Below are 114283 nucleotides of genomic sequence, written 5' to 3' on the forward strand. Positions count from 1 at the left end.
TGGGATACCTGGCCGCCTGCATGACGACTATCGCTTACATACCGCAGGTATGGATGACCTGGAAACGCAAGCGCGCCGAAGGCGTGTCGCTGAGCATGTACGTCATCTTAACCAGCGGCGTGGCAATGTGGCTGGCCTACGGCGTGCTGATGCACTCGTGGCCTATTATCATCGCCAATTTCATCACGCTGATGCTGGCGATGTTTATCCTTGGCATGAAGATTGTTTACAAATAGGGTCAGGTCAGCAGCTTGCCCAGCACACCCGCGGAATCGAACGCCGCGCGCCTCAGCCTGTCATTGACGCCCTGCCAGTCCCTGTCTTCCGGCAATGCCTCCACGAGAATGATATCCGCCTGCGCGGCGTCCAGCGCGCGCAGGTCCGCATACAGGTCATGCGCATAGCCGTGCGGCTCCGCCGGCAAAACCAGGTGCGCCCGCGCAGCGCTGCCGTCGCTGATGCTGTGCGACATCAGGGCGAAGCTACGGCCTGCCGCTTTCAGTTGCTGCATGGTCTGCGCCAGCGTAGCGGAAGCAATCAGCACCACGGGCGTATTCGGCGCATAGTGGGCGTCCAGCGTGCCGGAAGCACGCGGCGCGGCAGCATCCGGCGCGGCCGGCGGCACACCTAGCACCTGTTCCAGCTGCACCGCACTGATGTCGCCGGGCCTCAGCAGCACAGGCCCGTGTGTCGCGAGCCTTGTCAGATCAACGATGGTGGACTCTATGCCGACCTCGCTCTGGCCGCCATCCAGCACTGCGGCGATGGCGCCGCCGGCTGCGGTTTCCTGCGGAAATTCATCAATGACGTGCTGTGCCGTGGTCGGGCTGACATGGCCGAACTTGTTAGCGGAAGGCGCCGCAACACCGCCCTTACCGCCCTTGAATTCGCGCAGCAGCGCTTGCGCTACCGGATGCGAAGGGCAGCGCAGGCCGACGGAGTCCTGGCCGCCGGAAACCGTATCGGGAATGTGGTGCGCGCGCTTCAGTATCAGCGTCAGCGGGCCGGGCCAGAATGCGGCAATCAGCTTATGCGCCTCTTGCGGAATGTCGCGAGCCCAGTAGGACAAGTCTGCCTCCGGGGCCAGATGCACAATCACCGGGTGGTTGGATGGCCTGCCTTTGGCCGCATAAATGCTGGCCACCGCCGCGGGATTTTCAGCATCGGCACCCAGGCCATAAACGGTTTCTGTAGGAAAGCCCACCAGGAGACCCGCCTCTAGTTGGCAGGCTGCATGCAGTATTGCCTGCTGCAAGGCCGGTTGCATGGCGGGTTGCGCGTTTTCTGTGCTCATGGGATGCCCATTCGCGGCTAGACAGGAATGCCAAGGATACGGCAAGCCTGTTCCAGATTCGCCTGCGCGGCTTCCATTGTGGTGGCGACAAAGGTCACGTGGCCCATCTTGCGGCCAGGCCTGGCTTCTGCCTTGCCGTACAGGTGCAGATGCGCGCCGCGCAGCGCCAGCACCTGGTCCCAGGCCGGTTCGCGCGTTGCAGCGGAAGCGCCTGAAGCGATTGAGGCTTCGTCAAACCAGATGTCGCCGAGGATGTTCAGCATCACTGTCGGTGAATGCTGGCGCACGTCGCCCAGCGGCAATTGCGCAATCGCGCGTGCCTGTTGCTCGAACTGGCTGGTGATGCAGGCATCCATGGTGTAGTGGCCGCTATTATGCGGACGCGGCGCCATTTCGTTGACAACCAGCGAACCATCCTGCAGCACGAAAAATTCTATGCACAGCACGCCGACATACCCCATGCCGGCAATGATTTCCAGCGCCGCATGCTGAGCGGTCTCGGCAATGTGCGCGGATACGTTCTGGCTGGGCACGGTGGTCGTGAACAGGATGCCATCGCGATGGACGTTTTCAGCAATCGGATATACGACGGCTTCGCCATCGACGCCGCGTGCTACCAGTACGGAAATTTCATAAGCCAGCGGCAGCATTTTTTCCAGCACGCAGACCACGCCGTTCATGCCGGCATACGCGGCATGCAATTCTTCCAGCGTCTTGACGCGGACCTGGCCCTTGCCGTCATAGCCCATGCGCGCGGTCTTTAGTATGCCGGGTAGCAGCTCGGCACCGGCAGCATCGATATCGCCGCTGCTGGTGATGACTGCGTGCGGTGCCGGCAATACCTGCGTGGCAGCGCCTACGCTGGAAAAGAATTGTTTTTCGGCCACCCTGTCCTGTGCAATCGACACGCAGGCAGCGCTGGGAGCAACAAAGCTACGCTCGGCCAGGAAAGCCAGGCTGTGCGCCGGCACATTTTCAAATTCAGTCGTAACCGCTACCGACAGACTCGCCAGTTCGGCCAACGCCGTTTCATCGGTATACGCTGCCTGGATATGCCTGTCGGCCACCTGGCCGGCCGGGCAGTCTGCCTGCGGTTCCAGCACGGCCACTTTATAGCCCATTGCCTGTGCGGCATGCGCAAACATGCGGCCCAGCTGGCCGCCGCCCATGATCCCCAGCCAGGTTGGCTTGGACTCCGAGGGCAGCTGTGCAGTCCTTGCAGTGTTGTTTTGGTGTGTTGCCATTTTTCTCAATCTTTGTTCATGCGGACAATAAAGTAGCGGTAAAGGCATTCTCGCGCATACGCGCAAGAAACGAGTCGCTGTCCATGCCGTCGGCCATAGGGTGCAATAGCGCAGCGTATTGCAGCGTTTTCACCGGAGGTCCAAACCACGGCCCCGCCTGAAACGGCCCGGGGTAATTACTATTGAGGGCGGTGCAATACGCTGCGCTATTGCACCCTACTTTATTTTTTTTGGGCTGGCGATTAAACCGGCAGCTTCATGTCTTTCGCAACCTGTGTCTGCTTCTCGCGGTATTCCAGCAGCCGGCTTGCCAGCACATGATCCGTGGTCGCCAGCATCGCAATCGCCGCTAGCGCCGCATTTGCCGCGCCCGCTTCGCCTATCGCAAAAGTGGCGACAGGAATACCCTTGGGCATCTGCACGATGGACAGCAAAGAATCTTCGCCGCGCAGGTATTTGGAGGGCACGGGCACGCCGAGTACCGGCACTATCGTCTTGGCGGCAATCATGCCCGGCAAATGGGCAGCGCCGCCGGCGCCGGCGATGATTGCCCGCAGGCCGCGCTCACGCGCGGTTTCAGCGTAGCTGAACATGTCATCCGGCATGCGGTGCGCCGACACGACCTGCGCTTCAAACGGGATGCCGAATTCCTGCAGGATAGCGACTGCATTCTGCATCACTTCCCAGTCCGACGAGGAACCCATGACCACGCCGACCAGCGGCGCATTGCTTGACGTTGCCATTATCAGTCCTTCAGGGTTTCGCCGGTCAGGCGTTCCAGCGCTTCACGGTATTTGGCCGCGGTCCTGGTCACAACGTCATCCGGCAACGCCGGCGCGGGCGCTGTCTTTTTCCACGAGGTGATGGTTTCCAGGTAGTCGCGCACGAACTGCTTGTCAAAAGACGGCGGCGACATGCCCGGTGCATAGGAATCGGCCGGCCAGAAACGGGAAGAATCCGCCGTCAGCACTTCATCCATCAGATGCAGTACGCCATTGTCGTCCAGGCCAAATTCAAACTTGGTGTCGGCGATGATGATGCCGCGCGTAGCTGCGTAATCGGCAGCTTCGCTATACAGCTGTATGCTGATGTCGCGCATCTTGGCAGCCAGCTCCTTGCCTATGCGTGACTCCATGTCGGCAAAGCTGATGTTCTCGTCATGCTCGCCCATTTCGGCTTTTGCGGCCGGCGTGAAAATCGGTGCCGCCAGCTTGTCTGCCTGGCGCAGGCCTTCCGGCAGCTTGATGCCGCAAATGGCGCCGGTTTCCTGGTAATCCTTCCAGCCGGAACCGATAATGTAGCCACGCACCACCGCTTCCACCAGGATAGGCTTAAGACGCTTTGCCACTACCGAGCGGCCACGCACTTGTTCCACCTCATCCGCGGCAACCACGGATTCCGGCGCAATCCCGGTCAGGTGATTGGGCACGATATGACCGAGCTTTTCAAACCAGAAGTTGGCCATCTGATTCAGCACCCGGCCTTTGTCGGGAATAGGTTCGGACATGATCACGTCGAACGCGGACAGGCGGTCGCTGGTGACGATCAGCAGTTTATCCTCGCCGACGGCGTAGTTGTCGCGGACCTTGCCGCGGCCAAGCAGCGGCAAGGATTGGAGTGTGGATTGGAGTTGCGTAGTCATGGAGATGATTTCAGTAAAACAATATGCTGCCAAAAGTGCCGAGGGCGCAGCCGGTTGAATTCGACGCGCCCTGGGTGCTATGCGGCCCGGCCAATGCCGGGTTGATACTTGCAGGGCTTAGTTGACGATCTGCGCCAGACTACCTTTTTTGTACTGCTCTGCGACTTTTTCCAGTGCCAGCGGCTTGATCTTGCCGGCCTGGCCTTCACAGCCAAACGACAGGTAGCGTGCCTTGCACACCAGCTTGGCGGCTTCACGCGCAGGTTTCAGGTAATCGCGCGGGTCGAACTTGCCTGGATTTTCAGCCAGGTAGCGGCGGATGGCGCCAGTCATTGCCAGACGGATATCGGTGTCGATATTGATCTTGCGCACGCCGTGCTTGATGCCGATAACGATTTCTTCCACCGGCACACCGTAGGTTTCTTTCATGTCGCCACCAAACTGGCGGATCTCTTCCAGCAATTCTTGCGGCACGGAAGAAGAACCGTGCATGACCAGATGCGTATTGGGGATACGCTGGTGAATTTCCTTGATGCGGTCTATCGCCAGGATATCGCCGGTAGGCTTGCGCGAGAACTTGTAAGCGCCGTGCGATGTGCCAATGGCGATCGCCAGGGCGTCGCATTGCGTCAGCTTGACGAAATCGGCCGCCTGCGCAACGTCGGTCAGCAACTGTTCGCGCGTCATCTTGCCGTCAGCGCCGTGGCCGTCTTCCTTGTCGCCCATCATGGTTTCCAGCGAACCGAGTACACCCAGTTCCGCTTCCACCGTCACGCCGATTGCATGCGAGAATTCCACGACCTTGCGCGAAACTTCCACGTTGTATTCATAGCTGGCGACACTCTTGCCGTCTTCCATCAGCGAACCGTCCATCATCACCGACGTAAAGCCGGATTTGATCGCCGCCATGCAGACTGCCGGCGACTGGCCATGGTCCTGGTGCATGACGACAGGAATATGCGGATAAGCTTCCACAGCGGCCGAAATCAGATGGCGCAGGAAGGCTTCGCCTGCATATTTGCGAGCACCTGCAGACGCTTGCATGATTACCGGTGCGCCGACCTCATCGGCTGCCTCCATGATCGCAGTAACCTGCTCCAGGTTGTTGACGTTAAAGGCTGGCAATCCATAACCGTTTTCAGCGGCATGGTCCAGCAATTGGCGCATGGATACGAGTGGCATAATGGTTCTCCCAAGGTACTACAATTAAAAATCTTTCAACCGGTACAAGCTGCTCAGCGACCTGCGCCCGGTTTAGGCGCCGCGCCAGCTTCACTCATTCCGCGCACATGCACATGCTGCATTCAATCTGCGTTTTATTATTCGCCAACCCTGACAATTTTCAGGGAGTTGGTGCCGCCCACTTCGCCCATGGGTTCGCCCCAGGTAACGACGATCATGTCGCCCTTGTTGACGACGCCGTTTTCCAGTAGCAGGTTCTCTGCGGCTTTCAGTACGGCTTCCCGGTCGGTCGACGCAGGCAATTCAAATGTCTGTACATTGCGGTATAGCGCGGCCTTGCGCTGGGTAGCAATGCTGGGTGTCATCGCAAAGATGGGAATGTCGATCATGTGCCGGCTCATCCACAGCGTTGTGGAGCCGGATTCCGTCAATGCGGCAATCGCCTTGACCCGCAGATGGTAGGCCGTGAACAGCGCACCGTAGGCAATGGACTGATCGATGCGGGTGAATGTCTGGTTCATGAAATCCGCATCCAGCTTGCACTCCTGGAAAGCTTCCGCTTCCTGGCAGATGGCGGCCATTGCTTCCACCGTCTCCACCGGATAGCGGCCGGAAGCGGTTTCCGCCGAGGTCATTACCGCGTCGGTGCCGTCCAGCACGGCATTGGCCACGTCGGATACTTCGGCGCGGGTAGGCACGGCGTTGAAGATCATCGACTCCATCATCTGGGTTGCGGTAATCGCGATCTTATTGGACGCACGCGCCATCTTGATCATGCGTTTTTGCAAGGCAGGCACGGCGGCATTGCCGACTTCCACTGCCAGATCACCGCGCGCCACCATGATGCCGTCCGAGGCATCCAGGATTTCCTGCAACAGCGGAATCGCTTCGGCACGCTCTATCTTGGCAATCATCATCGGCTTGTGGCCGTAGGCCTCACCGGCGATGTTGGCTAGCTGACGCGCCATTTCCATATCAGTGGCGTTCTTGGGGAAAGACACGGCGACATAGTCCGCCTGGAAGGACATCGCAGTCTTGATGTCTTCCATGTCTTTCGCCGTCAGCGCCGGCGCGGTCAACCCGCCACCCTGGCGGTTGATGCCTTTATTGTTCGACAGTTCGCCGCCTATGCGGACGGTAGTATGGATCTCGCTGCCGACGATCTTGTCGACGATCAGCACGATCAGGCCATCATTCAGCAGCAGCACGTCATTCGGACGCACGTCGCGCGGCAAGGCTTTGTAATCCAGGCCCACGCGGTCCTGGTTTCCCAATGGGCACTCTGCATCCAGGATGAACTTGTCGCCCTTGTCGATCTCTATCTTGCCGTTTTCAAACTTGCCGATACGGATCTTGGGGCCTTGCAGATCTGCCATGATGGCGATTTCACGGCCGCATTCCGCTGCGGCCTCACGCACCATCGTTGCCCTGTCAATATGGTCTTGTGCCTTGCCGTGCGAAAAATTCAGGCGCACAACGTTGACGCCAGCCAGCAGCATGCGCTTCAGCACTGCCGGGTCGCTGGAGGCTGGTCCTATTGTTGCAACGATCTTTGTTCCGCGTAACATCAAGTCTCCTGGGGGTTCTTATAATTGCCTATAGCTGTCTATAGCTGCTTCCGTCTTATTGCGCTCTTTGCAGCAGTATCTCTACCGCAGGCAAGGTCTTGCCTTCCAAAAACTCAAGGAAGGCGCCGCCGCCGGTGGAGATATAGCCGACCTTGTCGGTGATGCTGTATTTGGCAATCGCCGCCAGCGTATCGCCGCCGCCGGCGATGGAAAAGCCGCTGGATTCGGCAATTGCCTGCGCCAGCACCTGGGTGCCGTTGCCGAACTGGTCGAATTCAAATACGCCTACCGGGCCGTTCCACACGATGGTGCCGGCTTGCTTGATCTGTGCCGCCAACGTTGCTGCCGTCACCGGGCCGATATCCAGGATCATGTCGTCGTCTTCCACCGCATTGACCGGTTTGACGGTGGCGATTGCCGTCGGAGAAAATTCCTTGGCGCAGACCACGTCAGTCGGGATGGGCACTGAAGCGCCGCGCTTTGCCATTATGTCGATGATGGCTTTGGCTTCTTCCACCAGATCGGCTTCGGCCAACGATTTGCCTATTTTAAGGCCGGCTGCCAGCATGAAGGTATTGGCAATGCCGCCGCCGACGATGAGATTATCCACCTTGTCGGCCAGGGATTTGAGGATGGTCAGTTTGCTGGACACCTTGGAGCCTGCGACGATGGCAACCAGCGGCCTGGCCGGCTGGCCCAGCGCCTTGCCCAGCGCGTCGAGCTCGGCAGACAGCAGCGGGCCGGCGCAAGCAATTTTTGCATATTTGGCGATGCCGTGCGTGGTGGCCTCTGCCCGGTGGGCCGTGCCGAAAGCGTCGTTCACGTAGATATCGCACAGCGCGGCCATTTTTTGCGCCAGTGCATCGTCATTTTTCTTTTCGCCCTTGTTGACGCGGCAATTCTCCAGCAGAACGACCTGGCCTGCGTCCACTTTCACGCCCTCCACCCAGTTCTGCCTTAAAGGAACGTCGACACCCAGCAGTTCCGACAGCCGCTTGGCGACCGGCGCCAGCGAGTCTGCAGGCTTGAATTCGCCTTCCGTCGGGCGCCCCAGATGCGATGTCACCATGACTGCGGCGCCGGCTTGCAGGGCCTCCCTGATCGCGGGAACGGACGCACGTATGCGCGTATCTTCGGTGATATTGCCGTTATCGTCTTGCGGCACATTCAAATCCGCACGGATAAATACACGTTTGCCCTGAAGCTGCTTGCCTGCGATTAAGTCGCTGAGTCGATTAAATTGCATGGAGGTGGTGGCTGGTAAAAAAGAGATAAGACCAGTATTTTACCAAAGCCACCGTCAGGACTACATGGTTTTCGTACTTGCTCCGCAATATTTGTTGCAAAAAATTCAACAAATCAACATTGGGCGCGGGCCACGCCCCGCAAGCCTACAAACCAAGCCGGATATAAGTGTAGACAGCCATGCCGAAGAAAATAGTCAGCAGCATATTGCGCTTGACGAGGAAGAATGCCGTTGCCGCCAGCCCCGCCACCAGCCGCGGATTGCTGATGGCAACGTCGATCTCGCCATTGGCCAGCATCAGGTCCGGAACGATAATAGCCGCCAGCGCGCAGGCCGGCGCATAGCGCAAGGCTTCCTGCACCCTTTTCGGCAGGTTGATATGGTGGCCGACCAGCCAGAATGAACTGCGGGCAATAAACGTCGCTACTCCCAGCAGGATAATGACGCTCCAGACTTCAACGTCGCTCATGCCTGCTCCTTGCCGGTGGAACTTGCATGCCGCTTTTCCAGCCACTCTTCCACCGCCATCGCTACTGCCATGCCGGCCAGCACTGATATCAGCAAACCCAGCTTATAAGGCATGTGGATGGTAGCCAGCGCAATGGCCCCGGCTACCACCACGCCAACCAGTGCCGCCTTGTTCATGACCAGCGGCAGCATGATGCACAGGATGGCCAGCGTGCCTGCAAAACCAAGACCCCAGTTGGCCGGCACCTGGCTACCGAGCAGGATGCCGATGACCGAGCCGACCTGCCACGAAGTCCAGTTAGGCAGCAGCAATCCCTTCAGGTAAGGCAGCTTGCGCGGATCATAGCCGGGTTCCGGGTAGCGGTAGATAAACAGGCCAACCGATACGTCGCCCGACAAATACCCCAGCCAGGCGCGCTGGCGCCAGGGCAAATAGGAAAAATGCGGCGCCAGGATTGCTGAAAAGATCACGAAACGCAGATTAACAACCAGCGCGGTGAGAAAAATGACCCAGGCAGGTGCGTGAGCAGCAATCAACGGCAGGGAGGCCAGTTGGGCCGAACCGGCAAACACCAGGAAGGTCATGCCCAGCGCCTGCGGCACCGTCAGGCCGGCTTTGATCATCGCCACGCCGACCACCAACCCCCACGCGCCAATGCCGAACAACGTCGCGCCCCCGGTCTTCACCGCCTCGCGGAAGGCGGCTTTTTCAATTTCCGTACTTGCTGTTTCGGTCATGCCCATCCTTATTTTGCCGGTCTGCCTGCGTAAGTGTGCCAACAACACGGAAAAGCGCGTGACGGCCGCAGAACGAGGGCTTGTTATTTTACTAGGAAAACACTTGTATGCTGACGCCCGGTTGGCTATCCGTTAAAATCATGGCATCGCGCGGCTGACAGATGCGGGAACAAATCAGCATGCTTATCCGCCGCGCATTGTCTTTACCGCACTTACCGTACTTATTGAAACTGGAGAACACCATGCAAGCAACCGCGCCTCTCGCCGTTGTAGAACTGAAAGCCAAGGATCTGCCGGCGCACTGCCCTAACCCGGCCATGCCTTTGTGGTCTTCCCATCCGCGCGTGTACCTGGACTTGTCGCATGGCGGCACGGCGACCTGCGCCTATTGCGGCACCCAGTACAAACTGGCTGCCGGCGAAGTGATCAAGGGCCACTGACCCGGGACTTGCCGCACCTCACTCCATCACCGGGCATGCGGCCCAACCTAGCAAAGCAGGCCACCATGCCAGTCAAGAAACAATTGAACGGAAGCGCCGATGAGGTTGAAAGCGCCTTTTACGATGCACTCAGCCGTGCCGACCTGGAAGGCCTGATGGCCTTATGGGCCGAAGATGATGAAATCGTCTGCATCCATCCCGGCGCACCGCGGCTTATCGGCCATGCAGCGATACGCGCCTCGTGGGAAGCGATTTTTGAGCGGGGCAGCGTGCATATACGACCAGTGCAGTTGCACGCGACGCATAACATGCTGAGCTCGGTACATAGCGTTGTTGAAGAAGTCGACAACGGCAGCGATGCATCGCAGGACATCCATATCCTGGCCACCAATGTATATATCAAGACACCGCGCGGCTGGAGGATTGCGACCCACCATGCATCGATCGCGGCCGGCAAACCGCCACCTGAAATCTTGAAGGCCAGTGTACTGCACTAGCATCAATGCCGGCGCCACGTATTGGCAATGCCGGCCTGCATCCGTTTTTGCAACAGGCAACAAGTAACACATAGTCTGGAACAATGAATTATCAAGCGCCCCGCTGGTTGCCGACCGGGCATCTGCAAACCATCTACCCTGCCCTTTTCATCCGCAAGCCTGCAGTCCAGTTCCGCCGGGAACGCTGGGATACTCCAGATGGGGATTTCATCGACGTCGACTTTGTCGATGGCCAACCCGGCCAGCCTTTCGTGGTCCTGTTTCATGGGCTGGAAGGATCTTCCGACAGCCACTATGCGCGGGCACTGATGGCGCTGCTGCAAGAGCGCGGCTGGTCCGGCGCGGTGCCGCACTTCCGGGGCTGCTCAGGCGAACTGAACAAGGCGCCGCGCTTTTACCATTCCGGCGACGCGCAGGAAATTGACTGGATAGTCCGGCGGCTGCACCAGGGCCACCAGCAGCGTCACCCGGGCGCCCGTTTTTTTGCCGGCGGCGTGTCGCTGGGCGGCAATGCCTTGCTGCGCTGGATAGGCGAATCGCAGCACCAGGCAGAGATCGTGGATGCCGCAGTATCCGTTTCCGCACCGCTGGACCTGGCGCAAGGCGGCGTGTCTTTGTCGGTAGGCATCAACATGATGTACACCCGCATGTTTTTGAAAACGCTGAAGCCGAAATGCCTGCGCAAGCTGGAACAGTTTCCCGGCCTGTTTGACCGCGAAGCTTTAATGCGCGCCCGGAACCTGTATGAATTCGACAATGTCGTCACCGCGCCACTACACGGCTACCGCGATACCGATGATTACTGGAACCGCGCCAGCGCCAAGCATATACTGACCGACATCACGGTGCCGACGCTGGTGCTGAACGCCCTGAACGACCCCTTCCTTCCCGGCAGGCACCTGCCGCGCAAGGCATCTTCCGCAGTCGTGCTGGATTATCCCGAATACGGTGGCCATGTGGGCTTTGCGGCAGGATCGGTGCCCGGCAGCATAGACTGGCTGCCGCAAAAAATACTGCACTTCTTTGACGGCAAATCTTAAAAGGCAAGGAGATGCAAATGGATGACATCGTGCGACAGGCAATGGCCCGCTGGCCCAATGTGCCGCATTGCTTTGGCTGGTTGGCGCTGGACGCCCGCGGCGCCTGGCGCATGCGGGACGAGCGCGCGCAGGCGCTGAAGCTGCCGGGCGACAAGATTGCCCATGCAACCCTGCTCGGCTTTATCAACCGCAACTACCTGCATGATGCCCAAGGCCGCTGGTATTTCCAGAACGGCCCGCAACGGGTCTACGTCAATCTGGATGCCACGCCTTATATTGCCTACAGCTCACCGGAATTCGGCTTTGTGCTGCATACCGGCATGCCGCTGGCAGATGTGGAGCAGGCGTGGCTGACAAGCGACGGCAAACTAGTCCTACGAGCCGGCGAAATTGTCGCGCAAGTGGACGACAGGGATATGGCCGGATGCCTGGGCATGATGCGGCTGGCAGGTCAGCCTGCCGGGGACGAAGAACTACTTGAATGGCTGGAACAGACGCCGGCGTCAGCCGACACCCTGTACATCAGGCTGCCTGCGCCCTATGACAAGCAGATAGCCATACAGCATGCGGAGCTGGCTGGCCTGGCTCAGCGATACGGCTTCGTGCAAGCCCCGCAGCCAGACGAAGACGCTGCCGGATAGCGGCTCTATTTACGCTTTTTTTCGTCTTCCAGCTCCTGGCGGCGCTTTTCTTTCCACTCGCGCTCACGCGCATCAATGACGGACTGATCGTAATACTGCGCATCCGGCGCGCGGCGCGCAATGTCCAGTTGCTGCAGCGCTCCCGGCAAGGCGCCGTTCAGTGCATAAGCTTCCGCCAGAGACATGTGCTCTAGCGCCTGCTTGCCCTGCGCGGAATAGGCTTTGGCCAGCAGCTTGTACAGGCTGGGTTCCTGCCGATAGAGCTGCACCTGGTCGCGCAGGAAGCGCGCTGCGTCATCCTCCCTTTTTGCAGCCAGCAAAGCCTCTGCATATTGCTGTGCAATGCCACGCGACAGAGGCAGCAGCTGCATCGCCTCCTCCGCCTCCTTGACGGCCAGCGCAGGCTGCTTGCTGGCAATTTTGATGTCGATGGATAAATCGGCGAAGGCGCTGGTTTCCTTGAAGATGCCCTTATACCTGGCGTTCTGCTGTACCTGCTTCATGGCTTCATCCAACAACAGCCCCGCCTTTGCAAAATCGTGCTGCTTGTAGGCGACGAAAGCCAGGCCATAGCGGGCAACGATACGATCGATTTCCTTCTGATTTTTCAATTGCGCATCAAACAGGTAAGAAGTGTCGATCAGGCCCTGTGTTCCCGGATCCTGCAACACCCGCACCCTGGCCTGCGCCAGAAAAAAATCCAGCCCATCCACGTGCTGTTTGTAACGCAGGCCCTGCTGGCGCGCCTGGATATCCGCAATCCTTTCCGTCGTCAGCGGATGGCTGCGCAAATACGGCGGCACCACGTCGTTATAATTGCGGCTGGATGCCTGCAGGCGCCCAAAAAACGCCACCATGCCGGATGTATCGTAGCCGGCATCGCGCAGAATCTGGAAGCCGACGCGGTCTGCCTCCCGCTCTGCGTCCCGGCTGAAATTAAGCTGCCGCTGGATGGCCAGCCCCTGGCCGCCCGCAGCAAGGGCCATCGCCGCATCAGGACTGGATTTCGCGGCCAGCGCCGCGAGGATCAGCGAGGCCAGCGGGATCAGCGCATCCACACGCTGACTGCCGATCATGCGCGCGATATGGCGCTGCGCGACGTGACCGATTTCGTGACCCATCACCGATGCCAGTTCAGATTCGGTCTGCGCCGCCAGGATCAGGCCGGAGTGCATGCCAATAAAGCCGCCAGGCAGTGCAAATGCATTCAGTACCGGATCGCGCACTGCAAAAAATTCGAAATTGTAGAGCGTTTCCCCGCGCGCTTCGGGGCGTGTTGCCAGTAGGGAATTGCCGAGCTTGTTCAGGTATTCCAGTACCGGCGCATCATCCAGGTAATCCGGGTCGGTCCTGACGCTTTGCATGATTTCCTCGCCCAGCTTGCGCTCCATCAACGGCGAGAGTTCTTCGCGCTCGGTATCGCCCAGCGTAGGAAGATTTTGCGCAAACACAGTGCCTGGCGCCGTAGCCCCCGCAAGCAGGCAACAGCCCGCGAGAAGCGCGCTTTGCAGCAGCGCCGGCAATAATTTCAATCTGGGCATAAGGAATAGGGGTTTCACAATGCTATGATACTTTCAGAGGCGGGATGTTCCTTGCTTTATTCACCATTGTTTCATATTTTTATCGATGTCCACCCAATCAAAGAACGACACCACGAGCACCAGCGCCGGCGAACTGAGCCACTTTGACGGCAGCGGACAGGCACACATGGTCGACGTCGCGGAAAAAAAAGAAACCCACCGCGTCGCCATTGCCAGCGGACACATCCGCATGAAGCCGGAAACGCTGACCCTCATCCAGCAGGGCAACGCCAAGAAAGGCGACGTGCTGGGCATCGCCCGCATCGCCGCCATCATGGCCGCAAAACGCACCTCCGACCTGATCCCGCTATGCCACCCGCTCGCCCTGACCCGGGTCGCGGTGGATTTTAGCATTGACGAACAGAAAAACAGCGTCAGCTGCACAGCACAGGTAGAAACCGTCGGCAAGACCGGCGTGGAGATGGAAGCTTTAACCGCCGTCCAGGTAGGCCTGCTAACCATCTACGATATGTGTAAGGCCGTGGATCGCGGCATGGTGATGGGCGATGTGCGGGTGCTGGAAAAGCATGGCGGGAAATCGGGGAATTGGGTGAGCCTGATAGACGGCTGAACCAAACCCCTTAGTTCCGTTCCCGCGGCGGCATCTGGCTGAACACCCAGCCATATCTTGCGGGATCGACGGCCCCCTTGGCCTTCCAGTAGTCGTAATAGGCGTTATAAGAAAATGGGTGCAGGCGCTGCAGCGTAATCATGGTGCGCAACGCTTTTTGGGGTTGCCCGTTCAGCACATACACTTCCGCCATCGTATTTAATATGTGCACGAAACCGAAGCGGTAGCCCGTGCGCTCAACGAATGCAATTTCCTGCTCCGACATGCCCTCGCGCGGCTGCACCTTCATTAATTTGAAGTAATCGAAGAAATACGGATACAAGGTAAATTCAGGCTGCTCCAGCGCTTTTTTGTCATAGGTATAACCGGCCTGCTCCCAGCGCAACGCAGCAAATCCATCCTGCACCCGCTGATAATCCAGCGTCATCACAGCCATCACGATCATCGGCAGCACTGCCACTGCAAGCATGCTTTTGCGTGCAACAGGCACCGGCTCTGTTTGCCAATGCATTTGGTGCACCATGCCCATCAGCACCGCCACCGGGATCAGCACAAAGGCATACCACAACGGAAACTCCACCATGCTATGCACCAATGCCGCCACAAACACCAGGCTGGCAAAGCGGAATGAATCTGACCGGCCTGCCTGCCGAGCCATACTGAAATACCATGCCGCCAATACTGCAATCAGCGCAATGGTTGCCGGCCAGCCCAGCTCTGCCGCAAAATTCAATATCAGGTTATGCGAATGCTCGGCATAGGTCGTCGGCGTAAAATCAGCGGCAATCCTGACCTGTTCGGAGCCGAAGCCAAACCAGCCCACGCCGAACCACGGATGCTGCAGGCTCATCTGTAAAGCCTGTTGCATCAGCACGGTCCGCTCCGACCTGCCGCCTATATGTTCCGCTACCGACTTGGTGTCTACCCCGACCATCGCGGACAAAGCAGGCATTGCCAGCACAAAGCCGATGTAAGCCAGCATCAGCGCAATCAGCAATATCCCGCTCACCGGCTTCTCTTGCCGCCGCCGTGGCCACAGCATCACCACAAATGCGGGACAAATAATCCAGCCTATCCTGGACTGCGTCAGGCTCAGTCCCCATAACAGAAACACCGCCAGCAACGCCGCTACCGCAGCAGGCAAGCGGGATTGCTGATACAGCCACCACACCGCCGCCAAGGCCATACATAATAGAAGTGCCAGTTGATTCGGCTGCGCGACATTGGCGTACGGTCGCAAAGCGATGTTGGCGCTGTGCGCGATATACATGACTACAGGCGACAGATCCAGCCCAAGAAATTGCGCATTTTGCATCACCACCGACAGCAAGCCAGCCAGTAACAACGCCGCCGCCAGCATCAGACAAATTTTAAAATCCCCGCCAGGCTCCGCCGCCACCGTAGCCCCATACACCATCGCCAGCGCCGCCAGCGCCAGGTACGCCATGGCGATAAATACTTCCCAACGGTGCTCTATCAGACCGAATAGCAGCTGCGCACTTATCAATAGTGCAATGGCAACCGGCACACCCATTATTCCCGGCAAATTCAGCTGCGACTTTTCACGAAAGGCCAGCACTGCAAGTGCCGACAACAATCCAAGCAGCGCCAGCGCGTCGTGGTAATAAGTACGGAACGGATGGATGTGCTGCGGATTAATATAGGAGGCAATTATGAATAACCCAAAGATCAATAGGGAGCGATGAATTTGCTTTTGTTCGGGCATTTTACGGTAAGGGCATCATGACAGCTGAAGTCAGGATGATAGCAAGCAGGGAATTTTAGTTTGGAACTATTTTTGTAGTGACGGGCGGTAGAGATTTGCCCAGAAGAGTTAAAACGGTTTCAAGAAATTGATAGCACTTGTCTTTAAAGTGACGAATTTTGTCAAAACCAGCAAAATCCGTCAGTAATATGGTGCTGAAACACTAATTATCGGAGCGATTCAGCGATAATAGTGTATAAAATATAGTTTTTTCGCAAAAAAACTCTCAGGCACATTACTTGCTCAACAGCATAGGCATTATCAAACCCCAGAATTGTTTCACAATCATCACCTTATTAGGAGTTCACTATGAACACAAGACAACGCAGCCTTTCCATGAAGGCAGTAAAAGCGGCACAAAAGGGCTTCACGCTGATCGAATTGATGATCGTGGTAGCGATTATCGGTATTCTGGCTGCAGTGGCTATTCCTGCTTACCAGGATTACACCGTAAAGGCTAAAGTTTCTGCAGGCCCAAGCTTAGCCAGCCCTGCAATGACCGCGCTGGGCGTTGCTTGCAGCGAAGGTACATTAACTGGTACATTTGCAAATACTTCGTTGGGTTTGCCAAAAAATATATCAATTACTGATAACAAATACGTTCAAAAAGTTGATGCTATCGGTAAAGCATCGAATGCTGGCGGTACTATCACTATCACTTATAACGCTATTGGTAACAATGTTGCCAATAACGCCACAATTATTTATCAAGGTACATGTGCAGCAGGCAGCGGTATGACTTGGACAGTTGATACAAATAGTACTGTTGCACCAAAATATTTGCCAAAAACCTAATTAGTTACGCTCACTCAAAAAAAAGGAGCCTATATCGGCTCCTTTTTTTTTGGATAGCAATATAGCTTCTCATAGTTCCAATTCCTGCAATCTGGTGTCGAATTTTACGGAAAATAAGCAACATTTCATGCCAATAGTTAAACATCGACTTTTTCTTTTATTGGCCGCATTAGCAATTATTGCAGGTTTGACTTATTTTGCTTACAAGCCTGGATTATCGGGTCCGTTCATATTTGATGATGCCCCGAACATAACAAATAACAGTGGCATCGCCATTCAAAATCTCCACTGGAAAACGCTTTGGCAAGCTGCATTTTCAAGTGCAAGCGGGCCGTTAAGCCGCCCCGTCAGCATGCTAAGCTTCGCATTAAATTACTATGTAACTGGCTACAATAGCTATTATTTTAAGCTAACCAATCTCGTCATCCACATATTGTGCGGAATTGGGATTTTTTGCCTAAGTTCTTCAATTTTGAAAGTCCTTCAAACTCGCTCTAATTCATCCTTAGCGACATATCAACAGGACATCGTAAGTCTTTTCGTCACAGCGGCGTGGCTGTTTCATCCCCTAAGTTTGACGAGTGTACTCTACACTGTACAGCGAATGACTTCTCTTTCAGCATTGTTCTGCATATGGGGGTTAGTGATCTATCTGCGGGGAAGGTTAAAGCAGATTGAAAGCGGTTCTAGCGAAATCCTTATTGTCATCAGCTTGCTCGTTTTCGCTCCTCTAGCGATATTGAGTAAAGAAACCGGTGCTTTATTACCTCTTTTATTTTTGGTTGCAGAACTAACTCTCTTAAATTTTAAAACAAAAGCACGGGCGAACTGCATATTCTTGACGATTTTCTTTGCAGCGTGCGTTGTGCTTCCCGCTACCATCGCACTTGCATACACAGCGCTCCATCCTCAATGGATAACCGGGGTATATTCTATCCGTGACTTCACGCTCGCTGAACGCGTTATGACGGAAGCGAGGGTGCTTTGTTATTACCTAAAGCTTATTCTGCTTCCAGGCATCTCCGACCTAGGCTTGTATCATGACGATATTCCCCTATCGCATGGATTACTCGATCCCTTCAGCACGCTAACATCGATTATTGCAATCATATTGATGCTAGCAGGTGCGTTCATCTCCAGAAAAAAATTCCCTGCTCTCTCTTTTGGCGTCTTATTTTTCTTCACCGGCCATATTCTTGAATCAACTGTCTTTGGCTTGGAAATTGCTCATGAACATCGTAATTATTTACCAATGTTCGGCCCTATTTTTGCTTTGTTTTACTATGTTTTATTTCCTCTCGAAAACATTGCCATTTTAAAAATCAGGCGACTGGCCGCATTAATGCTAATTTCGCTATTTGGGGTTGTAACACATTCCCGGTCGCATGATTGGGCTAATCCCTTTGATTTGTACTCGAGTGAAGTAAGGCATCATCCTAGTTCAGCAAGGACAAATCTTGAAATGGGCACCATGTTTGGTAGCATCGAAACACCCGTTCCTGAAGCCCTTGCTTATAACTATACTTTAGCACGCTCCTACTATGAAAAAACAAGCAAACTCGATCCAAACTTTACAAGCGCCCTGGTCGGTCTAATTAAATTGAGCGCGATCAGGAGTCAACCGATTCAGCCAGAATGGGTTGAAGAATTAAGGCATCGTTTGAGATATTCGCCTCCGGCCCCATCAACAACAGACTCACTAATTTCGCTAATAACTTGCCGCATGGATAGTATTTGTAAGCTTTCCGATAACGAAATCGAAGGTTTACTAAAAGCGAGCCTGGACAATCCATCTGCAAAGACGATCACAAGAGCTTCAATTCTAACGGTTTACAGCTATTATCTAGTTAACATAACTGCAAATTATCCAAAAGCTACGGAAGTTATGCAAGAAGCTATCGAAGTGGCTCCTAATCAACTGGAATACAGGATGACCTTGATAGAATTTTGTACCGCGACGCGACAATTTGAAAAAGCAAAGATTGAGATCTTGAAGCTACAAGATCTAGACACCTTAAACAAATATAAAAAACAAATTGAGACAGTAAGTAAAAAAATTTCCGAAGCTTTGACGAACCAGCGTTGAGAAAAACTACTCCACTAAAAAACCGGTTCAACTGAATTAGTCAAATTCGACTCCCAAACAGTTAGGAAACGGACTCCCGAACATCTATGCGCGATCAACTATCTATCATACTTCCAGCAAAAAATGAGGCATTGTCCCTTATTACCTTGTTACCGGAGCTAAAACGGGTAATGCCGGATACCGAGATTATCGTAATCAACGATGGCTCGACGGACGATACCATTACAGTGTGTGAGACTAATCTAGTCCGTATAATCAACCATCCTTATAGCAAGGGCAATGGCGCCGCTATAAAGACTGGGGCGCGACATGCACTTGGAAAAATCCTGGTCTTTATGGATGCTGATGGGCAACATAAGCCAGAAGATATTCCGCGCTTACTGGAAAAACTTTCTACTGGCTACGACATGGCAGTCGGCGCAAGAGATTACGAATCGCAGGCAGGAGTTCATCGAGCCTTCGCAAACGGGTTTTATAATCGCCTATCCAGTTGGATGGTCGGCCAGAAAATTCATGACCTCACGTCTGGTTTTCGCGCAGTCAAGGCAGATAAATTCCGCAAATTCCTTTATCTGCTGCCAAATACGTTTTCTTATCCGACAACGATAACCATGAGCTTCTTCCGAGCCGGATTCGGGATTGCCTATGTACCAATACACGCGCCTAAGCGAATAGGGAAAAGCCATGTCAACGTCTGGAAAGACGGGTTGAGATTCCTGTTGATCATTGTCAAGATCGGCACCTTGTACTCGCCACAAAAATTGTTTCTGCCTGTTAGTTTTTCTTTTTTCCTGACAGGCGCCTGTTACTACCTGTACACATTTTTATCCATCCATCGCTTTACCAATATGAGCGCTTTGATGTTCATTTCTGCCATATTGACCTTTCTCATAGGTATCGTGTCCGAGCAAGTGTCGGCTTTGCACTACAAGGATAGCGACAATGCGGGCCAGAACGATGAGCCCCAGCACTAGCACCCGGACGACACTACCACTGAAGGTTTTATTGGTCAGTACTTCCTACCCTAAAAGTGAGAAAGATTGGCAAGGCCGTTTTATTGCCGATATGGTTCAAGCCTTGGATGCCTTGCCGGAACTCCAGCTCTCCGTCTGGTCTCCCCCCGGGGAGTTTCCTGCGCGAGTGCGCTATGCTGCATCTGCAGCGGAATCCGAACGCCTGTCAAAAATGACTGCATTAGGAGGCATTGCGCAGATACTCAGGAATAAGAAACTGGCTGGATTAAGTCATGTCGCGGGTCTTTTGTTGGGCCTTAGACGAGTCTATAGGGAAAAATCAATAGCCGACGTCGTTCACGTAAACTGGCTGCAAAATGCACTTCCTCTTTGGGGGAACCAAACTCCTGCTCTCATTACCATCCTGGGAACGGATTTCAGCCTGCTGCAAGCACCGGGCATGATAACTCTGTTGCGTATGGTGATTAGGCAGCGAAAGTGCATTATGGCGCCAAATGCAGCTTGGATGGTACCTAAACTACAAGCCGTTTTCGGCGATATTGCGGAAATTAAGGCTATTCCGTTTGGCGTCGAAAAGAAATGGTTTAACTTAAGCAGGAAAATCGAACAAGGACCTCCTCAAAAATGGCTGGCGGTAACCCGGCTGACCAACAAGAAAATCGGTAATCTGCTGACCTGGGGTGAGGGCTTATTCAATGGCGCGCGGGAACTACACCTTTTCGGGCCGATGCAGGAGACAATTGAACTCCCCTCCTGGGTCAAATACCACGGACCGACCAACCCTACGGAATTACAACAGACCTGGTTTCCTGAAGCTGCCGGATTGATCACACTGAGTCGGCACGATGAAGGCCGTCCCCAGGTCTTGCTGGAGGCGATGGCTGCAGGTTTACCAGTAATTGCATCGGATCTACCTGCACACAAGGATTTGATCGAGCATCAAAAAACTGGCTGGATTGCCACCTCAAGAGCAAGCTTGCAATCTGCACTTGAGCATCTTGATTCGATCGAAAACAATGTTTCGATAGGGAAATCGGCCCAAGCATGGATCGCCAAAGAAGTAGGTACCTGGGACGACTGTGGAATGCGATATAAACTAGCGTATATGGATCTGGCCAAGGCCTAACGGGGTGATAAGCACATGAAACCAGACGGCATACTGATCATCGGCGGAACAGGTTTTCTAGGTACGGCACTCGGACGGCGCCTGTCACGAGATGGCCACCAGGTACACGTCCTGGCACGACATGCAGAGCCCGTCACTGTGGCCAACCTCACCATGCATAGAGGTAGCATCGACGACGTTAATTTGCTGCGCAAAATACTCCCCTTCTGCGGCACAATCATTCATGCGGCATCAACAACCACTCCGGGTACCTCGATCCAACAACCCTCAATGGAAGCAATGCAAAACATCCTTCCCACCTTGCGTTTGCTGGAGGTGCTGCGGGAATTTGAAGAACGTCATCTGATTTTCTTTTCATCTGGAGGTACATTCTATGGAACCTCAGCCAACACTCCTGTATCCGAAAATCAGCCGTTTTCTCCCCAGTCGTATTATGGTGCCGGTAAGGTGGCTATCGAAGCGTTTCTGCAAGCCTATCAGGGTCAGGGAGGCGGTGCCGTGACGATATTGAGGCCATCCAACGTATATGGCACCGGCCAGCCGTTCCGCCCTGGCTTTGGAATAATCCGCACCATGCTGGAACATGCGATGCACGGCAGCTTACTGGAAATTTGGGGTGATGGAGAAGTCATCAGGGACTTTATCTTCATCGATGACCTTGTGGAAGTTTGCGTTCAACTCATAGAAAACCCATCGCTCGCAGACACCTACAATCTGGGATACGGGCAAGGACATAGCGTCAATCATGTACTGCGGGCTATCCAGTCAGTATGTAAAATAAAACTGGCAACGCAGTATATGCCCTCGCGCCAGTTGGATGTGAAAGCGATCGTGCTCGACACGCAACGCCTGGGGCACCTATTAAATTGGCGCCCTAAGGTTCAGCTTGAACAAGGTCTGGAATTAACATGGAACTGGCTCAAGACACATCAACAGAAATGATACATGCCTTCCCGCCCCTCTGTTCCGTTTGCATCGCCAATTACAACGGAATTGCATTTATTGATGCCTGCATAAAATCTGTACTGGCACAGGATTGTAGCTTCCCCGTCGAAATTATTATTCACGACGACGCATCAACAGACAACTCGGTGGAACATATAAGAAAAAATTATCCGGGAATCGTTCTGATCACTAGCGCCGAAAATGTCGGATTCTGCATCTCCAATAATCGCATGGTGGATATTGCCAAAGGTCGTTATATCCTGTTGCTGAATAACGATGCCGAGCTTTTTCCCGATGGCCTATCTACCTTACATGCCGCGGCGGAAAGCCTAGGAAAGCCTGCAATTCTGGGCTTACCTCAATACGATGCTGACACAAACGAATTGATAGACATTGGGAGTAGATTTGACTTGTTCCTCAATTCTATTCCCAACCGCGATAGGGATGAGCCACAAATAGGCATGATTATCGGTGCCTGCCTGTGGCTGTCTCGCTCCTTATGGGATGAGCTAGGGGGGTTCCCGGATTGGTTCGAATCATTGGCAGAAGATATGTACCTATGTTGCCTGGCAAGGTTCTACGGCCATACCGTAAAGGCCTTACCTGATTCAGGTTTCAGGCATTGGGTGGGCAAAAGCCTAGGAGGTGGGAAAGTATTCAATAATCGCCTGACAACCAAACTAAGCCGCCGCGTCCTCTCCGAACGAAATAAGACTTTCGTGATGACCCTCACATACCCAGCCCCGGTATTTCAGCTCATTTTTCCAATACATCTCGCCCTATTGCTTATGGAGGGAATGATTTTAGCCATGCTGAAGGGCAAACCCAGCCTATATAAAGACATCTATTGGGCATGCATCAAAGCTCAGTGGGTAGAACGAAAAAGGCTGCAGCAGCTCCGTCAAAAAATTCAAGCGCGTCCACATATCGACATGAACAAATTCCTTTCAGTATTTGATCTCATGCCATATAAGCTCAGCATGCTTTGGCGGTATGGTTTTCCTGAAGTTCGTTAGATGCAAGCTCAATAAAATTCCGAGGTCATGCCATATCTTTATCAAATATCCTGTTAGTAGCAGATAAAAATTCCAAGAATTGATTTCAGATATTTGTGCTTAAACCAGCTCAATACCCGTGTCAACGATCAAACAAAATTTCTGCCCCACCCTTGAAAATGCGCCGCCCCAGCATGCGACACATTTCTTTGGCTAAAAAGAGCGGCAAGGTCATTACAGATAAAATAAATAATTTCCTCGTTACCAATGGGCATTCCGTAGCCATTCTGTCAGACACCAGCAGCGCCTCTTTAAGTCTGCCCCGTGTCAGGGCGGACCTGATCAGGCTTCTATAAAATCCTATCATGCAATGGCGCAAAGCATTCTCATCGGCTCCGAGTTTCCACGCACTCAATATGCCTTTCCAATACAGTTCCATCAATAAATCTCTTCTAGCAGTAGTAATCGATGTGGTCGAATTGAGCCTATAAGCAACCAATACCTTATTAACATAGCCAAGATATCCCTGACTCGCAAGCAAAACGTGTGCATGAAAATCCAATATCGGCCCATCGACTTTCAACACTTGGTATTTGCAGTGCGCTCGATACATCACGGAACTGGCATTTAAAAAATTGCCTTTTTCTAGTAGAAAATTCAAATCAAACTGCGGCGGTAACTCACCATTAAATTTGGCAATCAGGTCACCAGAATTGTTAATGACAATTGCATTCGTGTAGGCAGCAGAACATTCCCGGTTTTCTTCCAAAAAACCTAACTGTGCGCGCAATTTTCCTGGCAGCCAGAAATCATCTCCATCGAGTTGAGCAATATAGTCGCCGCTGGCTTCATTAATCAAATATTGATAATTGCGAGTACTCCCTAGATTTTCTTTATGAAAAATGGGGTAGATCATCTCGGGATATTTATCGGAGAACTGTTTAATAATTGTCCGGGTTTCATCAGAAGAGCAATCATCTCCAACAAGGACTTCCAGCTCGGCATCGACTTGCTGAGCGATGACGCTAGATAAGCAATCGTGAATATAAGCGGCATGGTTGTACGTAACAATGCAGACAGATATTTTTAAACGTTCTTTGTGCATAAAATTTTCACGATCCCCCTAAGGAAAAACGACATTATCCTTCTCGTTTCCGCTTGAATGAATAAGAGGAACCCGGTAGTGGCTACGACTAATACGGCGAGGCCGGCAAATGAAAGTAATCTGGAGGATACCGGCCAATTCAACTGATGAGCGGCAACGCAAAGTAGGGCTCCAACTAACAATGCCGGGGAAATATCCCTGGTCAACCAGCTGTTGGCAATTTCCGGCAGAAACTTTTTATGAACGATGCGGGTCCAGAAAATCAGGAAGAAAAGATTGGTTACGGCCCAGGTGATCGCAGCTCCTATAGCACCAAACTTCAATGTCAACGCAATTGTGGAAGGAATCAGGATAAATACATTCAGCAGATTCCCTCTGATATGCATTCGCACATCTCCTCTGGCATGCTGCAGCACATAAGCCATGCCGGCGAGGGCCATGAAGCCGCTACCTGACACATACCATCTTAAAATGTCCGCAGCGCGCGCGGCCACCGTGAGATTGCCTGTCCAGGCAAACAATACATGTTCGGGATACGCGGCCATTGTACCGGCAACGCCGGCCAAGATAGCAGCCATCAGCATCGTCGTCTGTCTGTACAACAAAACGAATTTATCGTGCTGGTTTTGCTCAAAAAACACTACCAGACGTGGAAGCACTGCCTGCTGCAGCGGAGAGATCAAAGAATATGCCCCCCATGCCACTGAGGTAGCCAGCATAAATTCTCCAAAGTTTTGCATTGATAGAATATGGGATAGTATAAGTTTGTCTGATTGGCTGATCACTATCCAGACCCCGCTTAAAAATGCCAAGCCTACGCCAAAACGCAAGGGTTCACGTAATAAATTCCATTGAAATTTTTCTGTTGCGACACTCGGCAGTGCTTTGACGAATGCTATCCGCATCAACACAATTTCGACTATCGCTCCCACTAACTGGAAAAGGAAAAAAGCAAGGATAGAATGCGTCACCCAAATCAGCAGCGGCAATACTGCAAGGGACTTCAGGGTGGCAGCAATGACGGCAATTACGTTTGCGACGACCTGACGCTCCATCCCTAGCAATCCACCGCGATAGATGCCCGACAAAAGACGCAAGCTTATGATGCAAGCGACCAAAACAACACATAGAGCGACATCAGACGGACTCAAGGATTCCAATTTGAGCCAGGACGACGCAATCCAAGGCCCCAGAATCCATGACAATGCAACGACCACCAGGGCCGTAAACGAAAACAGTGTTTCAAGGAAGCGCAGAAATAATTTCAGGACGCCGGCACGTGTTACCCCCGCCTTTAGCTTACTAGCCTCACGGCCCAGCGTCGGAGACAGGCCCAAGTCCAGCAAACTCATCCACGATTGCAGCATCGCAAAAAAGCCAATGACGCCATAAGCCTCAATCCCCATGTATTTTATATACTGCGGGACCACTGCCAGACCAATCAGAATTACGTACAGTTGACTAGTATAGTTGGCAACTATATTGCGTAGCAGTGGCGTCATTGCATGGGCCTTATTCCCTCGGGCGTTTGGTCAAATTTTCGTATATAAAATGGGCGGAACAACAGCGTGAAGAAAATAATTTTAAACACGGATAGGTAGGTCATCGCCATTTCAAGTCGACCGCAATCGCAACCACAAACAAGGCAGACCTTCACGCCGTATTGTTAAAATTTCCAAGAGGAAAGCCAATTTTGATATACGCATTTGCTAACTGGGGTAAAAAATGGCCGCTTGGCAATGATTAGAAGAAGATTGTCTGATTTTCGTCTCGTCTTGTCCACGAAAACGAAACGCGAGCAGTCGCATTTCACAAGTTAGATCAGCGTCATTCACCTTTTGGCGCCGGATAGGTTTACTATCTTACAATCAACTAATCTCCGGGTAAGATATAAATAGAATGCCGCATGTATTGGAATTAAGCATTGCATCACGCCTGACGGCTGATAGCGAGTCTTGGTCGCTCATAGATTTTTAGCTTTCCTAAAAGCCAATTGATTTAAAAATGCATTTTCCAGAGATCGGTCTATAGAAGTTGGCCCAAGAGAGCCACAACAATCAACTTACGGCGAATTGCAAAAAATAACATGCATGCTTTTGCAAAAATTCAGGCAGTCGAATATCACTTACCAGCCAGCATCTTATCTAATAAGGAGCTGGCAGGGGTATTCCAAGAATGGTCTGCAGAAAAAATCCTTGAAAAAACCGGAGTATACGAGCGACACATTGCAGCGGATGGTGAGACTGCAGCAGATTTAGCCTATTTGGCTGCAAACAAACTTTTTGATTCGAATAACATAGAAAAATCGGGTATCGATTTCTTGATTTTTTGCAGCCAGACACCTGACTATTTTTTGCCCAGCAGCGCCTGCCTACTGCAAGACCGTTTGAATCTACCAACATCTTGTGCCGCATTGGACATCAATATAGGATGTTCAGGCTATGTATATGGCCTCTCGCTGTCCAAAGGGTTGATCGAGACAGGTATCGCAAAAAACGTATTGCTATTAACCGCTGATACGTATTCAAAACTCATTCATCCTAAAGACCGCAGTGTCAGGACTTTATTTGGAGACGGCGCCGCTGCAACGCTGATTTCCTCTGTCGAAAGTCTAAATTCAAAGCTCGGCCCGTTTGTGCTGGGCACAAACGGGGCCGGTGCAAAAAACCTGATTGTGCCGTCCGGAGGGTTCCGCGAACGGCATAGGCTGGAGGCGACTGCTGAATATACGGACGAGTCGGGAAACACCCGCAGCAAGGTGAATTTGTTCATGGATGGTCCGGAAGTAATGAATTTCACTTTATCCTCTGTACCCAAGGTTTTTCGCCAGCTTCTTGAGTCGGCGGGGAAAACCATAGACGAAGTTGATCACGTCATATTCCATCAAGCCAATCAATTCATGCTGGAAGCATTACGAAGAAAAATAAAAATTCCTCCAGAGAAATTTATAATAGAGATGGATACTGTAGGTAATACAGTTTCTTCTACCATTCCAATCGCCATTGCCCGCGCCAAGAAAAGCGGACAAATAAAAGCAGGCGACACTGCGCTGCTATTAGGTTTTGGAGTTGGGTATTCGTGGGGAGGAACTATTGCTGAATTGTTTTAGATTAATTAAAGAATTGTCAATTTTAAAGAAAGCCCTGTATGAATGAATTTTTTGAAGGTATGGCAGAAATTCTGGAGATTGATACTGACAAAGTCAGCCCGGAACTTAACTTGGCCGACTATGCATGGGACTCTCTTTCGGTCGTATCCACAATGGCGCTGGTCGACGACATATACAACGTTATGCTGGATGGCCAGTCTTTGGCAAAATGTGAAAGAATCGCTGATATTCTTGCCCTTGTTGAAAGCAAGAAGGAGTAGCCATGTCGGGACAAAAATTTGAGTCCGGCCTCGCGGTAAAGCTGAGTAATTTTTCTGTAAAAGGCCTCGTATGCGCGGTGCCTAAAGAGGAAATTCAGAATGACGCCTTTTACGAAAAATTTGGCGAAGCTGCTGTAACAGACATCGTCAAGATGATCGGGGTCCATTCGCGCCGAAAAGCACATGACGACCAGACTGCCGCCGACTTGTGTCAATCTTCCGCCGAAGCACTGTTGAATGATCTAGGATGGTCTAGAGACAGCGTAGACGCTTTAATTTTTGTCACCCAGACGCCTGACTATCGGTTACCCGCAACTGCATGCGCACTGCAAGGACGATTGAAGTTAAGCAAGTCATGCATCGCATTTGATGTCAATCTGGGCTGCTCAGGCTACGTGTATGGATTATGGCTGGCAGCAAAACTGCTGGACAGCCAGTCCGTGAAAAGAGTACTGCTGTTAGCCGGGGAAACCCCAAGCAAGATTATCGACCCGAATGACCGTGCGACCGCCCTATTGTTTGGTGACGCAGGATCTGCCACGGCACTTGAGTTTGACGAAGATGCTGAAGATGCCCATTTCATTCTAGGTACAGACGGCGGCGGTGAACGGCACCTGATGATCGCCGAGGGTGCCAGTAAAAAATATAACGATGACGATCCGCGGTTAAAAAACACGGACACATCCCGTTTATTTATGGACGGTGGAGAAGTTTTTAATTTTACGCTAAGAAGCGTACCGCCCCTGGTCAATGATTTACTGGCGTTTTCCGGACGAGATAAAGCTGAAGTGAATGCTTTTCTTTTTCATCAGGCAAATAACTTCATGCTGAAGCACATCATAAAAAAAACAAAGCTTCCGGTTGAACGCGCTCCCATTAACATCGACAGGTTCGGCAATACATCTAGTGCGACTATCCCACTTCTGATTACAGACCAGCTACCCTCCATCCCAGGGAACGGGGGGCCAGTCGCAATGATAGGCTTCGGTGTTGGCTATTCATGGTCCGCCGCCCTTGTTGACCTCGACTCTTTAGCAGTAAATAAGTTAATTGAAATCTAGAAATGATTTTTGACCGCGAACTCCTTAAGAATCATCGTATCCTGGTGACCGGGGCCTCCTCTGGAATAGGCAAGGCTACTGCCACGCTATTAGCGCATCATGGCGCGACTCTGATCATTACCGGCAGGGACCAAGTGCGTCTTGAAGAAACTTTGTCGTCGCTTGAAGGCGGCGAACATACTGCACAGACATTTGACCTGGCCGGTGAGGATGACATCTCGGATTTCATGAAAATGATCACTGCCAACGAGAAGCCACTTACCGGCGTTTTCCATGCTGCAGGCATTGGATTGGTACGTCCCTTGAAGTTGTCAAAGGCAAAGCAATTTGATGAAGTTTTTTCTTCCAGTGTCAAAAGCGCTCTTGCCCTTTCTCGAGGCGCGGCAATGCGAGGAGTAATGCAAGACAACTCGGCTATCGTCTTTATGTCGTCTGTCGCGGCACAAAGCGGGCAAACCGGTATGAGCATCTATTCTGCAGCGAAAGCTGCCATTGACGGCATGGTAAAGTCTTTAGCAGTGGAATTTGCGCCACGCCGTATTCGTGTCAACAGTATCGCAGCTGGTGCCGTAGTCACTGAAATGCATCAGCGCTTGGTTACCAGCAGTCCTGATGCTTCAGTGCAGGCGTACGAAGATAAGCATTTGCTTGGTTTTGGTCAATCTATAGATATCGCCCAGATTGCTGCATTTCTGCTGTCGGATGCCGGTCGTTGGATCACCGGCGCCACATGGTCGGCAGACGGTGGTTACCTGGCTCGTTAAGGAGTAAGAATTGAAAAATATCATCATCGCTGGCGCGGGCGGATTCGGCAAAGAAATCGCTACTTTGCTGGAATCTGCCGTTGTATCTGAAAATATCCGCATCGGTGGATTCATAGACGATACGCTGCAGGCTGCACCCGCGCTGAATGAACGCTATCCCTACCCGGTGCTTGGGAAAATTACCGAGTACAAACCCGCCCAAGGTGACGTTTTCATTATCGCCATCGGAGATCCGAAAGCCAAACTCTCCATAGCTGAAAGCCTGGAGTTGCGCGGAGCGGAATTTTTTAACTTCATTCATCCCACCGCGATTATTGCAAGAACGGCGAAGCTAGGCAAAGGGATTATCCTCTGCCCTTTTTCAGTGGCCTCTTCTGACAGCCACATTGCAGATTTTGTGACAATCAATAATTATTCGGGCGCCGGGCATGACGCTTCGCTTGGTAAAGGAACGACGGTCAGCTCCCACGTAGATATCACCGGCTATGTAAAAATAGGAGAAGCGGTATTTATCGGTTCGAATGCGTCAATCTTGCCTGGCGTTGAAGTAGGCGCATTTGCCAAAATAGGCGCAGGGGCCATTGTCGTAAGACGCGTTAAGGAGGGGGCTACTGTTTATGCTGCGCCTGCGAGAACTCTGTGAACAAAAATAAGCAACTACGAGATTCATTTTGGCACCTGCTTTGCCATAGAACTGAACTGCCAGAGTCGGGAAACTTCCTCAAATTGAACTGGCTGGACGAGGAGGTTTCCTTGTTCAATGACGGAGGGGAGATCGTCGTATTTGATAATCTTTGCCCTCACAGAGGCACCCGTTTTTTCACAAAGTTACATGGCGCAGGAGCAATCAGCTGTCCCTATCATGGCTGGTCATATCGTTCGGGCGCTATGCATATTCCCTGCAAAGAACAATACGATCAAGCGGAAATAAGCAAGGCAGGCTTGAATTTCCTAAAAAGCGACTGGTGTGGTGATTTTCTATTTGTCTCCATCAGCCCCTCCTTCACGCTTGAAGAGCAGTTGGGCGCTGAATTTGAGCACCTCGCTTCAATTTCTTTTGATATCGGCGGGCGATCTGATTTTGACGCCTATACGTATGAGTGCGACTGGCGGATTGCCATTGAAAATGGCTTGGAGCCCTTACATGTGCCCTATATTCATGCAGATACTCTTGGACAATTGAATTTATCTGATCCAAAGAATGAATACACACATTGGAACTCCGCTGTCTATTTTTCTATTGGTGATGCAGCGACTCACAAAAAAATGCGTTCAATAAAGAAATTATTCAGTATTGAGGAACAGTTCGAAGGGTATATGAGCATCTATCTCTTCCCTTTTACGATGCTGTCATCCACTTTTGGTTATTCTTATTCACTTCAAAATTTCTTTCCTTCGGCAGAAAAAAATAAAACCTTCTTCTATAGCAGATTACTCAATGGTGTAGCAAAAAGTCCCGCAGCGGCCGACGCACTACACCATTTTTTCGCATCGTCAGCAGCGATAAATCGGCAGGTCTTTAAAGAGGACCACGAGATTTGCAAACGTATTTCCCCCAATTTTTATGACGAGGGCAGGGCTAAGTTGCTTTCTAAAGACGAAGAGAAAATAGCGCATTTCAGGCAGTGTCTGAAGAAGTCATTCGTCTGACATATATGCGAACACACTTATTTGAGCATCAGACAACGGATGTCAAAGGAACTCGATTCGATGGCATCATTCGGTTTAAAGGCTAATGGACGTACCATCAAGCTGCCTCTAGAGAAAACGCCATCCGCGTCCCGGAAAAATCAATCACATCGCCATCCGTCAGCCTCATAGGCTGCCCGTCGATCGCACGCTCATTCACCTTGGGGAAGGCAGCGCCCTCCACGTGAGCGATGTAATAGCCGTGCTCCTGCCGCGTAATGGCAGCGACCAGCACGCCCGGGCTACCCAGGGTGGTGACCGGTTTGTTCAATACCAGTTCCCTGCCTGCATTCGCACCTGTCAGCACCTTGATTTTGGCGGCAGGCAGAGCGGCTGCAGATTGTAAGGAATTTGCTTTCAGCGGCGGCAAGGCCTGGCGGACAGGTTGATCCGGCTCCAGCTTGACGCGCAGCTTGTATTTGCCGATATCGATCACGTCGTCGTTCTGCAGCATGTGCTTTTTGATCGGCTGGCCGTTGATCATCGTGCCATTGGTGCTGCCCAGGTCGAGGATGAACGAGCCCTGCAGCGAAGTGTCTATTGCCGCATGCTGGCCGCTGACGGTCAGGTGGTCGATAACCACATCATTGGATGGCCGCCGGCCTATCGTAATGCGCGGCTTGAGCAGGCTCAGCTCTTGCTGGATCAGTCCGTTGTAGGTGACGATGATTTTGACCATTATCTGTGACGTGTACTTTCTCAATAACCGCAGCTTAACTGGCAAAAATATGATCGATAAAGGAACGCTGCCTCAGTGCCACGACACGGCATAAAACGACGGAGATATTGTCGCGTCCACCGTTGGCGTTGGCGTTACCGACCAGGGCCTGGCAGCACTCTTCAAGATTGGATGAATATTCAGTCATGATGGCATGAATTTCATCATGATTAAGCATGTCGGTCAATCCGTCGGAGCACAACAGGTAAATATCCCCCTCCTTCGCCGGATGCTCCAGGATGTCGATTTCCATTTCATGCTGCACGCCCACGGCGCGCGTAATCAGGTTCTTGATCGGAGAAAACTGCGCATGCTCCTCGCTGATCAGGCCGGCGTCTATCTGTGCCTGCAGCACCGAATGGTCGTGCGTGATCTGGCTCAGGTAATCGGCGCGGTAGCGGTAGGCGCGTGAATCGCCGACGTGGGCGACCAGCAACAGATCCTGGTGGAAATGAGCCACCACTACCGTGGTCCCCATGCCGGCATATTCAGAGTTGAGCTGGGCGGCTTCAATGACGGTATCGTTAGCAGACTGGATGGCATCGCTCATCCAGCGCTTCACCGTGTGGGCCGACGTAGGAAATACCTGCGCCCAGTGCGAGCGCAGCCGGGATTTGAGCGCTTTGCTGATGACATCGGTCGTGATGGTGCTGGCGACTTCGCCTGCGTTGTAACCGCCCATGCCGTCGGCGAGCACGACAAAGCCCGACTCGGTGCAGATTTCTATCGCATCTTCATTGTGCGTTCTAACCTGTCCTATGTCGCTGAGGCCGCTGAACTCTAATACGTGCTGAAAAGGCATGGATATGGGTAAACAATACAATAAAATTAGACGGTTTTCCTGTGCCTCACGCCTATGGCGCAAATCACAATGGCAAATGCACCCAATAAGCCAGGTACGCTAAGCTTAACACCAAGCAAGGGAATTGTTATAAACAGATAGGAAGAAGCGCCTGCTATAAAAGGCAATAACGCCACATCGGTACACGCCATGGCTGCACCAAGGTAACCCAGCAGTGCTGCACCCAGCGTGATAATCATTAGAAATTTCTGCATCAGCTTCAACACCAGCGTACTTCCCCAGACCACGACAGGGATGCTCACCAGAATGCCGAAGATGACCAGCACCAACTGGTTTTGTCCTTCGGCCTGCTGTGCGGCGCTCGCCACGGCCAGCACGTTGTCCATACTCATGACCAGATCCGCGATCATGATCGTCCCGATCGCCGTCAGCAGCTGGCCTGCGGCAGGAATGGCATCGTGCGCATTCCCATCTTCCTTTAACAGCCGGTAGGCAATCCACAGCAGTAATATTCCCCCCGCCAGCTTCACGTAGGCGAGCTGCAGCACGGTGACGGCAAACGCCAGCAGTGCGACGCGTATGCCCACGGCGCCTATGGTTCCCCACACGATGCCGCGCAAGCGCAAGTGGGGAGGCAAATTCCTGCAAGCGAGGGCAATGACGATTGCGTTGTCGCCGCCCAGCAATATGTCGATCAGGATGATCTGGCCGACTGCCCACCAGTTAAGGTCGAGGAAAAACTCCATAGACATGCATACGGGATGTTATTTAAACATTAAGAATAACGCACTACGGCAGCAGCTATCGCTGCCATCCGGTCGCCATCTATTTAAAGGTAAAGCGCCTCGTGGAGTCTGTACGATGAGTAGCACAATGCAGCAAGCGTTTTTTCGGCGAACATAAAAAAACAGGGAGCCTGAGCTCCCTGCATGTTCACCTAGCTGAAAAGCTTACAGCATCGCTTTCAGCAAACGCGCCATTTCTGACGGGTTCTTGGTTGCTTTAATGCCGCATTCTTCCATGATGTCCAGCTTGGCTTGTGCCGTGTCGGCGCCACCAGAGATCAGCGCACCGGCGTGGCCCATACGCTTGCCCGGAGGAGCTGTCACACCAGCGATGAAGCCGACGACTGGTTTTTTCATGTTGTCGCGTACCCAGTAGGATGCATTGGCTTCGTCAGGACCGCCGATTTCGCCAATCATGATCACAGCATCAGTGTCAGGATCGTCGTTGAACGCCTTCATGATGTCGATGTGCTTCAAGCCGTTGATAGGATCGCCGCCGATGCCGACTGCCGAAGACTGGCCCAGACCCAATGCTGTCAGCTGGCCGACTGCTTCATACGTCAGCGTACCGGAGCGGGAGACTACGCCGATACGACCCTTGCGGTGGATATGGCCAGGCATGATGCCGATCTTGATTTCGTCAGGAGTGATCAGACCAGGGCAGTTAGGTCCGAGCAGCTTGGTTTTGCTGCCGGATTTTGCCATGCGGTCTTTCAGCATCATCATGTCGCGGACAGGAATGCCTTCAGTGATGCAGATTGCCAGATCCAGGTCGGCTTCCACCGCTTCCCAGATAGCTGCCGCCGCACCTGCAGGAGGCACGTAGATAACCGAGACAGTCGCGCCCGTTGCGGCCTTGGCTTCACTGACGTTGGCGAAAATAGGAATGCCTTCGAAGTCTTCACCGGCTTTTTTCGGGTTTACGCCGGCGACGAAGCAATTCTTGCCGTTGGCGTAGTCACGGCACATGCGTGTGTGAAACTGGCCGGTCTTGCCGGTAATACCTTGGGTAATGACTTTTGTGTCTTTATTGATCAGGATAGACATATCTTTTCCTTGCGATTATTTAGCTTGGGCTGCAGCGGCAACAACTTTCTGCGCTGCTTCTTCCATGGTGTCTGCAGCGATGATAGGCAGACCGGAGTCAGCCAGCATCTGTTTGCCGATCTCTTCATTGGTGCCCTTCATGCGGACCACCAGCGGCACTTGCAGCGACACGGCCTTGGATGCGGTGATCACGCCTTCGGCGATGACGTCGCAACGCATGATGCCGCCGAAAATGTTGACCAGGATGGCTTTCAGGCCTGGGTTTTTCAACATGATCTTGAAGGCTTCAGTCACTTTTTCAGCAGTTGCACCGCCGCCTACGTCCAGGAAGTTGGCAGGTTCGCCGCCAAACAGCTTGATCGTATCCATCGTCGCCATCGCCAGGCCGGCACCATTCACCAGGCAGCCAATATTGCCGTCCAGGGAGATATAAGCCAGGTCGAATTTGGATGCTTCGATTTCTGCTGGATCTTCTTCATCCAGGTCGCGGTAGGCAACGATTTCCGGTTGACGGAACAGCGCGTTGGCATCGAAGTTGAATTTTGCATCCAGCGCGATGACTTTGCCGGAGCCGGTCAAAATCAAAGGATTGATCTCTGCCAGCGAGCAGTCGGTTTCCATGAAGGCTTTGTACAAGCCTTTCAACTGGGTGCGTGCATCGACGATGGAGGCTTCAGGTACGCCAATTTTACGAGCGATGTCGTCGGCTTCGCCGTCTTGCAGGCCAGCAGTCGGGTCGATCGCAATCTGGTGGATCAGCTCAGGGTGCTTCTCAGCCACTTCCTCAATGTCCATGCCGCCTTCGCTGGAGGCCATCAGGACCACGCGCTGGCTTACACGGTCGGTCACCATACTGACGTACAGTTCTTTTTTGATGTCCGCGCCTTCTTCGATCAGCAGGCGGCGTACTTTCTGGCCTTCAGGGCTAGTCTGATGGGTTACCAGCTGCATGCCAAGAATCGCATTGGCGTATTCACGGACTTGTTCCAGGGACTTTGCCACTTTAACGCCGCCGCCTTTACCGCGACCGCCCGCATGGATCTGGGCTTTGACAACCCATACCGGGCCGCCTAGCGTCTCTGCTGCTTTGACCGCTTCATCAACGGACAGACATGGAATACCGCGCGGTACTGTCACTCCGAATTTGCGGAGGATTTCTTTACCCTGATACTCATGGATTTTCATACGAGTTCCCTTCAGACACTGAGGTAGTAATAATAAAAATTAATCGTAAAAATAAAACAAACGTAGTTAGACTAATTAACTAATTTGCGGAGGACGGTTTAATCGCCCACCGCGGGTAATATTGCGCAACCGCCGGCCCATCCAGGCGCAGCGCATGGCAACGGTCAAGCTGAAACGGCTGCTTGGCTTGCTCTGAACTGCTCGCCCCGTCGCGCGTATCAATAATTTCGCCGGCAAAAGCCTGCACTGCAGCCGTCGGCAATACTTGCGCCATTTCCGACAAATGCGTGCAGCCCTGAATACCAGACATCCTTTCCTTAACACCCTGACGGAACTGTTTCATCAAGTTCAAACCAATCAGCTTTTTATAATCCGGACCTATCGTGTCGCAAAAACCAGGATAGGGAACGGCGTCCGACACAGCCTCGGCATCGACAACATTGAAGCTGGTATCGATGGTGATGCGCAGGGTAAGGTCGTGCAAGGCTGAGCCGGTGGGAAGAATCCCCGAAGCGAGTTTGATATCGCGGGTTTTCGTATCGGTGATGTGAGCGTCAAGATCCCACAAGCCGTCGTCACGGGCAAACGCCTCGATAGTGATTGCGCGCGTATGCTTTAACGCACGACGGGATGTGGATGGTGATAAGGGCATGATGCCTGCAGGCGGCTATTAATATAAAAGAGCCACAATTGCGTGTCGTTACCGCAGTTTCTACGATAACAGCCGCTCTTGCGGCGCTGCAAAAAACCATAGGAGTTTAGCACAGCTAGCCTGCCAACTCACCTGCGATGTCAGTTTTCCGCGTTTTGCGCCGCAGAAAACGATGTGTAGCGATTAAGTTTTGATAGAAAATTTGCCGGGATTTCAAGACTCCGCTACAAATCAATCCTCTTCATCCTCACGCGGAGCGCGCATGGCTGCCTGTATTGCCCGGCTGGAAAACCCCCGCTGCTGTAAAAATCTTGCCTGTTTTGCACGCTCGACGTGTTCGGTAGGTGCTACCGGATATTTTCTGTGCAGCGTGTCGACGGCCCGCTCCGCCTCCGATTCAACCAACTCCACCTTGACCCGGCTGATTTCCTCTCCGGGCAAGCCATGACTTTGCAGTTCCGCGATAATACGATTATTGCCGAATCGGGCCGAACGCCGGTTGACCAGCGAATCGGAAAAACGCTCCGCGGACAAATATTTGGCAGCCTCCAGCATGTCCAGCAAAGCCGGAATATCGTCCTTCTCTTCTGCGTAGCGAGACAGCTTGCGCTCCAGCTCCATACGGCTGTGCTCCCGCATAGACAGATATCGCAAGGCTCTCGCCTTCAGGCTGATCTGCAGTTTGGCCATATTCCCGGATCAATCACCTAGATTAACGATAAATAAAATCAAATTTACGGCCCCAAAAACCAAAACCGGCCATATCGCTCAGATATGGCCGGCACGGTAATGTAGCATCAGGCAGGCAAATCGCTTGCGGCCTAAGCCAAACAGGATTTAAGCGCTTACTTTTTCCGGTAACAAAGGCACGCCCAGGCCGTCGCGAACCTTGTTTTCGATTTCATAAGCCAACTCAGGGTGCTCTTTCAGGAAGTTACGTGCATTGTCCTTGCCCTGGCCGATTTTTTCACCGTTATAGCTATACCACGCACCCGCTTTTTCAACGATCTTGGCATCGGCGCCCAAGTCCAGAATTTCACCTTCACGGGAAGTGCCTTCTCCATACAGAATATCAAAATGCGCTTCCTTGAATGGAGGTGCTACCTTGTTCTTGACGACCTTGACCTTGGTTTCATTGCCGATCACTTCATCGCCGGCCTTGATGGAGCCGGTGCGGCGAATATCCAGCCGCACAGACGCGTAGAATTTCAATGCATTGCCGCCAGTCGTTGTTTCCGGGCTGCCGAACATCACGCCGATCTTCATCCGGATCTGGTTAATGAAGATCACCAATGTGTTGGTACGCTTGATGCTGCCGGTCAGCTTGCGCAAAGCCTGGGACATCAGGCGTGCCTGCAAGCCTGGCAAAGAATCGCCCATATCGCCTTCAATCTCGGCGCGCGGCGTCAATGCCGCCACAGAGTCGATAACCACCAGGTCAACACTGCCCGAACGCACCAGCGCATCCGTAATTTCCAGCGCTTGCTCACCAGTGTCAGGCTGGGAAATCAGCAAGTCGGACAAGTTCACACCCAGCTTCTGCGCATACCCCACGTCCAGCGCATGTTCGGCATCGATAAATGCGCAGGTGCCGCCCAGTTTTTGCATTTCTGCAATCACCTGCAGCGTCAGCGTCGTTTTACCGGAAGATTCAGGACCGTAAATTTCCACAACCCGACCACGCGGCAAACCGCCCACACCTAGAGCAATATCCAGTCCTAAAGAACCAGTAGACACAACCTGCACTTCCTCCACAACCGCGCCGTCGGCCATGCGCATGACCGAGCCCTTGCCAAACTGCTTTTCAATTTGCGCCAGCGCAGCAGCTAAAGCCTTGCCTTTTTCAGAGTTATCCGGTTTTCTGTCGTCCATAAATTCTTTCAGGTGTGGTGCACGGCGTATCGAGGAAACTTGTCGACCATGCAATTTAAAATAAATCGATCAAATAAGCGAATCTGCTTCGCCCTAATTTTTTGCATCTGGCGACACTGTATAAAAAAACAGTGCTTTATGCAAGCACCAAATGAAAAAAATTGGCATTTTCTGTTTCATGCAGATTTTTTACAGGTTGCACCGCTCCCGGGCCTACTTTTCCACCCCCGCAGTCAGCCTGAAAACAGGTAATTACCCGCGCTTAGGTACATCTATCCCTGTGATGACAGCCGGCCGCGCCATGAATGCCTGATACACCCGCATTACGTTAGGGAAATTCTCCATGCCAACCAATTCACTGGCTTCGTAGAAGCCGACCAGTGTACGCACCCATGGGAAAACCGCAATATCGGCGATGGTGTACTGCTCACCCATGATCCAGTCGCGTCCATTAAGGCGCTGCTCCAGCACATTCAGCAGGCGCTTCGCTTCGCCGATGTAACGGTCCCGCGGGCGTTTGTCCTCATACTCCTTGCCCGCAAATTTATGGAAAAACCCCACTTGGCCGAACATGGGGCCGATACCGCCCATCTGGAACATCAGCCACTGTATCGTTTCATAGCGGCCAGCGGCATCTTGCGGTATCAGCTGGCCGGTTTTCTCGGCCAGGTACAGCAGTATGGCGCCGGACTCAAACAGCGCCAGCGGCTTGCCGCCTAGACCGTTGGGATCCAGGATAGCGGGGATTTTATTGTTCGGGTTCAGCGACAGGAATTCCGCGGACATCTGGTCGTTCTTGTCGAAACTGACCAGATGCGGCTCGTATGCCAGGCCAATTTCCTCCAGCATCACGGATACCTTAATCCCGTTGGGCGTGGGTAATGAATACAGTTGAAGCCGCTCAGGATGTTGCGCGGGCCATTTCCCGGTGACAGGGAATACGGAGATATCGTTCATGGTCTTCCTTCCAGGCTATTAAAAGAGTAGCTGGATTATCCCCGAATCACAGCATGCGTGCTGGCAGTGCCCCGGATGCAATGGTTTCTCGGCCACCGTCGTAGCCATGGCAAAAAAATAAACAATAAAAAATGCTCCGGACCACGAGGCCAGGAGCATGCTGGATGAGACTGAACCGACACTTAACGCTGCGGGCATGTCCCGCAGCTGGTTTCTGCCATTAGCCGCCGAAGCTGTATTCAGTATTGTGGCTGCCATTTTTGGCGGCTTTGATTGCCTCCGCCTTGACATCGTCACGGCTAACGGTGCTGCTTGTTTTGCCGACAGTCGAGACATACTCTTCACCACCTATCAATTGGCCTTCCGCACGGGCTTGGACCAGTTCCGCACGCACTTCCGCTTTGGTTTTGCTGCTGGCAGCGGTTTTGCTGAAAGTATTGGGAATCGGGAAGCTGGCATATTCTTCACCGCCGACTTGATAACCAGAGGCAAATGCTGTTGCGCCTGTCAGTGCCAAAACAGCTGCTGCGATAACTTGGGTTGCTTTCATGATCGTTCTCCAAAATAGTTAAATAAGATAAGTAGCTCATTACGTCGTCTATTCATTCCGACAGGCCGGCAGATTGTGTCAATCCATCCGGCCTCGTTGAGTCGTGCACTTATCCGCTTAATTTTGCTGGCTGGCGTGTCGTGCTCATCGATGACTGCAGTGTAGTCATGACGCCCTTTTCGATAAAGATAGCAAATGAGAATAGATCGTTCCCATATCCGCAACAATCGAAGATCGCGAATACCTTGAGCCTCTAGGCATGTCCGACGACATAGAGGATGACGCTCAGGGCATTGGCATCTTTCAGGAAAGCAGGACAGGTGACATTATTCTGTGCAACAGCTTTTCACGAAACTCGCTCCGTGAAACTTAAAAGCCGTGCAGCGAGGCGAATTGTTCGAGGGAAGCTTTCGGCATGCGCGGGCGCCGTTTCGCCCAATCCGGATCACCAAAACCCATGGACATGCCGCAGACCACCAGCTCCTCCGGAGCCAGGGGCAGGTTGTCACGGATAACAGCATGGTAGCGAGAAAAAAATTCCTGCGTGCAGGTGTCCAGCCCTCGCGCTTTTGCCGACAGCATAATGTTCTGAATGAACATACCCAGATCAAGCCAGCTGCCTTTTTCAAGGCGCCGATCGATCGTAAAGATCAGGCCCACTGGCGCATCGAAGAAGCGGCAGTTTCGCACAGTCTGTGCCGCGCGTGCGGTGGCATCGTCGTGTGAGATGCCCAGCGAGCCATAAAAGACCGAACCGAATTCCTGCCGGCGTGAAACGAACGGCTCCGGCAAGGGATTCGGAAAGTAGTGATATTCGGATGAATGATCGCCGGGCGCAGTTTCGTGCGCGGCAGTGATGGCGTCTGCCAATCCTGTTTTCGCCGTTCCTGCCACGGCATAGACGCGCCAAGGCTGTACATTCGCACCTGTGCCCGCATAACGCGCAGCAGCAAGAATGCCGGTGACGGTCTCAAGATCGACTTCGCGATTCAAATAGAAACGATTGGCAAATCGGCTCATCATGATTTGCTCGACTTCAGGTAATTCTTTCGATAACGTGGTTTTATCACCAGCCATATTTTATAGTCCGATCATTTGATGTGGGGGTTCAGATATTTTAAATTGCAGCATTAGACAGAATTCATCGCTCCCAATGGGAGCTCAGGATGATGCTGCAGAGATTCACCCGCTGGAAGTTCTGATCCTTGTAGGCAAGGAAATCATCGTTGAAAGTGCCAAAGGTACTCTGAGGCCGATGTTCCATCCCGTGATAAAACGCATCAATCATTTTGTGGGCAAAGTCGGGCCCGCGAGGATATTCGGTGACTACCGCTGCGCGCTGTTCGTCCGTGAACTGCTCAAAGCCGCGTCCAGCCACATCCATTCCCGCACCGGCCTGCAGCAGGGCGATCTCCGAATGCATATGCTCCGGTATGCCAGGCGTCGTATGGAGAGCGACGGCGTTCCACACTTTTTCTATGTCTCCCTCGGAGATCTTATGGCTACGCAGGAAGTCACGCGCGGCATTCGCGCCATCCACTTCGAAGCGAAGCTGGCTTTCCCGGTAAACCGAAGTCAGGCCGAGATCGTGGAACATCGCCGCAACATAAAGTAACTCCGGATCAAAACTCAAGCCCTTTCGTTTTCCAAGCAGCGCGCCCCAATAATAGACACGGGTAGAATGGGCAAACAGCAGTTCGCTTTCGGTGTCGCGTATCAGTTGCGTCACCTCGCGTGCCACCTTGCTGTCAGGAATTTTTACGTTGAAAATGTCGTTCGTTGCCATGGTTTTCTCCTCTATGATCTTGCTTACTTCTCTGTGTAATCAGCAGGCCTGCGCTCGCTAATATTCAGCGGGAGGCTGGATGTCGTAAGAGATACGGCCTGCCGGCAGGAAAAAGAGCGCAATCAGTGCCCCACCCTTCACTTCCGGATAATGGTGGCTGCCCGGCGCAGGCGCTGTCCACCCGGCTTCGCACCAGCCGCTGGGGCCGGCAAGCATGGCTCCCTTCGTAATGGGAATAACCATGTTCAATTCCCCATAAGGGTGGGCATGGTAGTCGCCGCGGAATGTTTTCGCTATGCCTGAAAAAGATTCACCAGGTTCGCGGCTGTCCATATAGACCGCTGTAACGCTGAAATAAAACGTTTCTGCAGCTGGTTCGCAAATTCTGCTGCGCCGGTAGCGTTGACCATTGATTTCGATGTTCGCAGCCCACCCCTCTTCAACACCAGCCTTGATCAAGACGGCAAGCTCGTCATACAGACTGCTGCCCGGTCCATAGGTCTTGTTCAGCCACTGCTCGACATCGATGCCGGCCGTCATGTCCTTGACCTCGGCGAGAAAACCTATGCTGCGTTTTATAAGTTCATCACGTTTGTTCACTGCATTCTCCATAACATATCTATTAATCGCCCTCATTACGGCCCTAATCCCCGTCGAACCCGAAAAAGGATGTGAAAGATCCAAGTTCTTCGCGTGGAAGCCTGAGCGAATTTACCGGCGCAGCGGGGTCGCCATAGCCCATTGACATACCGCACACGACGACTTCGTGCAGGGGAATATGCAAGTGCCTGCGGATGATGGAGTGATACTTTGCAAAGGAAATTTGGGGACAGGTATCCAGGCCGCGCGCCTTTGCGGCGATCATCACGCTCTGCAAAAATATTCCATAATCAAGCCAGCTGCCGCGTTCAAGGGCGCTATTCATCGTAAAAATAAAACCGACCGGTGCCCCGAAAAACTGGTAATTCCTCCCGGTTTGTGCGTCGCGCGCTGCCTGGTCTGTGCGGCAGATACCCAGGCTTTCGTAGTATCTCGAAGCGAAATCCTCGCGCCTGCAAGAAAATTCTTGCGCAAGGGTGTCCGGAAAATGCTTGTACGACGCAGTGTGCTCGGCAGCGCGGCAGCAATGCGCATCGAGAATTTCCTCACTCAATTTTTTCTTGGCTTCCCCAGCAACGATGTACACGCGCCAGGGCTGGATATTCGAATTACTCGGCGCTGCCCGCGCAACATCCAGGATCTCGGCGACCAGCTCTTTTTCCACAGGAATATCCAGAAAACACCGAACGGCCCGCCTCCCCCGAATCGCTTGGTCGACTGCCGCGCTCACATCCATCTCTTCCCGTTGATTCATGATTCTCTTTCTCAAGAAGCAGGCTGGTATTGCGCTGTCCAGCAATCGTCGCTTTTTTCAGGGCGGCTAAATCATTGCAGGCAATGCATATAAAAAAGAACACCATCCACTCTTATCGAGATTTTTTACGACCCTGGACAGGATTTTTGCATGAGACTTTTCAGATGGAAAGCGACCTTTCTGCAAGACAGATATGCACAAAATTCAATTCACCTTTCCCCGGCCTCCCGGGACTTGCCGACCAGGGCTTTGTGCTGGTGAGAAACAGCAGAGTCCTGGCACTTTCCATGAAGAAAATGGATGAAATGCTGTAAGCTTGTGTGGACAATTGTTGGCTTATTCATTGCTTGGAACTGTAAAAATGATCTCTTTTGACCGGCTCGATCTGAACCTCCTCCGGATATTCGACGCAGTCATGGAAGAGCGCAGCGTTCTCCGGGCGAGCCAGCGCCTGCATTTAAGCCAGTCTGCCGTCAGCCATGCACTATCGCGCCTGCGGGAAAGCGTTGGGGAGGATTTGTTCATCCGCACCAGCAACGGCGTGAGGCCGACCGATTTCGCTATGGAAATCAGCCATCCATTGCGTGCTGCCCTGCAAAGCATGCACGGCGCACTGTCCCGCGCAGCATCGCCTTTCCAGCCAGGAAGCATCAGCAAGACATTTGTAATTGCCGCAAACGACTACGTGTCCGCCATCCTGCTGCCGCGCCTCAATCACATGCTATCCCGGTCGGCGCCCGGCATAGACCTCGTGATACGGCCGTCAACGCGGCTTGACCTGGCTGAACAGATAGATCTTCGGCGCATCGACATTGCCATCGGGACGTTCAGTAGCATCCCTGAACGCCTGCACTCCCAATTGCTGATGCAACAGGACGAGGTGCTGATATGTCGAAATGGGCATCCGATTATGGCGGGCAAGATGTCCATGGCCGCCATGGCCACTTATCCGCTCGCTGTCGTTTCACTGGGGGGGGAGGAAGATGGAGCGGTCAGCGGCTTTATCCTGGAACGGGGACTCGCGCGGCAATCGGAGATGTACGACAGGCCGGCGCTTGAACAGGCCCTGCTGCAGGCCGATGTACAGATACGCAGCCAGATGACGATCCCGCATTTTCTTGCGATACCGTCGTTGCTGGAAAACAGCGAACTGGTAGCGATTGTTCCGCGGCCGCTCGCAACGGTTTTTGCACGCACCTACCCTCTTGCGATCCTGCCGCTACCGTATCCGGTTGGCCTTCAGCGCCTGGATCTCGTCTGGCATTCCCACAATGATCTTGATCCGGCGCACTGCTGGCTGCGTGCCCAACTATGCGAAGCTGCCGGCGCAGACATCGTGCGGAAGATGCAGGCTTAGGCGGCCGTAGCGGGAAAATATCGGCTCCCCGATACACCTAGGCCCGGCAATACTACAGGCCGGGCCGGTATTTCTGCTTTCTTCGGCGCGAACGCTTCAGTTGGCTGCCTCGTACACGAGCTTGCCGTCGACAATCGTCTGCAAAGGCTTGATATCCTTGATCTTCTCGTCAGGGACGGACAGGTAGTCGGCGGAAAGAACGACCATGTCGGCGAACTTTCCTGTCTCAATCGAACCCTTTTTGTTTTCTTCGAAGGTGTAGTACGGGCCCGCATTCGTGTACAGGCGCAGCGCCTCTTCACGCGTTACGGCCTGGTCCGCCCCATAGACACGTCCGCGCGGGTCTTTGCGGGTTACCATCACATACATGCCGACAAAGGGATTGAGCATATTGACGGGGTTATCGGTGCCTGCTGCGGTCCCCTCCAGTCCCAGCGTATCAAGCAGCAGCCTGGTCGGAACCGCCCGGTTGGCAAGCTTTGTGCCCATGAAGCGTTCAACGGTTCCCGCCTTGTCCCACATGAAAATATTCTGTGCGTCGACGCGTACGCCAAGCTTCCTGGCCCGGACCACCTGCTCGGGGGTAATCAGGCTGGCATGGATAAGGATAAAACGCTTGTCTTTCAGGCTGCTGTCCTTGCTCGCCTCTTCATAAGCATCCAGCGCCAGGTCGATGGCTGCATCACCGACGACATGCGTGCCGACCCGCCAGCCATATTGATTGGCCAGCCGCACATTCCGTTTGTAGACTTCAGGGTCGGTCGCCAGCATGCCGTGGTTATGGGGGTCATCGGCGTAGGCATCCCGGATGTAGGCAGATTTCAGCGACATGCCGCCGTCGGCAAACATCTTGATGCCTGCGGTACGTACCCAGTCATTGCCTATATTGTCCTTGAACTTTGCGGCCTTGAGCATCTGTTCGAATTCGGCAGAACTCGCCGCGCGCGTCAGCCACATCGTGCCGGTGCGTACAGAAGCCTGTTTGCGTTCGGCAACCGCAAAATAGACGCCTACCTGTTCTTCCGTCATCGCAGCGTCAATCGTGCTGGTAATGCCTGAACGGTTGTAGATACGCTGCGCAGCGATGGTTTGCGCCACCAGTTCTTCGAAGGTCGGGCTGGGTATCTTATTTTCTACTAGCTCTATTGCGGTTTCTTCCAGCACACCGGTCGCATCGCCGTTGGCATCGCGATAGATTTTTCCACCCACGGGATCTTTCGTATCCCGTCCTATGCCTGCAAGTTGAAGTGCCCTGCTGTTGGCCATCGCAAAATGACCGACCGTCTGCACGTATACCGGATTATTCGGCGCAGCCGCATCCAGCTCCTGCCGCGTGAGATAGCGCTGCTCTTTCAGCTGGGACGGCGGATGCCAGCGGCTGGTCTGTACCCAGGCCCCTGACGGCACTTTTTTGGCATTGATGAATTCCGCAATGATGGCCTGCGCCCCGGACACCGTTTTTGCGTTGATGACTTGCGCGGTAGTTTCCGCGGTACCGGCGCCGTTCATGTGGCTATGGCTATCCATGAGGCCGGGAATAACCGTCTTGCCTTGCAAATCCACCAAGCGGGTGGCGGGTGCAACATACCTCTTCATGTCGGCGGATGACCCTACGCCGATAAACTTGCCATCCTTGACCGCCACTGCCTGCGCAAGAGAAAACGACTTATCCGCGGTAATGAACTTGCCGTTGACGTACACGGTGTCTGCTGCTGTTGCCGATGGTGCAGTGGCATTCGTACTGCATGAGGCAAGCAGGGGGATGGCCGCGACCAAGGCTACAGCCGCAGTGCCGGCCAGAATATGCCGCCAGCCGCGGGCTCCGGTGAATCGGGTGGGAACGATGTTCGATGTCATTTTCAGGTCCTGTCCTTTGGTGTTAATGTTAGTGTTAGGGTGAAGGCGAAACGGCTCTTGGTGACTCCAGAGCAAAATATGATAAAAATACGTCCGTCATTTCAGGTCAATGGCCTTTGCGCGCGGCGAGAACAGGCCTGTCCGAAAGCTTCAAATATCGCGCGCGACAGTGGATCGATCGATACCGACACCTCAGGATGCCATTGCACGCCAAGCGCGAAATCACACCCCTCAACGCTGTATGCCTCGACCAGTTCATCCGGCGAGCGTGCCTCTACGAACAGCTTCGCTCCCAGCCTGTCAACGCCCTGCATATGCAATGAGTTAACCTGTACCGCACACTCTTTGGTAAGCCCGGACAGTATTCCACCCTGAGCAATGGCAACCCGGTGTTTGTACCTGTAGCGGTCGGCCAGGTTTTCGCCTGGGTCTTCCCGGTGATCAAGCCGGCCAGGTTTGCGATGGATGGCCGTGTCGAGCGTACCGCCGAACGCAACGTTCATTTCCTGAAATCCCCTGCAAATGGCAAGGACGGGAATGTCGCGTTCTGTCATCCGGCGCATCAGCTCCATTGAAATATGGTCTCTTTGCCGATCGAGAAGCATGTCCCCAGGCTCGCTGCCGCCGTATAGCAGGGGATCGACGTTCGATGCCCCTCCAGGGAACAGGACGCCGCTCAATGCCCTGGTGTACGGTTCAAGCTCGCGCAAATCCTCCGTTGCCGGGCAAAGTACCGGAATCACTCCCGCCACCTGGATCAGCGCCTTGATATAGCTGTGCTTGACGCCGTGGTAGTCATGCTCTCCGAGGAAAAAACGGTCGCACACTATCCCGACCAGCGGCGCCGCAGCTGATGTCTCAATCATGTCTTACTCTCATGAACCTGTCGCTATGCGGACGGGCAAGCCTCCGCGGGGAAATAAAACTCTGGCGCCGGTGCTACCGCTCCCGATACCAATTTTTGAGCAAACGCGAAGGTATCAAGATGCGGCCGGCGCAGCTCGAAAACGCTACTTCCCGGGGTCCTTGACGTTGGGCAGTTTGTCGAACTCGATATTGAAGAGGTCCTTGTCGCGCCGCTCTACCCGCCGGATATAGACGGTCTGTATGATGTCGCGCGTCTGCGGATCGATCATGATGGGGCCGCGCGGACTATTGAGCTTCAAGCCTTTCAATATTTCCATGGCCTTTTCGCCGTCCATCTGGCCCTTCAGGCGTTTGACGACTTCATAGATTGCCGCCATGCCGTCGTAGCCGGCAACCGCCATGAAGTTGGGTTTGATGCTGACCCCGAACTGGTTTTGATAACTTTTGAGGAAAGCCTTATTTTCGGCGGAGTCATGGGCCACAGAATAATGGCCTGCAGTAACGATGCCGAGCGCAGAATCTCCCATTACGTTCAGCAAGGCATCGTCCACTGCATCACTGGTCGAAATCATTTTGATGCCAGCCTTGTCAAGGCCGCGTTCACGGTAGCCGTGCACCAGCGCCGTCGCCATTTCGCCGGAAGGAACCCACATGAAGGCAGCATCCGGTTTCGCATCTTTAATGCGCTGCAGGAAAGGGCCGAAATCCGGATTTTTTAAGGGAACCGCGACTTCGCCGACGATGCTTCCACCCGCCTCGCTAAAGGTCTTCCTGAACTGGCTGGCGCCATCCTGGCCGGGGCCGTAATCGGCATAGAGCATGAATACACGCTTGATGCCATTTTTGGCCGCCCAGCTCGCAATGCCCATGGAGTTCTGTGCAATGGTCATGGAAGTGCGGACAATATACGGAGAGCGGCCTGTCAGCGTGGAGCTCGCGGCATTCATGACCACCATGGGAATTTTTGCCTGTGTCGCCACCGGGGCGGCAGCCAGCGCATTGGGCGTAAAGCCGAAGCCGGCAAAGAAATCCACCTTATCCCTAGAGGCAAGCTCCTGCGCCAGGCGTTTGGCCACTTCCGGGGCCGGGCCTCCCACATCTTTTACGATAAGTTCAATCTTGCGTCCGGCGACCGTGTCTCCATGTTCCTGCATATACAGCTTCATGCCATTGGTCATCTGCATACCGTATTCGGCCTGCGGTCCGGTCACTTCCACGATAACCCCCACCTTGACCGGATCCGCCGCCACGGCAAGCCGGGCCATCCCCATGATGCATACGGCCATCAACATTCGAATTTTCATTTCTCTCTCCTCTAGTAACTGTAATGAATGGTAAGACGCCAACCGTATCTGTCGCTTGCCGGCCCCCGGCTAAGCCAGCAGTTTTTTCAAATCAGCCTGCTCATCGCGAATCTGGTCGGGAGCCGGCGAAATCCCGGCGCCAAGTAACTTGCGCGCCAGCATGTGATCTTGCGGACGGTTAATGCTATCGACGGCAATCAGCAAGCCTGTACGGAAATAAAATACCGAGAAAGACTTTTTTTCGAAAGTACCGCGAACGATGAATTCATCCCACTGCGCGACCAGACCCGCCATCTGGAATTTCAGGTCGTATTGGTCCGACCAGAACCAGGGTACGTTGCGGTAGGGTTCTGTTTTTCCTGTAATCGAAGCGCCCGCCGCACGGGCCAGGTCATTGGCGCTCTGCACCGACTCAAGGCGAATAGCGCTTCCTTGCGGATACGCCCATGGATTGGGATAGGCCGCACAATCGCCGGCAGCGAAGATGTGTTCGTCGCTACTGCGGCCATGGATATCCACAACGACGCCGTTGTTCACGGCCAGCCCACTTTCCAGCGCAATTTCGACATTGGGGATGACACCGATGCCGACGACCAGCATGTCGCAATCGACCGAACTGCCGTCATCGAGTTCAACCGCCTCGACGACCCCGCTCTGTCCGCGCACGCCGGTGACCCGGCGCCCCATGCGGAATTGGACGCCATGTGCGGCGTGCACGTCGCGCACGAAGTCGGAGATCAGCGGCGGCGATACGCGGGACAGCAGGCGCGGCTCGGTCTCAATCAGCGTCACCTGCAAGCCGGCGGAGCGCAGGGAGGCGGCAACCTCCAGCCCGATAAAGCCGCCACCGACGATGACGGCACGCCTGGCTGTTTTGGTCGCCGTTCGCAGCCGCGTCGCATCGGCCAGATTACGCAGATAGTGGATGCCGCCCAGCGCCGCGCCAACACAATTCAATTCGCGGCAACGGGCACCGGTCGTCAATCCTACAAAGTCGTAGGCAAGCTTCTCGCCGCTTTCCAGCAGCACCTGGCGGTTATCCCGGTCCAGCTTGACAACGCGGGTAGATAGCAGAAGTTCTATCTTTTCCTCGGCAAAAAAAGCTTCCGATCTCAGTTGCGGACTCTTGCTGTCCACATCGCCCAGTAGAAATGCCTTGGACAGCGGCGGCCGCTGATACGGTATATGCGGCTCCTCTCCGATCAGCAGTATCCTGCCGCCGAACCCCTGCTCACGCGCGGACACCGCAAGCTGCACGCCGGCGTACGACGCACCAATGACGATCAAAGTCTTGCCCATGCCGTTCACCCTTGGCGTTCGGGTACATGCACCACCAGGCCATCCAGATCGGCGGTGATAACGATCTGGCAGCTGAGGCGGCTGGTCGCCCGCTGTTCCGCCGCCACGCCTTCGAGCAGCGCAAGTTCGGTGGGATCCGGCGCGGCAAGACGGTCGAAGAACTCCGGCGCCACATACACATGGCAAGTCGCACACGACATGGAACCGCCGCATTCGGCATCGATGCCCCTGACGTTGTTGTGGATGGCAGCTTCCATGACGGTAGCGCCGGCCTTTACTTCAAGCTCGCGGCGGGCGCCGTCCTTGAGTATGTAGGTGATATGGGGCATGGCTAATTCCTTTACAGCTTTTCATTGAGCGGGCAGATACGAATGAGTGCGATGCTAGAACACATTGAAGTACTCTTTCTGCTCCCACTCCGTTACTTCCATATTGAATCTCGCAATCTCGGCTTCCTTGATTTTGCAGAAATAATCGACAAATCCGGCGCCCAGCCCCTCTCGCAGACAGGCGTCGTTTCTCAGGCATTCAATGGCATCGGCCAGGGTATGCGGCAGATACTGCGCCGGGGTCTCATAAGGAGCATCGGCGGACGGACCCGGCTCCAGTTCCCGGTGAATGCCGTCAAGCCCTGACAGTACCTGCGAGCTGAAGTACAGATAAGGGTTGGCAGCCGGCTCCCCTACGCGGTTTTCCAGCCGCGTCGCATTGTCGTTGGCGCCGCCGAGAACGCGCACCATCACGCCGCGGTTGTCGCGCCCCCAGATCGCACGGTCGGGAGCCAGCGAATAGGCACGGTAACGCTTGTAACCGTTAATGGTCGGAGTGGAAAGCGCCGTTGCGCCGCAGGCATGCTCCAGCAGCCCTGCCATGTAGTGGCGGCCGAGATCGGACAAGTCTGCTCCCGGAGTCATCGGCATGAAGGCATTGCTTTTATCCTTGGAGTGAATCAGCGATTGATGCATGTGCCAGCCACTGGAAATCACGTTGGGGATACGCGGCCGGCACATAAAGGTCGCGTGATAGCCGTTGCGCTGGCAAATCTGCTTGACTGCGCTGCGGAACAGGATCATGTCATCCGCTATCTGCAGGCCGACAGCGGGCGCGAAGGTGAATTCGACCTGGCTCGGCCCATATTCGACTTCCAGCGAGCGCAAGGGAAGCCCCAGCTTGATAATATCCCGCCGGATCAGCTCAAGCACTGGATCTATCTGGTCATACCGGAGTTCGGTAAGGAACTGATAGCCATGCGACAGCAGGCTCACCTCCGGCGGTTCGCCAGGCTGCCCGGCATCCGCCGGCTGCATGCGCGGATCATTGACTTTAAAGATATGAAATTCGACTTCAAGACCCGCCATGAAATCATAGCCCTGAGACGACAGGCGATCCAGCGCATTCCTGAACAGCTGGCGTGTCGCAAAAGGCACAGGGCGGCCGTTCGAAAAGTACACGTCGCAAAGGAACCAGCCAGTGTGCGGCGCCCAGGGTAGCACTTTGAATGTGGTTGGGTCCGGTATCATCAATACGTCGGCCGCACCCTGCATTTCCGGCATGTCGAAGCCGCCGCCGGCCGAAAAGACGGGGAACACTGTCCTATGCGAAGTATCTTTGGCGAACATCGTAGTAGTCATGGTGACGCCGTTGCGCAAGGCATTGGCAGCCTCCTCCACTACCAGCGTTTTCCCTCTCAGTAAACCATGCTGGTCTGGAAAGGAAAACCGGATAATTTCAATATTTCTGGCCTTGAGTTCTTCAAGGGCATGCAGGGCGGCGGCATGTTGCGCCTCAGTCCACAGACCGAATTTTTCAACGAAGGACATAGATGTCTGTGCGCGACTCACGGCAAAGGCCGTCACCCGCGCTCCTCTCAATTAGTTTCTGGGATTATTTAAGCCCGCGCTGGGCCCACTCCGATGCTTGCCGGCGCTTCATGTCGGCCTCTTTCCAGTATTCATTCCATTTGCCTGCCGGACCTATACCGTCTATCGATGCAGGGCCTGTCAATGTCCGTGCTTTTTCCTCGTTGACCATCATCAGCGCCTTTTCGCCTGCCGCATTTTTGTCAATCGCCTCGATCAGCAGGCGGCGGAAGGCGATAATTCCTTTGTCCGTCGTACCCAGATGTTCGCGGGTCCTGTTCTGGATAGTCCCTTGCGATTCAATCGCCCATTGGTCATGGACATTGATGTCATTGCCCATGCCGGTATAGGTTTCATTCAACTGCTCTTCAACGCTGAAGCCGTACTGGTTCGATTTGTTCTTGCGTGGCTTGTAATCGGGAAGCTCATACAGGTTCAGGCGCTGCTGGCGCATCTGCTCTTTGTTGGTGGCCGCGCCGAAACTCGTGAAAATCGCATACCAGTAGCAGTTATGGTCGTCAATCGGCACATGCCATTGCGAGATCGTCATTTCCGAACTCATGGGAATGACAAAAGCCTGAGGGAATACAACGTTGGTGACGCGCACATGCGTCTGGCTCTCGCTCAACTCGCGCAGTGCAATCAGCTGCAAACCGTAGTCGGCGGGATTGACGTGGATTTCCGGACAGTCGTATTCGCGCAAGACCTTGGTAATCGGCATGTCGGAATCGGCGGATGCGCCGCGAAACTGCTTGCCATAACTCGCATCGGTATCCTCGTCCTGGAAAAACCGGTGCAGATAGGACGCGTGGGCCGGGTCTATGCCGACTTCGAGCGCCTGCAACCAGTTACATTCAAACAGGCCCTTGAATGCGAACGTATATTGATCCGGAGCGACAAAACAATCGAAATCCGGGAATGCAGGCGGCTCTCCGCTGCCAAGGTACGCAAACAGGATGCCTCCGCGCTCAGAAACAGGATAAGACTTCTGGTGTATGCGCTTGCACAAAGTGCTGCCCTGCGGCTCGGCGGGAGTTTCCAGGCACTGCCCTTTGCCATCAAACAGCCAGCCATGGAATGCGCAGCGCAGCCCGCCATTCTCCAGCCGGCCGAAAGCCAGGTCCGCGCCGCGGTGCGGGCAATCACGGTCAAGCATCGCATAGCCGCCGTCTTCGTTCCGGAATATGACGAAATCCTCGCCAAGCAGGCGCACAGCCTTGACCGGCCGCGGCCCTTGCAACTCATCCACAAGTGCGGCGGGTTGCCAGTAGTTGCGAAGTAATTTTCCTGCCGACGCCTCAGGGCCCACACGGGTGATTAAATCGTTTTGCTCAGAACTCATCATGATGCGCCTCTACTTTCTCTACAGGGTGTCAATTAATTTCAATTCAAGCCGCCCGCCGGGAGACTTTTACCGCTCGCTCTGCATGCGTTATCCGCAGCCTTCCAGCTCATTGTATATTCAATGTATTCATTTTTCAAATTAATGCATGCAATTTTATTTTTAATCATTTATATAGAAACATAAAATTTTATTGAAAATAAAATTAACTCATTGTTTTAAAAGGTTTATTTATATATTTTTCGAAATATGGAAAATTTTAAAAAATCCAAAAATAGCCACGTTTTTCAAAAATTGTATGCAATCAGAACATTTAGTATTTCAGATCGGCGGGAAAAAGTCATGTATGTATGCATATCGACTAAAATGACGAAACATCAGTCCAGCGTGGAGCTGGCATATTCAGACGGGGTTAGCAATGGAGTCACAACAGGAGCGGGTGCTGGTTCAGCTCAGGGATTTGATACTGAAGGGGGAGTTTGCCCCTGGGGAAAGGCTTGCGGAAATAGCACTGGCGGAAAAATTGGCGGCCTCGCGCACGCCGGTGCGGCTCGCGCTCGCAACCCTGCAACAGGAGGGGCTCGTGGAACCCTCTGCTTCAGGCGGATATTTGATGAGGCAGCTTACCGCGACGGAAATTGCGGATGCGATCGACGTTAGGGGTACGCTGGAGGGAATGGCGGCAAAACTGGTGGCCGAGCATGGCGTTCCGCGACAACTGTCGCTGGCCTTGCATGAATGCCTGGTGGAGGGCGACCGCATACTGAACAAGCCCACGCTTGACTACGATGACTACACTGCCTACATCGCCATGAACAACCGCTTCCATCAGCTTATTATTGACGGTGCCGGCAATGCGGCGCTCGCCCGAGCGAACGAAACCAATAACCGCCTGCCGTTTGCCGCCGCCAGTGCAATGCTGCCGATGCAGTCATCCATCGACGAAGGGCCGCAAAGCCTGCGCTTTGCCCACCGCCAGCACCATAACCTGGTGTATGCAATGGAACATGGGCAAAGTTCGCGCGCGCAGGCGCTGGCCGAGGAGCATGTGCAAACTGCCAAAATGAACCTTGATTTTGCGCTCCAGCGACCGGAAGCCACGATCAAGATCGTGCCTGCTTTCCGGTTGCTAATGGGTGCGGCTGTCTGAGGACAACTTTGGAGAGGCGCAATTCGCCGGCCGTCAGCCTTGCATAGCCTCCATGGCATCGGACAAGAGTTCTATCATGCTGCAGTCGAAGGTAGGGATGCCGCACACTTCCACCACGTCCCGCCGCTCGGCAAAACTGTCGTCGATAAAAATGGCGGTGCGTTCGGGGATATAGGCGGATTTCTTTTCCCGCTGGCGCAGATGGATGACCTCATCGAACATGCCTGACAGCCGGTGAATATCCAATGTCCGCTCAAGATCGCCTGCGTGGCGCGTAATCAGCTTGACGCACTTGCCCTGGTTGCGGCACTGGTAGATCAGTTTCACCAGCGATACGTTGACCTTGTCTCGCAGCAGCAGCGTGTCGTCCAGGTCGATATAGGCAGTATCAAACGAAATCTGATGCCGGTAGCGATTGCTTAATGCCCTGTCCAACTCAATCTCCCCCGGGTTCAGCAGAACGGACAACGGCAGACGCTCATGCTCAAAAATGCTCAGCAGTGGAAAATTCACCCCCATCACCCGGTGAGTTGCCATCGCGCCGGCGATCCGCGGCGCCACTTCCAGCAGCACCAGGTCTCCGCTTTCCGCCCTTTTTAACTGAAAAAACCAGGCGCCGCGCAAGCCTAGCCGGGCGCCGATTTTTTCAGCCAGCATGCTGGCTTCGTCGATGTTCTCGGTATGGGTATTGACGGAAATGCCGTTGCGCGTCCTCCTGCGGCTGCGTGCGCCTGCGAACAGCAAGCCACGCTCCCTGTCCGAAAAGCAGTCCACCGTATATTCTTCGCCCGGCAGATATTCGCAAATAATGGAACCAGGCACCTCGGACAAGGCAGCATCCAGTTCAATGCGGCCATGGATCTTTTTCGCGCCAAACGAACCCTGGCCGCGGTCGGGCTTGACGAATACCGGATAGCGCGCAACCAGATCCGCATGCGGATAGACGTGCGGCACGCGGACGATATCCGCCAGTCGCGCGTAGGTATCCATCTTGGAACGGGTAATCTCACACGTTTGCAATGGCGAAGAAATAATGGCCGCAGGGATATGCTGCTGCTCCCGGCTCAAGGCGAGCACAATGTCGTCATAGGCCGGAAAAATATAGTCAATGGACAACTCGCGGCACAAGTCCACCAGCCGCGGCAACCAGTCCGCTTCATGGATATTGGGAATGACATGGTATTGCGGATACGCAAACTCGGCATGATTGGAGACAGCTTGTCCGGCGCCAAAAACCTTTACTTCTTTGCAAAATTTAAGGGCATGGTAGATCTCCAGGCCTATTTCTGTACCCGCTGGGAAAACCAGCACATTGCGGACATCCATTCTTTCTCCGTAAAAATTTAACAAGATCAACACGGCGCTTCGCCTTGCTCGTCGACATGGATAATACCAAGATCAGTCCATCCCCCATAATTTTGCAGGCAGGCGCCTGCAAATCGCTCTTCAATCGCAACAATTAGCATAATTGGCCGCTTGTCCGTATAAAGCGATTGCCCGGCCAGCGGTGGATGTCCGCTGCCCGCCGGACAGTTAAGTTCCTTTCACACGCAAGGCCGCATTCAGACGCCATGGTAGCTTGCTGCCAATGTCAAAAACCAATAGACTGAGCCTAGAGACAATACTAGTTTGACCTTGGGTGCCCTCCCGTTTTCCCGTCTGACGGCGCTGCATACGGTCAGCTTGCACAGAAAACCAAAATTATGCGTATCTTGCTTGCGGAAGACGATAGCGTACTTGCAGACGGACTGACCCGCTCGCTGCGGCAGTCCGGCTATGCGACCGATTGCGTCAATAACGGCCAGGAGGCGGATTCAGCACTGTCCACCCAGGATTTCGACCTGCTGATCCTGGACTTGGGCCTGCCCAAGATGAACGGGCTGGAAGTCCTGCGCCGCTTGCGGGCACGCAATTCGCACCTGCCGGTGCTGATACTGACGGCAGCGGACTCCGTCGAGCAAAGGGTCAAGGGCTTGGACTTGGGGGCGGACGACTACATGGCCAAGCCGTTTGCGCTGTCGGAACTGGAGGCGCGGGTGCGCGCCCTTACCCGCCGCGGCGCCGGCGGCGGCCCTACCGTCATCAAGCACGGGCCATTGACTTACGACCAGGTTGGCCGCATTGCTTATATCCATGAGCAGATGCTGGATTTGTCGGCACGCGAACTGGGCTTGCTGGAAGTGCTGCTACAACGCACCGGACGGCTGGTCTCCAAGGAACAGCTGGTGGACCATCTTTGCGAATGGGGCGAAGAAGTCAGCAACAACGCCATCGAAGTGTATGTGCATAGGCTGCGCAAAAAAATCGAAGTGGATGGCGTGCGCATTGCCACCGTGCGCGGACTTGGCTATTGCCTGGAGAAATTTTTCGTCGCTCCCGCGGCCTCCACCGCTGCAACTCCGCCGGCTGTCGACACAGAGCGGCCATGACACGGGAAAGCGGCGCGCACGAAGCAGCGGCACCGCTGGCGCCGGACAACAAGATTCACAGCCAGCCGCCGGAAAAAATCCAGCGCTCACTGTTTGGAGAAATCCTGGACTGGATGCTGGCGCCGCTACTGCTACTGTGGCCGCTCAGCATCGCTATCACCTACCTGGTCGCCAAATCGATCGCCAACCAGCCTTTTGACCGCGCCTTGGAAGACGATGTGCTGGTGCTGGCCCAGCAAGTCAAGGAGGTGGACGGCAAGATCATCACCCAGCTGACTCGTCCGGCCCGCGACATTTTGCGTGCAGACGACCTGGACAGCAGGTACTTTCAGGTCAAGGACAGCAAGGGGGAGCTGGTGGACGGCGACCGCGAGCTGCCGCTGCCCAATGACGAAGACAAGCCGCTGCCCGGCTCGGTATCACTGCGCACCGAAAATCTGCGCGGCATAGAGATACGCATCGCCTATAGCTATATCGACCTGAACAGCCGCGCCAGCATCGGCCCCGGCCTGGGCAAAGACAACCGTGAACAGCACCTGGCGCTGGTGCAGGTTGCAGAGACACTGGAAAAGCGCACGGTGCTTGCCAACGAAATCATCAAGGGTGTGATCCTGCCGCAGTTCATCATCTTGCCGGTGGCGCTGGCGCTGGTCTGGTTTGCGCTATCACGCGGGCTGTCGCCGCTGGCCGAATTGCAATACCGCATACGCGCGCGCCGGCCCGATGACCTCAGCCCCATCGACTCCCGCCAGGTCCCGGAAGAGATTTCTCCGCTGGTGCGCTCGCTGAACGATATGCTGGGCCGCCTGGCGCAGACCATAGAAATACAGAAGCGTTTCATCGCCGACGCCGCCCACCAGATGAAGACGCCGCTAGCCGGCATGCGCATGCAATCCGAGCTGGCGCTGCGAGAAACCGACCAGGCGGAAATCCACCGCTCGCTGCTGCAGCTATCCAAAAGCTCGGAAGCCGCAACCCGCCTTGTTAATCAGCTGCTAACGCTGGCCCGTGCGGAAAACCAGACACCCGCGACCAAGCCGCTGGTGCCAGTGGAATTGGCGGAACTGGCGCGCAGCGCCGTGCAGGACTGGATACCGACTTCTTTTACCTACAACATAGACCTGGGTTTCGAGCAGCCCGGCTACCCCGTCATGATCGCCGGTAATTCGCTGATGTTGCGCGAACTACTGAACAACCTGATCGACAATGCGCTGCATTACACGCCCAAAGGCCAGAGCGTCACCGTCCGGATACGCGTAATGGACGATGAGCAGCTGGTCGTGCTGGAAGTGGAAGATAACGGCCCCGGCATACCGCCGTCCGAACGCAGCCGGGTCTTCGAGCGTTTCTACCGCATCCTCGGCAGCAATGTGGCAGGCAGCGGACTGGGCCTGGCCATTGTGCGCGAAATCGCACAGCAGCATGATGCGAACATAGAAATAGCGAACAATTCCCGCAACCAGGATCCCAAATTCCCCGGTTGCCTGTTCCGTATCTCTTTCCGCATGAATCCCTATTCCGCCTACCCAGGAGACTTCGGCTGATGAGCGACACCGATCAACAAGCACCCACGTCCGCTACCGCCAGCACTACCGCCAGTTTCCGGCACTGGCCGCAAACCCGGAAACTGAGCGCATGGCTGTTGGCCTGCTGGTTTGTGCTGACCTTCGGCACGCTGTTTTTTGCGCGTGAATTATCCGGCATCTACTTCTTCGGCTGGTCGCTGTCGTTCTACATGGCGGCACAAGGCCTGAGCCTGTTTTACGTATTGATACTGGCGGCCTACTCGCTGGCGATGCGGCGTGTGGAAAAAGCAGGAAGGAGCCATTCCTGATGGCGCTGAAAAGTTTCACCAGAAGGCTGACGATCTATTACTTCTGGTACACCATCCTGTTCTTTGTTTTCCTGATCAGCCTGGCCGTGCTGGAAAAAGAAGGCGTGCCGCGGGTCTGGATAGGCTACCTGTTCATGTTCGCCACCATCGTCATCTACGCCGGCATAGGCGTGATGAGCCGCACCTCGGATATTTCAGAATATTACGTAGCGGGACGGCGCGTACCTGCCGTGTTCAACGGCATGGCCACTGCTGCCGACTGGATGTCCGCCGCCAGCTTCCTCAGCCTGGCGGGCGGCATCTACCTGACAGGATTTGACGGCCTTGCTTATATCATCGGCTGGACCGGCGGCTTCTGCCTGGTGGCGCTGCTGATTGCGCCTTACCTGCGCAAGTTCGGCCAGTACAGCATCCCGGATTTTCTTGGCACCCGCTATGCAGGCAAGCACGGCAGCAATGCCGTGCGCATACTGGCCGTCATCGCCACCGTGATCATCTCCTTCACCTATGTCGTGGCGCAGATCTACGGCGTCGGCCTGATTACGTCACGCTTTACCGGCGTGGATTTTTCGGTCGGCATTTTCCTCGGCCTGGCGAGCATCCTGGTGTGCTCCTTCCTCGGCGGGATGCGCGCGGTAACGTGGACCCAGGTGGCGCAGTACATCATCATCATCGTCGCTTACATGATCCCGGTCACCTGGCTGTCAGCCAAGCACACGCATTTGCCGATACCGCAACTGGCTTACGGCACCACGCTGCCGGCGCTGAACCTGAAAGAGAAAATCTTTGCCAATGACCCCAAGGAACAGCAAGTCCGGGCCATTTTTGAACAGCGAGCCGACGCCTACCTGGACAAGATACAGCACCTGCCCGGCTCCTGGGAGGAAGGCCGCTATGAAGTGCAGCGCAAGCTGGAAGACCTCAAATCGGGCAACGCATCGCTGATCGACATCAAGGCCGCGGGAAGAGAGCTGGCAAACTATCCGAAGACGCCACAGGAAGCCGAAATACGCTGGAACGAGGCAAGGAGCGCCAACCTGGCGCGGGCCGAGCCTCCCGTGTCAAATTTCCAGCCCTACGCAGCAAAAACCAAGGAAGAATCGGACATCAAGCGCAACAACTTCATGGCGCTGGTCTTTTGCCTGATGATGGGGACGGCGGCGCTACCGCACATCCTGATCCGCTACTACACGCCGCCATCGGTAAGGGAAAGCCGCGATTCGGTATTCTGGTCGCTGTTCTTCATCATGCTGCTGTATGTGACGATACCGGCGCTGGCGATTCTGGTGAAATACGATATCTATACATCGCTGGTGGGCACCGATTTTTCCAAGCTGCCTTCGTGGGTCACATACTGGAGCAGTGTGGACAAGATCAACCCGCTGGTCAATATCACCGACATCAATCACGACGGCATCGTGCAACTGGCGGAAATTGCGCTGGACGGCGATATCGTTGTGCTGGCGACGCCGGAAATTGCAGGCTTGCCCTATGTTATCTCCGGCCTGATCGCCGCCGGCGGCCTGGCTGCGGCGCTGTCCACTGCCGATGGACTGCTATTGACGATTTCCAACTCGCTGTCGCACGACATCTACTACAAGATCGTCGATCCGCAGGCGTCCACGCAAAAGCGCGTCACCATTTCCAAGCTGCTGCTACTGGTGGTGGCGCTGGTGGCCGCCTACGTCGCATCGCTCAAGCCGGCTGATATATTATCGCTGGTCGGCGCCGCGTTTTCACTGGCGGCTTCGGCCCTGTTTCCTGCACTGGTGATGGGCGTGTTCTGGAAACGCGCGAACCAGCATGGCGCGATCGCCGGCATCATCACCGGTTTTGTGGTGTGCGTGTACTACATGCTGCATACACATCCGCTGTTTGGCGGTAATATAAGCAATCAGTGGTTCCATATCGCCGCCATTTCGGCCGGCGTATTCGGCGTGCCGGCCGGCATGGCGGCCCTGATCGGCGTCAGCCTGCTGACGCCCGCAACCGATCTGCACACGCTGGACCTGGTGGACTACATTAGGGAGCCCGATGAGAAATAACGTAGATTAACGCCCGCATTACCCCTTCTGCCGCACTCTGGCACGTTTCTTGATAGTTATCCTGACGTAATGATGTAAACACCTAATAACGCCAAAAATACAATTAACGCTGAACAGGACTAACCAGGATCATGGCAAAATTCTTTAATGAAATGCATGCCGATGGTAGTGATACCGCAAGCAGCAACGACACCATACGGGAACACTACCGAGAATTCGACGCCTGGCTGAAGCGGCAACCGGCAGACACCATCGCCAGGAAACGCGCCGAAGCGGACCTGATGTTTCGCCGGGTCGGCATTACCTTCGCCGTCTATGGCGACGACGCCGGCACCGAACGCCTGATCCCTTTTGACATCATCCCGCGCATTATCCATGCCGAAGAATGGTCTACCCTGCGTGCCGGACTCGTGCAAAGGGTGCAGGCGCTGAACATGTTCATCCATGATATCTATCATGACCAGAACATCATCAAGGCCAAGATCATCCCCGCCGAGCAGATCTACAAGAACGCCCAGTACCGGCCGGAAATGCAGGGCATCTCTGTCGCGTCCGACATCTATGCGCATATTGCCGGTGTAGATATCGTCCGCGCCGGCGCCGGCGAATTCTACGTGCTGGAAGATAACCTGCGCGTGCCGTCCGGCGTGTCGTACATGCTGGAAGACCGCAAAATGATGATGCGGCTGTTCCCGGAACTGTTTGCCCGCAACAAGATCGCGCCGGTGGACCACTATCCCGACATGCTGCTGGACAACCTGCGCTCGGTCGCCCCCATGGGGGTGACCGATCCCGTCATTGTCGTCATGACGCCGGGCATGTACAACTCCGCCTATTTCGAGCACGCCTTCCTGGCACAGCAAATGGGTGTGGAACTGGTCGAAGGCCAGGATCTGTTCGTCAATGACAATGCGGTATACATGCGCACCACGCGCGGCCCGAAACGGGTGGACGTGATCTATCGCCGTATTGACGACGACTTCATGGACCCGCTGGCCTTCCGTGCCGATTCCTCGCTGGGTGTGCCCGGCCTGCTATCGGTCTACCGCGCCGGCAGGGTCACGCTGGCCAATGCGATAGGCACCGGGGTAGCGGACGACAAGTCGATCTATCCGTTTGTGCCGGACATGATCAAGTTCTATCTCAGCGAAGAGCCGATATTGAACAACGTGCCTACCTATCAGTGCCGCAAGAAGGAAGACCTGGCCTACACGCTGGCCAACCTGCCGGACCTGGTCGTCAAGGAAGTGCACGGCGCCGGCGGCTACGGCATGCTCGTAGGTCCGGCATCGACCAAGGCGCAGATCGAGGATTTCCGCCAGCGGCTGTTGGCCAAACCTGATGGCTACATCGCCCAGCCCACATTGGCGCTGTCGTCCTGCCCTACCTACGTCGACAGCGGCATCGCGCCGCGCCACATCGACCTGCGCCCGTTTGTGCTGTCCGGAAAAACCGTCTCCATGGTGCCTGGCGGCCTGACACGTGTCGCGCTGCAGGAAGGCTCGCTGGTGGTGAATTCGTCGCAGGGTGGCGGCACCAAGGACACCTGGATACTGGAGAACTAATATCATGCTAAGCCGCACCGCCGATCATTTATTCTGGATGGCCCGCTATACAGAGCGCGCCGAAAATACCGCCCGCATGCTGGACGTCAACGTACAGACATCGATGCTGCCGCAATCTGCCGAAGACGCTGAAAAGGGCTGGCGTGCGATGCTGGGCATTTCGGAGTTGCAATCCGCCTTCGACCGCAAATACGGCATCCTGAGCGCGAAAGACGTTGTCGACTTCATGGTGCGCGACCCCGACAATCCCTCTTCCATCTGTGCCTGCCTGACCGGTGCGCGCGAGAATGCGCGCGCGGTGCGCGGCACGCTGACGACCGAGGTATGGGAAACCCAGAATGCGACGTGGCTGGACATGTCCAAACGGATAGACAGCGGCTTGCTGGAACGCGATCCCAGCCAGTTTTTTGAGTGGGTCAAGTACCGCTCGCACCTGTCTCGCGGCGTCACATTGGGCACAATGCTGAAAGACGAAGCGGTGCATTTCATCCGCCTGGGTACTTTCCTGGAACGGGCCGACAATACCGCGCGCATACTGGACGTAAAATTCCACGGCGCCACCGGCAAGCGGCATAACAACGAGATTTCGCAGAGGGACTTTTACTACTGGGCGGCGTTGCTGCGTTCTGTCTCCGGCTTTGAAATTTACCGCAAGGTCTACCGCGACGTGATCACTCCGGAACGGGTGGCGGAGCTGCTGATGCTGCGAGGAGACATGCCGCGCTCCCTGCTGGCCTGCATGGATGAAGTGGTCAACAACCTGAAAGAAGTACGCAACGACGTTTCCTCCGAAACCGAACGCGTGGCCGGCAAGCTGCATGCTGAACTGGGATTCGGCCGCATCGAAGAAATTCTTTCCACCGGCCTGCACGACACGCTGACGGAATTCCTGGAGCGTATCAACGAACTGGGGAACCGCATCAGCCGCGATTTTCTGGTTCCCCTTGCGGCATAAGCCGGATACTCCATGCGACTCTCCATACGTCATGAGACTATCTACCGTTACAGCGCGCCGCTGGCTTATACAATACAGCAGCTGCACCTGACTCCCCGGCTAGAGGCGCAGCAACAGGTATTGTCGTGGCTGATCAATACGACAGGCCAGATGCATGCGTATACCGACGCCTACGGCAACCTGTGCCATACGCTGACCATTACCGGCCCGCACCAGCAGGTTGCTATCGTTGCCCAGGGCATCGTGGAAACCACCAGCCCGGACCGCGGCCGCCTGGTGGATGAACATCCGCAGTCCCCACTGATCTTTACTGTCGCGACCCGCCTGACCGAAGCGACACCGATGGTGCTGGCCTTTGCCGCAAGCAGCCTGCCGGTATCCGGCGAGGCAGTCCAGGCACGGCATCTGCTGGCGCTGGCAGAGCGCATTTGCGGTGCAGTCAGTTACCAAACTGGTGCAACCATCGTTACGACCACCGCCACCGACGCCCTGCAACTGGGAAGGGGCGTATGCCAGGACCATGCCCACCTGTTCCTGGCCTGTTGTCATGCGCATGGAGTGCCGGCCCGCTACGTATCCGGATACATCGATCCGGAATCCACCGGCCACGCAGAAAGCCATGCGTGGATCGATGCATGGGTCAGCGAAGCCGATTTCACCGGCTGGGTCAGCGTCGACGTCACGCATGCACGCCTGATGACGGATGCCTATTGCCGCCTGGCGATAGGCCGGGATTACGATTCTGCCGCACCTATCCGCGGCGTACGCCGTGGAGGCGGTGACGAAATACTAACGGTGAAAGTGGAAGTAGTGCCGTTGCCACAGGAATAAAAAAAATAATGAGACAGCACGGACGCCGCAGAAACAAGGTAACGCTTTATTTCCCCGGCTCAAGTGTAAAATAATGGTTTTAATCAAAATGCTGTTGCAAACATGACATATTGTGTAGGCATGCGCCTCGATGCAGGCTTGGTCTTTTTATCCGATTCGCGCACCAACGCAGGCGTGGATCAGGTCGGCACTTTCCGCAAAATGAGTGTGTTTGAAAATCCCGGCGACAGGATGATGGTGTTGATGACAGCCGGCAACCTGTCGATCTCGCAATCCATACGCCAGCTGGTGACCGAACACGTCAGCGAAGACGGCGAGAGCATCTGGACCGCCGCCAGCATGTACGAAGCCGCGCGCATGCTCGGCGAAGCGGTGCGCACCGTACACAAGCGCGATGCCGAAGCGCTGACCGAATTCGGCATCGACTTCAACGTCAGCATTATCTTTGGCGGGCAGATCAAGGGCGAGCGTTGCCGCCTGTTCCAGATATATGCAGCCGGCAACTTCATTGAATCGCATAACGAAAGCACTTATTTCCAGATCGGCGAAGCCAAATACGGCAAGCCCATCATTGACCGCGTTGTCAATCCGGCCACCAGTCTGGATGAAGCGGCAAAGTGTGCACTGATCTCGATGGACTCCACTTTGCGCTCAAACGTGTCGGTCGGCCTGCCGCTGGACCTGCTGGTCTATGAAACGGATAGCCTGACCGTCAACCGTTTCGTTACCATCGACGAAAGGAACCAGTATTTCCAGATGATACGCAGCACCTGGGCTCATCAGTTGAAAGCCGTGTTTGAAGGCATAGACGACCCGGTGTGGGATGCCGCGCCGGATGCGACTGCCAACGTTCTGTCTTCCACCAATATGCACAGCAAACCGGTGCGGGTACAAGTGCCTTCCCATCTGGACAAGTCAGCCGGCAGCCAGCCCTCCAAACTGCAATCGCTGGCGCAACAGTTCGGCAGCAAGCAGCCGTAAGTTATACACAGCCAGGTTCATAGCAAAAAGGCACTCTGCGCGAGTGCCTTTTCTTTGCGGCGCCATCCCGTTTATTTCTTGCGCCAGCTGCAGTCAATGGCATGATCCTGCACCATGCCTATGCCTTGCATGTACGCATAAATGATGGTCGAACCGACAAATTTGAAACCGCGCTTCAACAAATCCTTGGAGATGGCATCCGACAGCTCCGTCTTGACGATGCGCTCTCCTTTATTCTTGATCGGCTTGCCTTTCACATAAGCCCATAGATAAGCATCCAGCCCACCGAATTCCTCGCACAAGCGCAGATAAGCCTGCGCATTGGTCACGGCGGCGGCCACTTTCAAACGGTTGCGGACGATGCCGGGATTGGCCAGAAGCTCGGCTACTTTAGTAGCGTCATAGCGTGCTATTTTTTTTGCATCCCAGCCGTCAAAGGCAAGGCGGTAGCTTTCGCGCTTGTTGAGGATGGTTTCCCAGCTCAGCCCCGCTTGTGCACCTTCCAGGTTCAGCATCTCGAACAGGCGATTTTCGTCATGACAGGGCACGCCCCATTCATTGTCGTGATAGGCTAGATACAGGGGATTGGCGGGGTTCGCCCAGGAGCATCGCTTGATGGCCATTCTTCGCTTTAAAGTTAAATGCCGAACAGTCTAAAATGTTATCACATGACACCATGATGCTTCGGCAATGTTATTTCTTTTGAGTCTGCTGGCAATGAACAAATTTGTAAGATCCCTTGCGGTAACGCTGGTGACAGCGCTGGCGCTGGCAGGATGCGGAGGGGGCGGCAGCGCCGCAGGAAACAGCAGCCCGGTTGACAATAGCAACGGCGCCAATGCACTGCTCGCCGCGCCCTCGACGTTGGCCAACATCTGCACACCGGATGGAGAGAAGGCGTGGATACGCTCCTATCTGAATGACGTTTATCTGTGGTACAACGAAATTGTCGACGTTCCCGCCGTCAACTACACGACGCCGGATTCGTATTTTGATGCGCTGCTGGTCAGGAACAGGGACCGCTTCAGCTTTACCTCGTCCACTGGCGACATCAATGGCTTCTTTCAGTCCGGGTTCGATATAGGATACGGCGCAAGCTTGGTGAATCAAGCCGGCAAGCTGCGCGTTGCGTATGTGGAACCCGGCTCTCCTGCCGACCAGCAGCATATCGCGCGCGGCGCGCAGATTACGGGCATTGACGGTACCCCAGTAGGCCAGCTGGACAGCGCCGTGCAAACTGCAGCACTGTACCCTTCGACGGCTGGAACAATACACTCTTTCGATATTTTGGACGAAGGCGCCCTCAGCAGCCGCACCGTACAGATGGCGGCAGTGTCCGTCGTCAAGACCCCGGTGCTGGACAATACGATCATCGCAACAGCCGGTAAAAAGATAGGCTACCTTGTCTTCACCGACCATGTGGCGACGGCGGAACTGCCTCTGCTATCGGCCTTCCAGAATTTTGCGGCCGCTGGCATAGACGACCTGGTGCTGGATGTGCGTTATAACGGCGGCGGCTACCTGTATATCGCCAATGAAGTGGCCGCGATGATAGGCGGAGCGAAAGTGCAGAACCAGTTGTTCGAACAACTGCGCTTTAACGACAAGCATCCTGAAAAAACCAACGACCCTGCCTACCGCATGTATTTTGCCAACCAGAGTACGCAGCTGATCAGCCTGCCGCAGCTGAACCTGCCACGGGTCTTCGTGCTGACCACGGGCAGCAGTTGCTCCGCCACCGAATCCATCATCAACAGCCTGTCGCCTTTTATGCAGGTGATCACCATAGGCGGCACGACCTGTGGAAAACCTTATGGTTTTATCCAGCAGGACAATTGCGACACCTCATATTTTGCAATCCAGTTCGATGGCGTCAATGCCGCCGGCACCGGCAGCTATACCAACGGTTTCGCACCGGCCTGCAGCGTGACAGACGATCTGGACCATGCGCTAGGCGACCGCAGCGAGCGTCTGCTGTCGACCGCACTCAGCTACAGCCAGAACTCGGTCTGCCCTGCCGCCGGTTTCAGCCGGTCGCAATTGGCGCAAAGCTCCCGGCCCGCTGCTGAGCTTGAACGCTACCCATGGCGGAATAACCGTATCCTGAAGCCCGGCACAAGGTAAACAGCCGATAGCCGACAGCCGGCAATCAGGCAATCAGGCAATCAGGCAATGGTCGTTTCGCCAATAAAAAAGCGCACCCAGGTGCGCTTTTTTTGAATGCAGGCGAGCTTTACACGACAATGGTTTGTGCTTCATCACCTTCACGTGCGCGGATTTCTCCGATGCGCGTGACGGTCTCGCCGGCAGCTGCCAGTTGCGCCAGCGCGGCGTCCGCATTTTCCTTGGATACGATGACCACCATGCCAATGCCGCAGTTGAATACGCGGTGCATCTCTGCATCGGCTACGCCGCCATGCTGTTGCAGCCAGGTAAACAGCGGCGGCATGACCCACGCGTCTTTATGCAATACGGCAGTCAGCTTGTCGCCCAGCACGCGCGGCACGTTTTCGACCAGGCCGCCGCCGGTAATATGGGCCATGCCCTTGACTTCGATGCTGTCCATCAGCGCCAGCAGAGGCTTGACATAGATGCGGGTCGGCGCCATCAATGCATCGGCCAGCGTGCGGCCATGAAAATCGCTGTTCAGGTCGGGCTTGGATACTTCAATGATCTTGCGTACCAGCGAGAATCCGTTGGAATGAATGCCAGAAGAAGCCAGGCCCAGAATGACGTCGCCGGGCATGATCTTGCTGCCGTCGATGATCTTTGATTTTTCCACCGCGCCGACAGCGAAGCCTGCCAGGTCGTATTCGCCGTCCGGATACATGGAAGGCATCTCCGCTGTTTCACCGCCGATCAGCGCGCAGCCGGCCTGTTCGCAGCCGAAAGCGATACCCTTGATGACGTCGGTCGCGGAAGGAACGTCCAGTTTGCCGCAGGCAAAATAATCCAGGAAGAATAGCGGCTCGGCGCCTTGCACGAGGATGTCGTTGACGCTCATCGCGACCAGGTCTATGCCGACCGTATCATGGCGGTTCAGGTGGAAGGCCAGTTTCAGCTTGGTGCCTACGCCGTCCGTGCCGGACACCAGCACCGGTTCCTTGTATTTTTTGCTAATTTCAAACATCGCACCGAAACCGCCGATTCCTGCCATGACGCCTTCGCGCATGGTGCGCTTGGCATACGGTTTGATTGCCTCTACCAGAGCATCGCCGGCGACCATGTCGACACCGGCATCGCGATAAGAAAGGGAAACATTATTAGTTGAGCTCATGATATTAGGCAATAGAAACGAGATTAGATGCAGTAGAGGCGGTAAAATAGGAGAATTGCGGAAAATACCTCTGCGAAACCGCTATTTTAACAAATCGACTCGGCAAATACCCGCTTTTTGGGGAAACAGCCGTTATTAGCGCCGCGTGCACCTACCCATAACAAATCGACAACGATGGCATTTTCCTTCACACCGGAACAAAAACAGACTGCTTTATGGCTGAGCGTAGCCGTTGCCTTCCTGCTTTTGCTAAGCCTGCTGGGACCCGTGCTGATGCCGTTTGCAGTCGCTGCGATACTGGCGTACATCCTGAATCCGTGGGTGGACAGGCTGTGCGCCTTGAGGCTGGGGAAGTTTGCGCTGCCGCGCGCGATCGCCGCGACATTGCTGATCGTGCTGCTGATTTCACTGGCGCTGGCGCTGGTGCTGATCGTAACGCCGGTATTGCAAAAACAGGTTCCGCAACTGCAGGAACAGATTCCCCGCTTTCTCGACAAGATGAATGCGGTGCTGAGCCCCAGATTGCAAGACCTCGGCATTTCCGTGCAACTGGACAGCGCAGGCGTCAAGGCCATGCTGACTGAGCAATTGAAGGACAGCGGCGATGTTATAGGCCGTGCAGTATTATCGTCGGTGCGGGTGGGGGGAACGGCGGTGATGGGCCTGCTAGCCAACCTGCTGCTGATCCCGGTCGTGCTGTTTTACCTGCTGATGGACTGGCATTCCATGATGGCCAGGCTTGAAAATAGCGTCCCGCGGCGCTGGGCGCGCGTCACGCGGGATTCGCTGCTGGAGGTGGACAGTATCCTGGCACAATACCTGCGCGGGCAAATCATGGTGATGCTGGTGCTGGCGGTATACTATTCCTCCGCTTTGGCCATTGCGCGTTTTGACCTTGCCTTGCCGGTCGGCATTATAACCGGGCTGCTGGTGTTTATTCCCTACCTGGGCTATGGGCTGGGCCTGGTGCTGGCGCTGATTGGCGCAGTGCTGCAGTTCAACAACCTGAGCGGGCTGATCTCGGTGGCGGTCATTTATGGACTCGGCCAAGTGATTGAATCTTTTTTTCTGACGCCCCGGCTGGTCGGCGAGCGCATAGGCCTGCATCCGCTGACCGTCATTTTTGCCTTGCTGGCATTCGGCCAGCTGTTCGGCTTTATCGGCATCCTGGTGGCACTGCCGGCGTCGGCCATTATTTCAGTGGCGGTCAAGCATTTGCGCTCACATTATTTTAATAGTAGTTTTTATCATCAGCCATGAGGCAATTATTGCTGGATCTGGACGCGGAAAAACCGCAGTCCCTCGAAACCTTCGTTGTTGGACAAAACGCCGAACTGGCGCAATTGCTCAGCCTGTTTTCCACACGCACGCCCAGCCTGTACGGTGAGCGTTTCGTCTACCTGTGGGGCAAGCCGGGCGCCGGCAAAACCCATCTGCTGCAGGCTTTGGCCGATACCGGCGATGCCCGCGATGCCCGTTTCTTGACGCCGGACGCATCCAGCGAAGCCTTTACCTATACGCCGGCAATCAGCATGTACCTGCTGGACGACTGCGAAAAGCTGTCGCCGCGTGCGCAGATCGACGCTTTCAACCTATTCAATGAAGCGCGCGCCAACGGCGCCTTCCTGATCGCCGCCGGCAATCATCCCCCGATGATACTGGGCGTGCGCGAAGACCTGCGTACCCGCCTGGGCTGGGGCCTGATCTACCAGGTGCATGGGTTGACCGACGAGGACAAGATCAACGCACTGGAAAAAGCCGCGCAGCAGCGCAGCATGAGCATTTCCAGCGGTGTGCTGCCTTACCTGATTACACACTATCAGCGTGACATGAATTCCTTGACCAAGATGCTGATTTCGCTGGACCAGTTTTCTCTGGAAACCAAGCGGCCGATCACCCTGCCGCTGCTGCGGGATTTCCTGCTACAACAAGAAGCGTACACTTCCTAGCCGCCATGAGTAATATTGCCCTGTTCGACCTCGACCATACGTTGATCCCCATCGATTCCGATTATGAATGGGGTCAGTTCCTGAGCCGCATCGGCGCGGTGGATGCGCTGGCGTTTGAAAAGCGCAATGCGGAGTTTTTTGCGCAATACCAGGCCGGCACGCTGGACCCGGTCGAATACCTGGAATTTGCACTGGGCACGCTGGCCCGCTTTCCGCGCAAGCAGCTGGATGCCTGGCATGAGCAGTTCATGCACGAGGTGATCCACCCGGTAGTGATGCCGGCGGCGCTGGCCCTGATCAAGCGCCACCAGGACCACGGCGACCTGCTGGCCATCATCACCGCCACCAACCGCTTCGTCACCGCGCCTATCGCAAGGGCACTGGGAGTGGACAACCTGATTGCTGCCGAGCCCGAACTGGCCGTGGACGGCAACCTCACAGGCAAGTTGCTCGGCATTCCCACGTCGGGAGAGGGCAAGGTCGTCCATCTGCACCAGTGGCTGGAAAAACGGGGCGAAAAACTGGAAGACTTCAGCTGCAGCCACTTTTACAGCGACTCGCAGAATGATATTCCTTTACTATCCGTCGTTACCCACCCGGTGGCGACAAATCCGAATGCTAAACTAATGGCACACGCCACCCGGCAGGGCTGGCCCATCCTTACCTTATTCAATGCGCAATGATTAAAAAGTTTATCCGCAAAATGCTGGGTGTCAAAAGCAAGGCAGACGCCGCCGGCGCTGATTCCAACGAGCCGACGGTACTTAGCGCGCAGGAGCACGGCATCAACCCCAGCCTGCTGTCGTCTAACGCCATACGGGTAACGCAAACCCTGCAGGAAGCAGGATTCAAGGCCTTTGTCGTCGGTGGCGCGGTACGCGACCTGCTGCTGGGCGTCAAGCCCAAGGATTTCGACATTGCTACCAACGCCACGCCTGAACAGGTGAAACGCCTGTTCAGGCGTGCCTTCATCATCGGCAAGCGCTTCCAGATCGTGCATGTGATGTTCGGCCAGGATCTGCTGGAAGTGACGACTTTCCGCGGTACGGTCACTGACGGCGCTCCCAAGGATGAGCATGGCCGCGTGCTGCGCGACAATACCTTTGGCGAACAGCACGAAGATGCCGTGCGCCGCGACTTTACAATCAATGCGATGTATTACGACCCGGCCACGCAAACCGTGCTGGATTATCACAACGGCATTGCCGACATCCGCAAGAAGACGCTGCGCATCATCGGTGTGCCGGAAGCACGCTACCGCGAAGATCCGGTGCGCATGCTGCGCGTGGTGCGCTTTGCCGCGAAACTGCAGTTTACGATCGATCCCGCCACCAGCGCGCCTATATCGGTCATGGCCCCGCTGATCAACAACGTGCCGACCGCACGCGTGTTTGATGAAATGCTGAAGCTGCTAATGAGCGGTCATGCGATGGCCTGCCTGCAGCAACTGCGCAAGGAAGGCCTGCACCATGGGCTGATGCCGCTGCTGGACGTCGTGCTGGAACAGCCGCTGGGCGAAAAATTCGTCACGCTGGCCCTGGCCAATACCGATGAACGCATCCGCCAGGGCAAGCCGGTGTCGCCTGGTTTCCTGTTCGCATCGCTGTTATGGCACCAGGTATTGGAAAAATGGGATGCCTATAAGGCTGCCGGCGAATTTGCCATTCCGGCGCTGCACCTGGCGGCTGACGATGTGCTGAATACCCAGACCGATGCGTTGGCGCTGCAACGCAAGATAGGCTCGGACATGCGCGATATCTGGGCCATGCAGCCACGCTTTGAAAAGCGCGCCGGCAAGACCCCATACAAACTGCTGGAGCACCCTCGCATGCGCGCCGGCTACGATTTCCTGCTGCTGCGCTGCGCCTCTGGCGAGATAGATGCCGAGCTGGGTGAATGGTGGACGGACTTCATCGCCGGTGACGGCGCCGAGCGCGAGCATCTGCTGACTGTCAAACCGAAACAAGACTCGGCTGCGCCCAAAAAGCGCCGGCCACGCCGCCGCAGCCCGCGCAATGCCGGCGACAAGCCGGATAGCGCAACTGAATAACCAAACCACAGGCAAAGGCAGCGAACAGGTGACCCAGCACTATCCGGCTTATGTAGGCATAGGCGCCAACCTGGGCGATGCGCGGGCATCAGTGGAGATCGCCATCGCCAGGCTCGCCAGCCTGCCCGACACCAGCCTGGCGGGCCAGTCCAGCCTGTTCCGCACGACGCCTGTCGATGCCGGCGGAGACGACTACATCAACGCTGTCGTAAAAATCAGCACCCGCCTGGCACCGGAAGAACTACTCGTCGCCTTGCAGCAGATAGAACTGGATTTCGGCCGCGAACGCCCGTACCGCAATGCACCGCGCACGCTGGACCTGGACCTGCTGCTGTATGCCGACAGGCAAATCGATACGCCGCTACTAACCGTACCGCACCCGCGGATGACGGAAAGGGCTTTCGTGCTGATACCCTTGCTGCAGCTGGATCCTTTCATCTCCATTCCCGGCAAGGGCCCTGCCCACGGGTTTGCGCCGCAGGTCGCTGACCAGGCCATCAGCAAACTCGCCTGACCGCCCTTCTGTTACATTGATAGCGAAAAATCTCATGCAAATCCCCGTCATCCTGCAAACCACCGGCCTGCTGATACTGTCCAATGTCTTCATGACGGTCGCCTGGTACGGCCACCTGAAAAACCTGTCGTCAAAAGCATGGTGGGTGGCGGCTTTAATCAGCTGGTCCATTGCACTATTCGAGTATCTGTTGCAAGTGCCGGCCAACCGCATCGGCTATACCCAGTACAGCCTGGCACAACTGAAAATTTTGCAAGAGGCGCTGACGCTGCTGGTATTCGTGCCATTTGCGATGATCTACATGGGCCAGCCGTTCAAGCTCGACTATGTATGGGCGGGACTGTGCCTGCTCGGTGCGGTGTATTTCATATTCCGCGATTGAAGCCTAAGGCTGATGCTGCGGCAGCGTTCTGAATACGCGCTTCCCGATACAAATCTATAATACCCATACTATTTTCTTAACACGGAGAAATACCTTGGCTGAATATTTGCAAGACCGTAAATCGGTCACCATTCCCGGCTTGCTTGCCCAGTATCAGCAGGGCGAGAAGCTGACGATGCTGACCTGTTACGACGCCAGCTTTGCCGCTCTGTTGGACCGCTGTGGCGTGGAAATGCTGCTGATAGGCGATTCGCTCGGCATGGTCAGCCAAGGCCATAACTCGACACTGCCGGTGACTGTTGCCGACATCGCCTACCATACCGCCAGCGTGGCACGCGGCAACAAAAGCGCGCTGGTGCTTTCCGACCTGCCTTTCGGCAGCTATGGCACGCCGGAAATGGCGTTTCAAAGCGCCGTTCAGCTGATACAGGCCGGTGCGCAGATGGTCAAGCTGGAAGGCGGTGCCTGGCTGGCGCCCACCGTCAAATTCCTGACCGAACGCGCGATCCCGGTATGCGCCCATCTGGGATTGACGCCGCAATCGGTGCATCAGATGGGTGGCTATAAAGTGCAGGGCAAGACCGATGCAGCAGCGGAATTATTGAAATCCGACGCACTGGCGCTGCAGAATGCAGGCGCATCGCTGCTGGTGCTGGAAGCGATACCGGCCACGCTGGGCAAGGAAGTGACCGGCTTGCTATCTATCCCCACCATAGGCATAGGCGCAGGGCCGGACTGCTCCGGCCAGGTGCTGGTTATTCACGACCTGCTGGGCGTGTTCCCAGGCCGCAAGGCAAAATTCGTGAAGAATTTTATGGATGGCCAGACCAGCATTGATGCTGCGGTCAAGGCGTATGTAGCGGCAGTCAAGGATGTCAGCTTCCCTGCGCCTGAACACTGTTTTTAATTAACTGATTTTAGTGGAAATCGGCGCCCCGCGACAGGCGAGGCACCGGTAACTGGCAACACTCAGCCGGCTAGTCCTGATAGCGGCTCATGCTGCTTTCCAGCTTGGCGGCCAGCATGTCCGGCGAGTCCACCGTCATGCCGACTTCATTCAGCAAGCCATCCTGCAGGCCGTACACCCAGCCGTGTATGGTCAGCTGCTGGCCGCGCTCCCATGCATCCTGCACGATCGTGGTACGGCATAAGTTGACAACCTGCTCTATCACGTTCAGCTCGCACAGCCTGTCCTGTCTTTCCTTGCTGGTTAGCGTCTCGCCCAGATAGCGCTCGTGCTTCTGATGCACGTCCTGGACATGGCGCAGCCAATTGTCTGCGAGGCCGACCCGCCGCCCGGTCAATGCTGCGTGCACGCCGGAACAACCGTAGTGGCCGCAGATGATCACATGTTTGACACCCAGCACGTCAATCGCAAATTGCAGCACCGACAGGCAGTTCAGATCGGAATGGACAACCACGTTGGCGATGTTGCGATGAACAAATAATTCGCCGGGCAGCATGCCCAGCAGTTCATTGGCAGGGACGCGGCTGTCGGAGCAGCCTATCCACAGGTACTCAGGGTTTTGCTGGGCCGCCAGTTTTTTAAAAAAATCGGCGTCCTTGGCGCGAATTCCTTCGGCCCATTTCCTATTATTTTCGAATAATTGCTCGGGTGAAAGATTTGGTTTGCCTGCAACTGTCATGTATGCGTCCTCATGTTTTGACAGCCCTGATTTTATACGTTCCGCAGCGCAGATGCTGCCTATCTTTTTTTCATTGCCCAAATGACAAACGCGGACCCGTGGCCCGCGTAGTTGAAACTGTTCTTTGTGCGCACAGCGTTCCGCAGCATTCCCTTAAGGAAGTCTCAACGGAAATTGCTTCTTTCTTCCGTTTCGCCCAGCATCGCCTTTTTGAGCGATTTGTCCACCGGGCTTTCACCCAGCCAGATGCGCAGCAAGGCATTATTGAACGCGATATCGGGATAAGGCTCACCCATCCTTTTACCGTTCAGCGACACCACACTGCCTACCGAGGGTATCCAGTCCAGCACCATGACATCGCCCTTCTTCAGTTCAGGCACCGATGCAAACAATTCTCCAAACCGCAGGAACTGGCCGGTGAGTTTCATTTTTTCGGATTTTTCGGTATTTTGCTGTATGCCGGACATGAAGCCGCGGCCGAACTCTTCGTTGCTCAGGTCACGCAGCATGACGATGGTGACGCGGCGCGGCCCCTGCGAGGCCAGCACATCCGGCACGGTGGCCTTTTTGCTGGTCAGGTACAGTGCCGCCACATAGACCTTGAAGATCGCCTTATAGCGTATGCCGGCGCCGTTCAGTTTCAGCTCTGTGTTGGCAACATGCGCAGTATCGTCCAGCTTGACGCCAGCCACTTCCATCCCTGCCGCCTGCACGGCAGGCGCTGCCAGCACCATGCAGCTGGCGGCCACACCTGTCAGCAGGGCCCGTTTCGCGGTAATCCAGTTCATCTCATCTCCAATGAGTCTTTTTGCAAGACTATAATTATTTTTTAGTTAGCCGGTGAGGCCGGCAAGGATAGCTTATAGAAAATCCCGGCGGTGCGGGCAACAAAATGTATAAATGTATTTGGGGCTCAAGCGTCCAGCAATTCTTCAAACGCGGCGATCGATATCGGCTTGCAGAAGAAATAACCCTGGTAAGCCTGGCAGCCGGAACGCAACAGGAAATCCCTTTGCTCGAGCGTTTCCACTCCCTCGGCGATCACATTCAGGCCCAGGCTTTCGCCGAGGTTGATAATGGTCCGCACGATCGTCGCATTATTTTTGTCCTGCGGCAGATTATGCACAAAGGAGCGGTCGATTTTCAACTGGTTCAGCGGCAGGCGCTGCAAATACGACAGCGACGAGTACCCGGTGCCGAAGTCGTCCAGCGAAAAGCATACGCCTGTCTGCTTGAGCGCATGCATTTTTTCAATGACGGTATCGACCTCGTCCAGCACGACGCTCTCGGTCAGTTCCGGTTTCAACAGCACCGGGTTGGCGCCTGAACGCTTCAGGATATCCTTGACGTCCTCGACAAACGACGGCTGCCGGAATTGCTTGGCGCTGACATTGACTGCCAGCTGCAAGCCCGCCTTGTCCGCGATTTTTTCCCATTTCTTGATCTGCAGGCACGCGGTTTCCAGCACCCACAAGCCTATCGGCAGGATCAGGCCGGTTTCTTCCGCCAGCGGGATGAATTCCAGCGGCGATACCAGGCCCCGCGTAGGATGGTTCCAGCGCAGCAGCACTTCCGCGCCGATAGGATCGCCCAAAGCGCTGACCTGCAGTTGATAGTGCAGCACAAACTCGCCGGCGACTATCGCATGGCGCAGATCGGTCTCCAGCGCGGTACGGGTTTCCAGCGCGGCCTGCATGCTGGGATCAAAAAACCTCAGGCCGTTCCTGCCCAGAGCCTTGGCCTGGTACATGGCCATATCCGCGCGCCTGAGCAATTCATCAATACCTGTCGGTTCCTCGCTGAACAGGCTGATGCCTATGCTGCCTGAGCTTTCGTAATTGATATTATCCAGCGCAATCGGCTGGTTCAGCACATGGCGGATTTTTTCCGCGACGCCCTCCGCCTGCGCCGCTGCCTGACTCAATTCCTGATGCAACTCTTCCAGCACCACGACAAACTCATCGCCGCCGGTGCGCGATACGGTATCCTCGGTGCGCACACAGGCTTTCAGCCGGTGTCCGATTTCGATCAGCAGCTGGTCACCGACATTATGGCCGCGCGTATCGTTCAGCGTCTTGAAATTATCCAGGTCTATCATCAGAATGGCACCGTGCCGCTTATGTCTGCTGGTCGACGCCAGTGCCCGGCCCAGCCTGTCTATCAGCAACCGGCGATTAGGCAGGTCCGTCAGCGGATCGAAGAACGCGAGCTGATGGATTTTTTCTTCCGATATCTTGTATTCAGTGATGTCGGTGAAGGATCCGACATAATTGCAGATGCTGCAGTCGGCTGCCGTCACCGCGGAAATGACCAGCCTTTCGGGATACACCTCACCGTTTTTACGGCGGTTCCAGACTTCGCCGGACCAGTAGCGATGTTCCGCAATGGACTGCCACATCTGTTGGTAAAAAGCCAGGTCGTGCCGGCCAGACCTGAGCAGCGATACCGGCTTGCCGATTGCCTCCTCCGCCTCATAGCCGGTGATCGCCGTAAATGCGCGGTTCACCCGGACGATGACGCTGCTGGTATCGGTGATCATGATGCCTTCCTGTGTTTCAAAGGCCATCGCAGCGATCTTCAATTCCTGCTCCGCCAGCTTCTTGCTGGTGATCTCACGCAGCACGCAGACATATTGGCTGAATTTGCCATGCCCGTCCTTGACGAGGTTGACCGACAGTTCCAGCCATATCACCCTTCCATCCGGCGCCTCCCGGCTGATTTCCTGCTGCAGGGTTTTTGCCTGCAGCCGGGCGTCCTCACGGAGAAATGCGCCGACCTTGTCACCGTACAGATCGGCCAGGTTGATGCCCAGCAGATAATGCGGCGGCAGGCCGGCAAGATAGGAGGCCGCCTGGTTGGCATAAGTGATCCTGCCATCAGTTCCGGTGATGATAACGCCCTGCGACGTTGCACTGAGCGCGTCGTTGCGCAAACGCAGCAAGGCTTCGCTATCGATCAGCTTTCTTTCGTTTTCCTCGCGCAGGCGGTTGCGCAGCAACCATTGATAACTCAGCGTGGCCACCACCAGGCTGAGGATGCCTCCAAGCACTTCGATAGCCCTGCTACCCCTGGACGCTGTCTGCCAGCCGCCCACAGGTTCGGCCGCCATTTCCCAGGAACTGCCCGGCAAGGAAATTTCCTGCGTAATATGCTGCCGGATAGCGTCGGGACTGAAGGACGCCGGATCGCCCAGGAAAACGTCGCCATGCCCGTTTTTGGCATCGTGGCGGCGTATCGCTACGTTGATTTGCTGCTGCAGTTGCGGCAAGCCGGCGTCCGCCAGCAGATTCTCATAATCGACGACCATGCCGATCGAGCCGAGAAAGGGGCCGCTGTGCCCGTCTTTTACATGATGCTGCTCATCCGGCTTGTCCTGGCGATAAACAGGAATCCGCACCACCAGCCCGGTGCCGCCCTGAATCAGCGTCAGCGGCCCTGCCACCTGTATGGCTTTTTCCTGCATCATCCGTTGATATATAGGCCATTGCTCAGGCAAATCGCGATAGTCGACGCCGACCACCCTTTCGTTACCCTTGGAAGGATAGACGTAGTCAACCTTGGTGCCCCGTATCAGGCCGACATTCCTGATGCTGGAATTCGAGGTGCTGGCTTCGGCGGCAAGTCGGGTAAATTCGTCCTGGCTGATATCCGGATGCGTTGCGAAGCTTATCGCCAGCACCCGCGCGGCGGAAATAGTAGACGTGATGCCGCTGCCTAGCTTGGCTTGCAGCACGGAGAGCTTTTCTATCACCTCGACCCGCTGCTTCTGGGTATTCAGCTGCCGCTCGTTCCCGTCCAGCACCCACACTGCCAGCAATACCAGCATGGCCGATGCGGCGGCTCCTATCTTGGGATTGGTAAAGAAAGCGCGTAATAGTCCGGTGTCAGACAAAGTAGAGCCTTAAGATAGATTTGCCGTAGCCCAACATGCTAGCAGAACTCCGTACGAATACCGTTGCTTTTTGGAACTGATGCCCGTCAGCAATCCTACATGTTCAGACGGCATCCCAAAAACATAAGGAAATGACACTTAAAGATGATACCTGCGCCGGTAAACATGAAAAAACCCCGCCGGCATTGCTGCGGGCAGGGTTTTGTCTGGTCTGGATCCAGCTTATTCGAAGAACTTTTTAACCTTGTCCATCCAGGTCTTGCTCTGCGGATTGTGCTTGGAGCCGCCTTCCACCGTCAGCCGCTCAAAATCGCGCAGCAGGTCTTTTTGCTTGTCGGTCAGTTTGACCGGCGTCTCGATGACCACATGGCAGAACAGATCGCCTGCGTAGCCTGAACGCACGCCTTTGACACCCTTGCTGCGCAGACGGAACGTCTTGCCGGTCTGCGTGCCTTCCGGCACAGTGAAAGAAGCCTTGCCGCTTAACGTAGGCACTTCTATCTCACCGCCCAATGCCGCCTTGACAAAGGAAATCGGTATTTCGCAATGCAAGTCATCGCCATCACGCTGGAACACAGGATGCTGCTGGATGTGAATTTCCACGTACAGGTCACCTGGAGGGCCGCCATTGACACCCGGCTCGCCGTTGCCCGATGAACGGATACGCATGCCGTCATCGATACCTGCGGGAATTTTGACTTCTAGCGTCTTGTTGCGCTTGATACGTCCCATGCCGGAACAGGTCGGGCATGGTTCCGGAATGATCTTGCCGGTGCCGTGGCACTTGGGGCAGGCCTGCTGAATGCTGAACAAGCCCTGCTGCATCCGCACCTGGCCGTGGCCGCCGCACGTGGTACAGGTAACCGGCGATGTACCGGGCTTGGCGCCGGAGCCATGGCAAGTTTCGCACTCGTCGTAGGAAGGAACGCGGATCGTGGTGTCAAAACCGTTGGCCGCCTGTTCCAGCGAAATTTCCAGGTTGTAGCGCAAATCGGCGCCACGGTACACCTGTGGGCCGCCCCCACGGTTGCGGCCACCGCCGAAGATATCGCCGAAGATATCGCCAAAAGCATCGGCGAAACCGCCCGCGCCGCCGCCACCACCACCGCCGCCCATATTGGGATCGACGCCGGCATGGCCGTAACGGTCATATGCCTCGCGTTTTTTCGGATCGGAAAGCATCTCGTAAGCCTCTTTGGCTTCCTTGAATTTTTCCTCGGCACCCTTGCTATCCGGATTGCGGTCCGGATGATGCTTCATTGCCAGCTTGCGATAAGCCTTTTTGATTTCGTCATCCGCGGCGTTCTTGCCGACGCCCAGAATCTCGTAAAAATCACGCTTCGCCATCTCGATTACACCTTGTTTTTTATAAGCAAAAACGCCGAGCAGGGCGTCGTATGAACGAGCGACCTACCCGGCGAGTCTTGGCGGAGGGTAATACAGCAAGTCCTGATGCAAATGCTGCGCTGCCGCCGGACTATCGTTTATTTGTCTTTGACTTCTTTGAAATCTGCATCTACCACATCGTCATCCTTGGGTTTGGATTCCGATGCGCCGGATGCACCTGCTCCGCCTGCCTGGCCAGCTGCCTGCTGAGCCTGCATGTCGGCATAGACTTTTTCGCCCAATTTTTGCGATGCAGTAGACAGCGCCGCCAGCTTGGTGTCGATGTCCACTTTGTCGCCATTCTTCAGCGACTCTTCCAGATCCTTGATTGCAGCTTCGATTTTCTCTTTTTCACCGGCTTCCAGCTTGTCGCCATGCTCGGCCAGCGCCTTGCGTGTGGAATGGGTCAGCGCATCGCCCTGGTTACGGGACTCGGCCAGTTCCTTGACCTTTTTGTCTTCTTCCGCATTCAGTTCGGCGTCTTTCACCATCTTCTGGATTTCATCTTCGGTCAAGCCTGAGTTGGCTTTGATCGTGATCTTGTTTTCCTTGCCGGTGGCCTTGTCTTTTGCGCCCACATGCAAAATACCATTGGCATCGATATCGAAAGTCACTTCAATCTGCGGCGTGCCGCGTGCTGATGGCGGGATGCCTTCCAGATTGAATTCGCCCAGGCCTTTGTTGCCGGCGGCGATTTCACGCTCACCCTGATAGACCTTGATGGTCACCGCAGGCTGGTTATCGTCCGCAGTCGAAAAGACCTGGCTGAACTTGGTCGGGATCGTCGTATTTTTCTGAATCATCTTGGTCATGACGCCGCCCAGGGTTTCAATACCCAGGGACAAAGGAGTCACGTCCAGCAACAGCAGATCCTTGCGTTCGCCGGACAATACCGAGCCCTGGATCGCCGCACCCACCGCCACTGCTTCATCCGGATTCACGTCCTTGCGCGGGTCCTTGCCAAAGAACTCTTTCACCAGTTCCTGCACTTTAGGCATGCGTGTCATACCGCCGACCAGGATGATATCGTCGATATCGGTCACTTTGACACCGGCGTCCTTGATTGCAGTGCGGCAAGGTTCTATCGTTTTCTTGATCAGTTCTTCCACCAGCGCTTCCAGCTTGGCGCGGGTGATTTTCAGGTTCAAGTGGACAGGTGCGCCATTGGCCATTGCAATATAGGGCTCATTGATCTCGGTCTGCTGCGAGCTGGACAATTCGATTTTCGCGCGCTCGGCGGATGCCTTGATACGCTGCAGCGCAATGGGATCCTTCGACAGGTCCAGACCATTGATCTTCTTGAACTCATCAATGATGAAGTCAATGATGCGCTGATCGAAATCTTCGCCGCCGAGGAAAGTATCGCCGTTGGTGGACAGCACTTCAAACTGCTTCTCGCCATCTACGTCGGCAATTTCAATGATGGATACGTCGAAAGTACCGCCGCCCAGGTCATATACCGCAATCTTGCGGTCGCCTTTTTCAGCCTTGTCCAGGCCAAACGCCAACGCAGCCGCTGTTGGCTCGTTGATGATGCGCTTTACGTCCAGACCGGCGATACGGCCTGCGTCTTTGGTCGCCTGGCGTTGCGCATCGTTGAAATAAGCAGGAACGGTAATGACCGCTTCAGTCACCTCTTCGCCGAGATAGTCCTCAGCGGTTTTTTTCATTTTACGCAGCACTTCCGCAGAAATTTGCGGCGGAGCCAGTTTTTTGTCGCGCACACTGATCCATGCATCGCCGTTATCGGCTTTGCTGATGCTGTAAGGCATCATGGAAATATCTTTTTGTACTTCTTTTTCTTCAAACTTGCGCCCGATCAGGCGTTTTACTGCGTACAGCGTGTTCTTCGGATTGGTTACCGCCTGGCGCTTGGCGGATGCGCCCACCAGAATTTCACCGTCTTCCTGATACGCAATAATGGAAGGGGTAGTGCGCGCGCCTTCAGCGTTTTCAATTACCTTGGGCTGGCCATTTTCCATCACTGCGACGCAGGAGTTGGTTGTACCCAAGTCAATACCGATCATTTTTCCCATGATAGTTCCTTTTAATTCTTCAATTTTTGAGTGGTTTTTTTAAACTAAACAAGCCCGAAAGCTTAATGATCCAGATATAGGGCAAAAACCCTGCTTTTCAAGCGGTTTTTGCCCAATTTTGCATCATTTCCTATCATTTACCTTGCGCGACGGTCACCAGGGCCGGACGCAGCAAGCGGTCGGCGATGGAATATCCTTTTTGCAATACGGTAACGATAGTATTCGCTTCCTGATCGGCTGGCTCCATGGAAATAGCCTGGTGTTTCATTGGGTCCAGCTTGTCGCCTTTTTGCGGACTAATTTCAATCAGGCGATTTTTTTCAAATGCAGAGCTAAGCTGACGCAAGGTCATTTCAACCCCTTCTTTCAACGACTCTATCGATGGCGTTTCCACTTTCAGCGCCATTTCGAGACTATCTTTTACCGGCACCATGGCCTCTGCGAAACCTTCAATGGCGAATTTATGCGCCTTGGAAATGTCTTCCTGGGCACGGCGGCGAATATTCTCGCCTTCCGCTTTGGCGCGCATAAATGCATCCTGCAACTCCGATACCTTGGCTTCCAATACGGCAACGGCATCAACCGCCGTTGCGTCCGCAACCGGCGGAACGCCTGTAGCAGCGTCGGCTGTTGCATCTGTTGCGTTTGTATTTGTAACAATTTGTTCGGCAGTATTTGGTGTTTCCGCCTGTTTTTCTTGCTCTTGCATTCAATACCTCCAACGATCAATACGATACCATTCGTGAAATGGGGGGGTAACCATGCCATTTCAAGGGGTATATGTGAACTTTTGCAAAGAAAGCAGATCTGACATCAATTAATTAACAATAAATTAATTAATGTTGCACTGCATCCTGAGACGTTTCGTTACAAAATAGGCATGCCCTTTACTGGCAAACCAAACAAAACAATCTACCATAAAGGTAGGCGAAATTAACCCAAATGCAGTAAAGCACTATCCCACTCATCGAACACCACATCGTACGTGGAGAATCCACATGAAACTTTCCCTGATAACCCTGATCGTTTTTGCCTATACCGTAATGACGGTAGCGTGGATCTGTTACACACAGACCAGCGGCAGCTGAGCAGTAGTTACCCGGCAATTTGACTACCTCGGGCGGCATCGCCGCCTGTTTATTTTTTCACATTATTTTTTCTCATCAAAAAATTGATGCCGAATTTATCTGCCAGCAGGTAAATTGCCTCGGCTATCCCCTCTTCTCGCGTAAAATTGCTGCTTTCAATGGTGATTTAATCGAAACGGGATAGCGGAATGATATTCGTTACAGGCGGAGCAGGTTTCATTGGGGCTAATTTTGTACTGGACTGGATTGCACAGAGCGAAGAGTCTGTCATCAATTACGACAAGCTGACTTATGCCGGCAATCTGAATAATCTGGCCAGCATCAAACAGGATGCGCGCCATATTTTTGTGCAGGGCGACATACTCGACACAGCCAAGATCAGCCAGCTGTTTGCAGAGCACAAACCCCGGGCGATTGTCCATTTTGCCGCCGAAAGCCATGTGGACCGTTCCATCCACGGCCCTGCCGCCTTCGTCAATACCAATGTCAACGGCACCTTCAGCCTGCTGGAGGCCGCACGCGCCTACTGGGGAGGACTGGCCGAGCCTGAGCGCAGCAGCTTCCGTTTCCTGCACGTATCCACTGACGAGGTATATGGCACGCTGACGGCGGAAGATCCGCCCTTCAGCGAAACCACCGCTTACGCGCCCAATAGCCCTTATTCCGCGTCAAAAGCGGCATCGGACCATCTGGTGCGTTCTTATCACCATACCTACGGCCTGCCGACGCTGACGACCAATTGCTCCAATAATTACGGTCCCTACCATTTCCCGGAAAAACTGATTCCGCTGATGATCACCAACGCCAGGGCAGGCAAGGACCTGCCGGTCTATGGCGATGGCCAGCAGGTACGCGACTGGCTATATGTGAACGACCACTGCACCGCAATACGCCGCGTGCTGGAAGCCGGCAAGCCCGGCGAGACCTATAACATCGGCGGCTGGAATGAAAAAACCAATCTCAGTGTCGTGCATACCTTGTGCGACCTGCTGGACCAGTTGCAGCCGAAGGCCAAGGGCAGCTACCGCGACCAGATCAAATATGTCACCGACAGGCCCGGCCATGACAGGCGCTATGCCATCGACGCCCGCAAGATAGAGCGCGAACTGGGCTGGAAACCGGCGGAAACCTTCGAGACCGGCCTGCGCAAGACCGTTGCGTGGTATCTGGCCAATGACGAATGGGTGGCCCAGGTGCAATCGGGCGATTATCTGAAGTGGGTGGATCTGCAGTATTCCGGCAATAAGAACAGCAATTAAAACAGGAGCAGGCATGACTCAAGAAATTACTACTCGTAAGGGCATTATCCTGGCTGGCGGTTCCGGCACCCGCCTGTATCCGGTGACGCAGGCCATTTCCAAGCAATTGCTGCCCGTGTACGACAAGCCGATGATCTATTATCCGCTGACTACGCTGATGCTGGCCGGCATGCGCGAAATCCTGATCATTTCCACCCCGCAGGACACGCCTCGGTTTAAGGAATTGCTGGGCGATGGCTCGCAGTGGGGCATAGAACTGTCGTACGCCGTACAACCGTCCCCGGACGGACTGGCGCAGGCCTTCATCATCGGCCGCGAATTTGTCGGCGATTCACCGTCCGCGCTGATCCTGGGCGACAATGTGTATTACGGCCATGAATTCGAAGCCAAACTGAAGGCCGCCAACAATCACGCCGTCGGCGCCACCGTTTTTGCCTATCACGTGCACGATCCGGAACGCTATGGCGTCGTCGAATTCGATGAACGCCGGCAAGCGATCAGCATAGAAGAAAAACCGACCAAGCCGAAGTCCAATTATGCAGTGACCGGCCTGTACTTCTACGACCAGCAAGTCTGCGATATCGCCACCAATATCAAACCGTCGGCGCGAGGCGAACTGGAAATTACCGACGTCAACAATGTCTATCTGCAGCAATCCCAGCTCAACGTGGAGTTGATGGGCCGCGGCATGGCGTGGCTGGATACCGGCACGCATGAGTCGTTGCTGGAGGCCAGCCAGTTCATCGCAACCATAGAAAAACGCCAGGGCCTGAAAGTGGCCTGCCCGGAAGAAATCGCCTACCGGCGCGGCTATATCAATGACGCCCAGTTGGAAAAGCTGGCGCAGCCGCTGAAGAAAAACGAATACGGCATGTACCTGTTGCAACTGCTGCATTCCAAAGCCTACTAAGACAATAACCAGCAAACAAGAAGCAACCCGGAATTCTGGAGAAACAAGAAATGAATGTGATTGCTACGGAACTACCTGAAGTATTGATACTGGAGCCGCGCGTTTTCGGCGACGACAGGGGCTTTTTTTATGAAAGCTTCAACCAGAAGAAATTCCAGGAATTGACAGGAGTAGACGCGGAATTCGTGCAGGACAACCACTCGATGTCCGCCAGGAACGTGCTGCGCGGCCTGCACTACCAGATCCAGCAAACACAGGGCAAGCTGGTGCGCGCCACCGTCGGCGAGGTCTATGACGTAGTCGTGGATTTGCGCAAAAGTTCGCCGCGCTTCGGCAAGTGGGTAGGATTGACGCTGTCCGCTGACAACAAGCGCATGCTGTGGGTGCCGCCCGGTTTCGCGCATGGCTTCGTCGTCACCAGCGACAAGGCAGAGTTTTTGTACAAGACCACCGACTACTGGGCGCCTGAACATGAACGCTGCCTGATGTGGAACGACCCCACGGTAGGTGTGCAATGGCCGGACAATCTGGCTCCTATTTTGTCGGCCAAGGACGAGCAAGGCAAATCGCTGCATGAGGCCGAGGTATTTGCATGAAAATACTGCTGACCGGAACCAGCGGACAAGTCGGCAATGCGCTGCGGGAAACGCTGCGGGGCTTGGGAGAATTGGTCATTGCAGACCGTTCGCAAATGGACCTGGGCAAACCGGAGCAGATACGTTCCTTCATCCGTTCCGTCCAGCCTACGCTGATCGTTAACCCAGCGGCCTATACCGCAGTGGACAAGGCCGAGAGCGAAACTACACTGGCGCAAAGCATCAATGGCGATGCCCCGGGCATCATCGCGGAAGAAGCTGCCAGGCTGGGCGCAGCGCTGATCCATTACTCCACCGACTACGTGTTCGACGGCAGCAAACGCGAGGCCGACGGCAAGCTGGCCGCCTACACAGAGCAGGATGCACCGAATCCGGCCAATGTCTATGGCAAAACCAAACTGGCAGGCGAGCAGGCGATTGCCGCCAGCGGCTGCGCGCACCTGATTTTCCGCACCAGCTGGGTATATTCGAGGTTCGGCCAGAATTTCCTGCTGACGATGCTGCGCTTGGCAAATGAGCGCGATGCCTTGAAAATCGTCAATGACCAATGGGGCGCGCCGACGTGGGCAGGCTGGATCGCCCAGGCCACTGCAGATATCGTGCGTCGCCTGCAAACCGGCAGCCGTGATGCTTCAGCGCTGGACCTGGATATCTGGCATGAGCATAGCGGCATTTACAATATGAGCACACTGGGCTATACCAACTGGTGCGAATTTGCCCGCGCCATCATAGGCCATGCGGAAACACTGGGCTTGCTACACAAGGCCATGCCCAGCATCACCGGCATTCCCTCATCCGAATACCCGGTCGCCGCAACGCGCCCGCATAATTCCACACTGTCCATGGACCTGCTCGCCAGCCGCTTCCAGGTGCATCCGCCGCAATGGGAAGATGCAATGAAGGCCTGTATGGAAAACGCAGGCACAGTCAACGCGGCCTAGTATCCAGTGCGCCTGCCGGTTTCAAGTCAGGCGCCGGGTCAGCGCGACTACCACCGCCCTGACGGCAACGCTACTGCCCCTCCCTGAAATCATGCAATGACTTACTGCTCCCTGACGAATATCCCGGTGCCGGCAATTGCACTTTACGTGCCCACTGCCGCGGCGCCGAAAGCCTATACATGAGCCTGGTACGCACCAGCCTGCTAAATGCCATCGCCGTGGGCGTGCGTATGCTGACCATGCTCGGCCTGAGCAAGCTGCTTGCCGTCTATGTCGGCCCAGCCGGCTATGCCGTCATAGGCCAGTTCCAGAACGCGGTGACGATGATACTGTCCTTCGCCAGCGGCGCCATCAACACCGGCGTTACCAAATATACGGCCCAGTATCACGAAGACACGGCGATGCAGCACAGGCTGTGGCGCACCGCCGGCCTGATTTCTTTTTGTACTGCCATCACCGCATCGGTGCTGATTGCCGTTTTCAACCGCCCGCTCGCGCTCGCGGTGCTGAAAGATGCAGGCCTGGGAAGTGTCTTCCTGTGGCTGGCCGCCTGCCTGTCGCTCTTTGTACTGAACACGCTGCTGCTGGCGATCCTGAACGGCAAAAAAGCAGTATCGAGCTATGTTACTGCCAACATCGCCACCAGCATCGTCACGCTGCTGGCAACCTGGGCGCTGGCCAGCGCCTGGGGCCTGTACGGGGCGCTGGTGGCGCTGGCGATTAACCAGTCTGTCGTGGCTTTCGTCACGCTGGCGCTGTGCCTGCGCTCGGGCTGGTTCAACCTGTCCATGCTGTTCGGTAAACTGGATCCCGGCATCGCGCGCCAGCTGGCCGCCTTCGCGCTGATGGCGATTGTCACCGCAGTCGCGGTGCCCTTAAGCCAGTTGCTGATCCGCAACCACCTGGTGCATGATTTCGGCTGGGATGCGGCCGGATACTGGCAGGCCGTGACCCGCATCAGCGACATGTACCTGATGCTGATCACGACAACCCTGACCGTATATTACCTGCCGCGGCTGTCGGAGATAAAGGACGGGGCCGAGCTGAAAAAGGAAATCCGCCGTGTCTACCGCTTCGTGCTGCCGATAACGGTGCTGGGCGCGGCCTCGGTCTATCTGCTGCGCAACTGGGTCATACAGCTGGTATTTACTGCCGATTTTGCACCCATGCTGGATCTGCTGGCGTGGCAGTTGACCGGCGACGTAATCAAGATCGGCAGCTGGGTGCTGGGTTTTGTCATGCTGGGACGCGCGATGACCAAGGAGTATATCATTACCGAACTGGTTTTCAGCCTGTCGCTAGTGCTACTGACCTACTGGCTGACCCCGATGTTCGGCCTGAAAGGCTCCGTGCTGGCATTCGCGCTCAATTATCTGCTGTACTGGATATGCATCGCTGCCATACTCCATAAAACGGACTATCAATAAAGTATGAGCCTTTCCGCTTTCATCCAGCGCTCAATAGACGCCATCGCCGGCGCCAGACATCTGGACCAGGCGATCTCGATGTCCCGCTTCCTGGGCGACCTGTTGTGGAAAAACAGCGTGGGCCAGTACGAGCTGGCGCAGCTGGAATCCTTGCTGCTGCAACAATACGGAGGCGAGTTCCAGCCTGCAGGAATACCCGCGCGCCGCTGTGAATATCTGCACGTGCTGACCAAGGCCTACGATACCGGCGGACATACGCGCGTCGTAGAGCATCTGCTGTCCTCGTCAGCGCTGGCAGAAGCCGGCGTCTTCATTACGGAGACAATACAGCCGAATGCCCTGCGCAAACTGTCCAGGGCAAGATATGGCTGCGCGCTATCGCCCAAACAGGCAGGCAGCAGGCAAAGAATCCAGCACATGATTGATGTGTTTGCACAGCATGCAAGCATCATCCTGCATATCCATCCCTACGATATTGAAGCCGTACTGGCGGCAGCGCTGGCGGGCAAGTTTTTCGGCGTGAAGGTGCTTCTCTATAATCACGCAGACCACGTATTTTCTTACGGCCATGGAATTGCGGACAGGGTGCTGGAAGTCAGCTATTTCGGCTGGTCGCTGCGCACACGCCGCAACATACAGTACAAGTCGGTGTTTGCCGGCATTCCACTGAAGCTGCCCGAACAGAGAATCGCCAGTGAATCTGCCGGTAGCAGCCAGGCCTACCTTGCATCGGCGGGAACCGCCTACAAATATAAGCCAAACGACGGATTTTCCTTCCCACAATTTGTACAGAAGTTTGCCAAGGTACGTAATAACCGGCTGGTGCTGATCGGGCCCCGGCTTGCATCCAACTGGTGGTGGTGGAAAACCTGGCTGAAACTGAGGTCCAGGGTGGAATTCCATGCCAGGATGCCGCACGACAAGTATCTGGATTTCCTCCGCCAGGCGACAGCGTATGTAGACAGCTTTCCGCTGACAGGGGGAACCGCATTTCCGGAGATATTCAGCCTGGGAGTGCCCAGCTTCGGTGTGCTGACAGGGTCGCATGGCTACTCGCCCGCTGACCAGTTGAAATCGGCCGATGTAAAGGCGCTGGTCAGGGATCTGGCGGATTTTCTTGCGGTGCAGCAAAGAAAAGGCGTTGAAACAGCAGCAATACTTGCACAAATACATGATGCGCATAGTATAGAAAACGTTGCCGACAGGATCAGTTATGCCTATGATCTCAACAAAGGTGAAAAACAACCTCCCTGGCAAAATCCAGGCACTATAGATCCTTGTTTTTATGAGAAAATCTGGATGTCAGGCAATGGCGCCGGTATGCCTGTGCATACCCTGCCATCGTTCAAACTCATGTGGCTGTTTTTGGTTTACTGGAAGCAGGTGCGCTTCGGGAAAAAAAGCGATCCCCGCTCGCCTGCTTAAGCCCTCTGGGGCTAATGCTTTTGTTTACCCGCTCTAAGGATAGCATTTCAATATGATTCATGTTGCCATCGTCAGTCACGGCCACGAGGACCTGCTGATTGCAAGCCGCCTCGGCGGCCTGCAAAATGCCGGCCCCTGCATGAGAGTATGGGTAAAAGACAACAAGCCCAGCAAAGGGCTGCGCGCATTTTGCGCCCAGCACGGCATTACCTATAGCGATGCAAAGCCCGGCATGGGCTTTGGCGATAATAACAATTTCCTGTATGAGCTGGTGCGCAGCGAATTCGGCTTCAAGCCCGGCGACACGTTTGTCGTCATGAACCCCGATATCACGATAGACCCGGAATCCATCGTCTGCCTGGCCGAGCAAATGCACAAGGACAGGTATCCGATCGCTACCATCAATCTGTACCGCGACCGCCAGTATGCAATTGCAGATTCAAATATCCGCCGCTTCCCCGACGTTTTCTCACTGATCCGCATGGCAGTCGTGCGCTCGCTGTCGCAGCCTTACGACAAAGCGCAGATGGACAACATTTGCCATGTGGATTGGGCATCCGGCGCTTTCCTCGCTTTTGATGCAATGCACTATTCGGCGCTGGAAGGATTCGATCCGCGCTATTTCATGTATTTCGAGGATGTGGATATCTGCTACCGCTCGCAAAAACTGCTGGGCAACGGCGTCCGCTACTATCCTTCCTTGAAAGCCACGCATACAGCGGCCCACAAGAACCGCAACCTGATTTCACAGCATGCGTCCTGGTTTTTCCGCAGCTTCCTGAAGTTTTTGTCCCGTCGTTATTTCATCTACGACCGCCAGGCGAACCTGACTTCCGCCAAGTAGTTGCCTCATGACATTATCCGTATTACTTACCGGGGCCACCGGTTTTGTCGGGCATGCCGTTGCCCAAAGCCTGCTTCAGCAATCCATCCCGCTGACCTGCGTGAGCAGGAAACCGCTAGGGCCTGAACTGGCAGGCGCGCGCACCCAAACGATTGATGACATCGGTCCCGACACCGACTGGAGTGCCAGCCTGCCTGGCATCACTACAGTGATCCACTGCGCAGCGCGCGTGCATGTCATGCAAGATAAGGCCAGCGATCCGCTAGCGGCATTCCGGCTGGCCAATGTGGATGCGACACTGCAACTGGCCCGCCAGGCCGCCGCAGCCGGGGTCCGCCAGTTCATTTTCCTCAGCTCGGTCAAGGTCAATGGCGAAGAAACACCGCCCGGCGCCGCATTCACCGAGGACGCGGCACCGCAGCCTTCAGATCCTTACGGCATTTCCAAATGCGAGGCGGAACAGGCCCTGCTGGCGCTGGCAAAGACCACGTCCATGGCAGTCACCATCATACGGCCGCCGCTGGTGTACGGTCCCGGCGTCAAAGCCAATTTTCTCAGCATGATGCGCTGGGTAAAAAAAGGCTTGCCGCTACCGCTGGGCAGCATCCACAACAAGCGCAGCTTTGTCTATCTCGACAACCTGGTCAGCCTGGTGCTGGCCTGCATGGACCAGCCCGCCGCCTACAATGAAGTTTTCCTGGTGTCCGACGGCCAAGATTTGTCGACGACCGAGCTGCTGCAAAGTGCCGCACAAGCCTTCGACCTGCCCTCCCGCTTGCTACCCTTTCCCCCTGCGCTGCTGATGGCGGCGGCGGCGCTGGCCGGCAAAAAACCGGCCGCACAGCGTCTGTGCCAATCGCTGCAGGTTAACATCGGTAAAGCGCGTAGCCGGCTTGGCTGGACACCGCCGTTTAACGTTCGCCAGGGCTTGCAAGCAACCGCCCGGCATCTGACCAGACATTAAGCCAGTGATTATTCGACCATGCTGAAACGATTTTTTGACCTGTTGCTGGCGCTGGCTGCGGCCTGCGTGCTGATTTTGCCGGTTGCCATTGTCGCTGCCTGCGTCAAGCTGACATCTACCGGACCGGCGGTCTACTGGTCAGACCGCGTCGGGCGCTACAACACCCTATTCCGCATGCCCAAATTCCGCACCATGCGCACCAACACACCTGCCGTGGCGACTCACCTGCTCAGCAACCCAGACCAGTATCTGACGCCCATAGGTTCCTTCCTCAGGAAAACCAGCCTCGATGAACTGCCGCAGCTGTGGAGCATCCTGAAAGGCGACATGAGTTTCGTCGGGCCGCGTCCGGCGCTGTTCAATCAGCATGATCTGATAGGCCTGCGCACCGAAAGCGGCGTGCATCAGATACCCCCTGGCCTGACAGGCTGGGCCCAGATCAATGGCAGGGACGAGCTGCCCATACCTGACAAAGTCGCCCTGGATGCGTATTATTTGCAGCATCAGTCTTTCGGACTGGATTTGCGGATACTGTTCCTGACTTTCTTTAAAGTGCTCAAGCGGGATGGTGTAACACATTAATTGCTAATTTAATAAAATGCTGCAATGCTGTTTACTTTGGTTACAAATGTAAGACATATTTAAGCAGCAACTTGTTTATTATCTGTGCCGGATGCCAGCACAGACAGCCGATAAGCTCTAATAACAATAATATTATTAATTTCGCAATGCAAACCATACTCGCGCTACCCCGATTACAAAAGCAGATCATCGCCGCTGCCGCAGACGCGATTTTTCTGCCGCTAGCCTTCGTACTGGCGATCTGGCTGCGCTATGACGGCTTCAATAGTGCACTGTTCTCGCATTACTTTTGGCTGATCGCTTCGGTTCCTTTCGTTTCCATCCCCATCTTCGTGCGGATAGGCCTGTACCGCGCCGTGATCCGCTTCATCGACCAGAAGATCGTCTATGTGGTGGTGTTCGGCGTCACGCTGTCGGTGATGGCGCTGGCCTTCATCAGTGTGATGACACACATCATGGCGCTATCGCGCGCGGTATTTTTCATTTATTGGGCTGCGGCCATCCTGTATGTGGCAGCCAGCCGCTTCCTGACCCGGTCTTACCTGCTCGGTATCAACCGCAGCGACAATGCCATCCATATTGCGATCTACGGCGCCGGCAAGGCCGGCGCGCAATTGGCCACCGCATTGCGTGCCAGCGATGAATTCGTCTGTGTCGCGTTTATCGATGACAATACCAATCTGCAAGGCTCATCCATAGGCGGCACCAAGGTTTCCAGCGTGGATAACCTGGGCAACCTGATACGCCAGCATGGCATCAAGGAGGTACTGCTGGCGATGCCGTCCATCTCCAAGATACGGCAGAAGCAGATACTCGACCAGCTGGAACCGTACAAGCTGAAAATCAAGGTCACCCCTTCCATCAAGAGCCTGATCAGCGGCGAACTCCGGGTACAGGATATCCGCGAAGTCGAGATTGAAGATCTGCTGGGCCGTGATTCAGTAGAGCCGGACGAGCGCCTGCTGTCCACCTGTATTACCGGCAAACGGGTGCTGGTGACCGGCGCCGGCGGCTCCATCGGTTCAGAACTGTGCCGCCAGATCATGCGGCAAAAACCGGCACAGCTGATCCTGTTTGAAATGTCCGAATTTGCGCTGTACTCCATAGAGCAAGAGCTCGATGCACTACGCTCTAGCCTGAACCTGGACCTGGAAATCATCCCCTTCCTGGGCAATATCCAGAACACCGCCAAGCTGGACAAGATCTTCGAGACTTACCATGTCGATACCGTCTACCACGCCGCCGCCTACAAGCATGTGCCGCTGGTAGAACACAATCCGGTGGAAGGCATACGCAACAACGTGTTCGGCACGCTGACCGTGGCCCAGGCGGCGATCCGCGCCGGCGTCAAGAATTTTGTGCTGATCTCCACCGACAAGGCAGTGCGTCCGACCAATGTCATGGGCGCCACCAAGCGGCTGGCAGAACTGATCCTGCAAGCCTGCGCGCGCGCGCAACATACGACGCGCTTCTGCATGGTGCGCTTCGGCAATGTACTGGGTTCGTCCGGCTCGGTCGTGCCGTTGTTCCGCAAACAAATCATGCAGGGCGGCCCCATTACACTGACCCACCCTGAAATTACACGCTACTTCATGACGATACCGGAAGCCGCACAGCTGGTGCTGCAGGCTGGCGCGATGGGCGAAGGCGGCGATGTTTTTGTGCTGGACATGGGCGAACCGGTGCGCATCATCGACCTGGCCAAGCGCATGGTGCATCTGAGCGGGCTGGAAGTGAAGAGCGACACGACACCCGAGGGCACGATAGAAATTCACCACGTGGGGCTGCGCCCCGGCGAAAAGCTATATGAAGAATTATTGATCGGCGACAATGTGGAAGGCACCAGCCATCCGCTGATCATGCGCGCCCAGGAAGACGAAATCCCATGGGCCCGCCTGACGCTGCTGCTGCGGCAGCTGGAATCAGCATGCGACAGCTTCGATTTGCATCAAGTGCGTTCCCTGTTGCTGGAAACAGTGGCAGAATACGAACCGCAGTGCGGCATAGAAGACTTTATTTGGCAGATCACGCATCCTGGCAGCGAAACGGCCACGGTACCGGTGGATCTGCCACGCGCAATGCTGCATTAGCCGCAAATTGATCGCATTGACAGAATTGATCTAGCAGCGGCCATAAACGAGCCGCACCCTATAACTATCCATCAAAAAAACACCATGTCCCTGATCTCACCGACCATATTCAAAGCCTACGACATCCGCGGCATCATCGACAAGACCCTGGATGCTGAAGTTGCCTACCTGATCGGCCAGGCCTTCGGCTCGGCTGCGCTGGCCAAGGGGGAAAAGACAGTGGTCATTGGCCGTGATGGGCGACTGTCCGGCCCGGAACTCGCAGCAGCCCTGGCCAAGGGCCTGCAGGCAACCGGTGTGGATGTCATCGATCTCGGCGTAGTGGCCACGCCGATGGTGTATTTCGGCACCAATGTGCTGGGCGCCAGCTCCGGCGTGATGGTGACCGGCAGCCACAATCCTCCCGACTACAACGGCTTCAAGATGGTGCTGGCCGGCGAGGCTATCTACGGCGATACGATACAGGCACTGTACCAGGCCATCCTGAACAAGGATTTCAGGCAAGGCGCGGGCGCCTACACCACGCATGATATCGCCTCCGCCTACCAGCAGCGCATCGTCGGCGACGTAAAGATCGCCCGTCCGATGAAGATCGCCATCGACTGCGGCAACGGCGTGGCCGGCGCATTTGCCGGCGACCTGTACCGCGCGATGGGCTGCGAGGTCATCGAGCTGTTCTGCGAAGTGGATGGCAATTTTCCCAACCACCATCCCGACCCCGCGCATCCGGAAAACCTGCAAGACCTGATCCGCTGCCTGCAGGAAACCGATGCCGAAATCGGCCTGGCTTTTGACGGCGACGGCGACCGCCTGGGTGTTGTTACCAAGGACGGCCAGATCATCTATCCAGACCGCCAGTTGATGCTGTTTGCCGACGATGTGCTGAAGCGCAATCCCGGCAAGGAAATCCTGTACGACGTCAAATGCACGCGCCATATTTCGGCCTGGGTCAAGGCCCGCGGCGGTGTACCGCTGATGTGGAAAACCGGCCACTCGCTGGTCAAGGCCAAGATGCGCGAAACCGGTGCGCCGCTGGGCGGCGAGATGAGCGGCCACGTCTTCTTCAAGGACCGCTGGTATGGTTTTGACGACGGCATGTATGCCGGCGCGCGCCTGCTGGAAATCCTCAGCAAGCTGCCAGACCTGACAGCCACGCTGAATGCCTTGCCGCAATCCAGCAGCACGCCGGAGCTACAACTGAAACTGGCCGAAGGCGAGAATTTCGACATCATCGCGACCATGCAGAAAAACGCCAATTTCCCCGGCGCCGATGACGTCATCACCATTGACGGCCTGCGTGTCGAATATCCGGACGGATTTGGCCTGGCGCGCTCTTCCAACACCACGCCGGTCATCGTCATGCGTTTTGAAGGCGAAACCCCTGAAGCATTGGCGCGCATACAGGCGGCAGTGAAACAGGCCATCCTGGCGGTCAAGCCGGATGCGGCAATGCCGTATTAATATTTCATCGGCGTCTGCGTGAAAATCTTGCTGGTCCGTGTATCGTCGCTGGGCGACGTGGTCCACAACATGCCTGTTGTGGATGACCTGCTGCGCCACTTTCCCGGCGCCCGGATCGACTGGGTCGTCGAAGAAGCCTACGTCAGCCTGGTCCGGCTCAATCACGGCGTGCGGCGCATCATCCCTTTTGCGCTGCGCCGCTGGCGCAAAAGCCTGTTCAGCCAAGCCACGCGCCAGGAAATAAAAAACTTCCTGGCCGCTTTGCGCAGCGAACAATACGATCTGATACTCGACACCCAGGGTTTGCTGAAGACCGGCGCCATCATGGGCATGGCCAGGATAGCCAAAGGCGGCAAGAAGGCCGGCCTGGCAAACGGCACCGAAGGGTCAGGCTATGAGGCGGCATCGCGTATCTTCCATACCCACAGCATCGTGGTCAACGTGCGCACGCATGCAGTATTGCGCGGCAGGCTGGTGGCCGCGCAAGCGGCAGGCTACACCGTGGATACGCCTGCCAGCTTTGGCATGCATGCGCCTGATACCGGCGGCACCCCGGCATGGATGCCAACCCGGGACTATGCTGTGTTTTATCACGGCACCGCGCGCGACAGCAAAAAATGGGCGCAGGATAACTGGGTAGAAACAGCAGCAACCGTCTCCGGGTACGACCTCCCCATTCTCCTCCCCTGGGGCAACCCGGCAGAGAAAAAAGAAGCAGAACAGCTGGCGGCCCGCATCCCCGGCTCCACGGTCTTGCCGCAGCTCAGCATGCTGGAAGCGGTTGCGCTATCGCAGCGCGCGGCACTGGTGATCGGCGTGGATACCGGGCTTACCCACATCGCGGCCGCGTACGAAAGGCCCACCGTGGAAATCTACTGCGATTCGCCGCGCTGGAAGACCGAGGGCAACTGGTCCCCCAATATCATCAACCTGGGCGACGCCGGCAAGCCCCCTTCAGCCGCCGAAGTACAGTCGGCGATTGTCCGCCTGCTCGGCCCGACAGCTACCGGCGAGACCGGGCTTTAAGGTATATTCCGTCATACGCGGCGGCCATCGCAAGCTGCACCGCTGAATTTTTCCGAGAAACACGATAGCCCGCATGAGCATGACCCGTAAAAACCTGGATGGCCTGGCCATCACCCTGATGTTGCTGCTCTGCGTATGCTGGGGGCTGCAGCAGGTTGCCGTCAAGCTGGCAGCCCCTATTGTCAGTTCCAGCATGCAGATAGGCTTGCGATCCGGGCTTGCCGCATTGATGGTTTATGCGCTGATCCTGGTGCGCGGCATTCCTTTTTCCCTGCGGGACGGCACGCTGCTGCCGGGCCTCGCGGCCGGCGCGCTGTTTGCGTTTGAATTCCTGTGCGTGGCCATCGGCCTCAACTTCACGTCGGCATCGCACATGTCGGTATTCCTGTATACCGCGCCGGTATTTACCGTGATCGGCCTGCATTGGCTCATTCCTTCCGAGCGCATGCATGCCAGCCAGTGGCTGGGAATAGTCTCCGCATTTGCCGGCATGGCCGTCGCTTTCTCCGGCGCCTTTGTCACCTCCAGCAAGGGCCTGGACGATCCCCATCTGGTGCACATGCTGGTCGGCGATGGACTGGGCGTGCTGGGCGGCATATTGTGGGCAGCCACCACGGTGACAATACGCAAATCCAAACTGTCGGAAGCGGAACCCACCACCACGCTGCTGTACCAGTTGGCCGGCGCCGCAGCCATCCTGCTGGCCTACGCATGTTCGCTCGGCGAATCCATGCTGATACCGGCTTCTCCCCTTGCCTGGGGCAGCATCCTGTTCCAGACCGTGGTCGTGGCGTTTGCCAGCTACCTGACCTGGTTCTGGCTGTTGCGCCACTACCTGGCATCCCGATTGTCCGTGTTTTCCTTCCTGACGCCACTGTTCGGCGTGGCGGCAGGCGTATTGTTCCTGCATGATGCGATCAGCCCGCGCTTTGCAGCCGGCGCCTGCCTGGTGCTGGCCGGCATCGTGCTCGTCAACCGCCGGCCATGAGCCCCATTTAACCGCCCTTTGACCGCCTAACGAAACCAGCCCATGCGCCTGCTCTATACTCTATTCTGGTGGCTGTCCCTGCCTATCGTGCTGGCGCGGCTGTGGGTGCGCGGCCGCCAGGAACCTGGCTACCGCCGGCACATAGGCGAACGCCTGGGTTTTTACAGCCAGCAAACGGGCAAAAAAATTATCTGGGTGCATGCGGTATCGGCCGGAGAAACTCGCGCCGCCGAACCTCTCGTGCGCGCGCTGCTGAAGCGCTATGTCGGGCACCAGATCCTGCTGACCCACATGACGCCTACCGGGCGCGCAACCGGCCAGTTGCTGTTTGCCGATGTGTCGGCCAGGGTCGTGCAAAGCTTCCTTCCCTATGACACCAACTGGATGATCAAGCGCTTCCTGCGCCATTTTGCGCCGCAGCTGTGCGTACTGATAGAAACCGAGGTCTGGCCGAACCTGATTGCACAGTGCAAAGGACACAACATCCCGGTAGCACTCGTCAATGCCAGACTGTCGGAAAAATCGCTGAAGAAAGCCCGCAGGCTCTCTGCGCTGATCCTGCCGGCAGCGCAGGCCATTCGCTGCGTTGCTGCGCAGTCCGGGCCGGATGCACAACGCCTGAAAGAACTGGGTGTGGGCAGGATGATTGTTACCGGCAACATGAAATTCGACGTCAGCCCGCCGGCACAGATGGCGGAACGCGGCGCACGCCTGCGCCGGCATTTCGGCGAGCGTCCGGTATTCCTGTGCGCCAGCACGCGCGATGGCGAGGAAGAACTGATACTGAACGCCTTTTGCGCACTGCCTGCAGAGTTGCAGCGCCAGGCATTGCTGGTCGTCACTCCCCGGCATCCGCAGCGCTTTGACCAGGTGGCGGCAATGATTGCCGCGCGGGGCTTGAAGCATGTGCGCCGTTCAGCACTGGATGCCGAAGCCGGGCAGCAAATCCTGCAGCCGGATGTACAAGTGGTGCTGGGCGACAGCATGGGTGAAATGTATATGTATTACGCGGCATGCGACGTCGCATTTATCGGCGGCAGCCTGGTTCCCCTGGGCGGACACAACCTGATCGAAGCCTGCGCGATGGCCAGACCGGTGCTGACTGGACCACATACCTTCAATTTTTCGGAAATTACCGAAGACGCCATCGCCATCGGCGCCGCCATCCGTGTCGCCGACCCGGCAGCATTGATGGCACAGGCCTTTGCACTGATCGCCGATGCCGGCAAACGGAAAACGATGGGCCATCACGCGCACGCCTTCTTCATGCAGCACCAGGGCGCGACGGAACGTACCGTGGAACTGCTGGCCGAGTGCGCCACGCTGGCATAGCATCAGCGAATACTTGCCCTCGCAGATCCTTACTGTAAGATACCAAAAAGACGGCAGCCTCTAACACGGCATGCCGTTGATGCAAGATGAAACCATAGGCATGGCGAAGCACGGACAGCAATCATGAGAAATTTCAACAAAACGGATACCGTTACCGGCAAGAATATTTACCTGCGCGCTGCGACCGGCGCCGATGCTGCTTTCGTTTTCGACATGCGCAGCAATGAAGCCAAATCGCGCTACCTGAACAAGATAGAAGGCACGGTAGCAGACCAGCAGGCCTGGCTGGAAAAGTCCTATGCCGATCCCGGCCAGTTCTACTTTGTGATCAGCTCGATAGCGGATGAGCCGCTGGGCCTGGTCCGGCTATACGACCAGCAAGGTGACAGTTTTTGCTGGGGTAGCTGGCTGATCAAGCCGGGCGCACCGTCCATGACCGCCATAGAGTCGGCGCTGCTGGTGTACCAATATGCATTGGCACAGGGTTTTACCAAGAGCCACTTCGATGTACGCATAGGCAATGACAGCGTCATTCATTTCCACCAGAAGTTTGGCGCCGTGGAAACCGGCAGGACGGACAAGGATATCTTTTTCTCCATCGATGGAGACGACATCCGCAAGTCCATGCAAAAATTCAGGAAATTCCTGCCGGCGGCGGCCGCCTGAGCTGATGCGGGGCAATGCGCAGCTTTGTTACTAAATATTGCTCAATATTGCCTAATAGAAATTAAAAATTGGATATGCTAATCTCGCTGGATTTTCCGGATACTTAAAAATCCATGCATCCGGCCCTGTTTATAGATAGCATTGATAGTCATAGCACTGACAGCATCGCTTCGGCTAGCGCTGCGAGGTAAATCAAAAATAAGGAAAGACGATGTCCGTAGACAATTGCCGCATTATTGAACTCCCTAAAATTCATGATCCCCGTGGCAACCTCACATTCATGGAATCGAACCGGCATGTGCCCTTCGATATCAAGCGGGTTTTTTACCTGTACGACGTGCCTACGGCATCGGACCGCGGCGCCCATGCGCATAAGGAACTGCACCAGTTCCTGATCTGCCTGTCCGGCAGCTTTGACGTTGCAATGGATGACGGCACGCAAAAGCGTACTGTCCACCTGAACCGTCCATGGCTGGGCCTGCATATCCCGCCGATGATCTGGGCGTCTGAAATCAATTTCGATGCGGGCTCGGTCTGCCTGGTGCTGGCGTCAGCACCGTATGATGAATCCGACTATTATCGCGACTACAACGACTATCTGGCGGCACTGGCAAAATGACTATTCCCTTCCTCGACATCCAGGCTTCCTACAAGGAATTAAAAACCGAGATCGACGCTGCCGTCCAGCGTGTGCTGGATTCCGGCTGGTACATACTCGGCGGCGAAGTGGACGCCTTTGAGCACGATTACGCCCAATACTGCGGCACCAGCCATTGCGTCAGCCTGGCCAACGGCCTGGACGCGCTGCACCTGGCGTTGCGCGCGATGGGCGTGGGCGCCGGCGATGAAGTCATCGTGCCGTCCAACACCTATATCGCTACCTGGCTGGCAGTCAGCCAGTGCGGCGCGGTTCCTGTGCCTGTGGAACCGGTCGAAGCCAGCTATAACCTCGATCCGGCACAAATAGAAGCGGCAATCACGCCGCGCACCAAGGTCATCCTCCCCGTGCATTTGTACGGGCAGCCGGCTGACTTGGCCCCTATCCTGGCAATCGCAAAAAAACACGGCCTGCGCGTGCTGGAAGATGGCGCCCAGTCGCACGGCGCCCGCTACCAGGGCCAACGCCTGGGCGGCCACGGCGATGCAGTGGCATGGAGTTTTTACCCGGGCAAGAACCTGGGCGCGCTGGGCGATGGGGGTGCAGTCACCACCAACGACCCGGAACTGGCGGATCGCATACGCGTGCTGCGCAACTACGGCTCGCGCGTGAAATACGTTAACGAGGTGCAGGGCTACAACAGCCGGCTGGACCCATTGCAGGCCGCGGCGCTATGCGTGAAATTGAAATACCTGGATGCATGGAATGCGCGCCGCACGGAAGTCGCCAGGCGGTATACCGCGAATCTGGAAAATAGCGGCCTAATCTTGCCGAAAGTGCCGGAAGGCATGGAGGCGGCGTGGCACCTGTATGTGGTGCGCGCAGAAGACAGGGAAGCTTTGCAGGCAAAACTGACCGTCGCCGGCGTGGGCAGCCTGATCCATTACCCCATTCCGCCGCACCTGCAGCAGGCTTATGCAGACGCCGGTTTTACAGCCGGGCAGTTCCCGCTGGCGGAAATTATGGCAAAGCAGGTATTGAGCCTGCCTATGGGCCCCCATCTGAGTGCAGAACAGCAGCAGGCCGTTATACAGGCAATCACCGCCTAGCAGGAAAGCCGGCGCAGCACCTGCCGGTTGGATACCCATAAAAAAAGCCACCGGAGCCCGGTGGCTTTTTTGCATATCAACATACGCTATCAACACCGAATATCAGTGCTGCAGCAATCCATTCACTTCGGCCAGGTCTTCCTCTTTCAAGGTGCCAGCAGCCGACTTCAGGCGCAAACCGTTCATGATCGTATCGTAGCGGGCCTTGGCCAGGTCGCGCTGCGTGGTGTACAGCTGCTGCTGCGCATTCAGTACGTCGATATTGATACGCACGCCAACCTGATAGCCGAGCTTGTTGGAGTCCAGCGCAGACTGGCTGGAAATTTCCGCCGCTTCCAGCGCCTTCACCTGGGCCAGGCCGCTGCTGACGCCGAAATACGACTGGCGCGCACCCTGTGCTGCTGTACGGCGAGCGAATTCCAGGTCATTGCGGGCCTTGTCTTCCAGCGCGATCGATTCACGCACGCGGCTGTCCACGCCAAAACCGGAGAAGATCGGGATATTCCACTGCACACCTATCGAATTATTCTTGGCGACGCTGTCGGTGCCTATCGTCGGCGGTATGCCGCTGTTGGAATTGCGGCCGCTGCTGACAACCAGGTCCACAGTAGGATAATGGCCGGCGCGATTACGCTGGATGTCACGCTGCGCGATTTCCACATTTACCTGCGAGGCCACCACGTTGTAGTTTTCCTTCTCGGCAGAAGCGACCCAGTCGTCGATGCGTTCAGGCTGAGGCGCGCTCAGCTGGATGCCGGGTTTCAGCAGGTTCAGTTCGCCGGCTTCCTTACCGATAATCTGCTGCAAGGCTGCGCGCTTGACCTGCAGATCGCTGACGCCCGCAAACTCCTGCGCCACCGTCAAATCGTAACGCGCCTGCGCTTCGTGTGTGTCGGTAATGGTGGATGTGCCTACTTCAAAATTGCGCTTGGCCGATGCCAGCTGTTCGGAAATCGCCACCTTTTGCGCCTGCAGCGTGGTCAGCGTGTCCTGCGCCGCCAGCACGTCGAAATAAGCCTGGGCGACACGCGTGATCAGATCCTGCTGGGACAGCGCGAACTGCGCTTCACTGACGACCAGCGATAGCTTGCCCTGCTGGTATTGCTGCCAGTTAGCCCAGCGAAACAAAGGCTGCGACAAGGTCAGCGCATACACGTTGGTGTTGCCAGTGTATTCCACACTGCCCAAGAAGGCATCGGATGACACATTGTTCCTGGCACGGGTATCGCTGCCACTGATCGCGATTGTCGGAAGTATCAGCGCGCGGCCCTGTATCGGCTTTTCCTGACCTGCAGCCAGGCTTGCACGGGCACTGCCGAATTGCGCGTCATTGAGCAGAGCATCCTTGTAGATCTGCAGCAAATCGGTCGCGCCGGCATTCAACGACAAAAAAGCGCCGGCAATCAAAACGGCAATAATGGGCTTACGCATGAAACGCTCCGAGATAAGGATTATTAATTAGATTTTTAAAACTCGACAAACGGAATCTGAAGTTGAGCGCGCCGCTGATAATTTTAATAAGTCGGCATCGCCGGATCAACTTCCTGTGCCCATGCATGGACGCCACCTGTCAGGTTGATCACTTTGGAAAAACCCTGGCGCTCCAGAAAATCGGCCACCTGCATGCTGCGCCCGCCGTGGTGGCAGATGCAGACGATCTCCGCATCAGGCTCCAGCTCATTGGCGCGCTCAGGCACGCTCTGCATCGGCATTAAAATCACGCCGCTGATATGACAGGTCTCGTGCTCCCAAGGTTCCCTGACATCCAGCAGAACCGGCGAGTTTTTTGTCTTGTCCGCCAGGCGGCCGGCGAGTTCCTGCGCTGAAATGTGTTCCATGGTCGCCCGCCTTAAAAAGAAAAGCTGGACGGCTGCACTGCCTGCGGCAGCGGCTGCACCACGGTTTCAAACAACGCGACAGCCTTGAAAGCATCCTGGGCAGTGCGCGTTACAATTTCAGCCGACATCACCGGCAATTGCCCCACAACGGCAAACAGGCGGCCCCCCACCTTCAGTTGCTGCAACAGGCCGTCCGGCACTGAAGGCAACGAACCATGCACAACGATCACATCGTAGGCGGCCGATGCGTTGGATTGCAGCGCATTGCCCTGCACCACTCCCACATTCAGCACTCCATTTTTCGACAAATTCTGCTCCGCCAGCGCTTTCAGTTCCGCATCGCCTTCTACTGCGGTGACCTTGGCCGCGCGGTGACCCAGCAAGGCGGCCAGGTAGCCGGAACCTGCGCCAACCAGCAGCACCTGTTCATGTTTATTGACAGCCAGTTCCTGCAAAATGCGTGCTTCCAGTTTCGGCGACAGCGAATACGCGCCTTTCGACAAAGGCAGCTCAGTGTCTGAAAACACCAGGCCGAGCTGGCTCTCCGGAAAGAAATTCTCGCGCTTGACGATCACCAGCATGTCCAGCACGTCCTGGTTCAACACGTTCCAGGGGCGAATCTGCTGCTCAATCATGTTAAAGCGTGCTTGTTCGATATTCATGTTCTTAACTCGGTAGCATTAATGAGGAACCCGCATTTTATCAAATGCAGCTGGTGCAATGCCTGAAGAATGTATGGAAATGTATTCATCCGGCCTTAAATCCGCCAAACCGGCAGATTCGGCTCCGTTCCAGGCCCCGGAACCGCGTTTGCGCGGTGGCTAGACCAGAATGCCGTTTAAAATCATGTCCATATATGCGTCTATATAAGGGGCCAGCTCATCTTCCGTCACGCTGCAGGCATTGGCTGAATGCCGGGAAATCATCTGCATGATGATGGGCGCGATCAATATACGCGGCGCCATCTCCAGGTTCATCGGCCGTATTTCGCCGCGAGCGATGCCCCGCTTCAGCATGCGCGCCACCATTGCGTCGCTGCGGGAAATCACCTCTTCGTTATAAAACTGCGCCAGCTCGGGAAAATTGCAGGCTTCGGCCATCATCAGCTTGCTCAGGCCCGAAAGCTTGGTATTACCCATCACCTGCCACCAGCCCATGATGATCTCGCGAAACAACTCCGCGCTGGTGCCGGTGAACTGGTCCACGGTTTCTTCCGCCTGGCCTATCATCGGCACGACATTTTCCCGCACCACCGTCTTGAACAACTCTTCCTTGCTGCTGAAGTACAGATACAGCGTCCCTTTGGACACACCTGCATTTTTTGCAATATCGTCCAGGCGCGTCGCCGCAAATCCACGCTCGACAAAGAGGTCGAGGGCAGCGGACAACAGTTCCTGGGGGCGCGCGTCTTTACGACGTTCCCAACGGGGTTTTGAATCGGCAGACATAATCAGGCTAGGCACACTAACTTACTCGCGAGTCAGTAATGTAATCCCACCAGGCCAGAGCGTCAAGTTCCACCCGTTGCCGCATCATTTTATTGCATGGAGCAGAGTGTGCCCGAGTTGATGGATATCCAACAATTACTATGCGACAAACCAGCGAAATAGAGGCTTGAATTTGAAAATACCGGGTACAGGATGCAATCGCGGCGATCCGGCTGCCGTTTCAGGTTACCATTCGGCTGCAACTTACAGCCCGAATCATGAAACAGCCATCCCATCAGCAAGCTGCTCCCCTTTCCATGCCGCCTCCGCTGGCCTGCCGTCCAGGTTGCGGAGCCTGCTGCATCGCCCCTTCTATTTCCAGCCCCATACCCGGCATGCCGGATGGCAAACCCGCTGGAATTCGCTGCATACAATTAACCGACGAGCTTCAATGCGCGATCTTCGGCCGGCCCGAACGCCCGGCATGCTGCGGCGGCCTGGCTGCCAGCGAAGAGATGTGTGGCACTGGACGTGAGTACGCACTTCAATGGATAGGCAAGCTGGAAGAAATGACGCGTCCGGACGCACTTTTCTGAAACCAGGCCTACACCGCCTGCCTCCTCATATCAAGACAGCACGCTTTGCATTCGCACACCGGTAGCAGGCTTATTTATTTTGAAAGCTTGTTGCCCCTGCGACACAATGGAGGCTTTCACCTAATTTTATTCGCTCAAGTCGGGAGCATAATTGATATAAAGCAATTAGGAGAGCTCGATGACTGATTTACCTGAAATAGCACCAAACCCGCTGGGATATGACCCCAACAGGCTGCTCGACGCACTCATAGAGCTATTAAAGCTTAAAAACGATGCCGCCCTGGCAAGGGCGCTGGAAGTAGCCCCCCCCATCATCAGCAAGATACGGCACCGCACCATGCCCGTTGGTGCCTCCATGCTGATACGCATGAATGAAATCAGCGGTCTGGACATCAGCCAGCTGCGCTACATCATGGGCGACCGGCGCGGCAAATTCCGCATCAGCGACAAACAGTTCAAACCCAAAGACAAGCTGTAGCACCGCCCCGGGGAGGCCGGTGTGCACGGAATCTCCCCGCCACGCTTTCCTGCTTGCGTCCGCCTGCGAAGGTGGGGAAAATACCTGTAGCCGCCCGGCTGCGGCTTGCCATTTCCTGCACCAAAAACATCACGGGCAGCGGTGCTCGTGGTAACCTTCGTGCCGGTCAAACGCTTTCAATTTCTTAGAGGCAGCTGCAAAATTGCGCTGGCATTGGTGCGCGCTCCAGCTGCCCCATTCATAGACGGGGCGTCCCCTGCGGCTTCGCCACATGTGACCGGCCTGACTTCGCAACAGCTTCTTAACAAAACAAACCCTATGGAACTACTCCTCGCCGCAAAAGTCATCATCATGGGTATCGTGGAAGGCTTGACCGAATTCCTGCCCATTTCCTCCACCGGCCATCTGATCCTGGCCGGCAGCCTGCTGAATTTCACCGGCGAGAAGGTAAAAGTCTTCGAGATCGTGATCCAGGCCGGCGCCATATTTGCCGTATGCTGGGAATACCGGCAAAAGATAGCGTCCGTGCTGGGCGGCCTGACGCACGACCCCAAGGCGCGCAAGTTCGCCATGAATGTCATCATCGCCTTCTTGCCGGCAGCAGTGCTGGGCTTGCTGTTCAGCAAAAAAATCAAGCAATACCTGTTTGCCCCGGTGCCGGTGGCGCTGGCCTTCATCATCGGCGGCGTCATCATCCTGTGGGTGGAGCGCAAACAAGGCAACGCAGCGGCAGCGGCGCAGGTCAATGCGGTGGAAGACATGAGCGCCGTCGATGCGCTGAAAATCGGCCTGGCCCAGGCGTTTGCGCTGATCCCCGGCACCAGTCGTTCCGGCGCGACGATTATCGGCGGCATGATTTTCGGGCTGTCGCGCAAGGCCGCGACCGAGTTTTCTTTTTTCCTCGCCATTCCCACGCTGCTCGGCGCTACCGTATACTCCCTGTATAAAGAGCGCGCGCTGCTGTCGGCGGCGGACATGCCGATGTTCGGGCTGGGCACCGTTGCCGCCTTCATATCGGCATTTTTCTGCGTGCGCTGGCTGCTGCGCTACATCAGCTCGCACGACTTTACCGCGTTTGCCTGGTACCGCATCGTGTTTGGCCTGATGATCCTGGCAACAGCCTATACCGGCGTCATCACCTGGGCAGATTAAAAAGAATTACGGAAGCAAGAGTGGATATAGTAGAAGCAAAAGCAGAAGCAAGCCAGGGCGCCAGCCTGGAAGACGGCGCGCTGCATTTATTGCAGACCGTTTTCGGCTATCCGTCGTTCCGCGACCAGCAGGCACGCATCGTGCAGCACGTTGCCGGCGGCGGCGATGCACTGGTGCTGATGCCAACCGGCGGCGGCAAATCCCTGTGCTATCAGATCCCGGCGCTGCTGCGCCGCGGCGTCGGCATCGTCGTCTCCCCGCTGATCGCCCTGATGCAGGACCAGGTCGATGCGCTGGCCGAAGTCGGCGTGCGCGCCGCCTTCCTCAATTCCACGCAGTCTTTCGATGAAGCGATGCGCATAGAAAGGATGATGCGCAACAGCGAGCTGGACCTGGTGTATATCGCGCCGGAAAGGCTGATGACGCAGCGCTGCCTGGACCTGCTGGACGCCACCGACCTGGCGCTGTTCGCCATTGATGAAGCCCACTGCGTATCGCAGTGGGGCCATGATTTCCGCCCCGAATACATCAAGCTGTCCATCCTGCACGAGCGCTTCCCGCACGTGCCGCGCATTGCGCTGACAGCCACCGCCGACCAGCAGACCCGCGAAGAAATCATCCACAGGCTGCAGCTGGAAGAGGCGCTGCAATTCGTCTCCTCTTTTGACCGCCCCAACATCCGCTATCAGATTGTTGAAAAGGCCAATGCCCGCAAGCAGGTGCTGGACTTCATCGAAGCGCAGCACAAGAACGACGCCGGCATCGTGTACTGCCTGTCGCGCAAGAAAGTGGAAGAAACCGCCGAGTTCCTGAATGAAAGCGGGCTTACCGCGCTGCCCTACCATGCCGGCATGGACTTTGCGACGCGCAGCAAGAACCAGTCGCGCTTCCTGCGTGAAGAAGGCATCGTCATGGTTGCCACCATCGCCTTCGGCATGGGCATAGACAAGCCAGACGTGCGTTTTGTCGCCCATCTGGACCTGCCCAAAAGCATAGAAGGCTACTACCAGGAGACCGGCCGCGCCGGCCGCGACGGCGCTTCCGCCAATGCGTGGATGGCCTATGGCCTGCAGGACGTGGTACAGCAGCGCCGCATGATAGACGAATCCGAAGCTAATGAAACCTTCAAACGGGTACAAGGCATCAAGCTCGACGCGATGCTGGGCCTGTGCGAAACCCTGAACTGCCGACGCGTCCATATCCTGGACTATTTCGGCCAGCAGGCCGGGCCTTGCGGCAACTGCGACACCTGCCTTAACCCGCCAAGCTCGTTTGACGGCAGCGTTGCTGCGCAAAAAATTCTGTCCACCGTGTACCGTGTGGACCAGCGCTTTGCCGCCGGCCATGTGATCGACATCCTGCGGGGCATCGACACCGACCGTGTCAAGCAATGGCGGCATGACCAGCTGTCCACCTACGGCATAGGGTCCGACAAGAGCGAGGCCGAATGGCGCGCACTGGTGCGCCAGCTGATCGCGCTGGGCCTGATTTCAGTCGATTATGAATCCTATAGCTCGCTGAAGCTGACCGACAGTTCGCGTGCCGTGCTGCGCGGCGAACAGAAGGTGCAGTTGCGGCAATACCAGAAACCGCAAAAAGCGGTCAAGCACAAGCGCCAGTCTGCCAAGGACTATGCGGAAACCAGCCTGTCCGACACCGAGCAGGCAATCTTCGACAAGCTGCGCTGGTGGCGCGTGGAAACTGCGCGCAAGCACAATGTGCCGGCTTACGTGATCTTCCACGATTCGACGATGCGCGAGATCGCCAAGGCGCATCCTTCTTCGCTGGACGACCTGCGCGGCGTATCCGGCGTCGGCGAGAAAAAGCTGGAAACCTATGGCGAAGAAATTGTCGCCCTGATCTCGGAATTCGCTTAACGAGGAGCGCAGCATGTCCCGCACCGAACGCCTGCTGGATCTGATGCAACTTTTGCGCACGCACCGCTATCCGGTCACCGGCACGTCGCTGGCGTCCGAACTGGGCATCAGCGTGCGCAGCCTGTACCGCGACATCGCCACCCTGCAAAGCCAGGGCGCAAAAATCGAAGGCGAGCCGGGGCTGGGTTACGTATTGCGCCCGGGCTTTACGCTGCCGCCGCTGATGTTTTCCGAAGAAGAAATCGAAGCTATCGTACTCGGCTCGCGCTGGGTCGCGGAGCGCACCGATACCCGCCTGAGCCGCGCCGCCAACGATGCGCTGGCAAAAATCGCCGCCGTGCTGCCGGCCGAATTGCGGCATGACCTGGATTCCTCCGGCCTGCTGGTCGCCCCTTCGTACGGACTGGAAGTCAATGATGAGCAGATGGCGCAGGTGCGCCACGCCATACGCGCCGAGCGCAAGCTGGAACTCAGCTACCGCGACCTGAAGGAAGATATCAGCCAGCGTATCATCTGGCCCTGCGCCCTGGCCTTTTTTGACCAGGTGCGCATGATCGTCGCCTGGTGCGAGCTGCGCCAGAGCTTCCGCCATTTCCGCGTGGACCGCATTACCGCGCTGACGGTCAGCGAAAGCCGCTATCCGCGGCGGCGCCAGGCACTGATAAAAGAATGGCGCCAGGAAATGGATTTGCAGAAGTGGCCCTGAACGGCGTCGAGAAAGTGGCCTTGATATGACAGCCGGGGTACACTGGCACAGTTTTGGGGCAAAAGCCCTGCAGTAAAATTGCAACAGCTAATGGACTGTTCTTCCCGTCCGCATCGCATTTCGCCTGCCCGGCTTTTTAAGGAGTCCGCATGTCGCAAGCTCTGTCGCCCCATCCCGCCATTCCCCGCCCCGCCGATGAAGCCGCCCGCCTGGAAGCCCTGCGCAGTTATGCGCTGCTGGACAGCGAAGCCGATGCCGATTTCGATTTCCTGGCCGAGATGGCGGCGCTCATCTGCGAAGTGCCTTACGCCGTCATCACGCTGGTGGATGCGGAAAGGGTGTGGGTCAAATCCTCCTTCGGCCGCCAGGCGCAGCAATTGCCGCGCGACGAAGAATACTGCTCCTGGACCATATTGGAAGAAAGCAGCCTGCATATCCCCAACCTGAGCGCCGACGCCCGCACCGCCTATCTGCCGCTGACTACCGGTGAACCGCACTACATGATGTACTGCGGCGCCAACCTGATCACGTCCGACGGCTACCGTATCGGCGCGCTGTGCGTGATGGATACCCAGATGCGTGCGCTCAGCGGCCAGCAGGTCAGGATGCTGACCAGGCTGGCCTGCCAGGTGATGGCGCTGATAGAACTGCGCGCCAAGGACAGGGAACTGAGCGCCGCGCTGTCCGTCATGCAAAAACTGGCCACCTACGACGACCTGACCGGCCTGCTGAACCGCCGCGCACTGCTGGCCCGCCTGCAGGAAGAAGTGGAACGCGCGCGCCGCATCGTGCACCCGCTCAGCATCATCATGCTGGACCTGGACCATTTCAAGCAGATCAACGACAGCCACGGCCACCTGGCGGGCGACGTGGTGCTGCACGGCGTCGGCAAATTCATGAAGGACCGGCTGCGCGTGACCGATAGCGCAGGCCGCTACGGCGGCGAAGAAATTTGCCTGATCCTGCCCGGCACCACGCTGGAAGACGCTGCCGCCGTCGCCGAAAAACTGCGCCAGGCGCTGGCCTCAAGCTCGTTTGCCACATCCGGCGGCAGCATCAGCGTATCGGCCAGCTTCGGCGTCGTCTCGGGCCAGCCCGGCCCGGAACTCAGCCCGGAAGCCTTGCTGGATGCCGCCGACAGGGCCATGTACCGCGCCAAGGAAAACGGGCGCGACCGCGTCGAGGCCGGCCAGGAAATATAAGGCGGCCACATCAGGGCCGGGCCGCATGCTACTGACAGAAACTGACATCTCCCGAAGTGACAATGGTTCACCCGGCGCAATCCAGCGCCAAGGGAACACTCACCAAGGAGATGACCATGCCCCATCCCAACTTCATTTTGCTGTACGTGGACAATCCCCAGCAAAGCGCCAAGTTTTACGCACCGCTGCTGGATAAGCAGCCAATGGAATCCTCACCCGGCTTCGTCATGTTTGCACTGGATTCCGGCATGATGCTGGGCCTGTGGTCCAAGCATACGGTAGAACCCGCCGCTCCCAAAATCCCGCTGGGCGGCAGCGGCGAACTGGCCTTTGCGGTGGCCGACGCCGCTGCAGTCAAAGCGCTCTACGCTGAATGGCAGCAGCGCGGCCTGCAGATACTGCAGCAGCCTGTCAGCATGGATTTCGGTTTCACCTTTACCGCCGTAGACCCGGACGGCCACCGCCTGCGCGTGTTTGCCCCTTACGACCCAGCGTTGTAGGCCGCAAGCCATAAAAAAACCGCGATACTCAGATCGCGGTTCAAGGTTTGTTCTCATAGGGCACCCTGCTGCAAGGCAGGCAAGCTGTATATTCAGCGCTTGCTGAACACCAGGTCCCACACGCCGTGGCCGAGACGCAGGCCGCGGTTTTCAAACTTGGTCACCGGGCGGTAGTCCGGCCGTGGCGCATAGCCTTCGGCGGTGTTTTGCAACGCGGGTTCTGCCCCCAGTACTTCCAGCATCTGCTGTGCGTACTCTTCCCAGTCGGTGGCGCAATGCAGGTAGCCGCCCGGCGCAATCCGCGACGCCAGCAAGGCCACCAGCGGGCCCTGTATCAAGCGCCGCTTGTTATGCCGCGCCTTATGCCAAGGGTCAGGGAAAAACACGTGCACGCCCGCCAGCGACGCCGGCGCAATCATGTGCGTCAGTACTTCAAACGCGTCATGCTGGATCAGGCGCAGGTTCTGCAAGCCGTTCTCATCGATCAGCTTCAGCAGGCTGCCGACACCCGGCGTATGCACTTCCACGCCAATAAAATTCTTGTCCGGCATGCCGCCCGCAATCTTCGCCGTGGTCTCGCCCATGCCGAAACCGATTTCCAGGATGGTAGGCGCAGCCCGGCCAAACGGCGCCGACAGGTCGAGTGTTTCCTTTTGATAAGGAATGCAAAACTGCGGTCCCAGTGTCTCTATCGCCCGCCCCTGCGCAATGGACAAACGCCCCGCACGCGTCACAAAACTGCGGATGCGGTGCTCGGTAGGATCATAAAACAGGGGTTTGCCGCTATCGGCCGGTTTGTTATCAGACATGCTAGAAAATGAGAATAAAATGAATTCCGCTGGCGGAATATCGGGAATAGAGAGTTGCCATTTTGCTGCGGAACGGGAGAATCCAATGCAATCCGGGATACTCCGCGTTTCCAGAGTGTGACATTCTACCAGAGCGTGATTGTGCTCAGTCTGTTTTGCGGGTAGCGCTGCCTTGGAGCGGGTGAAGGGAATCGAACCCTCGTCGTAAGCTTGGGAAGCTTCTGCTCTGCCATTGAGCTACACCCGCGGCAAACCCATATTACGGCTTTTCACGCCGCTTGCAAATCAGCTATACAGGTATGAGGTCATGATGTCCTGATCCGGCAAATTCACGATTTCACATGAAACGCATGCGCCATGTCGATAAACGCGCGCAATGCCGACGACATTTGCCGCTGGCGCGGGTAATACAGCATGAAGCCCGGCACCGGCGGGCACCAGTCCTCCATGACGGAAACCAGTTTGCCTGATGCCAACAGCGGCGTCACGATATCATCGCTGACAAAGGCCAACCCTATGCCGTCGAGGGCGCCGTGTACGGACAGTTGCAGGTCGCCTACCGTCAGCCGCCCTTTTACGTCGACCTCCATCTGCATGCCGTCTTTTGCCAGTTCCCATTTATAGACAGCGCCGCTTGGAAAGCGGTAACGGATGCATTCGTGCCGGTGCAAATCATCCGGGTGGTGCGGAACGCCGTACCGTTTCAGGTAATCCGGTGAGCCGATGAGGACGAAACGGTGACTGGGGCCAAAGGAGACGGCGATCATGTCTTCCGGCACTGCCTCTTCATAACGAACGCCTACATCGAAACCGGCGCCTACAATATCAACCAGGCCGTCGTCGCTGACTATCTCCAGATGGATATCAGGGTAAGCGTCCAGGAAGCGCTGCATCAGCGGTGCAATCAGTTGCTGCGCTGCATTGCGCGAGGTGTTGATCCGTAGCGTGCCGCTGGGTGTAGCGCGAAAGCTGTTCATTTCTTCCAGCGCATTGCTGACGTCGCCCAGCGCCGGTTGCAACCTTTCCAGCAGGCGTTTTCCGGCATCGCTGAGCGCTACGCTGCGCGTGGTGCGGTTGAACAGTGTGACACCGAGACGGTCTTCCAGCGTGCGGATTGCATAGCTGACGGCCGACGCGGACAGCGCAAGGTCGGCGGCCGCTTTGCGGAAGCTGCTGTGCCGCGCGACCGATGCGAAGACGGCAAGATGGGAGAGATTGTCGAGTTGCATGATTATGCAGAATTTTGCATCAAACCATGCAAATCTTCAAGTTTGTTACAGAAATGTCCTGGGCTTATTATGCAGATGCACAAAACAATCACTTGCTATGAAAGGATGATTCTATGTTCCAGGTACACGGCTATGCCGCCCATGATGCACAATCGCCCCTAATCCCCTATCAGTTCGAACGCCGCGATCCAGGCGTCAATGACGTACAGATTGAAATCCTTTACACCGGCGTCTGCCATTCCGACTTGCATCAGGCGCGCGACGATTGGGGCGGCTCCCTTTACCCTATGGTTCCCGGCCATGAAATCGTCGGCCGCGTGGTCCGCGTCGGCTCGGGGGTTAAAAAATTCAAGGCCGGCGATCTGGCAGGCGTAGGCTGCATGGTCGACTCCTGCCGCCACTGTTCGGCATGTCGGGAAGACCTGGAGCAATACTGCGAAGAAGGCGTGACGGTCACCTACAACGGCAAGGAACGCAACAGTGAAAGCCTCACCTTTGGCGGCTATTCCGAGCAGATCGTCGTGGACGAACGCTTTGTGGTGAAAGTTTCTCCCGCACTGGACCTGAAGGCAGTGGCGCCGCTGCTCTGCGCTGGCATCACGACCTACTCGCCATTGCGCCACTGGAAAGTCGGGCCAGGCCAGAAAGTCGGCGTCATCGGCTTGGGTGGCCTTGGGCACATGGGAATCAAGTTTGCCAAGGCGCTGGGTGCGCAGGTAGTAATGATTACGACTTCGCCGGACAAGGGAAAGGATGCCGCGCGGCTGGGCGCCGACGAGGTGCTGCTGTCGCGCGATACCGCGGCAATGGAAGCACATCGCGGCAGTTTTGATTTCCTGTTGAATACCATCCCGGTGGCGCATGACCTGAACCCGTACACGGCACTACTCAAGCGGGACCGTACCATGGCGCTGGTGGGCGTGCTGACCGAGATCACCCCGCCGATTACCGGCGTCAGTCTGATTATCGGCCGTAAGTCCATCGCGGGCTCGGCGATTGGCGGCATGGCGGAAACGCAGGAGATGATGGATTTTTGCGCCGAGCACGGCATCGTCAGCGATATAGAGATGATCGCCATTCAGGATATCAACCATGCCTACGAGCGCTTGCTGAAGAACGATGTGAAGTACCGCTTCGTCATCGACATGGCGACGCTGAAAAACCTGGCCAGCTAAACATCTGTTCCACTGCTACGATGCCCGCTGTCCACGCAGCCGGCATCGCTTTTATTTTGCCTTCTCCACCACCACGATATTGATCTCCTTGCTGGAGATGTAATACGGCACGTGCTTGAAGTCGGCAAACAGCAGGCGCAGCGTGTGTTTGCCCGGCGGCAGGTCCAGCAGCGCTTCGGTTTCGCCGCTGCCGAAATGCTTGTAGTGCTGGTGGGCGTATTCATTCGGCTTGTCAAACGGGATGGGCGCCTTGATGTCTGCCGGCATGGGCATGTCGATCAGGATATGGTGGTGGCCGGTGCCGGGAATACTACCGGCGGCAACCGGCGCGACACCCATGCCGGTGACGGCAAACGCGACGCGGAAAGGCGTCTTGACCTGGTCCCCGTCCTTGATGTTGACGAAGTAGGCCGTTTTCTCGCCAACGGGGAAAGGCCGCGTGCGTTCCGATGCGCTGACGGTACTGATGATGGAATCAGTGTCCACGCTAGGTTTGGCATCCTTGTCTTTTGTTACGGCAGCCGCGTGGGCTGTGGACAGGAACAAGGTGGTAATAGTCAGCATGGCCGCGGCGGACCTTGTGGCGAAGCTCAAAAAAGTGATCATAAGGCCCGGTATTGGTGAGGTAGGTCAGTTGTCGGTAAGCAC

111 protein-coding genes and 1 tRNA gene (1 of these 112 only partly in view) are annotated in these 114283 nt (G+C 55.6%); 61 read left to right on the forward strand and 51 right to left on the reverse strand.

The window, feature by feature from the left end:
* A protein-coding gene (locus ACO0LO_RS10915) for a SemiSWEET transporter (protein WP_422964255.1) crosses the window boundary here: on the forward strand, nucleotides 1-236 show its 3' portion. Its footprint begins 25 nt before the window's first position; 236 of the gene's 261 nt are visible here — the last part of the coding sequence; its start codon lies off the left edge, out of view; the stop codon is at nucleotides 234-236.
* A 2-nt stretch (nucleotides 237-238) separates the two neighbouring features.
* Here the strand turns inward: ACO0LO_RS10915 and ACO0LO_RS10920 are convergent, their stop codons facing one another.
* The 9 genes from ACO0LO_RS10920 to ACO0LO_RS10960 all read right to left on the reverse strand — a co-directional run bounded on the left by ACO0LO_RS10920 (nucleotide 239) and on the right by ACO0LO_RS10960 (nucleotide 9382).
* On the reverse strand, nucleotides 239-1294 hold the full coding sequence (locus ACO0LO_RS10920) for an L-threonylcarbamoyladenylate synthase (RefSeq protein ID WP_422964256.1): 1056 nt from the start codon (nucleotides 1292-1294) through the stop codon (nucleotides 239-241).
* A 17-nt stretch (nucleotides 1295-1311) separates the two neighbouring features.
* The gene (locus ACO0LO_RS10925; RefSeq protein ID WP_422964257.1) at nucleotides 1312-2538 is read right to left on the reverse strand and encodes a 5-(carboxyamino)imidazole ribonucleotide synthase; all 1227 of its coding nucleotides are present in this window, start codon (nucleotides 2536-2538) and stop codon (nucleotides 1312-1314) included.
* A gap of 242 nt (nucleotides 2539-2780) precedes the next feature.
* Nucleotides 2781-3281 carry a 5-(carboxyamino)imidazole ribonucleotide mutase gene (purE, locus tag ACO0LO_RS10930; protein ID WP_422964258.1) on the reverse strand — a complete coding sequence of 167 codons (501 nt, stop codon included), beginning with the start codon at nucleotides 3279-3281 and terminating at the stop codon, nucleotides 2781-2783.
* 2 nt (nucleotides 3282-3283) lie between these two features.
* Nucleotides 3284-4180 carry a phosphoribosylaminoimidazolesuccinocarboxamide synthase gene (locus ACO0LO_RS10935; protein ID WP_422964259.1) on the reverse strand — a complete coding sequence of 299 codons (897 nt, stop codon included), beginning with the start codon at nucleotides 4178-4180 and terminating at the stop codon, nucleotides 3284-3286.
* A 117-nt stretch (nucleotides 4181-4297) separates the two neighbouring features.
* Complete coding sequence (gene fba / locus ACO0LO_RS10940) at nucleotides 4298-5362, reverse strand: class II fructose-bisphosphate aldolase (RefSeq protein WP_422964260.1); 1065 nt, start codon at nucleotides 5360-5362, stop codon at nucleotides 4298-4300.
* A gap of 137 nt (nucleotides 5363-5499) precedes the next feature.
* Complete coding sequence (gene pyk / locus ACO0LO_RS10945) at nucleotides 5500-6930, reverse strand: pyruvate kinase (protein ID WP_422964261.1); 1431 nt, start codon at nucleotides 6928-6930, stop codon at nucleotides 5500-5502.
* Nucleotides 6931-6985: 55 nt separating this feature from the next.
* Nucleotides 6986-8176, reverse strand: a complete 1191-nt coding sequence (locus ACO0LO_RS10950; RefSeq protein WP_422964262.1) for a phosphoglycerate kinase — start codon at nucleotides 8174-8176, stop codon at nucleotides 6986-6988.
* Nucleotides 8177-8321: 145 nt separating this feature from the next.
* Nucleotides 8322-8645, reverse strand: coding sequence for an AzlD domain-containing protein (locus ACO0LO_RS10955; RefSeq protein ID WP_422964263.1), 324 nt, complete (start codon nucleotides 8643-8645; stop codon nucleotides 8322-8324).
* Complete coding sequence (locus ACO0LO_RS10960; protein ID WP_422964264.1) at nucleotides 8642-9382, reverse strand: AzlC family ABC transporter permease; 741 nt, start codon at nucleotides 9380-9382, stop codon at nucleotides 8642-8644. The genes ACO0LO_RS10955 and ACO0LO_RS10960 overlap by 4 nt, the downstream gene beginning before the upstream one ends.
* Before the next feature lie 242 nt (nucleotides 9383-9624).
* Between ACO0LO_RS10960 and ACO0LO_RS10965 the strand changes: the two genes are divergently transcribed.
* The 4 genes from ACO0LO_RS10965 to ACO0LO_RS10980 all read left to right on the forward strand — a co-directional run bounded on the left by ACO0LO_RS10965 (nucleotide 9625) and on the right by ACO0LO_RS10980 (nucleotide 12000).
* Entirely contained in the window at nucleotides 9625-9822 is a 198-nt protein-coding gene (locus ACO0LO_RS10965) for a zinc-finger domain-containing protein (RefSeq protein ID WP_422964265.1), read from the forward strand.
* A 65-nt stretch (nucleotides 9823-9887) separates the two neighbouring features.
* Entirely contained in the window at nucleotides 9888-10319 is a 432-nt protein-coding gene (locus ACO0LO_RS10970; RefSeq protein ID WP_422964266.1) for a YybH family protein, read from the forward strand.
* Between the two features lie 83 nt (nucleotides 10320-10402).
* Nucleotides 10403-11359, forward strand: a complete 957-nt coding sequence (locus tag ACO0LO_RS10975) for a YheT family hydrolase (protein WP_422964267.1) — start codon at nucleotides 10403-10405, stop codon at nucleotides 11357-11359.
* 17 nt (nucleotides 11360-11376) lie between these two features.
* Entirely contained in the window at nucleotides 11377-12000 is a 624-nt protein-coding gene (locus tag ACO0LO_RS10980) for a DUF2946 family protein (RefSeq protein ID WP_422964268.1), read from the forward strand.
* A 5-nt stretch (nucleotides 12001-12005) separates the two neighbouring features.
* Here the strand turns inward: ACO0LO_RS10980 and ACO0LO_RS10985 are convergent, their stop codons facing one another.
* Entirely contained in the window at nucleotides 12006-13451 is a 1446-nt protein-coding gene (locus ACO0LO_RS10985) for a M48 family metalloprotease (RefSeq protein WP_422964269.1), read from the reverse strand.
* A gap of 175 nt (nucleotides 13452-13626) precedes the next feature.
* On the opposite strand from ACO0LO_RS10985, the gene moaC reads away from it, so the two are divergent.
* Nucleotides 13627-14151, forward strand: coding sequence for a cyclic pyranopterin monophosphate synthase MoaC (moaC, locus tag ACO0LO_RS10990; protein WP_422964270.1), 525 nt, complete (start codon nucleotides 13627-13629; stop codon nucleotides 14149-14151).
* A gap of 10 nt (nucleotides 14152-14161) precedes the next feature.
* Here the strand turns inward: moaC and ACO0LO_RS10995 are convergent, their stop codons facing one another.
* Nucleotides 14162-15745, reverse strand: a complete 1584-nt coding sequence (locus ACO0LO_RS10995; RefSeq protein ID WP_422964271.1) for a Wzy polymerase domain-containing protein — start codon at nucleotides 15743-15745, stop codon at nucleotides 14162-14164.
* Between the two features lie 507 nt (nucleotides 15746-16252).
* On the opposite strand from ACO0LO_RS10995, the gene ACO0LO_RS11000 reads away from it, so the two are divergent.
* From ACO0LO_RS11000 to ACO0LO_RS11025, 6 genes are all read left to right on the forward strand, one after another.
* Nucleotides 16253-16711, forward strand: a complete 459-nt coding sequence (locus ACO0LO_RS11000; RefSeq protein WP_422964698.1) for a pilin — start codon at nucleotides 16253-16255, stop codon at nucleotides 16709-16711.
* Between the two features lie 127 nt (nucleotides 16712-16838).
* Entirely contained in the window at nucleotides 16839-18797 is a 1959-nt protein-coding gene (locus ACO0LO_RS11005) for a hypothetical protein (RefSeq protein WP_422964272.1), read from the forward strand.
* Nucleotides 18798-18883: 86 nt separating this feature from the next.
* Nucleotides 18884-19771, forward strand: a complete 888-nt coding sequence (locus ACO0LO_RS11010; RefSeq protein WP_422964273.1) for a glycosyltransferase family 2 protein — start codon at nucleotides 18884-18886, stop codon at nucleotides 19769-19771.
* On the forward strand, nucleotides 19755-20897 hold the full coding sequence (locus ACO0LO_RS11015) for a glycosyltransferase family 4 protein (protein ID WP_422964274.1): 1143 nt from the start codon (nucleotides 19755-19757) through the stop codon (nucleotides 20895-20897). Before ACO0LO_RS11010 ends, ACO0LO_RS11015 begins: the two co-directional genes overlap by 17 nt.
* 15 nt (nucleotides 20898-20912) lie before the next feature.
* The gene (locus ACO0LO_RS11020) at nucleotides 20913-21839 is read left to right on the forward strand and encodes an NAD-dependent epimerase/dehydratase family protein (RefSeq protein WP_422964275.1); all 927 of its coding nucleotides are present in this window, start codon (nucleotides 20913-20915) and stop codon (nucleotides 21837-21839) included.
* Nucleotides 21806-22858, forward strand: coding sequence for a glycosyltransferase family 2 protein (locus tag ACO0LO_RS11025; RefSeq protein ID WP_422964276.1), 1053 nt, complete (start codon nucleotides 21806-21808; stop codon nucleotides 22856-22858). Before ACO0LO_RS11020 ends, ACO0LO_RS11025 begins: the two co-directional genes overlap by 34 nt.
* 121 nt (nucleotides 22859-22979) lie before the next feature.
* On the opposite strand, the gene ACO0LO_RS11030 is transcribed toward ACO0LO_RS11025, so the two are convergent.
* Both ACO0LO_RS11030 and ACO0LO_RS11035 read right to left on the reverse strand, forming a co-directional pair.
* On the reverse strand, nucleotides 22980-23942 hold the full coding sequence (locus ACO0LO_RS11030) for a glycosyltransferase (RefSeq protein ID WP_422964277.1): 963 nt from the start codon (nucleotides 23940-23942) through the stop codon (nucleotides 22980-22982).
* Nucleotides 23924-25444: an oligosaccharide flippase family protein gene (locus ACO0LO_RS11035; protein WP_422964278.1), complete on the reverse strand. Its 1521-nt coding sequence runs from the start codon at nucleotides 25442-25444 to the stop codon at nucleotides 23924-23926. The genes ACO0LO_RS11030 and ACO0LO_RS11035 overlap by 19 nt, the downstream gene beginning before the upstream one ends.
* A gap of 584 nt (nucleotides 25445-26028) precedes the next feature.
* Here ACO0LO_RS11035 and ACO0LO_RS11040 point away from each other — a divergent pair.
* Genes ACO0LO_RS11040 through ACO0LO_RS11065 form a run of 6 tightly spaced genes read left to right on the forward strand, consistent with a single transcriptional unit; the run spans nucleotide 26029 to nucleotide 30786 of the window.
* Complete coding sequence (locus ACO0LO_RS11040) at nucleotides 26029-27051, forward strand: 3-oxoacyl-ACP synthase III family protein (RefSeq protein WP_422964279.1); 1023 nt, start codon at nucleotides 26029-26031, stop codon at nucleotides 27049-27051.
* A gap of 38 nt (nucleotides 27052-27089) precedes the next feature.
* On the forward strand, nucleotides 27090-27311 hold the full coding sequence (locus ACO0LO_RS11045) for an acyl carrier protein (RefSeq protein WP_422964280.1): 222 nt from the start codon (nucleotides 27090-27092) through the stop codon (nucleotides 27309-27311).
* A 2-nt stretch (nucleotides 27312-27313) separates the two neighbouring features.
* Complete coding sequence (locus tag ACO0LO_RS11050) at nucleotides 27314-28372, forward strand: ketoacyl-ACP synthase III (RefSeq protein WP_422964281.1); 1059 nt, start codon at nucleotides 27314-27316, stop codon at nucleotides 28370-28372.
* A gap of 2 nt (nucleotides 28373-28374) precedes the next feature.
* Entirely contained in the window at nucleotides 28375-29136 is a 762-nt protein-coding gene (locus tag ACO0LO_RS11055; RefSeq protein ID WP_422964282.1) for an SDR family NAD(P)-dependent oxidoreductase, read from the forward strand.
* A 10-nt stretch (nucleotides 29137-29146) separates the two neighbouring features.
* Complete coding sequence (locus tag ACO0LO_RS11060) at nucleotides 29147-29779, forward strand: acetyltransferase (RefSeq protein ID WP_422964283.1); 633 nt, start codon at nucleotides 29147-29149, stop codon at nucleotides 29777-29779.
* The gene (locus ACO0LO_RS11065; RefSeq protein ID WP_422964284.1) at nucleotides 29776-30786 is read left to right on the forward strand and encodes an aromatic ring-hydroxylating oxygenase subunit alpha; all 1011 of its coding nucleotides are present in this window, start codon (nucleotides 29776-29778) and stop codon (nucleotides 30784-30786) included. The genes ACO0LO_RS11060 and ACO0LO_RS11065 overlap by 4 nt, the downstream gene beginning before the upstream one ends.
* Nucleotides 30787-30883: 97 nt before the next feature.
* On the opposite strand, the gene ACO0LO_RS11070 is transcribed toward ACO0LO_RS11065, so the two are convergent.
* The 14 genes from ACO0LO_RS11070 to ACO0LO_RS11135 form a co-directional block, all read right to left on the reverse strand.
* Nucleotides 30884-31504, reverse strand: a complete 621-nt coding sequence (locus ACO0LO_RS11070) for an FHA domain-containing protein (protein ID WP_422964285.1) — start codon at nucleotides 31502-31504, stop codon at nucleotides 30884-30886.
* A 34-nt stretch (nucleotides 31505-31538) separates the two neighbouring features.
* On the reverse strand, nucleotides 31539-32345 hold the full coding sequence (locus tag ACO0LO_RS11075) for a Stp1/IreP family PP2C-type Ser/Thr phosphatase (protein WP_422964286.1): 807 nt from the start codon (nucleotides 32343-32345) through the stop codon (nucleotides 31539-31541).
* A gap of 26 nt (nucleotides 32346-32371) precedes the next feature.
* Entirely contained in the window at nucleotides 32372-33091 is a 720-nt protein-coding gene (locus ACO0LO_RS11080) for a TerC family protein (protein WP_422964287.1), read from the reverse strand.
* Nucleotides 33092-33295: 204 nt separating this feature from the next.
* Nucleotides 33296-34177 (reverse strand): succinate--CoA ligase subunit alpha, encoded by an 882-nt coding sequence (gene sucD / locus ACO0LO_RS11085; RefSeq protein WP_422964288.1) that lies wholly within the window; start codon nucleotides 34175-34177, stop codon nucleotides 33296-33298.
* Between the two features lie 15 nt (nucleotides 34178-34192).
* Nucleotides 34193-35377, reverse strand: coding sequence for an ADP-forming succinate--CoA ligase subunit beta (sucC, locus tag ACO0LO_RS11090; protein WP_422964699.1), 1185 nt, complete (start codon nucleotides 35375-35377; stop codon nucleotides 34193-34195).
* 64 nt (nucleotides 35378-35441) lie between these two features.
* Nucleotides 35442-36014, reverse strand: coding sequence for a DUF2889 domain-containing protein (locus ACO0LO_RS11095; RefSeq protein WP_422964289.1), 573 nt, complete (start codon nucleotides 36012-36014; stop codon nucleotides 35442-35444).
* Between the two features lie 231 nt (nucleotides 36015-36245).
* Nucleotides 36246-36704: a recombination regulator RecX gene (recX, locus tag ACO0LO_RS11100; protein ID WP_422964290.1), complete on the reverse strand. Its 459-nt coding sequence runs from the start codon at nucleotides 36702-36704 to the stop codon at nucleotides 36246-36248.
* A gap of 147 nt (nucleotides 36705-36851) precedes the next feature.
* The gene (gene recA / locus ACO0LO_RS11105; protein WP_422964291.1) at nucleotides 36852-37886 is read right to left on the reverse strand and encodes a recombinase RecA; all 1035 of its coding nucleotides are present in this window, start codon (nucleotides 37884-37886) and stop codon (nucleotides 36852-36854) included.
* 252 nt (nucleotides 37887-38138) lie between these two features.
* Nucleotides 38139-38843 (reverse strand): glutathione binding-like protein, encoded by a 705-nt coding sequence (locus tag ACO0LO_RS11110; protein WP_422964292.1) that lies wholly within the window; start codon nucleotides 38841-38843, stop codon nucleotides 38139-38141.
* Nucleotides 38844-39063: 220 nt separating this feature from the next.
* On the reverse strand, nucleotides 39064-39393 hold the full coding sequence (locus tag ACO0LO_RS11115; RefSeq protein WP_422964293.1) for a DUF4148 domain-containing protein: 330 nt from the start codon (nucleotides 39391-39393) through the stop codon (nucleotides 39064-39066).
* A gap of 369 nt (nucleotides 39394-39762) precedes the next feature.
* Nucleotides 39763-40470, reverse strand: a complete 708-nt coding sequence (locus tag ACO0LO_RS11120) for a nitroreductase (protein ID WP_422964294.1) — start codon at nucleotides 40468-40470, stop codon at nucleotides 39763-39765.
* 64 nt (nucleotides 40471-40534) lie between these two features.
* Nucleotides 40535-41179, reverse strand: a complete 645-nt coding sequence (locus ACO0LO_RS11125; protein ID WP_422964295.1) for an HD domain-containing protein — start codon at nucleotides 41177-41179, stop codon at nucleotides 40535-40537.
* A gap of 57 nt (nucleotides 41180-41236) precedes the next feature.
* Complete coding sequence (locus ACO0LO_RS11130) at nucleotides 41237-41791, reverse strand: DUF4863 family protein (RefSeq protein ID WP_422964296.1); 555 nt, start codon at nucleotides 41789-41791, stop codon at nucleotides 41237-41239.
* Nucleotides 41792-41822: 31 nt separating this feature from the next.
* Entirely contained in the window at nucleotides 41823-42533 is a 711-nt protein-coding gene (locus tag ACO0LO_RS11135) for a nitroreductase (protein ID WP_422964297.1), read from the reverse strand.
* 361 nt (nucleotides 42534-42894) lie between these two features.
* Here ACO0LO_RS11135 and ACO0LO_RS11140 point away from each other — a divergent pair, with 361 nt between their 5' ends.
* Nucleotides 42895-43890: a LysR substrate-binding domain-containing protein gene (locus ACO0LO_RS11140; protein WP_422964298.1), complete on the forward strand. Its 996-nt coding sequence runs from the start codon at nucleotides 42895-42897 to the stop codon at nucleotides 43888-43890.
* A gap of 96 nt (nucleotides 43891-43986) precedes the next feature.
* Here the strand turns inward: ACO0LO_RS11140 and ACO0LO_RS11145 are convergent, their stop codons facing one another.
* From ACO0LO_RS11145 to ACO0LO_RS11175, 7 genes are all read right to left on the reverse strand, one after another.
* A complete protein-coding gene (locus tag ACO0LO_RS11145) occupies nucleotides 43987-45747 on the reverse strand; it encodes an amidohydrolase (protein ID WP_422964299.1) in 1761 nt (586 codons plus the stop codon).
* A gap of 101 nt (nucleotides 45748-45848) precedes the next feature.
* Nucleotides 45849-46613 carry a gamma-glutamyl-gamma-aminobutyrate hydrolase family protein gene (locus tag ACO0LO_RS11150; RefSeq protein WP_422964300.1) on the reverse strand — a complete coding sequence of 255 codons (765 nt, stop codon included), beginning with the start codon at nucleotides 46611-46613 and terminating at the stop codon, nucleotides 45849-45851.
* A gap of 144 nt (nucleotides 46614-46757) precedes the next feature.
* Nucleotides 46758-47918, reverse strand: coding sequence for an ABC transporter substrate-binding protein (locus tag ACO0LO_RS11155; protein ID WP_422964301.1), 1161 nt, complete (start codon nucleotides 47916-47918; stop codon nucleotides 46758-46760).
* 69 nt (nucleotides 47919-47987) lie between these two features.
* Nucleotides 47988-49217 (reverse strand): NAD(P)/FAD-dependent oxidoreductase, encoded by a 1230-nt coding sequence (locus tag ACO0LO_RS11160; protein ID WP_422964302.1) that lies wholly within the window; start codon nucleotides 49215-49217, stop codon nucleotides 47988-47990.
* A 5-nt stretch (nucleotides 49218-49222) separates the two neighbouring features.
* On the reverse strand, nucleotides 49223-49546 hold the full coding sequence (locus ACO0LO_RS11165; RefSeq protein WP_422964303.1) for a 2Fe-2S iron-sulfur cluster-binding protein: 324 nt from the start codon (nucleotides 49544-49546) through the stop codon (nucleotides 49223-49225).
* 54 nt (nucleotides 49547-49600) lie between these two features.
* Nucleotides 49601-51037 (reverse strand): glutamine synthetase family protein, encoded by a 1437-nt coding sequence (locus tag ACO0LO_RS11170; RefSeq protein WP_422964304.1) that lies wholly within the window; start codon nucleotides 51035-51037, stop codon nucleotides 49601-49603.
* Nucleotides 51038-51101: 64 nt separating this feature from the next.
* Nucleotides 51102-52421, reverse strand: a complete 1320-nt coding sequence (locus ACO0LO_RS11175; RefSeq protein WP_422964305.1) for a Rieske 2Fe-2S domain-containing protein — start codon at nucleotides 52419-52421, stop codon at nucleotides 51102-51104.
* 415 nt (nucleotides 52422-52836) lie between these two features.
* On the opposite strand from ACO0LO_RS11175, the gene ACO0LO_RS11180 reads away from it, so the two are divergent.
* Nucleotides 52837-53568: a GntR family transcriptional regulator gene (locus ACO0LO_RS11180; protein ID WP_422964306.1), complete on the forward strand. Its 732-nt coding sequence runs from the start codon at nucleotides 52837-52839 to the stop codon at nucleotides 53566-53568.
* Nucleotides 53569-53601: 33 nt separating this feature from the next.
* Here ACO0LO_RS11180 and ACO0LO_RS11185 read toward each other — a convergent pair whose 3' ends face one another.
* Entirely contained in the window at nucleotides 53602-54894 is a 1293-nt protein-coding gene (locus ACO0LO_RS11185; RefSeq protein ID WP_422964307.1) for an ATP-grasp domain-containing protein, read from the reverse strand.
* Between the two features lie 377 nt (nucleotides 54895-55271).
* Here ACO0LO_RS11185 and ACO0LO_RS11190 point away from each other — a divergent pair, with 377 nt between their 5' ends.
* The 8 genes from ACO0LO_RS11190 to ACO0LO_RS11225 all read left to right on the forward strand — a co-directional run bounded on the left by ACO0LO_RS11190 (nucleotide 55272) and on the right by ACO0LO_RS11225 (nucleotide 64208).
* Nucleotides 55272-55997, forward strand: a complete 726-nt coding sequence (locus ACO0LO_RS11190) for a response regulator (protein WP_422964308.1) — start codon at nucleotides 55272-55274, stop codon at nucleotides 55995-55997.
* Nucleotides 55994-57541: a sensor histidine kinase N-terminal domain-containing protein gene (locus ACO0LO_RS11195; RefSeq protein ID WP_422964309.1), complete on the forward strand. Its 1548-nt coding sequence runs from the start codon at nucleotides 55994-55996 to the stop codon at nucleotides 57539-57541. The genes ACO0LO_RS11190 and ACO0LO_RS11195 overlap by 4 nt, the downstream gene beginning before the upstream one ends.
* Nucleotides 57541-57831: a DUF4212 domain-containing protein gene (locus tag ACO0LO_RS11200; RefSeq protein ID WP_422964310.1), complete on the forward strand. Its 291-nt coding sequence runs from the start codon at nucleotides 57541-57543 to the stop codon at nucleotides 57829-57831. Before ACO0LO_RS11195 ends, ACO0LO_RS11200 begins: the two co-directional genes overlap by 1 nt.
* Complete coding sequence (locus ACO0LO_RS11205) at nucleotides 57831-59876, forward strand: sodium:solute symporter family protein (RefSeq protein WP_422964311.1); 2046 nt, start codon at nucleotides 57831-57833, stop codon at nucleotides 59874-59876. The genes ACO0LO_RS11200 and ACO0LO_RS11205 overlap by 1 nt, the downstream gene beginning before the upstream one ends.
* 131 nt (nucleotides 59877-60007) lie before the next feature.
* Nucleotides 60008-61441, forward strand: a complete 1434-nt coding sequence (locus ACO0LO_RS11210) for a circularly permuted type 2 ATP-grasp protein (protein ID WP_422964312.1) — start codon at nucleotides 60008-60010, stop codon at nucleotides 61439-61441.
* A gap of 4 nt (nucleotides 61442-61445) precedes the next feature.
* Entirely contained in the window at nucleotides 61446-62396 is a 951-nt protein-coding gene (locus ACO0LO_RS11215; RefSeq protein ID WP_422964313.1) for an alpha-E domain-containing protein, read from the forward strand.
* 12 nt (nucleotides 62397-62408) lie between these two features.
* Nucleotides 62409-63227, forward strand: coding sequence for a transglutaminase family protein (locus tag ACO0LO_RS11220; protein ID WP_422964314.1), 819 nt, complete (start codon nucleotides 62409-62411; stop codon nucleotides 63225-63227).
* A 102-nt stretch (nucleotides 63228-63329) separates the two neighbouring features.
* Complete coding sequence (locus ACO0LO_RS11225; RefSeq protein ID WP_422964315.1) at nucleotides 63330-64208, forward strand: peptidase; 879 nt, start codon at nucleotides 63330-63332, stop codon at nucleotides 64206-64208.
* 71 nt (nucleotides 64209-64279) lie between these two features.
* Here ACO0LO_RS11225 and ACO0LO_RS11230 read toward each other — a convergent pair whose 3' ends face one another.
* Nucleotides 64280-64831 (reverse strand): DNA-3-methyladenine glycosylase I, encoded by a 552-nt coding sequence (locus ACO0LO_RS11230; protein WP_422964316.1) that lies wholly within the window; start codon nucleotides 64829-64831, stop codon nucleotides 64280-64282.
* Between the two features lie 94 nt (nucleotides 64832-64925).
* Here ACO0LO_RS11230 and ACO0LO_RS11235 point away from each other — a divergent pair, with 94 nt between their 5' ends.
* Nucleotides 64926-66332, forward strand: coding sequence for a S41 family peptidase (locus tag ACO0LO_RS11235; protein ID WP_422964317.1), 1407 nt, complete (start codon nucleotides 64926-64928; stop codon nucleotides 66330-66332).
* A gap of 109 nt (nucleotides 66333-66441) precedes the next feature.
* Here the strand turns inward: ACO0LO_RS11235 and purM are convergent, their stop codons facing one another.
* Nucleotides 66442-67485, reverse strand: coding sequence for a phosphoribosylformylglycinamidine cyclo-ligase (gene purM / locus ACO0LO_RS11240; RefSeq protein ID WP_422964318.1), 1044 nt, complete (start codon nucleotides 67483-67485; stop codon nucleotides 66442-66444).
* 174 nt (nucleotides 67486-67659) lie between these two features.
* Here purM and ACO0LO_RS11245 point away from each other — a divergent pair, with 174 nt between their 5' ends.
* The 7 genes from ACO0LO_RS11245 (at nucleotide 67660) to panB (ending at nucleotide 73287) form a co-directional block, all read left to right on the forward strand.
* On the forward strand, nucleotides 67660-68745 hold the full coding sequence (locus tag ACO0LO_RS11245; RefSeq protein ID WP_422964319.1) for an AI-2E family transporter: 1086 nt from the start codon (nucleotides 67660-67662) through the stop codon (nucleotides 68743-68745).
* The gene (hda, locus tag ACO0LO_RS11250; protein WP_422964320.1) at nucleotides 68742-69434 is read left to right on the forward strand and encodes a DnaA regulatory inactivator Hda; all 693 of its coding nucleotides are present in this window, start codon (nucleotides 68742-68744) and stop codon (nucleotides 69432-69434) included. The genes ACO0LO_RS11245 and hda overlap by 4 nt, the downstream gene beginning before the upstream one ends.
* A 5-nt stretch (nucleotides 69435-69439) precedes the next feature.
* Entirely contained in the window at nucleotides 69440-70117 is a 678-nt protein-coding gene (locus ACO0LO_RS11255; protein ID WP_422964321.1) for an HAD family hydrolase, read from the forward strand.
* Nucleotides 70114-71484 carry a polynucleotide adenylyltransferase PcnB gene (gene pcnB, locus ACO0LO_RS11260; protein WP_422964322.1) on the forward strand — a complete coding sequence of 457 codons (1371 nt, stop codon included), beginning with the start codon at nucleotides 70114-70116 and terminating at the stop codon, nucleotides 71482-71484. The genes ACO0LO_RS11255 and pcnB overlap by 4 nt, the downstream gene beginning before the upstream one ends.
* The gene (folK, locus tag ACO0LO_RS11265) at nucleotides 71450-71998 is read left to right on the forward strand and encodes a 2-amino-4-hydroxy-6-hydroxymethyldihydropteridine diphosphokinase (protein WP_422964323.1); all 549 of its coding nucleotides are present in this window, start codon (nucleotides 71450-71452) and stop codon (nucleotides 71996-71998) included. Before pcnB ends, folK begins: the two co-directional genes overlap by 35 nt.
* A gap of 34 nt (nucleotides 71999-72032) precedes the next feature.
* Nucleotides 72033-72380 (forward strand): DMT family protein, encoded by a 348-nt coding sequence (locus ACO0LO_RS11270; RefSeq protein WP_422964324.1) that lies wholly within the window; start codon nucleotides 72033-72035, stop codon nucleotides 72378-72380.
* A gap of 94 nt (nucleotides 72381-72474) precedes the next feature.
* The gene (gene panB / locus ACO0LO_RS11275) at nucleotides 72475-73287 is read left to right on the forward strand and encodes a 3-methyl-2-oxobutanoate hydroxymethyltransferase (RefSeq protein WP_422964325.1); all 813 of its coding nucleotides are present in this window, start codon (nucleotides 72475-72477) and stop codon (nucleotides 73285-73287) included.
* Between the two features lie 70 nt (nucleotides 73288-73357).
* Here the strand turns inward: panB and can are convergent, their stop codons facing one another.
* The 6 genes from can to grpE form a co-directional block, all read right to left on the reverse strand.
* The gene (gene can, locus ACO0LO_RS11280; RefSeq protein ID WP_422964326.1) at nucleotides 73358-74026 is read right to left on the reverse strand and encodes a carbonate dehydratase; all 669 of its coding nucleotides are present in this window, start codon (nucleotides 74024-74026) and stop codon (nucleotides 73358-73360) included.
* A 164-nt stretch (nucleotides 74027-74190) separates the two neighbouring features.
* A complete protein-coding gene (locus tag ACO0LO_RS11285; protein WP_422964327.1) occupies nucleotides 74191-74814 on the reverse strand; it encodes a chalcone isomerase family protein in 624 nt (207 codons plus the stop codon).
* A 125-nt stretch (nucleotides 74815-74939) separates the two neighbouring features.
* On the reverse strand, nucleotides 74940-77918 hold the full coding sequence (locus tag ACO0LO_RS11290) for a bifunctional diguanylate cyclase/phosphodiesterase (RefSeq protein WP_422964328.1): 2979 nt from the start codon (nucleotides 77916-77918) through the stop codon (nucleotides 74940-74942).
* 222 nt (nucleotides 77919-78140) lie between these two features.
* Entirely contained in the window at nucleotides 78141-79265 is a 1125-nt protein-coding gene (dnaJ, locus tag ACO0LO_RS11295; protein ID WP_422964329.1) for a molecular chaperone DnaJ, read from the reverse strand.
* A gap of 137 nt (nucleotides 79266-79402) precedes the next feature.
* Nucleotides 79403-81340: a molecular chaperone DnaK gene (gene dnaK / locus ACO0LO_RS11300; protein WP_422964330.1), complete on the reverse strand. Its 1938-nt coding sequence runs from the start codon at nucleotides 81338-81340 to the stop codon at nucleotides 79403-79405.
* Between the two features lie 133 nt (nucleotides 81341-81473).
* The gene (grpE, locus tag ACO0LO_RS11305) at nucleotides 81474-82049 is read right to left on the reverse strand and encodes a nucleotide exchange factor GrpE (protein WP_422964331.1); all 576 of its coding nucleotides are present in this window, start codon (nucleotides 82047-82049) and stop codon (nucleotides 81474-81476) included.
* Nucleotides 82050-82616: 567 nt separating this feature from the next.
* Here grpE and rfbB point away from each other — a divergent pair.
* The 17 genes from rfbB (at nucleotide 82617) to ACO0LO_RS11390 (ending at nucleotide 100646) form a co-directional block, all read left to right on the forward strand.
* A complete protein-coding gene (rfbB, locus tag ACO0LO_RS11310) occupies nucleotides 82617-83687 on the forward strand; it encodes a dTDP-glucose 4,6-dehydratase (RefSeq protein ID WP_422964332.1) in 1071 nt (356 codons plus the stop codon).
* Between the two features lie 13 nt (nucleotides 83688-83700).
* Complete coding sequence (gene rfbA, locus ACO0LO_RS11315) at nucleotides 83701-84597, forward strand: glucose-1-phosphate thymidylyltransferase RfbA (protein ID WP_422964333.1); 897 nt, start codon at nucleotides 83701-83703, stop codon at nucleotides 84595-84597.
* Between the two features lie 50 nt (nucleotides 84598-84647).
* The gene (rfbC, locus tag ACO0LO_RS11320; protein WP_422964334.1) at nucleotides 84648-85193 is read left to right on the forward strand and encodes a dTDP-4-dehydrorhamnose 3,5-epimerase; all 546 of its coding nucleotides are present in this window, start codon (nucleotides 84648-84650) and stop codon (nucleotides 85191-85193) included.
* Nucleotides 85190-86134: a dTDP-4-dehydrorhamnose reductase gene (gene rfbD / locus ACO0LO_RS11325; RefSeq protein ID WP_422964335.1), complete on the forward strand. Its 945-nt coding sequence runs from the start codon at nucleotides 85190-85192 to the stop codon at nucleotides 86132-86134. Before rfbC ends, rfbD begins: the two co-directional genes overlap by 4 nt.
* A 179-nt stretch (nucleotides 86135-86313) precedes the next feature.
* A complete protein-coding gene (locus ACO0LO_RS11330; protein ID WP_422964336.1) occupies nucleotides 86314-87561 on the forward strand; it encodes an O-antigen translocase in 1248 nt (415 codons plus the stop codon).
* 3 nt (nucleotides 87562-87564) lie between these two features.
* Nucleotides 87565-88986 carry a hypothetical protein gene (locus tag ACO0LO_RS11335; RefSeq protein ID WP_422964337.1) on the forward strand — a complete coding sequence of 474 codons (1422 nt, stop codon included), beginning with the start codon at nucleotides 87565-87567 and terminating at the stop codon, nucleotides 88984-88986.
* Between the two features lie 52 nt (nucleotides 88987-89038).
* Entirely contained in the window at nucleotides 89039-89830 is a 792-nt protein-coding gene (locus tag ACO0LO_RS11340; RefSeq protein WP_422964338.1) for a hypothetical protein, read from the forward strand.
* Nucleotides 89831-89837: 7 nt separating this feature from the next.
* Nucleotides 89838-90794: an NAD-dependent epimerase/dehydratase family protein gene (locus ACO0LO_RS11345; protein WP_422964339.1), complete on the forward strand. Its 957-nt coding sequence runs from the start codon at nucleotides 89838-89840 to the stop codon at nucleotides 90792-90794.
* Nucleotides 90795-90815: 21 nt separating this feature from the next.
* The gene (locus ACO0LO_RS11350; RefSeq protein ID WP_422964700.1) at nucleotides 90816-91376 is read left to right on the forward strand and encodes a sugar transferase; all 561 of its coding nucleotides are present in this window, start codon (nucleotides 90816-90818) and stop codon (nucleotides 91374-91376) included.
* Nucleotides 91377-91522: 146 nt separating this feature from the next.
* The gene (locus tag ACO0LO_RS11355; RefSeq protein ID WP_422964340.1) at nucleotides 91523-93466 is read left to right on the forward strand and encodes a polysaccharide biosynthesis protein; all 1944 of its coding nucleotides are present in this window, start codon (nucleotides 91523-91525) and stop codon (nucleotides 93464-93466) included.
* An 84-nt stretch (nucleotides 93467-93550) separates the two neighbouring features.
* Nucleotides 93551-94927, forward strand: a complete 1377-nt coding sequence (locus ACO0LO_RS11360; RefSeq protein ID WP_422964341.1) for a phosphomannomutase/phosphoglucomutase — start codon at nucleotides 93551-93553, stop codon at nucleotides 94925-94927.
* Between the two features lie 18 nt (nucleotides 94928-94945).
* Complete coding sequence (waaC, locus tag ACO0LO_RS11365; protein ID WP_422964342.1) at nucleotides 94946-95953, forward strand: lipopolysaccharide heptosyltransferase I; 1008 nt, start codon at nucleotides 94946-94948, stop codon at nucleotides 95951-95953.
* A gap of 73 nt (nucleotides 95954-96026) precedes the next feature.
* Complete coding sequence (locus ACO0LO_RS11370) at nucleotides 96027-96941, forward strand: DMT family transporter (protein ID WP_422964343.1); 915 nt, start codon at nucleotides 96027-96029, stop codon at nucleotides 96939-96941.
* Nucleotides 96942-96983: 42 nt separating this feature from the next.
* Nucleotides 96984-98273 (forward strand): lipid IV(A) 3-deoxy-D-manno-octulosonic acid transferase, encoded by a 1290-nt coding sequence (gene waaA / locus ACO0LO_RS11375; protein ID WP_422964344.1) that lies wholly within the window; start codon nucleotides 96984-96986, stop codon nucleotides 98271-98273.
* 123 nt (nucleotides 98274-98396) lie between these two features.
* The gene (locus ACO0LO_RS11380) at nucleotides 98397-98939 is read left to right on the forward strand and encodes a GNAT family N-acetyltransferase (RefSeq protein WP_422964345.1); all 543 of its coding nucleotides are present in this window, start codon (nucleotides 98397-98399) and stop codon (nucleotides 98937-98939) included.
* Between the two features lie 211 nt (nucleotides 98940-99150).
* Entirely contained in the window at nucleotides 99151-99558 is a 408-nt protein-coding gene (locus tag ACO0LO_RS11385) for a sugar 3,4-ketoisomerase (protein WP_422964346.1), read from the forward strand.
* On the forward strand, nucleotides 99555-100646 hold the full coding sequence (locus tag ACO0LO_RS11390) for a DegT/DnrJ/EryC1/StrS family aminotransferase (protein ID WP_422964347.1): 1092 nt from the start codon (nucleotides 99555-99557) through the stop codon (nucleotides 100644-100646). The genes ACO0LO_RS11385 and ACO0LO_RS11390 overlap by 4 nt, the downstream gene beginning before the upstream one ends.
* Before the next feature lie 102 nt (nucleotides 100647-100748).
* Here ACO0LO_RS11390 and ACO0LO_RS11395 read toward each other — a convergent pair whose 3' ends face one another.
* From ACO0LO_RS11395 to ACO0LO_RS11410, 4 genes are all read right to left on the reverse strand, one after another.
* Nucleotides 100749-102077: a TolC family outer membrane protein gene (locus tag ACO0LO_RS11395; RefSeq protein WP_422964348.1), complete on the reverse strand. Its 1329-nt coding sequence runs from the start codon at nucleotides 102075-102077 to the stop codon at nucleotides 100749-100751.
* A gap of 83 nt (nucleotides 102078-102160) precedes the next feature.
* The gene (locus ACO0LO_RS11400; protein WP_422964349.1) at nucleotides 102161-102484 is read right to left on the reverse strand and encodes a rhodanese-like domain-containing protein; all 324 of its coding nucleotides are present in this window, start codon (nucleotides 102482-102484) and stop codon (nucleotides 102161-102163) included.
* Between the two features lie 11 nt (nucleotides 102485-102495).
* Nucleotides 102496-103146 (reverse strand): protein-L-isoaspartate O-methyltransferase family protein, encoded by a 651-nt coding sequence (locus tag ACO0LO_RS11405; RefSeq protein WP_422964350.1) that lies wholly within the window; start codon nucleotides 103144-103146, stop codon nucleotides 102496-102498.
* A 159-nt stretch (nucleotides 103147-103305) separates the two neighbouring features.
* Nucleotides 103306-103947 (reverse strand): TetR/AcrR family transcriptional regulator, encoded by a 642-nt coding sequence (locus ACO0LO_RS11410; protein WP_422964351.1) that lies wholly within the window; start codon nucleotides 103945-103947, stop codon nucleotides 103306-103308.
* Nucleotides 103948-104189: 242 nt separating this feature from the next.
* Between ACO0LO_RS11410 and ACO0LO_RS11415 the strand changes: the two genes are divergently transcribed.
* From ACO0LO_RS11415 to ACO0LO_RS11445, 7 genes are all read left to right on the forward strand, one after another.
* On the forward strand, nucleotides 104190-104507 hold the full coding sequence (locus ACO0LO_RS11415) for a YkgJ family cysteine cluster protein (RefSeq protein WP_422964352.1): 318 nt from the start codon (nucleotides 104190-104192) through the stop codon (nucleotides 104505-104507).
* 178 nt (nucleotides 104508-104685) lie between these two features.
* Nucleotides 104686-104985: a hypothetical protein gene (locus tag ACO0LO_RS11420; RefSeq protein WP_422964353.1), complete on the forward strand. Its 300-nt coding sequence runs from the start codon at nucleotides 104686-104688 to the stop codon at nucleotides 104983-104985.
* A 318-nt stretch (nucleotides 104986-105303) separates the two neighbouring features.
* Nucleotides 105304-106137 carry an undecaprenyl-diphosphate phosphatase gene (locus ACO0LO_RS11425; protein WP_422964354.1) on the forward strand — a complete coding sequence of 278 codons (834 nt, stop codon included), beginning with the start codon at nucleotides 105304-105306 and terminating at the stop codon, nucleotides 106135-106137.
* Between the two features lie 20 nt (nucleotides 106138-106157).
* Nucleotides 106158-108014: a DNA helicase RecQ gene (recQ, locus tag ACO0LO_RS11430; protein WP_422964355.1), complete on the forward strand. Its 1857-nt coding sequence runs from the start codon at nucleotides 106158-106160 to the stop codon at nucleotides 108012-108014.
* 13 nt (nucleotides 108015-108027) lie between these two features.
* On the forward strand, nucleotides 108028-108720 hold the full coding sequence (locus ACO0LO_RS11435) for a helix-turn-helix transcriptional regulator (RefSeq protein ID WP_422964356.1): 693 nt from the start codon (nucleotides 108028-108030) through the stop codon (nucleotides 108718-108720).
* 149 nt (nucleotides 108721-108869) lie between these two features.
* On the forward strand, nucleotides 108870-109922 hold the full coding sequence (locus ACO0LO_RS11440) for a GGDEF domain-containing protein (RefSeq protein WP_422964357.1): 1053 nt from the start codon (nucleotides 108870-108872) through the stop codon (nucleotides 109920-109922).
* 116 nt (nucleotides 109923-110038) lie between these two features.
* Nucleotides 110039-110422, forward strand: a complete 384-nt coding sequence (locus ACO0LO_RS11445) for a VOC family protein (protein WP_422964358.1) — start codon at nucleotides 110039-110041, stop codon at nucleotides 110420-110422.
* Between the two features lie 92 nt (nucleotides 110423-110514).
* On the opposite strand, the gene trmB is transcribed toward ACO0LO_RS11445, so the two are convergent.
* The 3 genes from trmB to ACO0LO_RS11460 form a co-directional block, all read right to left on the reverse strand.
* Entirely contained in the window at nucleotides 110515-111231 is a 717-nt protein-coding gene (trmB, locus tag ACO0LO_RS11450) for a tRNA (guanosine(46)-N7)-methyltransferase TrmB (protein WP_422964359.1), read from the reverse strand.
* Nucleotides 111232-111404: 173 nt separating this feature from the next.
* Nucleotides 111405-111478 (reverse strand) — tRNA-Gly (locus tag ACO0LO_RS11455).
* An 82-nt stretch (nucleotides 111479-111560) separates the two neighbouring features.
* Nucleotides 111561-112460 (reverse strand): LysR substrate-binding domain-containing protein, encoded by a 900-nt coding sequence (locus tag ACO0LO_RS11460; protein ID WP_422964360.1) that lies wholly within the window; start codon nucleotides 112458-112460, stop codon nucleotides 111561-111563.
* A gap of 113 nt (nucleotides 112461-112573) precedes the next feature.
* On the opposite strand from ACO0LO_RS11460, the gene ACO0LO_RS11465 reads away from it, so the two are divergent.
* The gene (locus tag ACO0LO_RS11465) at nucleotides 112574-113635 is read left to right on the forward strand and encodes an NAD(P)-dependent alcohol dehydrogenase (protein ID WP_422964361.1); all 1062 of its coding nucleotides are present in this window, start codon (nucleotides 112574-112576) and stop codon (nucleotides 113633-113635) included.
* A gap of 51 nt (nucleotides 113636-113686) precedes the next feature.
* On the opposite strand, the gene ACO0LO_RS11470 is transcribed toward ACO0LO_RS11465, so the two are convergent.
* The gene (locus ACO0LO_RS11470) at nucleotides 113687-114199 is read right to left on the reverse strand and encodes a DUF4399 domain-containing protein (protein WP_422964362.1); all 513 of its coding nucleotides are present in this window, start codon (nucleotides 114197-114199) and stop codon (nucleotides 113687-113689) included.
* Nucleotides 114200-114283 lie beyond the last annotated feature (84 nt).

Origin of the sequence: Undibacterium sp. TJN25 (assembly GCF_049339885.1) — a bacterium.
GTDB lineage: Bacteria > Pseudomonadota > Gammaproteobacteria > Burkholderiales > Burkholderiaceae_D > Undibacterium.

What these genes read in the sequence shown, in the direction of transcription:
- pyk (WP_422964261.1), bottom strand. Translation starts at nt 6,930, where the DNA reads ATGTTACGCGGAACAAAGATCGTTGCAACAATAGGACCAGCCTCCAGC.
- fba (WP_422964260.1), bottom strand. Translation starts at nt 5,362, where the DNA reads ATGCCACTCGTATCCATGCGCCAATTGCTGGACCATGCCGCTGAAAAC.
- ACO0LO_RS11150 (WP_422964300.1), bottom strand. Translation starts at nt 46,613, where the DNA reads ATGATTGAGACATCAGCTGCGGCGCCGCTGGTCGGGATAGTGTGCGAC.
- recA (WP_422964291.1), bottom strand. Translation starts at nt 37,886, where the DNA reads ATGGACGACAGAAAACCGGATAACTCTGAAAAAGGCAAGGCTTTAGCT.
- ACO0LO_RS11155 (WP_422964301.1), bottom strand. Translation starts at nt 47,918, where the DNA reads ATGAAAATTCGAATGTTGATGGCCGTATGCATCATGGGGATGGCCCGG.
- ACO0LO_RS11030 (WP_422964277.1), bottom strand. Translation starts at nt 23,942, where the DNA reads ATGCACAAAGAACGTTTAAAAATATCTGTCTGCATTGTTACGTACAAC.
- ACO0LO_RS11185 (WP_422964307.1), bottom strand. Translation starts at nt 54,894, where the DNA reads ATGGATGTCCGCAATGTGCTGGTTTTCCCAGCGGGTACAGAAATAGGC.
- ACO0LO_RS11125 (WP_422964295.1), bottom strand. Translation starts at nt 41,179, where the DNA reads ATGGCAACGAACGACATTTTCAACGTAAAAATTCCTGACAGCAAGGTG.
- ACO0LO_RS11200 (WP_422964310.1), top strand. Translation starts at nt 57,541, where the DNA reads ATGAGCGACACCGATCAACAAGCACCCACGTCCGCTACCGCCAGCACT.
- ACO0LO_RS11245 (WP_422964319.1), top strand. Translation starts at nt 67,660, where the DNA reads ATGGCATTTTCCTTCACACCGGAACAAAAACAGACTGCTTTATGGCTG.
- ACO0LO_RS11130 (WP_422964296.1), bottom strand. Translation starts at nt 41,791, where the DNA reads ATGGAGAATGCAGTGAACAAACGTGATGAACTTATAAAACGCAGCATA.
- purM (WP_422964318.1), bottom strand. Translation starts at nt 67,485, where the DNA reads ATGAGCTCAACTAATAATGTTTCCCTTTCTTATCGCGATGCCGGTGTC.
- ACO0LO_RS11385 (WP_422964346.1), top strand. Translation starts at nt 99,151, where the DNA reads ATGTCCGTAGACAATTGCCGCATTATTGAACTCCCTAAAATTCATGAT.
- ACO0LO_RS11370 (WP_422964343.1), top strand. Translation starts at nt 96,027, where the DNA reads ATGAGCATGACCCGTAAAAACCTGGATGGCCTGGCCATCACCCTGATG.
- ACO0LO_RS10975 (WP_422964267.1), top strand. Translation starts at nt 10,403, where the DNA reads ATGAATTATCAAGCGCCCCGCTGGTTGCCGACCGGGCATCTGCAAACC.
- moaC (WP_422964270.1), top strand. Translation starts at nt 13,627, where the DNA reads ATGTCCACCCAATCAAAGAACGACACCACGAGCACCAGCGCCGGCGAA.
- ACO0LO_RS11270 (WP_422964324.1), top strand. Translation starts at nt 72,033, where the DNA reads ATGCAAATCCCCGTCATCCTGCAAACCACCGGCCTGCTGATACTGTCC.
- ACO0LO_RS11465 (WP_422964361.1), top strand. Translation starts at nt 112,574, where the DNA reads ATGTTCCAGGTACACGGCTATGCCGCCCATGATGCACAATCGCCCCTA.
- ACO0LO_RS11285 (WP_422964327.1), bottom strand. Translation starts at nt 74,814, where the DNA reads ATGAACTGGATTACCGCGAAACGGGCCCTGCTGACAGGTGTGGCCGCC.
- ACO0LO_RS11195 (WP_422964309.1), top strand. Translation starts at nt 55,994, where the DNA reads ATGACACGGGAAAGCGGCGCGCACGAAGCAGCGGCACCGCTGGCGCCG.
- ACO0LO_RS11175 (WP_422964305.1), bottom strand. Translation starts at nt 52,421, where the DNA reads ATGATGAGTTCTGAGCAAAACGATTTAATCACCCGTGTGGGCCCTGAG.
- ACO0LO_RS10955 (WP_422964263.1), bottom strand. Translation starts at nt 8,645, where the DNA reads ATGAGCGACGTTGAAGTCTGGAGCGTCATTATCCTGCTGGGAGTAGCG.
- ACO0LO_RS10925 (WP_422964257.1), bottom strand. Translation starts at nt 2,538, where the DNA reads ATGGCAACACACCAAAACAACACTGCAAGGACTGCACAGCTGCCCTCG.
- ACO0LO_RS11345 (WP_422964339.1), top strand. Translation starts at nt 89,838, where the DNA reads ATGACATTATCCGTATTACTTACCGGGGCCACCGGTTTTGTCGGGCAT.
- dnaJ (WP_422964329.1), bottom strand. Translation starts at nt 79,265, where the DNA reads ATGGCGAAGCGTGATTTTTACGAGATTCTGGGCGTCGGCAAGAACGCC.
- ACO0LO_RS11005 (WP_422964272.1), top strand. Translation starts at nt 16,839, where the DNA reads ATGCCAATAGTTAAACATCGACTTTTTCTTTTATTGGCCGCATTAGCA.
- ACO0LO_RS11415 (WP_422964352.1), top strand. Translation starts at nt 104,190, where the DNA reads ATGAAACAGCCATCCCATCAGCAAGCTGCTCCCCTTTCCATGCCGCCT.
- ACO0LO_RS11115 (WP_422964293.1), bottom strand. Translation starts at nt 39,393, where the DNA reads ATGAAAGCAACCCAAGTTATCGCAGCAGCTGTTTTGGCACTGACAGGC.
- ACO0LO_RS11135 (WP_422964297.1), bottom strand. Translation starts at nt 42,533, where the DNA reads ATGAATCAACGGGAAGAGATGGATGTGAGCGCGGCAGTCGACCAAGCG.
- purE (WP_422964258.1), bottom strand. Translation starts at nt 3,281, where the DNA reads ATGGCAACGTCAAGCAATGCGCCGCTGGTCGGCGTGGTCATGGGTTCC.
- ACO0LO_RS11445 (WP_422964358.1), top strand. Translation starts at nt 110,039, where the DNA reads ATGCCCCATCCCAACTTCATTTTGCTGTACGTGGACAATCCCCAGCAA.
- ACO0LO_RS11015 (WP_422964274.1), top strand. Translation starts at nt 19,755, where the DNA reads ATGAGCCCCAGCACTAGCACCCGGACGACACTACCACTGAAGGTTTTA.
- ACO0LO_RS11020 (WP_422964275.1), top strand. Translation starts at nt 20,913, where the DNA reads ATGAAACCAGACGGCATACTGATCATCGGCGGAACAGGTTTTCTAGGT.
- ACO0LO_RS11220 (WP_422964314.1), top strand. Translation starts at nt 62,409, where the DNA reads ATGCGACTCTCCATACGTCATGAGACTATCTACCGTTACAGCGCGCCG.
- pcnB (WP_422964322.1), top strand. Translation starts at nt 70,114, where the DNA reads ATGATTAAAAAGTTTATCCGCAAAATGCTGGGTGTCAAAAGCAAGGCA.
- ACO0LO_RS11355 (WP_422964340.1), top strand. Translation starts at nt 91,523, where the DNA reads ATGCAAACCATACTCGCGCTACCCCGATTACAAAAGCAGATCATCGCC.
- ACO0LO_RS11050 (WP_422964281.1), top strand. Translation starts at nt 27,314, where the DNA reads ATGTCGGGACAAAAATTTGAGTCCGGCCTCGCGGTAAAGCTGAGTAAT.
- rfbC (WP_422964334.1), top strand. Translation starts at nt 84,648, where the DNA reads ATGAATGTGATTGCTACGGAACTACCTGAAGTATTGATACTGGAGCCG.
- ACO0LO_RS11340 (WP_422964338.1), top strand. Translation starts at nt 89,039, where the DNA reads ATGATTCATGTTGCCATCGTCAGTCACGGCCACGAGGACCTGCTGATT.
- rfbA (WP_422964333.1), top strand. Translation starts at nt 83,701, where the DNA reads ATGACTCAAGAAATTACTACTCGTAAGGGCATTATCCTGGCTGGCGGT.
- ACO0LO_RS11435 (WP_422964356.1), top strand. Translation starts at nt 108,028, where the DNA reads ATGTCCCGCACCGAACGCCTGCTGGATCTGATGCAACTTTTGCGCACG.
- ACO0LO_RS11440 (WP_422964357.1), top strand. Translation starts at nt 108,870, where the DNA reads ATGTCGCAAGCTCTGTCGCCCCATCCCGCCATTCCCCGCCCCGCCGAT.
- ACO0LO_RS11395 (WP_422964348.1), bottom strand. Translation starts at nt 102,077, where the DNA reads ATGCGTAAGCCCATTATTGCCGTTTTGATTGCCGGCGCTTTTTTGTCG.
- ACO0LO_RS11055 (WP_422964282.1), top strand. Translation starts at nt 28,375, where the DNA reads ATGATTTTTGACCGCGAACTCCTTAAGAATCATCGTATCCTGGTGACC.
- ACO0LO_RS11035 (WP_422964278.1), bottom strand. Translation starts at nt 25,444, where the DNA reads ATGACGCCACTGCTACGCAATATAGTTGCCAACTATACTAGTCAACTG.
- sucD (WP_422964288.1), bottom strand. Translation starts at nt 34,177, where the DNA reads ATGTCTATCCTGATCAATAAAGACACAAAAGTCATTACCCAAGGTATT.
- ACO0LO_RS11330 (WP_422964336.1), top strand. Translation starts at nt 86,314, where the DNA reads ATGAGCCTGGTACGCACCAGCCTGCTAAATGCCATCGCCGTGGGCGTG.
- ACO0LO_RS10980 (WP_422964268.1), top strand. Translation starts at nt 11,377, where the DNA reads ATGGATGACATCGTGCGACAGGCAATGGCCCGCTGGCCCAATGTGCCG.
- ACO0LO_RS11170 (WP_422964304.1), bottom strand. Translation starts at nt 51,037, where the DNA reads ATGTCCTTCGTTGAAAAATTCGGTCTGTGGACTGAGGCGCAACATGCC.
- ACO0LO_RS11470 (WP_422964362.1), bottom strand. Translation starts at nt 114,199, where the DNA reads ATGCTGACTATTACCACCTTGTTCCTGTCCACAGCCCACGCGGCTGCC.
- ACO0LO_RS11095 (WP_422964289.1), bottom strand. Translation starts at nt 36,014, where the DNA reads ATGCCCTTATCACCATCCACATCCCGTCGTGCGTTAAAGCATACGCGC.
- ACO0LO_RS11255 (WP_422964321.1), top strand. Translation starts at nt 69,440, where the DNA reads ATGAGTAATATTGCCCTGTTCGACCTCGACCATACGTTGATCCCCATC.
- ACO0LO_RS11070 (WP_422964285.1), bottom strand. Translation starts at nt 31,504, where the DNA reads ATGGTCAAAATCATCGTCACCTACAACGGACTGATCCAGCAAGAGCTG.
- ACO0LO_RS11110 (WP_422964292.1), bottom strand. Translation starts at nt 38,843, where the DNA reads ATGAACGATATCTCCGTATTCCCTGTCACCGGGAAATGGCCCGCGCAA.
- ACO0LO_RS10935 (WP_422964259.1), bottom strand. Translation starts at nt 4,180, where the DNA reads ATGACTACGCAACTCCAATCCACACTCCAATCCTTGCCGCTGCTTGGC.
- ACO0LO_RS11165 (WP_422964303.1), bottom strand. Translation starts at nt 49,546, where the DNA reads ATGCCCCATATCACCTACATACTCAAGGACGGCGCCCGCCGCGAGCTT.
- ACO0LO_RS11420 (WP_422964353.1), top strand. Translation starts at nt 104,686, where the DNA reads ATGACTGATTTACCTGAAATAGCACCAAACCCGCTGGGATATGACCCC.
- ACO0LO_RS11210 (WP_422964312.1), top strand. Translation starts at nt 60,008, where the DNA reads ATGGCAAAATTCTTTAATGAAATGCATGCCGATGGTAGTGATACCGCA.
- hda (WP_422964320.1), top strand. Translation starts at nt 68,742, where the DNA reads ATGAGGCAATTATTGCTGGATCTGGACGCGGAAAAACCGCAGTCCCTC.
- ACO0LO_RS11040 (WP_422964279.1), top strand. Translation starts at nt 26,029, where the DNA reads ATGCATGCTTTTGCAAAAATTCAGGCAGTCGAATATCACTTACCAGCC.
- ACO0LO_RS10970 (WP_422964266.1), top strand. Translation starts at nt 9,888, where the DNA reads ATGCCAGTCAAGAAACAATTGAACGGAAGCGCCGATGAGGTTGAAAGC.
- ACO0LO_RS10950 (WP_422964262.1), bottom strand. Translation starts at nt 8,176, where the DNA reads ATGCAATTTAATCGACTCAGCGACTTAATCGCAGGCAAGCAGCTTCAG.
- folK (WP_422964323.1), top strand. Translation starts at nt 71,450, where the DNA reads ATGCCGGCGACAAGCCGGATAGCGCAACTGAATAACCAAACCACAGGC.
- ACO0LO_RS11225 (WP_422964315.1), top strand. Translation starts at nt 63,330, where the DNA reads ATGACATATTGTGTAGGCATGCGCCTCGATGCAGGCTTGGTCTTTTTA.
- ACO0LO_RS10965 (WP_422964265.1), top strand. Translation starts at nt 9,625, where the DNA reads ATGCAAGCAACCGCGCCTCTCGCCGTTGTAGAACTGAAAGCCAAGGAT.
- ACO0LO_RS11140 (WP_422964298.1), top strand. Translation starts at nt 42,895, where the DNA reads ATGATCTCTTTTGACCGGCTCGATCTGAACCTCCTCCGGATATTCGAC.
- ACO0LO_RS11160 (WP_422964302.1), bottom strand. Translation starts at nt 49,217, where the DNA reads ATGGGCAAGACTTTGATCGTCATTGGTGCGTCGTACGCCGGCGTGCAG.
- ACO0LO_RS11145 (WP_422964299.1), bottom strand. Translation starts at nt 45,747, where the DNA reads ATGACATCGAACATCGTTCCCACCCGATTCACCGGAGCCCGCGGCTGG.
- rfbD (WP_422964335.1), top strand. Translation starts at nt 85,190, where the DNA reads ATGAAAATACTGCTGACCGGAACCAGCGGACAAGTCGGCAATGCGCTG.
- ACO0LO_RS11025 (WP_422964276.1), top strand. Translation starts at nt 21,806, where the DNA reads ATGGAACTGGCTCAAGACACATCAACAGAAATGATACATGCCTTCCCG.
- ACO0LO_RS11075 (WP_422964286.1), bottom strand. Translation starts at nt 32,345, where the DNA reads ATGCCTTTTCAGCACGTATTAGAGTTCAGCGGCCTCAGCGACATAGGA.
- dnaK (WP_422964330.1), bottom strand. Translation starts at nt 81,340, where the DNA reads ATGGGAAAAATGATCGGTATTGACTTGGGTACAACCAACTCCTGCGTC.
- rfbB (WP_422964332.1), top strand. Translation starts at nt 82,617, where the DNA reads ATGATATTCGTTACAGGCGGAGCAGGTTTCATTGGGGCTAATTTTGTA.
- ACO0LO_RS11215 (WP_422964313.1), top strand. Translation starts at nt 61,446, where the DNA reads ATGCTAAGCCGCACCGCCGATCATTTATTCTGGATGGCCCGCTATACA.
- ACO0LO_RS11400 (WP_422964349.1), bottom strand. Translation starts at nt 102,484, where the DNA reads ATGGAACACATTTCAGCGCAGGAACTCGCCGGCCGCCTGGCGGACAAG.
- ACO0LO_RS11235 (WP_422964317.1), top strand. Translation starts at nt 64,926, where the DNA reads ATGAACAAATTTGTAAGATCCCTTGCGGTAACGCTGGTGACAGCGCTG.
- ACO0LO_RS11425 (WP_422964354.1), top strand. Translation starts at nt 105,304, where the DNA reads ATGGAACTACTCCTCGCCGCAAAAGTCATCATCATGGGTATCGTGGAA.
- ACO0LO_RS11360 (WP_422964341.1), top strand. Translation starts at nt 93,551, where the DNA reads ATGTCCCTGATCTCACCGACCATATTCAAAGCCTACGACATCCGCGGC.
- trmB (WP_422964359.1), bottom strand. Translation starts at nt 111,231, where the DNA reads ATGTCTGATAACAAACCGGCCGATAGCGGCAAACCCCTGTTTTATGAT.
- ACO0LO_RS11390 (WP_422964347.1), top strand. Translation starts at nt 99,555, where the DNA reads ATGACTATTCCCTTCCTCGACATCCAGGCTTCCTACAAGGAATTAAAA.
- ACO0LO_RS11190 (WP_422964308.1), top strand. Translation starts at nt 55,272, where the DNA reads ATGCGTATCTTGCTTGCGGAAGACGATAGCGTACTTGCAGACGGACTG.
- ACO0LO_RS11405 (WP_422964350.1), bottom strand. Translation starts at nt 103,146, where the DNA reads ATGAATATCGAACAAGCACGCTTTAACATGATTGAGCAGCAGATTCGC.
- grpE (WP_422964331.1), bottom strand. Translation starts at nt 82,049, where the DNA reads ATGCAAGAGCAAGAAAAACAGGCGGAAACACCAAATACTGCCGAACAA.
- ACO0LO_RS11000 (WP_422964698.1), top strand. Translation starts at nt 16,253, where the DNA reads ATGAAGGCAGTAAAAGCGGCACAAAAGGGCTTCACGCTGATCGAATTG.
- ACO0LO_RS11045 (WP_422964280.1), top strand. Translation starts at nt 27,090, where the DNA reads ATGAATGAATTTTTTGAAGGTATGGCAGAAATTCTGGAGATTGATACT.
- recX (WP_422964290.1), bottom strand. Translation starts at nt 36,704, where the DNA reads ATGGCCAAACTGCAGATCAGCCTGAAGGCGAGAGCCTTGCGATATCTG.
- ACO0LO_RS11205 (WP_422964311.1), top strand. Translation starts at nt 57,831, where the DNA reads ATGGCGCTGAAAAGTTTCACCAGAAGGCTGACGATCTATTACTTCTGG.
- ACO0LO_RS11380 (WP_422964345.1), top strand. Translation starts at nt 98,397, where the DNA reads ATGAGAAATTTCAACAAAACGGATACCGTTACCGGCAAGAATATTTAC.
- ACO0LO_RS11230 (WP_422964316.1), bottom strand. Translation starts at nt 64,831, where the DNA reads ATGGCCATCAAGCGATGCTCCTGGGCGAACCCCGCCAATCCCCTGTAT.
- ACO0LO_RS11120 (WP_422964294.1), bottom strand. Translation starts at nt 40,470, where the DNA reads ATGGCTGGTGATAAAACCACGTTATCGAAAGAATTACCTGAAGTCGAG.
- ACO0LO_RS10920 (WP_422964256.1), bottom strand. Translation starts at nt 1,294, where the DNA reads ATGAGCACAGAAAACGCGCAACCCGCCATGCAACCGGCCTTGCAGCAG.
- ACO0LO_RS10960 (WP_422964264.1), bottom strand. Translation starts at nt 9,382, where the DNA reads ATGACCGAAACAGCAAGTACGGAAATTGAAAAAGCCGCCTTCCGCGAG.
- waaA (WP_422964344.1), top strand. Translation starts at nt 96,984, where the DNA reads ATGCGCCTGCTCTATACTCTATTCTGGTGGCTGTCCCTGCCTATCGTG.
- ACO0LO_RS11460 (WP_422964360.1), bottom strand. Translation starts at nt 112,460, where the DNA reads ATGCAACTCGACAATCTCTCCCATCTTGCCGTCTTCGCATCGGTCGCG.
- ACO0LO_RS11180 (WP_422964306.1), top strand. Translation starts at nt 52,837, where the DNA reads ATGGAGTCACAACAGGAGCGGGTGCTGGTTCAGCTCAGGGATTTGATA.
- ACO0LO_RS11335 (WP_422964337.1), top strand. Translation starts at nt 87,565, where the DNA reads ATGAGCCTTTCCGCTTTCATCCAGCGCTCAATAGACGCCATCGCCGGC.
- ACO0LO_RS11010 (WP_422964273.1), top strand. Translation starts at nt 18,884, where the DNA reads ATGCGCGATCAACTATCTATCATACTTCCAGCAAAAAATGAGGCATTG.
- ACO0LO_RS11080 (WP_422964287.1), bottom strand. Translation starts at nt 33,091, where the DNA reads ATGGAGTTTTTCCTCGACCTTAACTGGTGGGCAGTCGGCCAGATCATC.
- can (WP_422964326.1), bottom strand. Translation starts at nt 74,026, where the DNA reads ATGACAGTTGCAGGCAAACCAAATCTTTCACCCGAGCAATTATTCGAA.